The organism is Flavobacterium ardleyense (genome assembly GCF_033547075.1).
Taxonomy (GTDB): Bacteria; Bacteroidota; Bacteroidia; order Flavobacteriales; family Flavobacteriaceae; genus Flavobacterium; species Flavobacterium ardleyense_A.
The window spans coordinates 2,249,188-2,364,530 of sequence record NZ_CP137891.1; the positions used below are offsets into that span (position 1 = coordinate 2,249,188).

Consider the following 115,343-nt stretch of genomic DNA (forward strand, 5'->3'; position numbering starts at 1 on the left):
ATGGCTAGGTCGCTACGCATCTAGAAGAATCTTTATATCTTAAACAGCCAAATCGTTTTCGCAAAAAAATCGCAATGATCAGCGGAAGTTCTGCCGTAAGTTTCTCAGAGAAAGTGGAAAAGCAAAAACGTCTTGTGGGCGCAAACTTTTCGGTTATCATCTTTCGACAATCAGCATTTCAAAACATTGGTTGGAAGTTCGGAAAACGACAAAGTTTGCGCTCATTTTTCCACAGGAAGTTTCATTTCTAAACATCTTTTGGAACCTAGAATCCACTTTCTAGAAACTTAGGAAACGGGAATTTTCGATTGCGATTTTTTGCGTGTGAAAAGTAGGAAAGTAGGGGCGACTTGGCCATAACGGTTGCGGCTAGGCATAGTGCCTGCTCTGGCCTGTGGCCGGCATTATGCCTAGCCGTTGTTGAACTAAACCTTCGGTAGTGTATTGCGGAAAATTTGAGTCCTTTGTAAAACTAATTAAAATTTATTTACAATGATAAAAAAAAGAAGATGAGTTAGTTGGATCACCAACAATCATCAATCGAGCAGTTGCAGAAGTACCTGGATTTGGGGAATTACTTCACCGATTCAAACGGTCTATGTCAATTTTAGGCAGGAGCGAAAGCACGTATCGAAATTATGCCCAGCACGTTGCCGCTATGGCATTGCATTTCGGAAAAATCCCCACCGAACTTGATGTAGAGCAAGTACAAGAATACTTATACATCCTGCAAAAGCGTTCCAAAACGCCTTCCTTAACCTATTTTAAGCATACCGTTTACGGACTTCGATTTATGCTAAAATCGGAAGGTTTACCTTATGAGTTTTTGCATTTACCATCGATTAAACACGACAAAAAACTTCCCACCGTTCTGAGCAAAGAGGAAGTGTGGCGGTTGCTTAAAAGCTGTCATCTGCTCAAACACAAAGTTCTTATTGGACTGCTGTATGGCTGTGGACTGCGCTGTATGGAAGTTCGAAGTCTGCGCTTGCAGGATCTTGATTTTGATCGAATGCAACTCAAAGTCGTTCAAGGCAAAGGCAAAAAAGATCGATATGTTCCCTTATCCATCCATTTAATTCGAGGTTTAAAATCCTATATCCAAGCTGAAAAACCAAAGATATATTTGTTCAACGGACAACCTGCAGGTCGTGCCGGTGGTGATTTTGACTCCCGCTATTCGCAGCGCGGTGTGCAATGGGCGGTCAAGCAAGCTTGTAAAGTTGCTGGAATTACCAAAGATGTTTGTGTCCACACACTGCGCCACACTTTTGCTACACATTTGCTAGAAGATGGACTCGATATTATCAGTTTAAAGAATCTTTTGGGGCACGAGAATATTGAGACGACGATGGAATATTTGCACATTGCGCAGCTCGATACTCAGAAAGCCTTTAGTCCTCTCGATACTTTATTTGCTAAATGCAGTTCCAATGGAAGTGCAGATTGATCGCAGTCGAAGTGAAGTTGCCGATGTGCTCGAAAAGTTAGGTGCTGGTATAGAAAATTTAGGATTAAATACCTGGCAGTTGCGAACGCTCTCAGCGGTGAGAAGGTGCAGAACCGCCGCTTTGGGCGGACATATCGATGCGTGTGAAGATTGTGGAACAGTCAAAATAAGTTACAACTCCTGTCGCAACCGACATTGTCCGAAGTGTCAAGGCAAAAATCGAGACGATTGGATACAAGCTCGGATGAGTGAACTTTTGCCAGTACCGTATTTTCACGTGGTGTTTACATTACCAGACAGTATTAATTCTTTGGCAATGCAGCACCCGAAATTGGTTTACGATATTCTTTTTGAATCGGCTTGGGCGACTTTAAAAACCTTTGGCAAAAAAAATACGTTGCAGACCGGTATGATTGCAGTTTTGCACACCTGGGGACAGAATTTATCCTTGCATCCGCACCTGCATTGTATTGTTCCGGGCGGTGGCGTGGATAAAAATGGTGCTTGGGTTAACATCCGAAATGACGGTAAATTTCTTTTTCCTGTAAAGGCATTATCGAAAGTGTACCGAGCCAAATTTTGCGACGCATTAAAGGCTCGAAATCCTGATGGCTATACCAAAGTGAAAAAGGATCTATGGGCAAAACCCTGGGTAGTATTTGCCAAGAAACCTTTTGGTAGCGCGCATTCTGTGGTAGAATATCTTGGGAGATATACTCACAAAATAGCCATTAGCAACAACCGAATCCAAGGAATTGATGACAAGAATGTGACTTTTAAGTACAAGGATTATCGGCAAAATGGAACTAAGAAACAGATGGTATTGTCTCACGGTGAATTTATCCGACGTTTTGCAATGCATATTCTACCAAAACGATTTGTAAAGATCAGACATTATGGTTTTTTGAGTAGCAATTGGAAACGCCAAAAGCTTCAGGATCTGCAGAAGAAAATGAACTTTACACCAATTGCTAGAGAAACCAAAGCAGTAGCAATCAGAAAATGCCAATGTTGTAAAGTGGGAAACTTGCATACCATTCTGATTTTTGACAAGAGAGGTCCGCCTGCTTGGTATCTTGGCAGTGGCCAAAAAACGGCAGCCCAACAAAGTTAATTTGGTACGGGTAAGGGCAGGTATGCACCAAAGTGAAGAGAAACACTCCAAAACTCTCGATTATTTTACTCCATAAAAAAAGAGGACTACTAATCCTCTCGATATCCTCATAACTCTTTTACGATAACTCCATAGGGATGGAATCTCAACCGGTTCCGTTCAACAAAGGCTTCATTGTTGGCTTTTCAAGCCCAACGAAGCCTTAGCTGTTATGTGCTGTTATTCTTCTCTGCTAAGATAATAAAAACAGGAACAGTGGAGCCAGGAGAAAGCTTGATAAACGATTTAATAATATAGTTTACTATCTAGTCGGGGGATAGAAACTGTTTTTTTTAATCATAGCCTAAATATTTAAAGTGCTCGCATTAAAACAGTTGTAAGAAAAAAGGTCTTGATTGCATCATTTTTTTCTTATAACTTAGCCAAGCCTTTAAGCGTTCTTCGCTTTGAAAATGAATTTTCAGCAAATCCCATTTGAAAGGCTTGACGAAAAATTACAAGCTTGTAATTTTCTGTTTTAATACTCCCAATTAACTCCAAATATTTAGGCTGTTTATCAGGTTTCGATGGTTCAATTGCACATAACGGTCTCATGCTTTGCCAGGTTTGGGACTGAATTAAGATTAATTATGCGATTAAACACGAATTTTCCAAGCACAAGACCCACTTTAAATTTAAGCCTAGAACCCAAATCTCGCAAAACATCGTGTTAGGCGAAGATTTATTCTTCAGCAAAACCGTAATTTTCTGTAGTTTTTAATATCCATTTAATTTTAGAATATTTTTTCCGAAGAGTTTTTTCTAAACATTCGTTTTTATCTTTACGATAATTGGTTAAGTCAACAAAAATTGTTTTTGAATATGGAAGTTTGCCAATTTCATTTTCGATATTATCACAATGACTGTCTAAAAATTTCACATATAAAGGTTTTGTCGATTATACTATATAAATTTCATCATTAAAATATCTTTGAGAATTTTCTATTGCATCTTCAAGTTTGGTTTCATCTTTAAATAATTTCGCAATTATTTCATAAGTTTTAATAATTAGTTTTCCTTCTTCTGACTTTTCATTTGAAGAATAAAATACCTTTTTTGACTTTATCTTCTGTGAATTTTCAGTTTCTAAATATATGTTTATTCCATCTTCTGGAGGGAATTCAGAAGTTCTTAGTTTAGATAATCGCACCAAAATACTTTCAAGTTCTTGGAATTTAGAATATTCAGGTTTAACTTCAAATTTGATTTCTTTGGGTAAAAATTTTCTAATACTTTCTAAATCAGTTGAGTCAATAAATTTCCAAGTATTTTTTGAAATTGAATCTGCTAATGAATATTCGTATGGAATTGAAGCAATAATTTTTTTTGATTTATTGTCCAACTCTATTTTAAAACTATTGTAAAAAGAAGGAGAAGAAATAAATATAATCTTTTCTGTTTCAAATTTTTTTTTATCCGCACAACTAATAATTATAAATAACAATAAAATAATAAATGCTAATTTTTTCATTAATTTTCTGATTTTATGCGGTTTCCAAAATTTTCGCCTAACGTCTCGCGGCTTGCAGAAGTGGCGAACTTCGTGACCGATTATTTTCGGCTAAGATAAAATTTCTTGCGAAAGATGAACGTGAATTTGCTACATATCTCGCCATTTATGCAAACCGCTGTTATAGGGCGTTTTTCTATTCGACAATGTCTTCAAACGTTAATTCTTTTTTAGCCTTAATTATTGAAATTCCTCTAAAAGTTGGCGCGTGTCCTTCTTGTCCACTCGGTTGGAAATATTCTCTCACAAAGGCATTTTCTGTCTCATAGTTTTGTGTCACTTTACTTCCAAAATATCTTTTTTCAGATAAATATAGCGTTTGATCAATTGAAGAGTCATCGGCTTTAAAATTCTCAGAACTTTTAATTTTTACAATTGCGTTTTGTCTGTCACGCTTCGATATTTTCAAGGTGAAAGTGTGATAGTAATCTCCAATTGCAGAATTTGATTCGTTTTCTTTCAATTCAAATTCGTCTTGCAGTAAAATTTGTTGATCTTCTACAAGTTCTTTTGCGTTTTCCTTTGTAAAAAGTTGGTCTCCAAAAACATTCCATAAAATAGCTGTCAACGCAAAAAGTCCAAAGATTATAGTCAAAAACTTTCCTGTTTTCGGATAGCCAAGCTTTTTTGGCACGAAGTACGCCAACCAACCAATTCCAATCGGAAGTCCAACGAATACAATTATTAATAGTCCTATCAGTAAAAATTCGTCCAATTGCTTATTTCTGTTTGTTCGGTTATCGTTTTTGAAAATGCCCTATAACGGTCTCGTGCTTTGCGAGGTTTGGGACTAAATTAAAACTAATTATTCGGATAAATACAAGTTCCCCAATTACAAAACCAACTTTAAAATTAAGCCTAAAACCCAAATCTCGCAAAACATCGTGTTAGGCGTTGCTTTTTGTTAAAATATCTAATCTATTTATTTTCCAGTAAATATATTCACCGATTACTCTTTCATCATTTGTTGATAAATCTATTTCCATTTTAATATCACCAAAATCAACAATAGTTGGATTTATTGAAATAATTTGACCGTAAGCTAAATACGAACAATTTTCATTATCCAAAAGCAAGCATTTTATTTTCTCTTTATTTTCTGAAAAAATTATGCTCCAATCTAATGAGTAATCTATTGACGAAAATTCTATTAAGTAATTTTTTTTCAACTCAAATTTTTCTCTCCAAAAAAAGGCTTCAATATATTTTCCATCTAGAGTTTTAAAAGTAATTTTCCCTTCAAAAGAATCATACAAATCTATTTTATCTACATTTAAATTATTCATACTTGTTTGAATTCATTCAGGTAAAGTTGCGCCTAACGTTCTCGCGCCTTGCGCCGTTTGCGACTTACGAAGACGATTATTTTCGGCTAAACGAAAATACGATAAAAAACGATAATTCCACTAAATTCGCAAATGGCGCAAGACGTGTGTTACCCAACGTTTATTTATTCAACAATCGTAAATCGCGTTTCTTGATTAAAATCGTCTACAATTTTTAAAATTCCTTTTTCTTTAGAATAGAATAAAATATCAGGAAAAGACCTCAAAAGGTAGGCATTCGAATATTCAATACCTTCAATATCAATAGTTGTAAAGAACTCATCATGATAATCAAAAGAATAATTGATGTTTCCAAAACAATTTCCGAGAAATGCTTTAAGTTCAAAACCTCCATCTCTATTCGCTTCGACCGCTACGATTCCATCATAACAATTCGTATCATCAGTAAAAGTATATTCACCACGTTCAATGTAAACATCTGCACGTGGTCCTAAATAAACAAACGATGATTCATTTGGTCCATCTTCATAATGTCTAATTTCTTTGGATGTTATTTTAAAAGTTATAATTTCGTTAGTTTCCAAATTTTTTAGTTTGAATGTATCATTAATTTCAAATAGTAAAAAATCTTTAGCATCGTCACTTAAATCATAATAAAGATCATCTGGTTTACACGATTGTAGGGTTATTAAAACTAGAAAAAAAAATCCTAAATATTTAAATTTTACTTTCATTTCGATGGTTTTTAAATGTTGGGTAACGTCTCGTGGCTTGCAGAAGTGGCGAACTTCGGAACCGAGATTTTTCCGCTAAGATAAAATTTCTTGCGAAAGATAAACGTCAATTTACCACATATTTCGCCATTTTTGCAAACCGCTGTTATGCGTTCGGTTTTTTATTCAAATTTTATGTATTCGTATTCTTTTGGCAGATCGTTAAAATCAATGTTTTCTAATAAATAGTCTTCTCCAACTTTGTAAAAATCCTCATCATTATCTTTTACAAAAGCGTCAATAAAATCATTTTCTATATCTATTAGTAATCCAACGTCTACCACGTTAGTGCTTTCTGTTTGTATTTCTTTTTCCAACTCCTCTTTTGGATGAGTTAGAAATCCTCCAATACAGTTATAGTTTTTATTTTCAACATATTGTCTATTTCTATAATCGTGAAAATAAATTAGTGTTCGTACAATATAAATATTTGATATTCTTCTATTTTCAGATAAAACAATGCAACCATTTACGTTTGAATACTTTCCGCTTACTTTTTCAAAATTGACGGACATAATGAATCCATAATCATTGAATGAAACAGGATTTTTTTCACAACAATAAATTTCTGCCTCAATATAAAAATCTTCATATTCAAAAATATATTGAATTGGTGACCACCAAATTTTTTTCGGTGTTTCAGATTTTAAGTAACTGATTAAAACAAAATCATCAGTATCAAATAAATATGTTTTCATTCGGATTCTGTTTTTCTACGTTTTACCAAACTGACGCATAACGTTTCGCGGCTTGCAGAAGTGGCGAACTTCGTAACCGTGGTTTTTCGGCTGAGATAAAATTTCTTGCGAAAGATAAACTTGAATTTACCACATTTTTCGCCATTTATGCAAACCGCTGTTAGCCGTTCGGTTTTATTTTTCTAATGACTTTTCAAATGTATAATTCAATAGTATTCCATCTTCTGCATTTGTATAATTTATTGAAACACTAAATAAATGATTACCTATGAACGCATTATATAATTCTTGGGTTATTAAGAGTTTGTCATTTTTGGGATTATATAATTTAATTTGAATTTTATAAAAAATATATTTTCCTAGTTTAATATCTGATACCGAAGACACTTCAAATTTAAGTTCCTTAATTTTCGAATATGTGTCTGATAATAATTTCTCAGAAAACTTTTTATGTTCTTTGAGTGTTACTTTTTGTGTTCCGACTAATGATTCATAACTGGATTTAAAATAATTATACTTGTTTTTTTCAAATCCAATTAATTGTGTTGGATGTGGATTTATCTTAATTCCTGGATTCGCATTTTTAGTTGCTTCATAACCTTTATTTTCTAACTCCTCTGTTCTTTTTATATCAGTTATGTTGTAGTTTGCAGGAATTGTGATTTTCCAGTCAAACAAATTGCAAGTGTAAATTCCGTTTTCAATTTTTCCGTTTTCAGGAACTTCAATTATTAATTCATCTGCTTTTATAACTTCTCTTTTCTCTTGAGAATAAAGTGAATTGCTTAATATTAAAAGTACGATAAATAAGAATTTTAACTTCATAATTTTGTGTTTTTTTCCGCGTTTCCCCAAACTGACGGCTAACGTTTCGCGGCTTGCAGAAGTGGCGAACTTCGTGACCGAGATTTTTCGACTAAGATAAAATTTCTTGCTAAAGATAAACGTGAATTTACCACATATCTCGCCATTTATGCAAACCGCTGTTAACTGCCGTTTATTTGTTTTCAATCATTACATATAATATTGGAATAAAAATCACAATACAAATTAATAGAGGTTTTATTATAGATTTTTTTCTATAACTAATTTCTTTTCCAATATAGTTTTCCCAAAATAAATAATGGAGGATTAATGCTCCAATTCCAGAAAACAGGAATGTTTGTCTTTTGATAACAAAATTAATTTCTTCAAGATAATTTATTGCATAAAATTGAAAAATTGTATAAATAATACCAAATGAAAAAACAATAATTGATATTTTAGGTTTATTCAATTTTTTTAAATTAAATGCGAGTAAAATGCTCCCAATAATTACTCCAAACGCAATACAAAATCCCCAAATTGATAACTGCGAAAACAATTCGATTGCGCTTTTATCTTCAACTGAATTTTTATCCCAAGTTTCTTCTCTAATTGATTCTTGATTATCTTTTAAATTCTTGTTTTCAATAAGTTCTGTAATACGATTGGTTTCTTCTTCGGAAAAAATTTCGCCTCTTTGTTTTAAAATATCAAATGAATATTGAATGGCTTTTGCTACAAATCTACTTCCTGGCTGAATGTAAATATATAATTCATTATTTTTTTTCGCTTCTAAAACACTCTTTTTTACGGACATTCTGTTTTTTTACGGTTTTTTTTAAATGGCAGTTAACGTTTTGCGGCTTTGCGAGGTTGCGAACTTCGTAACCGAGATTTTTCTGCTAAGATAAAATTTCTTGCGAAAGATAAACGTGAATTCACCACATATTTCGCAATCTCGCAAAACCGCTGTTGAACTAAACCTTCGGTAGTGTATTGCGGAAAATTTGAGTCCTTTGTAAAACTAATTAAAATTTATTTACAATGATAAAAAAAAGAAGATGAGTTAGTTGGATCACCAACAATCATCAATCGAGCAGTTGCAGAAGTACCTGGATTTGGGGAATTACTTCACCGATTCAAACGGTCTATGTCAATTTTAGGCAGGAGCGAAAGCACGTATCGAAATTATGCCCAGCACGTTGCCGCTATGGCATTGCATTTCGGAAAAATCCCCACCGAACTTGATGTAGAGCAAGTACAAGAATACTTATACATCCTGCAAAAGCGTTCCAAAACGCCTTCCTTAACCTATTTTAAGCATACCGTTTACGGACTTCGATTTATGCTAAAATCGGAAGGTTTACCTTATGAGTTTTTGCATTTACCATCGATTAAACACGACAAAAAACTTCCCACCGTTCTGAGCAAAGAGGAAGTGTGGCGGTTGCTTAAAAGCTGTCATCTGCTCAAACACAAAGTTCTTATTGGACTGCTGTATGGCTGTGGACTGCGCTGTATGGAAGTTCGAAGTCTGCGCTTGCAGGATCTTGATTTTGATCGAATGCAACTCAAAGTCGTTCAAGGCAAAGGCAAAAAAGATCGATATGTTCCCTTATCCATCCATTTAATTCGAGGTTTAAAATCCTATATCCAAGCTGAAAAACCAAAGATATATTTGTTCAACGGACAACCTGCAGGTCGTGCCGGTGGTGATTTTGACTCCCGCTATTCGCAGCGCGGTGTGCAATGGGCGGTCAAGCAAGCTTGTAAAGTTGCTGGAATTACCAAAGATGTTTGTGTCCACACACTGCGCCACACTTTTGCTACACATTTGCTAGAAGATGGACTCGATATTATCAGTTTAAAGAATCTTTTGGGGCACGAGAATATTGAGACGACGATGGAATATTTGCACATTGCGCAGCTCGATACTCAGAAAGCCTTTAGTCCTCTCGATACTTTATTTGCTAAATGCAGTTCCAATGGAAGTGCAGATTGATCGCAGTCGAAGTGAAGTTGCCGATGTGCTCGAAAAGTTAGGTGCTGGTATAGAAAATTTAGGATTAAATACCTGGCAGTTGCGAACGCTCTCAGCGGTGAGAAGGTGCAGAACCGCCGCTTTGGGCGGACATATCGATGCGTGTGAAGATTGTGGAACAGTCAAAATAAGTTACAACTCCTGTCGCAACCGACATTGTCCGAAGTGTCAAGGCAAAAATCGAGACGATTGGATACAAGCTCGGATGAGTGAACTTTTGCCAGTACCGTATTTTCACGTGGTGTTTACATTACCAGACAGTATTAATTCTTTGGCAATGCAGCACCCGAAATTGGTTTACGATATTCTTTTTGAATCGGCTTGGGCGACTTTAAAAACCTTTGGCAAAAAAAATACGTTGCAGACCGGTATGATTGCAGTTTTGCACACCTGGGGACAGAATTTATCCTTGCATCCGCACCTGCATTGTATTGTTCCGGGCGGTGGCGTGGATAAAAATGGTGCTTGGGTTAACATCCGAAATGACGGTAAATTTCTTTTTCCTGTAAAGGCATTATCGAAAGTGTACCGAGCCAAATTTTGCGACGCATTAAAGGCTCGAAATCCTGATGGCTATACCAAAGTGAAAAAGGATCTATGGGCAAAACCCTGGGTAGTATTTGCCAAGAAACCTTTTGGTAGCGCGCATTCTGTGGTAGAATATCTTGGGAGATATACTCACAAAATAGCCATTAGCAACAACCGAATCCAAGGAATTGATGACAAGAATGTGACTTTTAAGTACAAGGATTATCGGCAAAATGGAACTAAGAAACAGATGGTATTGTCTCACGGTGAATTTATCCGACGTTTTGCAATGCATATTCTACCAAAACGATTTGTAAAGATCAGACATTATGGTTTTTTGAGTAGCAATTGGAAACGCCAAAAGCTTCAGGATCTGCAGAAGAAAATGAACTTTACACCAATTGCTAGAGAAACCAAAGCAGTAGCAATCAGAAAATGCCAATGTTGTAAAGTGGGAAACTTGCATACCATTCTGATTTTTGACAAGAGAGGTCCGCCTGCTTGGTATCTTGGCAGTGGCCAAAAAACGGCAGCCCAACAAAGTTAATTTGGTACGGGTAAGGGCAGGTATGCACCAAAGTGAAGAGAAACACTCCAAAACTCTCGATTATTTTACTCCATAAAAAAAGAGGACTACTAATCCTCTCGATATCCTCATAACTCTTTTACGATAACTCCATAGGGATGGAATCTCAACCGGTTCCGTTCAACAAAGGCTTCATTGTTGGCTTTTCAAGCCCAACGAAGCCTTAGCTGTTAACTGCTGGCTTTTATTCTTTCGATTATTTCATTCTCAATTTTGCTTATTCGATCTTTTGGATAAAATAGATGTATACTTGGATGAATTTTAATATTTTCAATTTGTATTTTTATCAATTCTAGTAATTTTTTTTCTTTAGGTTTTCCTTTAAAAATAAATTCAAAATCATCAAGTAAATCAAAAGCAACATTAGTTTCAATCGTTGCGAATATGTATGCAAATAAATAACTCCTTTGATTTAAATTTATTTCAATACTTTCTCGATAATACCAACTTTCATCATCGCATAATGCATCAGCTAATATTTCTATTTCGTTTGAATTCCATTCTGCAATTTCATTTTTCAGTAATTCCCAAGAATTATCAGTGAATTTCAAAAGCATGGATAAAATTTCAATATTTCCATGCCCAGAAGACCAAAAGTCAGAATCATATTCTTTATACTTTTGAATGTAATTATATAGTTCAGATTTTCTTTTAAACATAAGGTTTCAGTTTCGTCCTGGGAAGCTTGCAGTTAACGGTTTCGCGCTTGGCGAGGTTGGGAACTAAATTAAACTAAATTCTCAATACAACACTATCATTCCAAAAACAAAATAATTTTCAACTCCAGCTCCAACTCCCAATCTCTCCAATCGCGTGTTATGGATTGGTCGCTACGCATCTAGAAGCAACTTTATCTCTTAAACAACCAAATTGTATTCGCAAAAAATCGCAATGATCCGCGGAAGTTCTGCCGTAAGTTTCTCAGATAAAGTGGAAAAGCTAAAACGTCTTTTGGGTGCAAACTTTTCGGTAATCATCCTTCGGCAACCAGCATTTCAAAACACAGGTTGGAAGTTCGGAAAACGACAAAGTTTGCGCTCAGTTTTCCACAGGAAGTTTCAATTCTAAACATCTTTTGGAACCTAGAATCCACTTTCTAGAAACTTGGGCAACGGGAATTTTCTATTGCGATTTTTTGCGTGTGAGTAGCAGGAAAGTAGGGGCGACTTGGCCATAACGTTTCGCGGCTTGCAGAAGTGGCGAACTTCGTGACCGAGATTTTTCTGCTAAGATAAAATTTCTTGCGAAAGATAAACGTGAATTTACCGCATATTTCGCCATTTATGCAAACCGCTGTTAGCAGTAGGCAAAATTTCCAAGGTTATTTTGGCTTAAAATAAGTTAATCCACAAATATTTCCTGCAATACAACCTCTTGTCATCATTACTCCGTTATTGAACATCAAGTGAGCAAACATAATTTGCTCTTTTCTGCTTCCATTAAATGTTTTAGTAGTCAATTTTCCATTTTTGACTTGCTGAATTATCTCAATAACATTTATACTTTTTGCAAAAGTATCAAGTTCCGTTTCCGTATAAAGGTCAAAATTAATATTTACTAATGCACTTTCTTTAGAAAATTCAAAATATCTGTCTTTGTAGTTTTTACATTTAATTGATGAGTTACCATTTTCACGTGCCATTGCTCCTCCAATAAATGGAGCTTCAGTACAAATTTCTTTCGTTTCGCCTAAATTCTTATTCTTTACTGAAATTACAATATAATTTGGTGCGGTACTTAAATTATCAAGAGCAGAACAAAACATTTTGAATTTTGTCTGTTCATCCACTTGAGCTTCTGCTGATAAAACGCAAAATCCAAATGTTAGTAAAAATATTATTGTTTTCGTCATGTTTTCTGATTGCTTACTGCTAACGTTTTGCGTATTGGCGATGGTGCGGCTAAAAATACAAACTTTTTCTATTATAAATTAATCTTCGGAAAATCTGAAATCTTTAAACTTACGATTCCTCCGCACTATTGCCAATACGATGTTATCTGTAGTCGCGATTATTAGTCAAGTCCAAACTCAATAAGTTTGATTTCACAATTTTCTTCATCAAAATTTAAATAACAATAAAAGAATGTATAAATCGGAAAATCTTTTACAAATTGTGGAATTTTATTTTTAGGCGGATTTAGAATGTAGAAGTCAGATTTCGAATTTATACTTTTAAGTATTTTCAAGCAATTATTTAGGAAGTCAAAATTTGTCTCTTGCAAAACTTTATTTTTTATATTACTTTTGAAAGATTCAAAGGTAATACCTTTAAAATCAGAATGCTCTAATTTTTTAGTTTCGTAAAATCCAAAAAATTTTTCGTTGAAATATTCAGATATTTTTCCATTTTCGTCTGTTAGTATTACATTTTGTCCATAAGGTTCATTTTCGTAATTCCACACAAAATATTTAGTTTTCAAAAATTCAGAAATGATATTTGATTGGTCTGATATTGAAATTTTAGTATTTACTGAAACTGTTGTTATCTTAAAATATCCTAAACTTAAATCACTGATGGTTTGAATATTTCTTTCTTTAAATTCCATTTGATAACGTGCTTTTTATGCGATTACAGATAACGTCCCCGCGCTTGGCGAGGTTGGGAACTAAATTAAACTAAATTCTCAATACAACACTATCATTCGAAAGACAAAATAATTTTCAACTCCAGCTCAAACTCCCAATCTCTCCAATCGCGTGTTATGGCTAGGTCGCTACGCATTTAGAAGAATTTTTATATCTTAAACAACCAAATTGTCTTCGCAAAAAAATCGCAATGATCCGCGGAAGTTCTGCCGTAAGTTTCTAAGAGAAAGTGGAAAAGGGAAAACGTCTTGTGGGCGCAAACTTTTCGGTAATCATCTTTCGGAACTCAGCATTTCAAAACATTGGTTGGAAGTTCGGAAAACGGCAAAGTTTGCGCTCAGTTTTCAACTGGAAGTTTCAATTCTAAACATCTTTTGGAACCTAGAATCCACTTTCTAGAAACTTACGAAACGGGAATTTCTTATTGCGATTTTTTGCGTGTGAGAAGCAGGAAAGTAGGGGCGACTTGGCCATAACGTTTCGCGGCTTGCAGAAGTGGCGAACTTCGTGACCGATTATTTTCGGCTAAGATAAAATTTCTTGCGAAAGTTAAACGTGAATTTACCACATATTTCGCCATTTTTGCAAACCGCTGTTAGCAATAGTTGCTTTTATTTACATTCAATTTCTTCGACTTTTTTAAAGTATTGTTTTCCGTTTTTACCTTGGAAATTTTTCATACTCTGATTAGTCAATTTATTGATTTTTCTGTATGACGGGATTTTCAAAGTATCATTTTCTGGTTTTTTGGCTAATTCTACTAATTTGTAATATTCTGATTTTGGAAAAGGCATATTTTCAAGTTTATTTCTTTTTATTACAAATTTAAATTCGCCTTTAAACTTGTTCTTTTCATTTTTTATAGAATCAAAAAATATAATTAAAGTATCTTTTTCAGTTTTCCAATTTCCGAATGAATTGTTGTTTTGCATGTCGCCTTGAAAATTCAAAATTGCATTTCCATCACATTCCAAAGTCAAAGTTTTACTAAACATTCCGTAAGTATTGAAGTTAGTTCTGTATTTTCCATTGATGATTTTTTCGGAACAAGAGATTAATGTTAGAAATAAGAATAAAAGCGTAATTATTAAAAAAATGTTTCTCTTCATTTTCGGTTTTTTTTGCAATTATTGCTAACGTTTTGCGGCTTTGCGATGTTGCGAACTTCGTAACCGAGATTTTTCTGCTAAGATAAATTTTCTTGCGAAAGATAAACTTGAATTTAGCACATATTTCGCAATCTCGCAAAACCGCTGTTGAACTAAACCTTCGGTAGTGTATTGCGGAAAATTTGAGTCCTTTGTAAAACTAATTAAAATTTATTTACAATGATAAAAAAAAGAAGATGAGTTAGTTGGATCACCAACAATCATCAATCGAGCAGTTGCAGAAGTACCTGGATTTGGGGAATTACTTCACCGATTCAAACGGTCTATGTCAATTTTAGGCAGGAGCGAAAGCACGTATCGAAATTATGCCCAGCACGTTGCCGCTATGGCATTGCATTTCGGAAAAATCCCCACCGAACTTGATGTAGAGCAAGTACAAGAATACTTATACATCCTGCAAAAGCGTTCCAAAACGCCTTCCTTAACCTATTTTAAGCATACCGTTTACGGACTTCGATTTATGCTAAAATCGGAAGGTTTACCTTATGAGTTTTTGCATTTACCATCGATTAAACACGACAAAAAACTTCCCACCGTTCTGAGCAAAGAGGAAGTGTGGCGGTTGCTTAAAAGCTGTCATCTGCTCAAACACAAAGTTCTTATTGGACTGCTGTATGGCTGTGGACTGCGCTGTATGGAAGTTCGAAGTCTGCGCTTGCAGGATCTTGATTTTGATCGAATGCAACTCAAAGTCGTTCAAGGCAAAGGCAAAAAAGATCGATATGTTCCCTTATCCATCCATTTAATTCGAGGTTTAAAATCCTATATCCAAGCTGAAAAACCAAAGATATATTTGTTCAACGGACAACCTGCAGGTCGTGCCGGTGGTGATTTTGACTCCCGCTATTCGCAGCGCGGTGTGCAATGGGCGGTCAAGCAAGCTTGTAAAGTTGCTGGAATTACCAAAGATGTTTGTGTCCACACACTGCGCCACACTTTTGCTACACATTTGCTAGAAGATGGACTCGATATTATCAGTTTAAAGAATCTTTTGGGGCACGAGAATATTGAGACGACGATGGAATATTTGCACATTGCGCAGCTCGATACTCAGAAAGCCTTTAGTCCTCTCGATACTTTATTTGCTAAATGCAGTTCCAATGGAAGTGCAGATTGATCGCAGTCGAAGTGAAGTTGCCGATGTGCTCGAAAAGTTAGGTGCTGGTATAGAAAATTTAGGATTAAATACCTGGCAGTTGCGAACGCTCTCAGCGGTGAGAAGGTGCAGAACCGCCGCTTTGGGCGGACATATCGATGCGTGTGAAGATTGTGGAACAGTCAAAATAAGTTACAACTCCTGTCGCAACCGACATTGTCCGAAGTGTCAAGGCAAAAATCGAGACGATTGGATACAAGCTCGGATGAGTGAACTTTTGCCAGTACCGTATTTTCACGTGGTGTTTACATTACCAGACAGTATTAATTCTTTGGCAATGCAGCACCCGAAATTGGTTTACGATATTCTTTTTGAATCGGCTTGGGCGACTTTAAAAACCTTTGGCAAAAAAAATACGTTGCAGACCGGTATGATTGCAGTTTTGCACACCTGGGGACAGAATTTATCCTTGCATCCGCACCTGCATTGTATTGTTCCGGGCGGTGGCGTGGATAAAAATGGTGCTTGGGTTAACATCCGAAATGACGGTAAATTTCTTTTTCCTGTAAAGGCATTATCGAAAGTGTACCGAGCCAAATTTTGCGACGCATTAAAGGCTCGAAATCCTGATGGCTATACCAAAGTGAAAAAGGATCTATGGGCAAAACCCTGGGTAGTATTTGCCAAGAAACCTTTTGGTAGCGCGCATTCTGTGGTAGAATATCTTGGGAGATATACTCACAAAATAGCCATTAGCAACAACCGAATCCAAGGAATTGATGACAAGAATGTGACTTTTAAGTACAAGGATTATCGGCAAAATGGAACTAAGAAACAGATGGTATTGTCTCACGGTGAATTTATCCGACGTTTTGCAATGCATATTCTACCAAAACGATTTGTAAAGATCAGACATTATGGTTTTTTGAGTAGCAATTGGAAACGCCAAAAGCTTCAGGATCTGCAGAAGAAAATGAACTTTACACCAATTGCTAGAGAAACCAAAGCAGTAGCAATCAGAAAATGCCAATGTTGTAAAGTGGGAAACTTGCATACCATTCTGATTTTTGACAAGAGAGGTCCGCCTGCTTGGTATCTTGGCAGTGGCCAAAAAACGGCAGCCCAACAAAGTTAATTTGGTACGGGTAAGGGCAGGTATGCACCAAAGTGAAGAGAAACACTCCAAAACTCTCGATTATTTTACTCCATAAAAAAAGAGGACTACTAATCCTCTCGATATCCTCATAACTCTTTTACGATAACTCCATAGGGATGGAATCTCAACCGGTTCCGTTCAACAAAGGCTTCATTGTTGGCTTTTCAAGCCCAACGAAGCCTTAGCTGTTAGCAGCAGAATTTATTACCTTTCGATTAATTCATACTTTTCGCCATCTTCCGTTGTATATTGAACTAAACCTAGTTTTTTACTCCAAACAAAATTTTTTATTTTGAAGTTTGGAATATTGTTGAAGTTTTGGAAATCATTAAACGAATAGCAATTTTGGACTCCAAATTTATTTAAGGTAACAACAGTATCTTTAATTTCGGATCCGCTGAACTCAATATCAAAAATTCTTATAACAGGAATTGCTTCAACGTTTTCGTCTTTGGCTAGTTGAAGTAGGTAATCTGATTCATTTGCTGTTCCGTCATGTATATATTTAGCCTCAATTAAATAGAACTCTGAATTAACTAAGGAGACAGATGAATTGCAGTCTTCTGCAGGCATTGAATGTGATTTATTCAAAATAGTAATTGTGTCTCGTCGTTTGGCGTCTTTATTAGACTCAAAAATCGCTATATCGCCCTTTTCATATGATTTTGCCCAAAGACTATCACTTTCAGTAAAGTACAATTGTTTACAACTACACGACATTATTAATGCAAACGATGTGATTGAGAATAAAGTTCTAAATGTGTTCATTATTGCGGTTTTGTAATTTTGCTGCTAACGGTTTCGCGCTTGGCGAGGTTGGGAACTAAATTAAACTAAATTCTCAATACAACACTATCATTCCAAAAACAAAATAATTTTCAACTCCAGCTCCAACTCCCAATCTCTCCAATCGCGTGTTATGGATTGGTCGCTACGCATCAAGAAGAATCTTTATATCTTAAACAGCCAAATTGTCTTCGCACAAAAATCGCAAGGATCCGCGGAAGTTCTGCCGTAAGTTTCTAGAGAAAGTGGCAAAGCAAAAACGTCTTTTGGGCGCAAACTTTTCGGTAAACAACTTTCGGAAATCAGCATTTCAATACACAAGTTGGAAGTTCGGAAAACGGCAAAGTTTGCGCTCAGTTTTCAACTGGAAGTTTTACTTATAAACATCTTTTGTAACCTAAAATCCACTTTCTAGAAACTTAGGAAACGGGGATTTTCTATTGCGATTTTTTGCGTGTGAGAAGCAGGAAAGTAGGGGCGACTTGGCCATAACGGTCCCGCGCTTGGCGAGGTTGGGAACTAAATTAAACTAAATTCTCAATACAACACTATCATTCCAAAAACAAAATAATTTTCAACTCCAGCACAAACTCCCAATCTCGCCAAACGCGTGTTATGGCTAGGTCGCTACGCATCTAGAAGAAACTTTATATCTTAAACAGCCAAATGGTCTTCGCAAAAAAATCGCAATGATCCGCGGAAGTTCTGCAGTAAGTTTCTCAGAGAAAGTGGAAAACCTAAAACGTCTTGTGGGCGCAAACTTTTCGATAAACATTTTTCGGAAATCAGCATTTCAAAACACAGGTTGGAAGTTCGGAAAACGGCAAAGTTTGCGCTCAGTTTTCAACTGGAACTTTCAATTCTAAACATCTTTTGGAACTTAAAATCCACTTTCTAGAAACTTAGGAAAACGGGAATTTCTTATTGCGATTTTTTGCGTGTGAGAAGCAGGAAAGTAGGGGCGACTTGGCCATAACGGTTTCGCGCTTGGCGAGGTTGGGAACTAAATTAAACTAAATTCTCAATACAAGACTATAATTCCAAAAACAAAATAATTTTCAACTCCAGCTCAAACTCCCAATCTCTCCAATCGCGTGTTATGGCTAGGTCGCTACGCATCAAGAAGAATCTTTATATCTTAAACAGCCAAATTGTCTTCGCAAAAAAATCGCAAGGATCCGCGGAAGTTCTGCCGTAAGTTTCTAGAGAAAGTGGAAAAGCTAAAACGTCTTGTGGGCGCAAACTTTTCGGTAATCATCTTTCGGAACTCAGCATTTCAAAACATTGGTTGGAAGTTCGGAAAACGGCAAAGTTTGCGCTCAGTTTTCAACTGGAAGTTTCAATTCTAAACATCTTTTGGAACCTAGAATCCACTTTCTAGAAACTTACGAAACGGGAATTTCTTATTGCGATTTTTTGCGTGTGAGAAGCAGGAAAGTAGGGGCGACTTGGCCATAACGGTCCCGCGCTTGGCGAGGTTGGGAACTAAATTAAACTAAATTCTCAATACAACACTATCATTCCAAAAACAAAATAATTTTCAACTCCAGCACAAACTCCCAATCTCGCCAAACGCGTGTTATGGCTAGGTCGCTACGCATCTAGAAGAAACTTTATATCTTAAACAGCCAAATGGTCTTCGCAAAAAAATCGCAATGATCCGCGGAAGTTCTGCAGTAAGTTTCTCAGAGAAAGTGGAAAACCTAAAACGTCTTGTGGGCGCAAACTTTTCGATAAACATTTTTCGGAAATCAGCATTTCAAAACACAGGTTGGAAGTTCGGAAAACGGCAAAGTTTGCGCTCAGTTTTCAACTGGAACTTTCAATTCTAAACATCTTTTGGAACTTAAAATCCACTTTCTAGAAACTTAGGAAAACGGGAATTTCTTATTGCGATTTTTTGCGTGTGAGAAGCAGGAAAGTAGGGGCGACTTGGCCATAACGGTTTCGCGCTTGGCGAGGTTGGGAACTAAATTAAACTAAATTCTCAATACAACACTATCATTCCAAAAACAAAATAATTTTCAACTCCAGCTCCAACTCCCAATCTCTCCAATCGCGTGTTATGGCTAGGTCGCTACGCATCTAGAAGAATCTTTATATCTTAAACATCCAAATCGTTTTCGCAAAAAATTCGCAATGATCCGCGGAAGTTCTGCCGTAAGTTTCTCAGAGAAAGTGGAAAAGCTAAAACGTGTTATGGGCGCAAACTTTTCGGTAATCATCTTTCGGTAATCAGCATTTCAAAACACAGGTTGGAAGTTCGGAAAACGGCAAAGTTTGCGCTCCCTTTTCAACAGGAAGTTTCAATTCTAAACATCTTTTGGAACCTAAAATCCACTTTCTAGAAACTTAGGAAAGGGGGATTTTCTATTGCGATTTTTTGCGTGTGAGAAGCAGGAAAGTAGGGGCGACTTGGCCATAACGGTTTCGCGCTTGGCGAGGTTGGGAACTAAATTAAACTAATTTCTCAATACAACACTATCATTCCAAAAACAAAATAATTTTCAACTCCAGCACAAACTCCCAATCTCGCCAAACGCGTGTTATGGCTAGGTCGCTACGCATCTAGAAGAATCTTTATATCTTAAACAGCCAAATCGTTTTCGCAAAAAAATCGCAATGATCAGCGGAAGTTCTGCCGTAAGTTTCTCAGAGAAAGTGGAAAAGCAAAAACGTCTTGTGGGCGCAAACTTTTCGGTTATCATCTTTCGACAATCAGCATTTCAAAACATTGGTTGGAAGTTCGGAAAACGACAAAGTTTGCGCTCATTTTTCCACAGGAAGTTTCATTTCTAAACATCTTTTGGAACCTAGAATCCACTTTCTAGAAACTTAGGAAACGGGAATTTTCGATTGCGATTTTTTGCGTGTGAAAAGTAGGAAAGTAGGGGCGACTTGGCCATAACGGTCCCGCGCTTGGCGAGGTTGGGAACTAAATTAAACTAAATTCTCAATACAACACTATCATTCCAAAAACAAAATAATTTTCAACTCCAGCACAAACTCCCAATCTCGCCAAACGCGTGTTATGGCTAGGTCGCTACGCATCTAGAAGAAACTTTATATCTTAAACAGCCAAATGGTCTTCGCAAAAAAATCGCAATGATCCGCGGAAGTTCTGCAGTAAGTTTCTCAGAGAAAGTGGAAAACCTAAAACGTCTTGTGGGCGCAAACTTTTCGATAAACATTTTTCGGAAATCAGCATTTCAAAACACAGGTTGGAAGTTCGGAAAACGGCAAAGTTTGCGCTCAGTTTTCAACTGGAACTTTCAATTCTAAACATCTTTTGGAACTTAAAATCCACTTTCTAGAAACTTAGGAAAACGGGAATTTCTTATTGCGATTTTTTGCGTGTGAGAAGCAGGAAAGTAGGGGCGACTTGGCCATAACGGTCCCGCGCTTGGCGAGGTTGGGAACTAAATTAAACTAAATTCTCAATACAACACTATCATTCCAAAAACAAAATAATTTTCAACTCCAGCACAAACTCCCAATCTCGCCAAACGCGTGTTATGGCTAGGTCGCTACGCATCTAGAAGAAACTTTATATCTTAAACAGCCAAATGGTCTTCGCAAAAAAATCGCAATGATCCGCGGAAGTTCTGCAGTAAGTTTCTCAGAGAAAGTGGAAAACCTAAAACGTCTTGTGGGCGCAAACTTTTCGATAAACATTTTTCGGAAATCAGCATTTCAAAACACAGGTTGGAAGTTCGGAAAACGGCAAAGTTTGCGCTCAGTTTTCAACTGGAACTTTCAATTCTAAACATCTTTTGGAACTTAAAATCCACTTTCTAGAAACTTAGGAAAACGGGAATTTCTTATTGCGATTTTTTGCGTGTGAGAAGCAGGAAAGTAGGGGCGACTTGGCCATAACGGTTGCGGCTTTGCGAGGTTGCGAACTTCGTAACCGATTACTTTCGGCTAAGATAATTTTTATTGCGAAACGAGAATATGATTTTACTAAAAATTCGCAATCACGCAAAATTGCTGTTAGCATTTCGGCAGGCTTCGTGATCTCTGCTGCAAGCGTAGTTTTTTATTTTACATGCAATATTTTTTCCGTTTTGTTTTTCGGGAAATAGGAGTGAGTTGAGATTTCTAATGTTAGAAATTTTGCAAACTAATTTTATTCATTTCGTCGACGAAGAAATTCTGCAAAATTTTAAGCTAGTTATTGTAAAGCGAATTAAAAGTGAAAAGCCCGAAAACAAAACAAACGAGAAAATCCGTAAAATAAAAAGCGAGCGGATTTTTAGAACAATATTCGACAGCGATTTTCGATTACGATTTTAGCCAAAACTTGCGCTGAATGCTAACGGTTGACGATATGGACAGTTGCCTGTGTTGCGCCTGCGGCAGGCAATTGTATATATCGTGTGTTGTGGGCTGTTATCTTGTCTGCTAAGATAAGAATAACAGGAACAGTTGGGCAGGGAGAAAGTTAGATAAACGATTTTAAAGTATGATTCCTATCCTACTGGGGGATAGGCAGCGTTTTTTCAAATCTCAGATTAAAATTAGCTGCATCCTGGCGTTCAAACAGTTGTAAGAAAAAAACTATTGACTTTTCGTTTTTTTTCTTATAACTTAGCCAAGCCTTTAAGCGTCTTCGCTTTGAAAATACATTTTCAGCAAATCTTCTTGCAAGGCTTGACCAAAAATTAAACGTATTTTATTTTCCGTTTTAATCGCCAGAATTCCACTCTAAATTTTAAGCCTTTTATCAAGTTTCGAGCGCTCAATTGCCCACAACGTGTCGCGGCTTGCAGAAGTGGCGAACTTCGTAACCGAGATTTTCGGCTAAGATAAAATTTCTTGCGAAAGATAAACGTGAATTTACCACATATTTCGCCATTTCTGCAAACCGCTGTTGAACTAAACCTACGGTAGTGTATTGCGGAAAATTGCAGTCCTTTGTAAAACTAATTAAAATTTATTTATAATGATAAAAAAAAGAAGATGAGTTAGTTGGGTCACCAACAATCATCAATCGAGCAGTTGCAGAAGTACCTGGATTTAGGGAATTACTTCACCGATACAAACGGTCTATGTCAATTTTAGGCAGGAGCGAAAGCACGTATCGAAATTATGCCCAGCACGTTGCCGCTATGGCATTGCATTTCGGAAAAATCCCCACCGAACTTGATGTAGAGCAAGTACAAGAATACTTATACATCTTGCAAAAGCGTTCCAAAACGCCTTCCTTAACCTACTTCAAGCACACCGTTTACGGACTTCGATTTATGCTAAAATCGGAAGGTTTGCCTTATGAGTTTTTGCATTTACCATCGATTAAACACGACAAAAAACTTCCCACTGTTCTGAGCAAAGAAGAAGTGTGGCGGTTGCTTAAAAGCTGTCATCTGCTCAAACACAAAGTTCTTATTGGACTGCTGTATGGCTGTGGACTGCGCTGTATGGAAGTTCGAAGTCTGCGTTTGCAAGATCTTGATTTTGATCGAATGCAACTCAAAGTCGTTCAAGGCAAAGGCAAAAAAGATCAATATGTTCCCTTATCCATCCATTTAATTCGAGGTTTAAAATCCTATATCCAAGCCGAAAAACCAAAGATATATTTGTTCAACGGACAACCTGCAGGACGTGCCGGTGGTGATTTTGACTCCCGCTATTCGCAGCGCGGTGTGCAACCTGCCCCGTTACAAATTAAATATGAGTAAAAAATTGAATTCAAAAATTTGTAACGGGGTGCGGCGGTCAAGCAAGCTTGCAAAGTTGCTGGAATTACCAAAGATGTTTGTGTCCACACACTGCGCCACACTTTTGCCACGCATTTGTTAGAAGATGGACTTGATATTATCAGTTTAAAGAATCTTTTGGGACACGAGAATATTGAGACGACGATGGAATATTTGCACATCGCGCAGCTCGATACTCAGAAAGCCTTTAGTCCTCTCGATACTTTATTTGCTAAATGCAGTTCCAATGGAAGTGCAGATTGATCGCAGTCGAAGTGAAGTGGCCGATGTGCTCGAAAAGTTAGGTGCTGGTATAGAAAATTTAGGATTAAATACTTGGCAGTTGCGAACGCTCTCCGCGGTAAGAAGGTGCAGAACCGCCGCTTTGGGCGGACATATCGATGCGTGTGAAGATTGTGGAACAGTAAAAATAAGTTACAACTCCTGCCGCAACCGACATTGCCCTCACCCCGTTACAAATTAATAAACAAGAATAACAAAAAATTTGTAACGGGGCAGGGTGTCAAGGCAAAAATCGAGACGATTGGATACAAGCTCGGATGAGTGAACTCTTGCCTGTGCCATATTTTCACGTGGTATTTACATTGCCAGACAGTATTAATTCTTTGGCAATGCAGCAACCGAAATTGGTTTACGATATTCTTTTTGAATCGGCTTGGGCGACTTTGAAAACCTTTGGCAAAAAGAATGCGTTGCAGACCGGTATGATTGCAGTTTTGCACACGCTTGCCCCGTTAGAAATCTAACTGATTTTTTAATCTATTTTTTAAATATCTTCTTCCCATTCCACTTTTTAGATACTTTTCTCTAGCAATAGCATCTTGTTTATTAAATGAAACTTCATAATACAAAATTTTCCACGGCATCTTTTTGCTCGTCGTTAGTGTCCTACCAGAATTATGCTGTATAATTCTTTCATCTAAGTTTGAAGTATATCCTATATACCAAGAATTATCCATTTGTGAAATTAATACATAAACATAATATTTTTCCATTTTGTAAAAGTATAAAAATTTCTAACGGGGTGCGGGACAGAATTTATCCTTGCATCCGCACCTGCATTGTATTGTTCCGGGCGGTGGCGTGGATAAAAATGGTGCTTGGATTAACATCCGAAATGACGGTAAATTTCTTTTCCCTGTAAAGGCATTATCGAAAGTGTACCGAGCCAAATTTTGCGATGTATTAAAAGCTAAAAATCCTGATGATTATACCCAAGTTAAAAAGGGATTATGGGCAAAACCTTGGGTTGTATTTGTTTACCCCGTTAGAAACTTTACTGGAATTTTCTCGATAATGTTTTCTCATATTTCCTAATGTTTCTAACGGGGCGGGGAAACCTTTTGGTAGCGCACATTCTGTAGTAGAATATCTTGGAAGATATACTCACAAAGTAGCCATTAGCAACAACCGAATCCAAGAAGTTGATGACAAGAATGTGACTTTTAAGTACAAGGATTATCGGCAAAATGGAACTAAGAAACAGATGGTATTGTCTCACGGTGAATTTATCCGACGTTTTGCACTGCATATTCTACCAAAACGATTTGTAAAGATCAGACATTATGGTTTTTTGAGTAGCAATTGGAAACGCCAAAAGCTTCAGGATCTGCAGAAGAAAATGAACTTTACACCGATTGCTAGAGAAACCAAAGCAGTAGCAATCAGAAAATGCCAATGTTGTAAAGTGGGAAACTTGCACACCATTCTGATTTTTGACACCCGCGGTCCGCCTGCTTGGTATCTTGGCAGTAGCCAAAAAACGGCAACCCAACAAAGTTAATTTGGTACGGGTAAGGGCAGGTATGCAACAAAGTGAAGGGAAACACTCAGAAACTCTCGATTATATTACCCCATAAAAAAAGAGGACTTCTAATCCTCTTGATATCCTCATAACTCTTTTACGATAACTCCATAGGGATGGAATCTCAACCGGTTCCGTTCAACAAAGGCTTCATTGTTGGTTTTTCAAGCCCAACGAATCCTTAGCTGTTACCTGTAGTTTTTTTTACTTCAAAATGATTTAGCCAAATTTTTTCTGTGCTGAACTCTCCATTTTTATTTTTGTTCAAGAAAATTGCATTCAGTTTCCTATTCAATAGCAATGTGTCAGGTATAAAATTATTATCATAAGGCTTTACAGTAAATATAATGGTATCTCCTGCCATTTTATATTTTCCTTTATATTTTTTTTCAAAACCAAGAAAGCCATTTACATTATTTTCACAAGTTCCGTTTTCCCGAAATATTAGTGTATAGTGAAAAAGGTCATCTCTAAGAATTCCGCTCAATACTATTCTAGATTTAAAGATTTCCGATTCGATTAGATTTGTGGTCAACACGAAAATTATGAAAAAAACGTGAGTTCCAAAAATTATTTTATTTGACATTATTCTGCCTTTCGAGAGTTTAATAATCGTTATAATAAGAGTAATTAAATAAAGAATGACAATTGGAATAATTATAAACCAAAATTGTAATAGATAAATAATCATTCCGCCGAAATAGTCAGTAATGAACCAACATATCATTCCAATTACTGAAATAACAGTAAATATTTGAAAACTTTGTCTTATGCTCAATTGTGGTTTTTTAAAATTACAGGTAACGTTCTCGCGCCTTGCGCCGTTTGCGACTTACGAAGACGATTATTTTCGGCTAAACGAAAATACGATAAAAAACGATAATTCCACTAAATTCGCAAATGGCGCAAGACGTGTGTTACCCAACGTTTATTTATTCAACAATCGTAAATCGCGTTTCTTGATTAAAATCGTCTACAATTTTTAAAATTCCTTTTTCTTTAGAATAGAATAAAATATCAGGAAAAGACCTCAAAAGGTAGGCATTCGAATATTCAATACCTTCAATATCAATAGTTGTAAAGAACTCATCATGATAATCAAAAGAATAATTGATGTTTCCAAAACAATTTCCGAGAAATGCTTTAAGTTCAAAACCTCCATCTCTATTCGCTTCGACCGCTACGATTCCATCATAACAATTCGTATCATCAGTAAAAGTATATTCACCACGTTCAATGTAAACATCTGCACGTGGTCCTAAATAAACAAACGATGATTCATTTGGTCCATCTTCATAATGTCTAATTTCTTTGGATGTTATTTTAAAAGTTATAATTTCGTTAGTTTCCAAATTTTTTAGTTTGAATGTATCATTAATTTCAAATAGTAAAAAATCTTTAGCATCGTCACTTAAATCATAATAAAGATCATCTGGTTTACACGATTGTAGGGTTATTAAAACTAGAAAAAAAAATCCTAAATATTTAAATTTTACTTTCATTTCGATGGTTTTTAAATGTTGGGTAACGTTTCGCGGCTTTGCAAGGTTGCGAACTTCGGAACCGAGATTTTTCCGCTAAGATAAAATTTCTTGCGAAAGATAAACGTGAATTTACCACATATTTCGCAATCTTGCAAAACCGCTGTTAGCCGTTCGGTTTTTTATTTATCTATTATATTTTGTTACTTAATGTAATAACAACAACAACTTAAGTCACTTTTGTTGTAACTTTTCCATTGCTAATGAATTTCTCATTATCTACTGCTTCACAAACTTTATAATGGTTGAATTCCCTAAGCCATTCGTCAAATTCAACAAATAAACCCCACTCGTCAGGTTGCTGCAATCTATACTACTACCCACTGAAAGGATGCCTTCGCTTATTTTAGCTCCTAAAACAGAATAGATTTGATAGGTTTGAGTTTCTTGGGTATCAATGAATAACTGATTTTGTACTGGGTTAGGATATAGCTTGAATACATTTTGCACAAATGTAGGAGTAGATAAACTAGTTACACAAATGTTGGCGGTGAGTTGTGGTGAAGTGTAATAGCCAGGGTTATAATCCGTGCCATTTCCAAACTCACCATTATAATTTCTACCCCAGTAATAAACTGATCCATCTGTTTTAGTAGCCATTGTAGTTGCAAAATTGCGAGCTTGTACAGTATCCCAATTACTATCCGTTCCTATTTGTACTGGTATATATTGCTTTGTTGTTGTACCATCCGCTAATTGTCCATTGGTATTATTACCCCATGCCCATAAAGTACCATCAATTTTCACCCCAAATGAGGTTCCAGTTCCAGTTGAAAAACTTTTCCACAAATCAGTACCTACTTGATGAGGAGTAATACCAGAAACAACATTCTCACCAACACCTCTTGCTGCTCCATTGCCCCATGCCCATAAAGTTCCATCCGTTTTTTGTGCTAAGATATGCTGTGCTCCTACATCCATTTTAACCCACGTATTCACAGAGGTAATTTGAGTAGGCATTGCTAATGAATACACACTAGATGCAGCTACTAATAAGTATCCAGCATTAGCTCCCCAGCCCCACAGCGTGCCATCGGCTTTCAATGCAAAAGCAGTTCGATCTGTACCTGTAGCAATATCAATCCAATCAGTTGCGGTACCTACTTGTATTGGAGCAAGTTGTGACTCTGATGAAGGGGGATTCCCAGTTTGATTGTTGTCGTCTTGACCCCATGCCCAAATTGTACCATCGGCTTTTAAAGCTAAGGTAAAAAGATAGGAAGGAGCTACTTTTAACCAATTAGTAGCCGTTGTGATTTGTTGAAAAGTGAGGAAATATTCTGCAGTTGAACTCACTCCCAAAGAGCCATTCAAATTACTACCCACACCCCAAAGTGTGCCGTCATTTTTTATAGCAAAGGTATTTTGAATACCAGGAAAAACTTTACTCCAACTCGCCAGAGCACTTACCTGTATGGGGTTAGGTTCTGTAAAGTTAGTTGTTGCTAATTGACGCCAATCTCCTTGTCCCCAACCCCACATTGTACCGTCTGCTTTTAATCCCACTGTATGAGTACCTCCAAATTTTAAGCTTTCATAACATTGCGCATTACTAAAGAGTGTGAAAAGTAATAATAATGCACTAAGTAAATTTTTTTTCATTGAGTTTGTAATTAAGATTAGATTTTTTATTTTTTCGATTTTTTCTGCGTTAACTGAAACTGACGGCTAACGTTTCGCGGCTTGCAGAAGTGGCGAACTTCGTGACCGATTATTTTCGGCTAAGATAAAATTTCTTGCGAAAGATAAACGTGAATTTTGCACATATTTCGCCATTTATGCAAACCGCTGTTAGCCGTTCGGTTTTTTATTTTTCTATTAAATATTTTGTTACTTAATTTAATAAAACCAACATCTGACGAAGCTTTTGTTGTAACTTTTCCATTGTTAATGAATTTCTCATTATCTATTGCTTCACAAACTTTAGAATGGTTGAATTCCCTGAATTATCCACCAAGTTCAGTAAATAAACTCCAGAAGGTAAACTACTGCAATCAATATTATTACCTACTGCAAGTGTTCCTTCGCTAATCTTAACTCCTAGGATAGAATAGATTTGGTACTGCTGTGTTTCTTGCGTATCTATAAACAAACGATTTTGTACTGGGTTAGGGTAAAGAACTACGTTATTTTTAGTAAAGTCTTCTGTGCCTAAAGCGCAAGTGTTAATAAGTACTGGAGAATATTGATTCACAAATGTGCCGTCTCCAAAAGTACCAAATGCATTACTTCCCCATGAGTATAATGAACCATCCGCTTTTAAAGCAGTAGTTGAGTTATAACTTGTAGTTACCGTTTTCCAGTCACTAGAAGTGCTGATCTGAGTAGGAACAAGTAGGTCGTTTTGCGTACCATTACCTAGATTTCCCAGTATATTACGACCCCATGCCCATAAAGTACCATTTGTTTTAATAGCAAACGAAGAAAATGAATCTGCTTCTAGCATTTCCCAGTCTGTATCAGTACCTATTTGTGTAGGCCAAGGTATACTTGTTGTACTACCATTACCTAACTTACCATTAGCCCCTCCTCCCCACGCCCAGAGGGTATTATCATTCTTTATTGCTAGAAAGTAACCGTTACCTGCAACTGCATATTTCCAATCGGTATCTAACCCAATTTGACTGGGCACTTTAACATAGGCTTGCCCTCCGACTGGATCAGCTGGTAAAAATCCGAAAGACGGACTATTTTGCCCCCAAGCCCATAGAGTTCCATCTTCTTTAACTGCTATATTTCGCGCTAAATTGCAACTAACCATTTTCCAATTTGTACTGCCATTAATTAAAACTGGAGTCGATTTATCTATAAATGTGCCATCGCCCACAGTGGCATCTTGATTATCGCCCCAGCCCCAAAGCGTACCGTCAACTTTAATTCCAACACTATGGTCCGAACCCGCTCTGACCATTTTCCATTGACTTGAACCTATCTGCACAGGAACCAAACTATATAATGCAGTACTTCCACTACCAAGGTTTCCCTTTAAATTACTACCCCAGCTCCAAAGTGTACCATTCTCTTTGATGGCAAAACTATGCACACTTGAAGCGTTTACTTCTTTCCAATCCGTAGCACTTCCTATTTGCGTTGGTACATTTGTAGACCAAGTAGTACCATTTCCCAAAGCGCCATCATCGGCATTAAAGCCCCAACTCCATAGCGTTCCATTATTTTGAATTCCTACCACGTGTCTTTCTCCAACAGAAACTGTTTCCCAGCATTGGGCTTTGCTATTAAAAGCCGTTATTAATAATGTAATAAGTAAAATTTTTTTCATTGAGTTTGTAATTAAGATTATATTTTTTATTTTTTCGATTTTTTCTGCGTTCCGTGAAACTGACGGCTAACGTCTTGTCGCTTGGCGAGGTTGGGGACTTTAGAGCAGAGTATTTTCTGCCGAAAACGAAGATATGATAAAAAACGCTAATTCCACTAAAACCCCAATCTCGCCAAACGGCTGTTACCAGCTGACTACTTTATCAGATTTCTTTTTTTCTCCATTTTTCTATATTTACGGATTAAATAAATAAAAATTATTCCTAATAATATTTTAAATAAAGCATTCCAATAATTATATGGTTCTGTAAACTGTTTTAAGTTTTCGGAATCATTAATTTTAATCGATTTGAAAAAAATCTCTTTATTTTTTTGATTGTAAGATGCAACTTTGGAATAGATAAATTCATAATATATACCATCCAAATATAAAATTAAACTTTGTCCATTTTCTTCTTCTGAATTTACCTCTTTAAACGTTAATTTATAAGCTAAATAATTATTGAAAGTTATCTGAGTTGAGTCTTTAATATTCATTCCTTTTTGGGAAAAGCCTTTTAGCTGTCCAGCTATGAACTGTTTATAATTTTTTATTAATTCAATTTGGCTTTTTGGAAGATTTGGTTCAGTATCTTCATTAGTTAAAATTTTTAATCGCATCGTGACATAGGATTCTTCTTTTGAATTTAAATAATATGTTTTTAGAATTGTTTTTATTGATTGATTAAGAGTGTCAGTTTTTACAACATTCTCAAGTGTTTTTGGTTTGCTTGGAAATTTAATCGTAATGTTTTCATCAATCGATGTTTGACTGAAAATAATTCCCGAATATAGTAAAGTTAAAAGTGCTAATATTTTATTCATAAATTTTGATGTGTTTCAGGATTTTTTCATAGTTTGCTGGTAACGTCCTGGCGCTACACGAGGTTTGGGATTAAAGACGCGAGATTTTTCCATTATGCACAAATTTTCCAAGTACAAAACCATCTTTAAATTCAGCCAAATACCCAAATCTCGTGTAACGGCTGTTGAACTAAACCTTCGGTAGTGTATTGCGGAAAATTTGAGTCCTTTGTAAAACTAATTAAAATTTATTTACAATGATAAAAAAAAGAAGATGAGTTAGTTGGATCACCAACAATCATCAATCGAGCAGTTGCAGAAGTACCTGGATTTGGGGAATTACTTCACCGATTCAAACGGTCTATGTCAATTTTAGGCAGGAGCGAAAGCACGTATCGAAATTATGCCCAGCACGTTGCCGCTATGGCATTGCATTTCGGAAAAATCCCCACCGAACTTGATGTAGAGCAAGTACAAGAATACTTATACATCCTGCAAAAGCGTTCCAAAACGCCTTCCTTAACCTATTTTAAGCATACCGTTTACGGACTTCGATTTATGCTAAAATCGGAAGGTTTACCTTATGAGTTTTTGCATTTACCATCGATTAAACACGACAAAAAACTTCCCACCGTTCTGAGCAAAGAGGAAGTGTGGCGGTTGCTTAAAAGCTGTCATCTGCTCAAACACAAAGTTCTTATTGGACTGCTGTATGGCTGTGGACTGCGCTGTATGGAAGTTCGAAGTCTGCGCTTGCAGGATCTTGATTTTGATCGAATGCAACTCAAAGTCGTTCAAGGCAAAGGCAAAAAAGATCGATATGTTCCCTTATCCATCCATTTAATTCGAGGTTTAAAATCCTATATCCAAGCTGAAAAACCAAAGATATATTTGTTCAACGGACAACCTGCAGGTCGTGCCGGTGGTGATTTTGACTCCCGCTATTCGCAGCGCGGTGTGCAATGGGCGGTCAAGCAAGCTTGTAAAGTTGCTGGAATTACCAAAGATGTTTGTGTCCACACACTGCGCCACACTTTTGCTACACATTTGCTAGAAGATGGACTCGATATTATCAGTTTAAAGAATCTTTTGGGGCACGAGAATATTGAGACGACGATGGAATATTTGCACATTGCGCAGCTCGATACTCAGAAAGCCTTTAGTCCTCTCGATACTTTATTTGCTAAATGCAGTTCCAATGGAAGTGCAGATTGATCGCAGTCGAAGTGAAGTTGCCGATGTGCTCGAAAAGTTAGGTGCTGGTATAGAAAATTTAGGATTAAATACCTGGCAGTTGCGAACGCTCTCAGCGGTGAGAAGGTGCAGAACCGCCGCTTTGGGCGGACATATCGATGCGTGTGAAGATTGTGGAACAGTCAAAATAAGTTACAACTCCTGTCGCAACCGACATTGTCCGAAGTGTCAAGGCAAAAATCGAGACGATTGGATACAAGCTCGGATGAGTGAACTTTTGCCAGTACCGTATTTTCACGTGGTGTTTACATTACCAGACAGTATTAATTCTTTGGCAATGCAGCACCCGAAATTGGTTTACGATATTCTTTTTGAATCGGCTTGGGCGACTTTAAAAACCTTTGGCAAAAAAAATACGTTGCAGACCGGTATGATTGCAGTTTTGCACACCTGGGGACAGAATTTATCCTTGCATCCGCACCTGCATTGTATTGTTCCGGGCGGTGGCGTGGATAAAAATGGTGCTTGGGTTAACATCCGAAATGACGGTAAATTTCTTTTTCCTGTAAAGGCATTATCGAAAGTGTACCGAGCCAAATTTTGCGACGCATTAAAGGCTCGAAATCCTGATGGCTATACCAAAGTGAAAAAGGATCTATGGGCAAAACCCTGGGTAGTATTTGCCAAGAAACCTTTTGGTAGCGCGCATTCTGTGGTAGAATATCTTGGGAGATATACTCACAAAATAGCCATTAGCAACAACCGAATCCAAGGAATTGATGACAAGAATGTGACTTTTAAGTACAAGGATTATCGGCAAAATGGAACTAAGAAACAGATGGTATTGTCTCACGGTGAATTTATCCGACGTTTTGCAATGCATATTCTACCAAAACGATTTGTAAAGATCAGACATTATGGTTTTTTGAGTAGCAATTGGAAACGCCAAAAGCTTCAGGATCTGCAGAAGAAAATGAACTTTACACCAATTGCTAGAGAAACCAAAGCAGTAGCAATCAGAAAATGCCAATGTTGTAAAGTGGGAAACTTGCATACCATTCTGATTTTTGACAAGAGAGGTCCGCCTGCTTGGTATCTTGGCAGTGGCCAAAAAACGGCAGCCCAACAAAGTTAATTTGGTACGGGTAAGGGCAGGTATGCACCAAAGTGAAGAGAAACACTCCAAAACTCTCGATTATTTTACTCCATAAAAAAAGAGGACTACTAATCCTCTCGATATCCTCATAACTCTTTTACGATAACTCCATAGGGATGGAATCTCAACCGGTTCCGTTCAACAAAGGCTTCATTGTTGGCTTTTCAAGCCCAACGAAGCCTTAGCTGTTACCAGCAGTAATTTTAGCTTTCGACTTTTTTATAACTTATTATTTGATTATTTAAAATCAATACTGTTTTTAAATTTTCGGAATTCAAATCTTCAGATTCTCCAAGTTTTTGTAAAAGTAGATTTGTCATACTGTCAAAACTGTTTTCTTGTGAATGATTTGCTAAAATTGCTTTTTTATACTCAATTTCAATAATATCGCAATCAAATCCTTCTTCCTCAGCATCACTTAAGTTTTCATAAGCAAATACAACTCCCGGATCAAAAGTTGCTGGTTTTGAGACAAGCGTATTTTGAGTTTTATCAAGATTAGAATTTATTTCTGCTCCTAAAAATTTCCCATCTTTCTCTATCTTATCAAAATGATTTGTGTAATGATAGGCTATTCCATTTTCCACAATTTCTAATTCTGTGAAGGTTGGCACTTCTTTTTTTAAATACTCTAAAAGTTCTTCTGTAGACATAAGTTCTGTATTATTGCTGGTAACGGTTGACGATATATACAGTTGCCTGTGTTGCGCCTGCGGCAGGCAATTGGATGTATCGTGTGTTGTGGGCTGTTATCTTGTCTGCTAAGATAAGAATAACAGGAACAGTTGGGCAGGGAGAAAGTTAGATAAACGATTTTAAAGTATGATTCCTATCCTACTGGGGGATAGGCAGCGTTTTTTTAAATCTCAGCTTAAAATTAGCTGCATCTTGGCGTTCAAACAGTTGTAAGAAAAAAACTATTGACTTTTCGTTTTTTTTCTTATAACTTAGCCAAGCCTTTAAGCGTCTTCGCTTTGAAAATACATTTTCAGCAAATCTTCTTGCAAGGCTTGACCAAAAATTAAACGTATTTTATTTTCCGTTTTAATCGCCAGAATTCCACTTTCAATTTTAAGCCTTTTATCAAGTTTCGAGCGCTCAATTGCCCACAACTTGTTTATATGTCTAACAACGTCAGTTATATCAACCCAAATCTGGCTGTATATGTCTGACAAACGTCAGTGTTATTTACAAGAGCAATATAGATAATTTTTTTTATAAATCGTCAAATGGACTTTTTATTTGCTGAATACTTTTCGTGCTCACGTGGGTGTAAATTTCGGTCGTCTTGCTGCTGTTGTGACCCAAAAGTTCCTGAATATATCTTAAATCGGTTCCACTCTCCAAAAGATGGGTCGCGTAACTATGCCGTAGCCAATGTAACGTAACTGGCTTGGTTATAAATGCTTTTTTTAATGCTTGTTTTAAGACACTCTGCAAACTTTTTTCGCTATAGCGCGTTCCTGCTATACTTCCTTCAAATAAAAAGTTTTGCGGTTTGAAGACTAAATAATAATCTCGAAGCATTTCCAATATTTTTGGACTTAGCGGAACAATTCGGTCTTTATTGCCCTTTGAGTTTTTAAGCATAACGATATTTCTTTTGCTATCGATATGCACTGGCTTTAATGCCAAAAGTTCGCCGCAACGCAAACCACAACTGTAAATCATACTAAGCATCATTTTGTGTTTAATATTTGTATGTGCAGTCAATATAACTTTTACCTCTTCTTTGCTCAATACATTTGGTAATAGCTTCGATCTTTTTGGTCGGTGTATTTTGTCAATTTCAATTTTTGTTTCTAAAATAGTTCCAAAGTATAGTCTAACTGAATTCACAATTTGGTTCTGATACGAGGCCGAAAACTTATTCTTCAGTATAAAATCATTGTTGTAAATTATCACATCTTCATTCGTAATTTCTGAAATAGGCTTGTTCCTATAAAAAACAAAAAATGATCGCAGTGCATCGCAATAAGTCTTTATCGTATTCTCACTATACCGTTTGGAAGCTAAGTGCTGTTTGAATTTGGAAATTTGTTCAATGCCTTCCAATGACGGAATGGTTTCTTGATGCTGAATAATCTTAAAGATATTTCGATTTTCGACTGTATCGGGAAGATGCCAAACTGCTTTTCCTGCACTCCAACGAGCGTCGTCAAATTCCTTGATTCGCGCAATCAGTCTTTTGTCCTTTTCAAAAAAAACTGCAATTCGGCGCTCACCTCGATGGGTTATTAATTTGGCAGAAAATTCCATAATCAGCTGATTTTGTGAACTTAAAGTTAACCAAAATCTCTTTATAAATCACTTTTTGTTTTTAGCAGAAGTCCTGCGCAAGGGATGGGAATGGCATCCTTTGCTGCCAACCAAAATTTTCTAAATTGAAAACAGCAATTTGTGGCAGCAAAGATATAATGGACAGCCCGAACGGAGCCTAAAATAATGGTCTTAAAAAACGAGAATGTCTAGTAACTGATTTAATTCGATTGTAGCAATGGCTCTGGTTGCGCCCAAAAAAAACGACGCATCTTTAATACCTAAACGTCTCTTAACCGACAATTTTTGCATCGCGAACTATCATATCTGTGTTAGTTTTTGCATCTTTGGCGGCGGTATAAAATCTTTATATATTTTTATCGAAATGATACAGGCTAAGCCGAAAACTGACTAGAGTAGGCACGATTCAAAATTTATTTATGAAAAATTCAAGTTTATTAGTGCTGCTCGCAATTTCGTTTTCACTGACTTCTTGTTGGGAATTTAACCGAGCTCAAAAATTTAAGGATGCCGAGAACAACGGAAAATCGGTGTTGGTAGAGGCGGAAAGCTCCCGAAAAGCCTTAATTGAAACTGCTAAAGCCGAAAATGAAAGTGCCACGTTGCAAGCAGAAGCCCGAATCAAAATCGCAAAAGCCGAAGCACAAGCGGAAATCGAACGCGCCTACGGAATTGCAAAAGCCAACGAGATCATTGGCAACTCGCTAAAAGGAAACAGCGAATACCTGAAATACCTGCAAATTGATGCCATCAAAAATAGCACTGGCAGCAAAGTTTATATCCCGACAGAAGCAAATCTGCCAATCTTGGAAGCGAGGGGAAAATAAATCATCAAAATGGTTCTACAGACAAAAAAGCCTACAATATTTGTAGGCTTTTGTAGGCTATTGCGATTTTAGATTTTCGCCATCAGAAACGTGAAATTTCCTGAAAATAAAGCCGGATAATATGGTTAGCATTCCTACACTAAGAAATGTGAGGCGGAAGGCATTATGAGTTTCGTTGTGAATAAGCTCCTGGTTGTTTTCAAAGAATTTTAGAACTATCAGACCAAAAGCGATACCGAAACCGACCGCCAATTGTTGATTGACCGATACTAAAGAGTTTCCGCTGCTGGTTTGGAAATTTCGAAGATCAGCAATCGAAATGGCATTCATCGAGGTAAACTGAATTGAGTTGAAGAAGCCTAAAACCGCAATTATCGGAATAAACCACAGCAATGAACTGTTGATGTCGGGGATTGCGAGGCAACAAATTAAAGTTCCGATGATAAAAGTATTGACCATCAAGGTTTTTCTGTAACCAAATTTGTTCAGTATTTTTATCACGTAGGATTTCGCGAACATTGCCGTGAGCGCCATCGGGGCAATCATCCATCCCGAAGTCACTGCAGATTGCTTAAAAGCGACCTGAATCATTAATGGTAATAACAGCGGCACCGCACTAATTCCTAATCGTGTCGCGAGATTTCCGATAATGCCCACCCGAAATGTTCGCACTTGAAATAAGTTGAGCGGAAAAATCGGGTTGTTGTCTTTGCGCGCATGCTTATAATAATAGTACAAAAACAGAAATCCTAAGATGAAGAATATTAAAACTGGGGTGATATTTTTAGTATTTCCAAAAAGTTCTAGTGCGATGGAAAGTAGGAGTGAAGCTCCCGCAAAAATCATAAATCCCTTCATATCAAAATTCACAATTTTGGATTTGTAGTCGGGCATATATTTTATTCCCAGAACAATTCCCAGAATTCCAATTGGAATATTAATCAGGAAAATCCAGTGCCAAGAGAGGTAATCTACCATATAGCCTCCCACTAATGGTCCTAATACTGGCCCAATTAATGCGGGAATAATCGCATAATTCATCGCTTTTACCAGTTCTTTTTTTTCAAAAGTCCTTATCAGTGCCAATTTTCCAACCGGCGTCATCAAGCTTCCTCCAATTCCTTGAATCACTCTGGAAATTACCAGATGGGTCAAATTTTGAGAGGCGGCACAGAATAACGATCCCAAGCTAAAGAGTATTAGAGAGGCGATAAAGATTTTGCGAGTTCCAAAGCGGTCAGCTAGAAATCCACTTGCGGGCATAAAAACCGCCAAAGTTAGCACATAACTAATAATCGCATTCTGCATATTGAGCGGCGACTCATTTAGATCTCTCGCAATAGACGGCAGCGAAGTGTTGAGAATTGTAGAATCCAACATCTGCATAAATATCGCAGTGGCGAGAATTAACGGCAGCAGTTTCTTAGTGGTTTCTAAAGTTTGGATCTTTTGCATCTTACAAAATTATAAAAAGTCCAATCATATTTCTCAGTTTTAAAGAAATAAGCTGGATTTTGAAGTAATAGTTTGAAAGCGGTGGAAAGGCGGTATTTGCGTTGAAATCATGTTTATTATTTGGAGCTATTTCCTGCTGTCCACTGTATCTTTCCTGCCCAAAACAAAGGGCAGGAAAGGATGCCGTTGCCATCAGGGCTAGGGGACTTGCCCTTCATTTGAGATTATAGGTTTTTCTTGGAGCTATTTTGCTTCGCCCGTTCGCTTTGCTCGGGTCTGCTGTCCACCGGCATTGCGATCCCGATTTTTATCGGGAGTGGCAATCCTCTAAATATTTTTTAATATTTAAAAAAAGGATGCCGTTCCCATCAGGGCGACGGAATTGAGCTATTGTTTCAGATAGGTATTTAATTCGGATTTATATTTAGAAATTTGAAAACCCTCAAATATCGATAGTACGATATTTAAGGGTTCTATCATATTAAAAAATGAGTATTATATCGTTGACCAAAGCTAGCGGCTGATAGCTAAAGGCTGATAGCTAAAGGCTTGCAGCTAATTATTTATACAAAACCTCCGCACCTTTAAAAAACGGAATCCATTTGTCTTTTAGCGCTTGCGAAATACTGGCTTCTTTTACGGCTCTAAAGTTGGTGTACAATGCGTTTTTTCCTTGTACAATATACCAAAGTTGAGATTCCGGATTTTTATCGTTTTTGAAATTTGGTGATTCGATGGTGAAAATTATCCAAGGATATTCCGCAGACTGATCTTTTTCGATAAAGGTCAACTTCGCTTTTGCAGAATCTTCTTTAGCGCGGTTAATCATAAATGTCATAACCGTATCCATCGGAACACTTTTAGCTCCTTTTATAGACATCATCGTTCCTATTTCGGTCCAATCTTGCAAAGTCTCTTTTCCACGAACTAATTCAATCATTACGACCTCTTTATCTTCTTGATTGCTCGCTACTTTCCATTTCTCTTCGTCTGGCCAATCTAGTTTTAGATATTCTCCATCTAGACTTTTGTCTTCGCAAAATTGTGATAAGTACTTATCTGCTTGAGCATCGCCAATTTGCTTTGCCTGCATAAAGTCTTCACAAGCGCCCTCCTTATTTCCGAGTTGTGCACGAAGTTGACCGCGCAAGGTTAAGGCATTGGAAGTAGTAGGATCAAGCTGAATTGTTCTGTCAAGATCGGGTAGGGCTTGCTTATATTTCTCCTGACTTACAAAAATTGTAGCTCGGCTGTAGTAGGCTTTGGTATATTCTGAATCAAGTTCGATGGTCTTATTTAAATCTGCCATCGCCGATTTATAATCCTGAACTGCCAGCGAGCAATTTCCTCTATTAAAGTAAGCGTCCTTGTTAGTTTTATCTTCTTTAATGGCTTTTGAATATTCAGCAATTGCACTTTTATAATCTTTTTGATTGTGTTTATCAATTCCGTTCTGAAAATATTCTGCAGATGATTGAGCAAAACTAGAAAGAGAAAAAATGAATATAAGTACTAGTAATAGGTTTTTCATAAATTTGAGAAGCAAATGGCTTGCGATAAGTTGAATTTGATTAATTAAAAACAGTCGCAAATATATACTTTTAGGCTTTTGAAAATACGTTTAGATATATTAAATGCTATTCTTCTATCTACGCCCAAATTACTGTAAAATAAAAAATCAAGACATAGCGATCAAGTGCAAAATCACGCTATAGAGTACTTTAACGCCGCAGCACTGTGCGAAGTGCAATATTCGAAAAAATGTGGAAAAATTTTTAGCTGGCTGTTTTTAGAATATCCATTTCTTCTAGACGGTTTAGCGCAGCACAGAATAATTTATGAATTTGTTTCAGTATTTCAGTATGATCAACCAAACCATTTATAAAAAAGCTTAACTCAAATTCCCCATCCGGAAGTTTTTCACCCCAAATTCCTTTCTGATCAGAAATTTGAAAGTTGATATCTTTGAAAGCAAGAATTTGCAGTTTTACAGGATCATTTTTAAGAAATGATTTGACTTTAAGTTCGTCATTGGATTTAATAATAAATTTACGGTCAAATTCCTTATCGCCAATTTTTACATCTTGAGCGCCAAAAATCTTAGAAATCGAATCCAATAAACTCTGTGGATAGATTTCGAATCTAAAATCACTATTGCTTGAAAAAGAAGAGAGCACTCTTGTATATTTTTGCTCAAAATTCTGACCGCCAGAAGTTCTAAACTCAGTGTAATTATCAAATATGATTGGATGGTTGCGATGAAGTATTTTCACTTTATCCGATTCCCAATAACTTCTTTCGATAAAGTTTCCGTTCATCAATTTGGAAAATTGTTTTAGTACTTCAGAATTTGGGTAGTTCATGTTTTTGAAAGTTCTTGAGAGTAAAGTTAAATCGAATGATTGTTAAAAGATATTCATTGGAAGACAAACTTGCGCGACAAGCGGTTTTTACTTAGTTCTTATCTTAAATTGCCCAGTTAACATCCACGTATCTTATTTTCCATTTTCCTTCTATTTTTTTAGCTAAAAATACAGCATTTTGGGATTGGAAAGATTAATCGAGAATTTATTTTCTAATATTTATAATGCTTAAATTTCTAATCGAGAAAAGAAATTTCAAACTAGATGAGTAAGTGCAGAGTGGTACAATTTCTATATTTTTACTGGGGCAACACAAGCATACAAAATATTGATAAGTAGTTTCTGAGAATTACCGAAGTTCAATGGTATCAATCACCAACTCAAAACTTTCATCTTTTTTATTTCCTATCAAAAATCGAATTTCTTCAAAAAAAGTCTTATCAAAATTTGGCATATTCAGCTTTTGCCCCCGAAAAGAGGGTTGCAAATCGGCTAATGCAATTTCAATTTCTTGCCACTCTCCGGTGGTTGAAAATGTGGTTATATAAGAGTGCGAATTGCTTAGCTTGTCTTTAATTCGGAACTGATAGTCTTTGCCATCACCTTTTAAAGTTAGTATAACTTTGCTATCGGTATCAACTTTCAAAGTTGCAAACTCATGCCGAATCGACGAAAATCCGCCATTGTTTTCTGTAGAAACATCGCCGTAAAAAACGCCTTTGCCTTCTCGATCAATTTTGAATTTTCCCTGCGACATTCCGCCCATTACACCATCGTTGACAATTTGCCAATCGGCAGCGTTTGAATCTTTCTGAAAATCGTATATAATTGTAGACATATATTAAGTGATATAAATGAGATAAAAGACCTTCGTTTTGAAAGTGTTGCTCTAAGGTAACTGATTTTGCGAAAGCAGAAGTCTTAAAATAGTATTTGGAAGGTTTGATACGACCTTCAGTGGTGATTCTAGTGCTTTTTAATGCGTTCAGTTTTTAATAGTGCTATGAGCTTGAGATATATTAGTCGCGAGTTATCAATGACGCATAACATATTTTACTAGTGGATGCTCATATATAGAAAGCAGCAATTCTACATATAATTTTTGCTGATTGATTACACTAAATATCAGGTTCTTGAATGAAAGCTTTTTCGTTGCTCGGTGTAGCTTTTTTATCTAGGCGATGATTATCAAACAAATCCATTGCTGTATTTAGCATTCCAATTAATCCAATGCCCAAAACTATAATTCCATAAGAGAGCTCTTTCAGCGCTTTGTTTGTAGAAACGGATGCGCCAAATATGCCAATCGCAATACAACCAAACGCCAATAATGCCAGTGCAATTAACATCCGTTTTCCTTTTTTTGGATCCTCCCAGATTTTTCTGGACATCTCATTCTGCATTTTGGTCGTGTCTTGTAAAGTCGACAAACTGATCGCGATACCCATAAACAATAATGCTAAATTGTAATTTTCCCAAATTGTGTCAAATCCAACGATGTACGGTTGCACAATATAATAACCGCTTATCAGCATAAATGGATATTGTAAGTAGCTTATTTTATTGAGAATATTTTTTGGCTCAAACATAATTTTGTCAGTTAAATTGATTATTTATAATTATAATTTTTTCCACCATTTTGAATTTCAATTTTACTGATGCTAGCAATTGGAATTGTTCTGTCTAGACCCTGAATAAATCGGGATCGACTTCCTTTTAAAGTGTCATTTTCCAAAATTACTGTATCAAAATAAACAATGTACTTTTTCCCATTTTTATGAGTCATCCGCATTTCAATTGCTGGAGAATTAGCAATCGTCATTTTTTCTCCACTTTTGTCTATCACCTCAATTTTACTAATATTATTGGAAGAATATTTAATGTTTTTAAAATATAAAGGATTGTTTATTTTTACCTCATTCATATTAGAATTCGTAGCTACTACCATCTGATTTTTAAAGCTATCAATGGGAATTGTATAGGTTTTACAAGAAATAAATAGGAGAGAAGTGCCAATGAAGATAGATCTTGAGATTATTTTTCGCATATGAGTAAGGAGATTGCTAGTGAACCATATTTACTGTGCAATTTGCAAAAAATTCTGGTAAAGGCAGCGTGGTAAATTTATTATTTATTTCAGTTTAAATTCGTTTTCTAAGTATTGACATACTTATTTATAAATGTTCATATAGTATTTCCTGCAATGAAAATTCTAAAAATTATTAAATAATAAAGTGATAATGGTGCTGAGTAAGTAGGATTTTAGACATGAGCAAAGTCAACCGCATAATCGGAAATTTCACTATTGCGAAATAATGTCTGCGATTTTTAATAATACTCAATTTCTCTAATCCATTTATATAGCGCTACACCATCAACAGATTTTATAATTTCCACCCAATTATGATGAGCATCGTATTTATAAGTAAATAAGCTATAAGATTTTTCCATCTTCTTAGTGTGATAATTTTGTCTAGTATATGATAGTTCGCTTACAACGCCATTTTTGTATTTGTATTTTTCGATATTTTGCGCTTTAAAAATATCTTCGTCGCAGCAATATTTAGCAGTTAATTGATTGGCTTTATTGTACTCAAAATGATCATAGTATGGTTTTTGGTTGCTCATTATTGTCGAAATGCGAACTAAATTATCTCCTTTATAAGTCATAATTCTCTGGTTTCCTTCAACAATATCATTGCTATACTTCTGGCCGTCTATTGCATATTCCTGAGTTTTGATCAGTCTATTTTTTGAATCGTAGAAATTTTGAAGACTTTTGTAAACCACACCAATCGAATCATAAACGCCATAAGAGTGACCATTATTTTCCAATTGTACCCAAGTGCTTGGATCTTTTAAAATTTGATGATCCAATTTCCCTGCTGCATTGTAATAGTTAATAGTTTCTCGGACACTTCCGTCATCATCAAAATTTTTTCTTCTACTTAATTTACCATCTTTATAATCTTTAAAGATGTGTGCAAAATTATTGAAGGCTAATGATTGATAAAAAATATTTTCTAAAAGGTGCTCGTCATTTTCGCCATACTCTCTATAAAAATGATTTTCGGTGCTAATTGAATATGATGTACTGTCGATTCTACTGATTAATCGATTTTTCTTGTCATAAAATATATCTGTAGGAATTTATTAATTCTCCTTTTTTTCCAAACCAATTTTCTCTGTCAATTATTCTATTAGGAAGGTAAAAGCGTTCGTAATTGATAAAATATGAATAAGGTGTCGAATACCAAAGAGTAAGAAATTTAGCTACAGTACTTTTCGGTCCCATAAATCCGGAATGTCCATAATCACTATCATACAACATTTGCGGATTCTCCTTTTCAGTCAAGAAAATCACCTTCTCACGAACCGACTTGACATTTCCAACGATACTGTCTTTGGGTAGATCCTGTGCGGATAGTATCGAGATTGTGAAAAAAAAAAACAATAAAAGAGTATAAGTAGTTATATTTCATATATCAATGTTAAAGTATCATGGCAGCTAGTTGGTTTATAGAATATAATTTAATAGGAAAGATAGTCAATAGTGAGATAGATTTTTAGCTTATGTCACATATTTTTAAAAAAAAAAATTGGTGTTATTGTCTAAAAAAGCACGAGCGATATGAATGGCATTTTTCACATTGGCAATTAACTAGACTTTTGCCCCGCTACAAAAAATCTCAATTGGATGTTTGTCCAAGGTTTTGCCATTTAAAATTGACTGCCTTTCAAAATTTTCGTGTCCATCTAAATTGGAGTCATAAAAACCGTTATTTGATGCGTAATTCGAGAAATTATATGAGATTATTGCGAACTATTTAATTACAAAAGAAAAAATTCTAGCTGTTTCCTGAAAAAAATTAGGGAAAATGTAATTTATGATGGCACGGTAGTTGACTATTCCAAATTCTAACCTGGTAAATTTATTTATCTAAAAAAAAAGCTATATGAAAACATTAAAATTATTAGTATTTGGACTTCTGTTCATTTCAGCAACACAGGCACAGGTGTCTGTAAATTTAAATTTAGGAAAAGCTCCTGTTTGGGCGCCGCCAGAAAGAGTTGCGACTCAATACTATTATTTGCCTGAAGTCGATGCTTACTATGACCTTCCGGCTGAACGTTTTATATATCTAAATAATGGAGGATGGGTAAGAGCTGAAAAGCTTCCTGCAAAATTTCAAAATTACAATCTCCAAACCGGAAAAGTAATATTTTTGACCGATTATAAAGGAAAATCTCCATACAAATACCACAAAAAGCACAAGGCTAAATATGTTGCTAAAAGTTATGGTCCTGGAAACGTCATTTTCATGCAAAAAGGCGATAATGGGAAACATAAAGGACACAAAAAAGCGCATAAAAAAGCGCATAAAAAAGATAAGCACCACAAAAAGCATGATTAATTTCTAAAATAATCAGACGATTAAGAACTCTCTAACTATCAAAGTTACGACTCTTAACCGTCTGATTTTTTTTTAGTTATATAATAGATAATTTATTCTACTACGTTTTTAACTCTTTCTACTTTGTCTAATTTTGACAAAGTGAGCCGAACAATACTATCCTCGTGAGCCAATAGATCGTGTGGAACATTTGCTTCCAACGAGATTAAATCGCCTGCTTCTAGGGTCATTTTCTCGCTATTTACACCAAATTCAATCGTTCCATGATGCACTTCTACGGTGATTGGAAATCCTGCTTTATGCTCTTTCATCGTTTGGCCTTTTCTGAATAAGATACGAATTTCCTTTGCGGTTTCTGTTTCCATCATCACACTAATCGCTACCTTATCTTCGTTGTAATTTAAATCTTTTCTGAGAGATGCTGTTTTCATAAAATTATATAATTTAATTATTAAAAAATTTATTTTTTCAAGTTACTTAATATTTGATACAATTTGTCTTTTCAATAAACATAGATACGGTATTTTTATTCGCAATTGTTAGAGAATTATTACTTAGTCCAATCGTTTAGCTTGGGTTGTTAGTCTCATGACTGGGATACTAACATTGTATTAAATTGTATCCATGCTTGATTATAATGTTTATGGCACTTGTCAATATCCAAAATGGTTAACTTATTTATCTGCTGCTTTACGTTTTTAGCTATGCTGTACTACGCTTTCCGACAATTTGGTTCCGGTGGCTAAATCTTCTTTTTGCCTTAATTATTTTATAACGAAAATCATCAAAAAATAAACTTACAAGTAAAATGGCTGATGCAACTAGTAACGTATTTAATTTCCAATTTACGGTTGCGTACAGAAATCTTCCAAAATTCCGCCCATAAAAAAGAATGAAATAATATAAAGTCGGAGTTTTATATTAGCTTTAATCTTTTCTCTTTTAAAATGCAATCTTCTAAAAATCAAGTGCGAGACATCTATCCCCAAATCAGTGAAAAGTCCCGTGAGGTGCGTAGTTCTTACCACGGCGCTAGAAATTTTCGTAACAAACGAATTTTGAACTCCCATTGCAAAAAGCAGTGCGCAAACAATTAAGTTTGGATACCTAAATACCATAAAGTTACTAGCGACTCCCACCGCTATTAATACAGAAACTTCTATTAAAGTTGGTAGTACAAAGACATTTAATTTTTTACTTTCTCGGTAATTCTCGATCAAAAAACTAGTCAAAAACGAGCCCACAAAAAATGAAATTATATAAAAGAAAAAAATTGTACCTTTTACTATTTCAAAATCTGCAACATCGCCAATAAAAAACGCGAAATGTCCCGTAACATTGGTGGTAAGCTGTCTAAAAGCTAAAAAGCCCGCAACATTTACCATTCCTGCAACAAAAGAGAGTATGGTGGCTATTTGTAAGTTATGTTTTAAAGTTCTGCTTTTTCCTTGATGTCTAAACATTTCAACTGCAAATTTGATAAGTACTTTATTATCGAAAAACTTGCGGAAAAATTCCCGACGTGTTCCTATTAATAGTAGTATGTTTTCTGCTTAAAGTAAAGGTAGTTGTAATTTTATGAGAAAGTAAAAATTTTAAACGTGAATATTGAAAAACGCATTTTTAAAGAGATTACTAATAAACTGCTCTACTCGATTGACTATAGAAGTTGAAAATGTAGAAAATTTGTAGTGCATTTTCATAAAAATCTTAAGTTTTTATTATAAAAATTTTACTGAATATTTTGTTACTTAAAAGTCTATAAAAACATCCACATGAGAGCAATTCATATTACCAAATCCGGCGGTCCCGAAGTATTAAAGCTACAAGAAACTCCAATGCCAAAATTACTACAGAATCAAGTTTTAATCAAAGTCAAGGCTGCGGCATTAATCGAAGTGATGTTATAACTCGAAAAAATATGGTTTCTTACGGCAAAGGAACGGCAGCAACATTTTCAACAAAGGCTTCATTGTTGGCTTTTCAAGCCCAACGAAGCCTTAGCTGTTACCAGCAGTAATTTTAGCTTTCGACTTTTTTATAACTTATTATTTGATTATTTAAAATCAATACTGTTTTTAAATTTTCGGAATTCAAATCTTCAGATTCTCCAAGTTTTTGTAAAAGTAGATTTGTCATACTGTCAAAACTGTTTTCTTGTGAATGATTTGCTAAAATTGCTTTTTTATACTCAATTTCAATAATATCGCAATCAAATCCTTCTTCCTCAGCATCACTTAAGTTTTCATAAGCAAATACAACTCCCGGATCAAAAGTTGCTGGTTTTGAGACAAGCGTATTTTGAGTTTTATCAAGATTAGAATTTATTTCTGCTCCTAAAAATTTCCCATCTTTCTCTATCTTATCAAAATGATTTGTGTAATGATAGGCTATTCCATTTTCCACAATTTCTAATTCTGTGAAGGTTGGCACTTCTTTTTTTAAATACTCTAAAAGTTCTTCTGTAGACATAAGTTCTGTATTATTGCTGGTAACGGTTGACGATATATACAGTTGCCTGTGTTGCGCCTGCGGCAGGCAATTGGATGTATCGTGTGTTGTGGGCTGTTATCTTGTCTGCTAAGATAAGAATAACAGGAACAGTTGGGCAGGGAGAAAGTTAGATAAACGATTTTAAAGTATGATTCCTATCCTACTGGGGGATAGGCAGCGTTTTTTTAAATCTCAGCTTAAAATTAGCTGCATCTTGGCGTTCAAACAGTTGTAAGAAAAAAACTATTGACTTTTCGTTTTTTTTCTTATAACTTAGCCAAGCCTTTAAGCGTCTTCGCTTTGAAAATACATTTTCAGCAAATCTTCTTGCAAGGCTTGACCAAAAATTAAACGTATTTTATTTTCCGTTTTAATCGCCAGAATTCCACTTTCAATTTTAAGCCTTTTATCAAGTTTCGAGCGCTCAATTGCCCACAACTTGTTTATATGTCTAACAACGTCAGTTATATCAACCCAAATCTGGCTGTATATGTCTGACAAACGTCAGTGTTATTTACAAGAGCAATATAGATAATTTTTTTTATAAATCGTCAAATGGACTTTTTATTTGCTGAATACTTTTCGTGCTCACGTGGGTGTAAATTTCGGTCGTCTTGCTGCTGTTGTGACCCAAAAGTTCCTGAATATATCTTAAATCGGTTCCACTCTCCAAAAGATGGGTCGCGTAACTATGCCGTAGCCAATGTAACGTAACTGGCTTGGTTATAAATGCTTTTTTTAATGCTTGTTTTAAGACACTCTGCAAACTTTTTTCGCTATAGCGCGTTCCTGCTATACTTCCTTCAAATAAAAAGTTTTGCGGTTTGAAGACTAAATAATAATCTCGAAGCATTTCCAATATTTTTGGACTTAGCGGAACAATTCGGTCTTTATTGCCCTTTGAGTTTTTAAGCATAACGATATTTCTTTTGCTATCGATATGCACTGGCTTTAATGCCAAAAGTTCGCCGCAACGCAAACCACAACTGTAAATCATACTAAGCATCATTTTGTGTTTAATATTTGTATGTGCAGTCAATATAACTTTTACCTCTTCTTTGCTCAATACATTTGGTAATAGCTTCGATCTTTTTGGTCGGTGTATTTTGTCAATTTCAATTTTTGTTTCTAAAATAGTTCCAAAGTATAGTCTAACTGAATTCACAATTTGGTTCTGATACGAGGCCGAAAACTTATTCTTCAGTATAAAATCATTGTTGTAAATTATCACATCTTCATTCGTAATTTCTGAAATAGGCTTGTTCCTATAAAAAACAAAAAATGATCGCAGTGCATCGCAATAAGTCTTTATCGTATTCTCACTATACCGTTTGGAAGCTAAGTGCTGTTTGAATTTGGAAATTTGTTCAATGCCTTCCAATGACGGAATGGTTTCTTGATGCTGAATAATCTTAAAGATATTTCGATTTTCGACTGTATCGGGAAGATGCCAAACTGCTTTTCCTGCACTCCAACGAGCGTCGTCAAATTCCTTGATTCGCGCAATCAGTCTTTTGTCCTTTTCAAAAAAAACTGCAATTCGGCGCTCACCTCGATGGGTTATTAATTTGGCAGAAAATTCCATAATCAGCTGATTTTGTGAACTTAAAGTTAACCAAAATCTCTTTATAAATCACTTTTTGTTTTTAGCAGAAGTCCTGCGCAAGGGATGGGAATGGCATCCTTTGCTGCCAACCAAAATTTTCTAAATTGAAAACAGCAATTTGTGGCAGCAAAGATATAATGGACAGCCCGAACGGAGCCTAAAATAATGGTCTTAAAAAACGAGAATGTCTAGTAACTGATTTAATTCGATTGTAGCAATGGCTCTGGTTGCGCCCAAAAAAAACGACGCATCTTTAATACCTAAACGTCTCTTAACCGACAATTTTTGCATCGCGAACTATCATATCTGTGTTAGTTTTTGCATCTTTGGCGGCGGTATAAAATCTTTATATATTTTTATCGAAATGATACAGGCTAAGCCGAAAACTGACTAGAGTAGGCACGATTCAAAATTTATTTATGAAAAATTCAAGTTTATTAGTGCTGCTCGCAATTTCGTTTTCACTGACTTCTTGTTGGGAATTTAACCGAGCTCAAAAATTTAAGGATGCCGAGAACAACGGAAAATCGGTGTTGGTAGAGGCGGAAAGCTCCCGAAAAGCCTTAATTGAAACTGCTAAAGCCGAAAATGAAAGTGCCACGTTGCAAGCAGAAGCCCGAATCAAAATCGCAAAAGCCGAAGCACAAGCGGAAATCGAACGCGCCTACGGAATTGCAAAAGCCAACGAGATCATTGGCAACTCGCTAAAAGGAAACAGCGAATACCTGAAATACCTGCAAATTGATGCCATCAAAAATAGCACTGGCAGCAAAGTTTATATCCCGACAGAAGCAAATCTGCCAATCTTGGAAGCGAGGGGAAAATAAATCATCAAAATGGTTCTACAGACAAAAAAGCCTACAATATTTGTAGGCTTTTGTAGGCTATTGCGATTTTAGATTTTCGCCATCAGAAACGTGAAATTTCCTGAAAATAAAGCCGGATAATATGGTTAGCATTCCTACACTAAGAAATGTGAGGCGGAAGGCATTATGAGTTTCGTTGTGAATAAGCTCCTGGTTGTTTTCAAAGAATTTTAGAACTATCAGACCAAAAGCGATACCGAAACCGACCGCCAATTGTTGATTGACCGATACTAAAGAGTTTCCGCTGCTGGTTTGGAAATTTCGAAGATCAGCAATCGAAATGGCATTCATCGAGGTAAACTGAATTGAGTTGAAGAAGCCTAAAACCGCAATTATCGGAATAAACCACAGCAATGAACTGTTGATGTCGGGGATTGCGAGGCAACAAATTAAAGTTCCGATGATAAAAGTATTGACCATCAAGGTTTTTCTGTAACCAAATTTGTTCAGTATTTTTATCACGTAGGATTTCGCGAACATTGCCGTGAGCGCCATCGGGGCAATCATCCATCCCGAAGTCACTGCAGATTGCTTAAAAGCGACCTGAATCATTAATGGTAATAACAGCGGCACCGCACTAATTCCTAATCGTGTCGCGAGATTTCCGATAATGCCCACCCGAAATGTTCGCACTTGAAATAAGTTGAGCGGAAAAATCGGGTTGTTGTCTTTGCGCGCATGCTTATAATAATAGTACAAAAACAGAAATCCTAAGATGAAGAATATTAAAACTGGGGTGATATTTTTAGTATTTCCAAAAAGTTCTAGTGCGATGGAAAGTAGGAGTGAAGCTCCCGCAAAAATCATAAATCCCTTCATATCAAAATTCACAATTTTGGATTTGTAGTCGGGCATATATTTTATTCCCAGAACAATTCCCAGAATTCCAATTGGAATATTAATCAGGAAAATCCAGTGCCAAGAGAGGTAATCTACCATATAGCCTCCCACTAATGGTCCTAATACTGGCCCAATTAATGCGGGAATAATCGCATAATTCATCGCTTTTACCAGTTCTTTTTTTTCAAAAGTCCTTATCAGTGCCAATTTTCCAACCGGCGTCATCAAGCTTCCTCCAATTCCTTGAATCACTCTGGAAATTACCAGATGGGTCAAATTTTGAGAGGCGGCACAGAATAACGATCCCAAGCTAAAGAGTATTAGAGAGGCGATAAAGATTTTGCGAGTTCCAAAGCGGTCAGCTAGAAATCCACTTGCGGGCATAAAAACCGCCAAAGTTAGCACATAACTAATAATCGCATTCTGCATATTGAGCGGCGACTCATTTAGATCTCTCGCAATAGACGGCAGCGAAGTGTTGAGAATTGTAGAATCCAACATCTGCATAAATATCGCAGTGGCGAGAATTAACGGCAGCAGTTTCTTAGTGGTTTCTAAAGTTTGGATCTTTTGCATCTTACAAAATTATAAAAAGTCCAATCATATTTCTCAGTTTTAAAGAAATAAGCTGGATTTTGAAGTAATAGTTTGAAAGCGGTGGAAAGGCGGTATTTGCGTTGAAATCATGTTTATTATTTGGAGCTATTTCCTGCTGTCCACTGTATCTTTCCTGCCCAAAACAAAGGGCAGGAAAGGATGCCGTTGCCATCAGGGCTAGGGGACTTGCCCTTCATTTGAGATTATAGGTTTTTCTTGGAGCTATTTTGCTTCGCCCGTTCGCTTTGCTCGGGTCTGCTGTCCACCGGCATTGCGATCCCGATTTTTATCGGGAGTGGCAATCCTCTAAATATTTTTTAATATTTAAAAAAAGGATGCCGTTCCCATCAGGGCGACGGAATTGAGCTATTGTTTCAGATAGGTATTTAATTCGGATTTATATTTAGAAATTTGAAAACCCTCAAATATCGATAGTACGATATTTAAGGGTTCTATCATATTAAAAAATGAGTATTATATCGTTGACCAAAGCTAGCGGCTGATAGCTAAAGGCTGATAGCTAAAGGCTTGCAGCTAATTATTTATACAAAACCTCCGCACCTTTAAAAAACGGAATCCATTTGTCTTTTAGCGCTTGCGAAATACTGGCTTCTTTTACGGCTCTAAAGTTGGTGTACAATGCGTTTTTTCCTTGTACAATATACCAAAGTTGAGATTCCGGATTTTTATCGTTTTTGAAATTTGGTGATTCGATGGTGAAAATTATCCAAGGATATTCCGCAGACTGATCTTTTTCGATAAAGGTCAACTTCGCTTTTGCAGAATCTTCTTTAGCGCGGTTAATCATAAATGTCATAACCGTATCCATCGGAACACTTTTAGCTCCTTTTATAGACATCATCGTTCCTATTTCGGTCCAATCTTGCAAAGTCTCTTTTCCACGAACTAATTCAATCATTACGACCTCTTTATCTTCTTGATTGCTCGCTACTTTCCATTTCTCTTCGTCTGGCCAATCTAGTTTTAGATATTCTCCATCTAGACTTTTGTCTTCGCAAAATTGTGATAAGTACTTATCTGCTTGAGCATCGCCAATTTGCTTTGCCTGCATAAAGTCTTCACAAGCGCCCTCCTTATTTCCGAGTTGTGCACGAAGTTGACCGCGCAAGGTTAAGGCATTGGAAGTAGTAGGATCAAGCTGAATTGTTCTGTCAAGATCGGGTAGGGCTTGCTTATATTTCTCCTGACTTACAAAAATTGTAGCTCGGCTGTAGTAGGCTTTGGTATATTCTGAATCAAGTTCGATGGTCTTATTTAAATCTGCCATCGCCGATTTATAATCCTGAACTGCCAGCGAGCAATTTCCTCTATTAAAGTAAGCGTCCTTGTTAGTTTTATCTTCTTTAATGGCTTTTGAATATTCAGCAATTGCACTTTTATAATCTTTTTGATTGTGTTTATCAATTCCGTTCTGAAAATATTCTGCAGATGATTGAGCAAAACTAGAAAGAGAAAAAATGAATATAAGTACTAGTAATAGGTTTTTCATAAATTTGAGAAGCAAATGGCTTGCGATAAGTTGAATTTGATTAATTAAAAACAGTCGCAAATATATACTTTTAGGCTTTTGAAAATACGTTTAGATATATTAAATGCTATTCTTCTATCTACGCCCAAATTACTGTAAAATAAAAAATCAAGACATAGCGATCAAGTGCAAAATCACGCTATAGAGTACTTTAACGCCGCAGCACTGTGCGAAGTGCAATATTCGAAAAAATGTGGAAAAATTTTTAGCTGGCTGTTTTTAGAATATCCATTTCTTCTAGACGGTTTAGCGCAGCACAGAATAATTTATGAATTTGTTTCAGTATTTCAGTATGATCAACCAAACCATTTATAAAAAAGCTTAACTCAAATTCCCCATCCGGAAGTTTTTCACCCCAAATTCCTTTCTGATCAGAAATTTGAAAGTTGATATCTTTGAAAGCAAGAATTTGCAGTTTTACAGGATCATTTTTAAGAAATGATTTGACTTTAAGTTCGTCATTGGATTTAATAATAAATTTACGGTCAAATTCCTTATCGCCAATTTTTACATCTTGAGCGCCAAAAATCTTAGAAATCGAATCCAATAAACTCTGTGGATAGATTTCGAATCTAAAATCACTATTGCTTGAAAAAGAAGAGAGCACTCTTGTATATTTTTGCTCAAAATTCTGACCGCCAGAAGTTCTAAACTCAGTGTAATTATCAAATATGATTGGATGGTTGCGATGAAGTATTTTCACTTTATCCGATTCCCAATAACTTCTTTCGATAAAGTTTCCGTTCATCAATTTGGAAAATTGTTTTAGTACTTCAGAATTTGGGTAGTTCATGTTTTTGAAAGTTCTTGAGAGTAAAGTTAAATCGAATGATTGTTAAAAGATATTCATTGGAAGACAAACTTGCGCGACAAGCGGTTTTTACTTAGTTCTTATCTTAAATTGCCCAGTTAACATCCACGTATCTTATTTTCCATTTTCCTTCTATTTTTTTAGCTAAAAATACAGCATTTTGGGATTGGAAAGATTAATCGAGAATTTATTTTCTAATATTTATAATGCTTAAATTTCTAATCGAGAAAAGAAATTTCAAACTAGATGAGTAAGTGCAGAGTGGTACAATTTCTATATTTTTACTGGGGCAACACAAGCATACAAAATATTGATAAGTAGTTTCTGAGAATTACCGAAGTTCAATGGTATCAATCACCAACTCAAAACTTTCATCTTTTTTATTTCCTATCAAAAATCGAATTTCTTCAAAAAAAGTCTTATCAAAATTTGGCATATTCAGCTTTTGCCCCCGAAAAGAGGGTTGCAAATCGGCTAATGCAATTTCAATTTCTTGCCACTCTCCGGTGGTTGAAAATGTGGTTATATAAGAGTGCGAATTGCTTAGCTTGTCTTTAATTCGGAACTGATAGTCTTTGCCATCACCTTTTAAAGTTAGTATAACTTTGCTATCGGTATCAACTTTCAAAGTTGCAAACTCATGCCGAATCGACGAAAATCCGCCATTGTTTTCTGTAGAAACATCGCCGTAAAAAACGCCTTTGCCTTCTCGATCAATTTTGAATTTTCCCTGCGACATTCCGCCCATTACACCATCGTTGACAATTTGCCAATCGGCAGCGTTTGAATCTTTCTGAAAATCGTATATAATTGTAGACATATATTAAGTGATATAAATGAGATAAAAGACCTTCGTTTTGAAAGTGTTGCTCTAAGGTAACTGATTTTGCGAAAGCAGAAGTCTTAAAATAGTATTTGGAAGGTTTGATACGACCTTCAGTGGTGATTCTAGTGCTTTTTAATGCGTTCAGTTTTTAATAGTGCTATGAGCTTGAGATATATTAGTCGCGAGTTATCAATGACGCATAACATATTTTACTAGTGGATGCTCATATATAGAAAGCAGCAATTCTACATATAATTTTTGCTGATTGATTACACTAAATATCAGGTTCTTGAATGAAAGCTTTTTCGTTGCTCGGTGTAGCTTTTTTATCTAGGCGATGATTATCAAACAAATCCATTGCTGTATTTAGCATTCCAATTAATCCAATGCCCAAAACTATAATTCCATAAGAGAGCTCTTTCAGCGCTTTGTTTGTAGAAACGGATGCGCCAAATATGCCAATCGCAATACAACCAAACGCCAATAATGCCAGTGCAATTAACATCCGTTTTCCTTTTTTTGGATCCTCCCAGATTTTTCTGGACATCTCATTCTGCATTTTGGTCGTGTCTTGTAAAGTCGACAAACTGATCGCGATACCCATAAACAATAATGCTAAATTGTAATTTTCCCAAATTGTGTCAAATCCAACGATGTACGGTTGCACAATATAATAACCGCTTATCAGCATAAATGGATATTGTAAGTAGCTTATTTTATTGAGAATATTTTTTGGCTCAAACATAATTTTGTCAGTTAAATTGATTATTTATAATTATAATTTTTTCCACCATTTTGAATTTCAATTTTACTGATGCTAGCAATTGGAATTGTTCTGTCTAGACCCTGAATAAATCGGGATCGACTTCCTTTTAAAGTGTCATTTTCCAAAATTACTGTATCAAAATAAACAATGTACTTTTTCCCATTTTTATGAGTCATCCGCATTTCAATTGCTGGAGAATTAGCAATCGTCATTTTTTCTCCACTTTTGTCTATCACCTCAATTTTACTAATATTATTGGAAGAATATTTAATGTTTTTAAAATATAAAGGATTGTTTATTTTTACCTCATTCATATTAGAATTCGTAGCTACTACCATCTGATTTTTAAAGCTATCAATGGGAATTGTATAGGTTTTACAAGAAATAAATAGGAGAGAAGTGCCAATGAAGATAGATCTTGAGATTATTTTTCGCATATGAGTAAGGAGATTGCTAGTGAACCATATTTACTGTGCAATTTGCAAAAAATTCTGGTAAAGGCAGCGTGGTAAATTTATTATTTATTTCAGTTTAAATTCGTTTTCTAAGTATTGACATACTTATTTATAAATGTTCATATAGTATTTCCTGCAATGAAAATTCTAAAAATTATTAAATAATAAAGTGATAATGGTGCTGAGTAAGTAGGATTTTAGACATGAGCAAAGTCAACCGCATAATCGGAAATTTCACTATTGCGAAATAATGTCTGCGATTTTTAATAATACTCAATTTCTCTAATCCATTTATATAGCGCTACACCATCAACAGATTTTATAATTTCCACCCAATTATGATGAGCATCGTATTTATAAGTAAATAAGCTATAAGATTTTTCCATCTTCTTAGTGTGATAATTTTGTCTAGTATATGATAGTTCGCTTACAACGCCATTTTTGTATTTGTATTTTTCGATATTTTGCGCTTTAAAAATATCTTCGTCGCAGCAATATTTAGCAGTTAATTGATTGGCTTTATTGTACTCAAAATGATCATAGTATGGTTTTTGGTTGCTCATTATTGTCGAAATGCGAACTAAATTATCTCCTTTATAAGTCATAATTCTCTGGTTTCCTTCAACAATATCATTGCTATACTTCTGGCCGTCTATTGCATATTCCTGAGTTTTGATCAGTCTATTTTTTGAATCGTAGAAATTTTGAAGACTTTTGTAAACCACACCAATCGAATCATAAACGCCATAAGAGTGACCATTATTTTCCAATTGTACCCAAGTGCTTGGATCTTTTAAAATTTGATGATCCAATTTCCCTGCTGCATTGTAATAGTTAATAGTTTCTCGGACACTTCCGTCATCATCAAAATTTTTTCTTCTACTTAATTTACCATCTTTATAATCTTTAAAGATGTGTGCAAAATTATTGAAGGCTAATGATTGATAAAAAATATTTTCTAAAAGGTGCTCGTCATTTTCGCCATACTCTCTATAAAAATGATTTTCGGTGCTAATTGAATATGATGTACTGTCGATTCTACTGATTAATCGATTTTTCTTGTCATAAATATATCTGTAGGAATTTATTAATTCTCCTTTTTTTCCAAACCAATTTTCTCTGTCAATTATTCTATTAGGAAGGTAAAAGCGTTCGTAATTGATAAAATATGAATAAGGTGTCGAATACCAAAGAGTAAGAAATTTAGCTACAGTACTTTTCGGTCCCATAAATCCGGAATGTCCATAATCACTATCATACAACATTTGCGGATTCTCCTTTTCAGTCAAGAAAATCACCTTCTCACGAACCGACTTGACATTTCCAACGATACTGTCTTTGGGTAGATCCTGTGCGGATAGTATCGAGATTGTGAAAAAAAAAACAATAAAAGAGTATAAGTAGTTATATTTCATATATCAATGTTAAAGTATCATGGCAGCTAGTTGGTTTATAGAATATAATTTAATAGGAAAGATAGTCAATAGTGAGATAGATTTTTAGCTTATGTCACATATTTTTAAAAAAAAAAATTGGTGTTATTGTCTAAAAAAGCACGAGCGATATGAATGGCATTTTTCACATTGGCAATTAACTAGACTTTTGCCCCGCTACAAAAAATCTCAATTGGATGTTTGTCCAAGGTTTTGCCATTTAAAATTGACTGCCTTTCAAAATTTTCGTGTCCATCTAAATTGGAGTCATAAAAACCGTTATTTGATGCGTAATTCGAGAAATTATATGAGATTATTGCGAACTATTTAATTACAAAAGAAAAAATTCTAGCTGTTTCCTGAAAAAAATTAGGGAAAATGTAATTTATGATGGCACGGTAGTTGACTATTCCAAATTCTAACCTGGTAAATTTATTTATCTAAAAAAAAAGCTATATGAAAACATTAAAATTATTAGTATTTGGACTTCTGTTCATTTCAGCAACACAGGCACAGGTGTCTGTAAATTTAAATTTAGGAAAAGCTCCTGTTTGGGCGCCGCCAGAAAGAGTTGCGACTCAATACTATTATTTGCCTGAAGTCGATGCTTACTATGACCTTCCGGCTGAACGTTTTATATATCTAAATAATGGAGGATGGGTAAGAGCTGAAAAGCTTCCTGCAAAATTTCAAAATTACAATCTCCAAACCGGAAAAGTAATATTTTTGACCGATTATAAAGGAAAATCTCCATACAAATACCACAAAAAGCACAAGGCTAAATATGTTGCTAAAAGTTATGGTCCTGGAAACGTCATTTTCATGCAAAAAGGCGATAATGGGAAACATAAAGGACACAAAAAAGCGCATAAAAAAGCGCATAAAAAAGATAAGCACCACAAAAAGCATGATTAATTTCTAAAATAATCAGACGATTAAGAACTCTCTAACTATCAAAGTTACGACTCTTAACCGTCTGATTTTTTTTTAGTTATATAATAGATAATTTATTCTACTACGTTTTTAACTCTTTCTACTTTGTCTAATTTTGACAAAGTGAGCCGAACAATACTATCCTCGTGAGCCAATAGATCGTGTGGAACATTTGCTTCCAACGAGATTAAATCGCCTGCTTCTAGGGTCATTTTCTCGCTATTTACACCAAATTCAATCGTTCCATGATGCACTTCTACGGTGATTGGAAATCCTGCTTTATGCTCTTTCATCGTTTGGCCTTTTCTGAATAAGATACGAATTTCCTTTGCGGTTTCTGTTTCCATCATCACACTAATCGCTACCTTATCTTCGTTGTAATTTAAATCTTTTCTGAGAGATGCTGTTTTCATAAAATTATATAATTTAATTATTAAAAAATTTATTTTTTCAAGTTACTTAATATTTGATACAATTTGTCTTTTCAATAAACATAGATACGGTATTTTTATTCGCAATTGTTAGAGAATTATTACTTAGTCCAATCGTTTAGCTTGGGTTGTTAGTCTCATGACTGGGATACTAACATTGTATTAAATTGTATCCATGCTTGATTATAATGTTTATGGCACTTGTCAATATCCAAAATGGTTAACTTATTTATCTGCTGCTTTACGTTTTTAGCTATGCTGTACTACGCTTTCCGACAATTTGGTTCCGGTGGCTAAATCTTCTTTTTGCCTTAATTATTTTATAACGAAAATCATCAAAAAATAAACTTACAAGTAAAATGGCTGATGCAACTAGTAACGTATTTAATTTCCAATTTACGGTTGCGTACAGAAATCTTCCCAAAATTCCGCCCATAAAAAAGAATGAAATAATATAAAGTCGGAGTTTTATATTAGCTTTAATCTTTTCTCTTTTAAAATGCAATCTTCTAAAAATCAAGTGCGAGACATCTATCCCCAAATCAGTGAAAAGTCCCGTGAGGTGCGTAGTTCTTACCACGGCGCTAGAAATTTTCGTAACAAACGAATTTTGAACTCCCATTGCAAAAAGCAGTGCGCAAACAATTAAGTTTGGATACCTAAATACCATAAAGTTACTAGCGACTCCCACCGCTATTAATACAGAAACTTCTATTAAAGTTGGTAGTACAAAGACATTTAATTTTTTACTTTCTCGGTAATTCTCGATCAAAAAACTAGTCAAAAACGAGCCCACAAAAAATGAAATTATATAAAAGAAAAAAATTGTACCTTTTACTATTTCAAAATCTGCAACATCGCCAATAAAAAACGCGAAATGTCCCGTAACATTGGTGGTAAGCTGTCTAAAAGCTAAAAAGCCCGCAACATTTACCATTCCTGCAACAAAAGAGAGTATGGTGGCTATTTGTAAGTTATGTTTTAAAGTTCTGCTTTTTCCTTGATGTCTAAACATTTCAACTGCAAATTTGATAAGTACTTTATTATCGAAAAACTTGCGGAAAAATTCCCGACGTGTTCCTATTAATAGTAGTATGTTTTCTGCTTAAAGTAAAGGTAGTTGTAATTTTATGAGAAAGTAAAAATTTTAAACGTGAATATTGAAAAACGCATTTTTAAAGAGATTACTAATAAACTGCTCTACTCGATTGACTATAGAAGTTGAAAATGTAGAAAATTTGTAGTGCATTTTCATAAAAATCTTAAGTTTTTATTATAAAAATTTTACTGAATATTTTGTTACTTAAAAGTCTATAAAAACATCCACATGAGAGCAATTCATATTACCAAATCCGGCGGTCCCGAAGTATTAAAGCTACAAGAAACTCCAATGCCAAAATTACTACAGAATCAAGTTTTAATCAAAGTCAAGGCTGCGGGCATTAATCGAAGTGATGTTATAACTCGAAAAAATATGGTTTCTTACGGCAAAGGAACGGCAGCAACATTAATACCAGGCTTGGAAGTTTCGGGTCAGATTATAGAAGTGGGCGAGGACGTCAAAGACAAAAAGGTTGGTGATAATGTCTGCGCACTTATTGCAAGTGGTGGGTACGCCGAATATGTTGCGGTTGACAGTTCCCATTGTCTTTCTGTGCCAGACGGATTAACTTTGGAAGATGCTGCTGCGCTTCCCGAAACTGTTTTTACGGTTTGGTTCAACGTATTTAAACTTGGAAATCTTCAGCCGGGAGAGAAGTTACTAATCCACGGTGGTACTAGCGGAATTGGAACAATGGGATTGCAAATGGGAAAAGCTTGGGGAGCAGAAATATTTAGCACCGCGGGAAGCGAGGACAAAATCGAATTTTTGCAGAAAATGAATCTCGGTAAAGCGATCAATTATAAAAAAGAAGCTTTCGAAGAAATATTGAAAGATGAGAAAATAGACGTTATACTTGATATGGTTGGAGGCGATTACACTCAGAAAAATCTCGAAATTCTCAACGACAAAGGTCGCTTAGTTTATATTAACGGGATGAAGGATATGAACGTAAAAATAGACCTTCTCACAATAATGAGAAAGAATCTAATTTTGACTGGAAGTTTGTTAAAACCGCAAACTGATGTCGTAAAATCTGAAATAGCCTTAGAAGTTGAGAAAAACATTTGGCCAATGTTGCATTCAAAAGATATCCGTCCCATTATTTACAAATCTTTCAAACTCGAAGATGCCGCTGAAGCTCACAAACTAATGGAAAGCAGTGATCATATCGGAAAAATTTTGCTAACTATGGATTAGTGATAGTTAATATATCTCACAGGACAATTAGCCAGAAAACGAAAGATTTTGTGTGGAGTTAAATCAGTGAATGACGGTCCCAAAACAAAATCTTTCAATCTTTGAATTTTAGAATCTTTCAATTTTTCAATCTTTATTTTATTCGACCCGCTTCAAATCTGCAATTCTCCCATCTCCAACAATAAAAGGACCATCCAAATTAGGATCATTTTCCTTTGCCCATTCCATCTGATGAAAACAAGTTTTGACGTGGTTAATCAAAGTTTCTTTATTTCCCGTTTCCCAATATTCCCCTTCATCTACCACTTTTAAGTCTTCAAAGTTTGGAATCAAGGTTTTTAAAAAATCAATTATTGAAATATGAATATTGATGTCGGCAAACTGGGTTTTACAATATTCCTGAATATAATTATCGGCATCAAATTCCAAATTAAAAGGATCGCAATTTTCAGCCGGTTCAATCCTAATTCCTTTGGTTGCTCCATTATAATCCCAATCTTCCTGATTTCTTACCCTCCGCAATAATTTTTCGTCTTCCTCAATTCGCTTATAATCCATTTTATTTTCCTTGGCAAAATCCGTCGCTTTTGCCATCACATCATCGTAATCTTGTTCACTTTTTAAATGCCCTTCAAAATGTATCGTAACTCCCATTTATGTTTTTTATTTATATCTTTTGATAGATGCGAAGTTAGCAGATTTTTTTGTGGTACACGATGAGATTTTTTTGGAGCTTTATCCTGCTGTCCACTGTATCTTTGCTGCCAGAAATAACGCTATTAAAATTCGAATTTTTCGGTGGCAGCAAAGGATGCCGTTCCCATCAGGGCTAGGGGACTTGGCCTTTATTGAAGTTAATTTATAAAGATTGCACTAAACTTTTTAATCAGAAATAGCAGAAAAGTTATTATGTTCGAAAAAGTCATAACCTAAATCCAAAGTGATAAATTTTGAATTGGAAAGTTCAATTTTAAAAAATCTTCCATCAGTTTCAACTATCTTTTTGTCCTTGATGTTGGAACTACTAAGAATATATTTAGTTGTAAATGCAATCTCTGATTCTTTCGCATTTTGCAATTTTGAATTTAAATAAAAAAGCTCAGATTTAGATAATTTTAAAATAGCTGTTGAAGATTTAAATCTGCCACTATCCAAATCAATAAGAGCAGTACTAAAATCCACTTTATCAAGCTTTAATTTTTGCTCTAAATAAACTAATGGATAAAGTGCTCTTTTAAATTCGGTTGGGGAAGCAGCGCCATAATCGATAATTGACTTTATTATCTTGTCATCCTTAATAAATGTCACAGAAATCGCCATTAAATCTGAAGCATTGTTGGTATAACTATTTTCCAAATTTTGATATTCTGCTTTTTTAAAATTCTTTTCAATTTTCGCAAAATCTTCCTTCTTAATTCTGGATTTAAAAGCGCCTGTTGCTGTTGTATATTTTCGCTCATAGAATACAACATCACCAGTTTTCGAAATAATGATATCAGAAACTGGACAAGTCCCATAACATCCATAGGTTGAAACTATAATTTTGTCAAATGAAGTCTCAGGATCGATTTTGTAATGGCGTTTGATAAATTTTACCGGAAACTTATCTTCATACAAAAGGATTAAAGAATCGTTGGTAATTTTTTGAATCTCAAAAACTTGCCAATCGTTTTCCTCCAAATCAAAAATCTGCAAAGTATTTTGGACAATTTTATATCTAGTTTCAGTTCCTAAAAATAATCTTCTTCCGACATCGTCGATTTCAGTATAATCGAAATAACCAACCTTATTCTCACAGATTCCATTCTCTCCAAAATAAAAACCCAAATCACCCACGTAACGTGGCAGCGGTGGCGGGGTGCGTTCGCCATCGTGCAACATAGTATCAATAAAAGGAATTATTTCCCAATCTCCCTGAATAAATTTTTCGTAATCACAAGTTTTTGAACCGCAAGAAAATAGCAAAACTGATATTATAAAAGAGACGTAAACTTTGATCATATTTCAATTTTTTTACTGATGGAAATCTATATTTTACAATCAAGTTAATTTGCCCGATAGATAATTAAATAGCAATTACTCTTCAACCAATTGACTATTATATTTATACAACAGCGACCCAATCACCAGTCCACTCAAAAGGCCACCGATATGGGCTGCATTGTCAACATCATCAGCCAATCCTCCCAATAAAGATAAACCAACAAAAATACTGATTAGGACAAATATATATTTTTTGCGAGCATCAGGATAAGCACCTTGATATAACAATCCTAAAATGGCGCCATAGAGACCCATAATTGCGCCAGACGCACCTACGCTAACCGTATTTTCATACCATAGTACACTTGCAAGACTTCCACACAGTCCAGAAAGTATAAATAATATAAAGTAGTTATGGAGTCCAAGTAGCGGTTCGATGAATTTGGCAGCAATTACAAGTCCCACAATATTAGAAATTAGATGGATTATTCCGCTATGCAGAAATAGTGCTGTAAACAGTCGCCACCATTGACCATCCATAACTTCAAACCTTCTGTTTCCGCCCCAATAAAGCAGCTCCCAAGGTTCAGGTGAAATGATGTCGTTGCCTGAAAGTAGAGTCAAAATAAAGATCAAAATATTGATATCAATAATGATTGAAGTCGCGAAGTGGTCACCTTGAGGAATTAAATACCTAAGCGCTTTAACAATATCATCTTGCTTCAATTTCTTTCTTGAGAAGCGTTTATTGCGCTGCCTCTCGTTGTATCCTGGAAAGAGCAATGAAAAAAGTAAAACAATAAGTCCCACAATAAACACTTTAAATATCCAAATCAAATTAGTGCCATTTCTATCTTTAAAATCTTCGACGGCAGGCTCCAAAACTATATACTTTTCGTCAAGTCTCACAAATGTACTAGCTTCAATTGCATTGAGATAATTATTTCGGTCGTTAGATCTAGGAGTTCTTACGAAATGATCAACAGTATAAAAGTCATATTTATTGATATTTTCGACACATTGATCATAAAACTCCTCATATTTTTCGTCTTTTTGATCCGAACTTAATCTGTTGCTTATCTGTTTACTATATTTTATTCCATACCAATACTTTGGAACATCGTAAGCGAGTTCTGTAGAATCCTTGAAAATCGGTATTACGAAGTATACATTGAAATTTAAATGGTTACTAGACTTTCCACTTACATCAAAAACAGTGTATGTACTGCCAAGATTGGGTGCTACCGAAAAATTTTCTAATTTATAGTAAAGTGTTTTCGGAACTGTTTCAATATCTGCTATTGTCTCTAATTTTGTGAGCTTTCCTGTTGCAGTTGCTAGATATTTCTGCGAAATAGACAGCATTACACCCACACAAATCCACGTGATAATTTGAAAAAAAAATCGCCTATTATTACTGTCTTTTTTGAAAGTTAAAACCCTGAGGCGTGGTTTGAGCCAAATTGTAATAGGAATCCACGGCAGCATGGCAGGAATCCAAAATTCCCAAATCATTTCATCAATATCTAAAATCTCAAATTCGATGGCAAGTAACCAACGGATTAGGGATAATACGAGTACACTACCAAATGCAATTAGGAAGAACATTGGTAAAATATGTTTGAGCTTTGGTAAATAATTTTCCAATCTTGTAGGTAAGAATTTTGGGTTTCAAATGCAGGACAAAAATGAGAAAATACTTATTATATACCTATAATAATGAGATAAAAATGCTTAATTCAGAAAAGTAAAAGTTTAAAAATAATTAGACTTTTTTTCAATTTTAAAAACTTAAATTCTCGGCTAAAGATTGGTTGATAAATACAATAGTCTAATCCTCGCCTTCAGTTGGCACTTTTAAGAATAATGGGATTATAGTCAGCGGCGGTAACCATGCAAATTTTTTTTTAATATTGCTAGAAATATTACTCTCAGCAATGCATCGGGGTTAATCAATTGCTAAAAATTCAAGCGTATTTTTTTCGGTTGTATATCCTTTCAAAACATTTGGCCCAAGAATCATGGTCGTAAAAGTAGCTCCAACACCAAAAATGGCAGCAGGCGCCGTTCCACCAGCAAATGCGATAATGGCAACTGCGACAGCAGCAGTATAAAATAAAACCACATCTGTGGCAACTGTCATCAGCAAGGGATTTCTTTTAATTTTAGCAATCTCCGATAAGTCGATTACTTTTCCTTTTACCAACATCGTACTATCGTTTAATATTTGGAAACGTCCAGTGATTCTTTTTCCTTCAACAGTTTTAATGCGAATTCTAGTTTTTTCTTTAAATAGCCTTGTTGTCCCCGTTTTCTGATTGGTGATTTTTACCGCTGAATTCTGCGAAAATACGAGGCTAGCAAAAAGCATTGCGACTAAGACGAAGAGAATTTTTTTCATATAATATGGTTTCAAAAAAAAGAAATTGGAGAAAGCTTACTAGCAACAATATTTTAATATTTCAACCGAATTTAGTCTATTCTTTAATGTGTTTGACTAAAGTACTAGATTATTTTACTTGTAAGATAACTTGTTGAAGATGAAAACTATGTATTGCACAAGGGGTGGGAACGAGCCGAACGAAGCGAACTTGCGAATCACATCCTTTAATTCCAACCAAATAATTGCTTTTTCACTGTAAATTTCTGTCAGAAAAGATACAGTGGACAACCCAACCCGAGTCAACTACATTTAATTTTTAAGAAAGTTATACTGGCGACGGGTGGCGCCCTAAAAAAAAATATCTACAGAAATAAAATGTTCATCTTTTACGTTACATTTCCTCTCAATCTCTTGGCCAATTTCACAAATTCAAACCAAATCACGGATATGAAACCAACTGCGACTGCAGTTAGAATTTCATTGGTACTAAGTGGTGCAAATTTAAAAAAATCAGTTAATGGCGGCACAAAAAGCAGCATTGCAGTAATTGCAATTGTTATCGCTATCATCAATGGTACTAACGCATTTTTATACTTTAGAGTGGTTATAATCGAGTAATAAAATGAACGATTTACCAGAGTCAAAAAGATATTTGCCACAATTAACACCAAGAAAACCATAGTTCTAATGGTAGTTTCAGCGAGACCTTGTCGCAAAGCATATTGATAGATAAATAGTGTTCCTGCAGTAATTGCCAATCCCTGAATAATACTAGTTGTGAGTTCGGCGCGATTAAAAAATGAAGTTGCCACAGCTCGAGGTTTCCGAAGCATAGTATTCTTTTCGATTGGCTCATTTTCGAAAATAATAGAGCAGGTGGGACCCATAATCAACTCTAAAAAAATGATATGTACAGGCGTAAATATATTTGGATAAACCCAACCCAAAGCAAGCGGTATAAAAACGGTTAGAATAATCGGAATATGGATGGAAATGATATACTGAATCGCCTTTTTCAAGTTGGTATAAATTCGTCTTCCCATCGCAACCGCATCCACCATTTTGGATAAATCGTCTTCCAATAGAATTAGCGAAGCTGCTTGTTTGGCAATTTCAGTTCCCTTTTTACCCATGGCAATTCCGATATGCGCCGCTTTTAAAGCAGGACCATCATTGACGCCGTCACCGGTCATTGCAACAATTTGGTTATTGGCTTTCAGCGCATTGATTATTCGCAGTTTTGCTTCTGGAAACATTCTAGTAAAAATATTTGTTTGCATTACTTTCTGCTCAAGTTCCGCATCAGATAAAAGCATTAACTCGTCACCACTTAAACTGTGCTCGTAGCCTCGAAAATCTATTTGTTTGGCAATTGCTCTAGTGGTTTCGGCATTATCTCCAGTAACAATTTTTACTAAAATACCTGCTTGGTAAAAATGTTCTAAAACCTCGCTGATATTCGCTTTCGGTGGATCGTAAAAAGCTACAATTCCTTTGAATTTAAAAGAAAATTCTTGCTGTTTTTTCGGAAAATTATTTCCTTCAAAAACGCTCTCTCCAACTCCCAAAACTCTATAACCTTCCGAAGTTATTTCTTTTATGGCTGCATTAATTTTTGCTATTTCGTCGGGCGAGAGATTACAAACATTCATCAAGGCTTCTGGCGCACCTTTGGCTGCGATGATTCTCTGTCCTTGAGAATTCTCAAAAAGGTGGGTCATCATTGGTGGTTTTCCGCCCAATGGATATTCGTGAATCATTTTGAAATCTGGTCTTTCGTCTTTTTGGGTGGATTTAGCGTAAGAGTCATGCAAAGCTATTTCCATCGGGTCAAACGGAATTGGCTCGCTTGCCCACATTGCGATTTTCAAAAGCTCTTTTTCAGAAGCATCGGCTTCCTCAGGATTCGAAATTCGATTAGACTCTAGCGTAAATATTTTGGCTAGACTCATTTTGTTTTCGGTAATTGTGCCAGTTTTGTCGGTGCAGATAACGGTGGCAGAGCCGAGGGTTTCCACCGTTTTCATCTGTTTTACAATCACTCCCAATTTCATTAAGCGTAAAGATCCAATTGCCATAAAGGCGGTCAAAGCCATCGGAATTTCTTCGGGTAGAATACTCATCGCAAGAGTCAAAGCTTTTAATAAACTATCAAGCAGGTTTTGAGAATTGTAGTAGTTTATTGCCCACACAATCAAAAAAACCACTGCTCCCGCAATTACCATTTTCTTTACAAAGCTGTTAATCTCCAGTTCCAAAGGCGTTTTTTCAACTTGGATACTTTCTAAACTTTCGCCAATTTTTCCGAGTTTTGTCTGATTGCCAATATGTGTAATTGTCACAATTGCCAGTCCGCTCGCCACGGTTGTACCTTTATAAATACTACTGTCTTCGTGGTATTTATCTTTAAAAACTGCAAATGATTCGCCAGTTAAGATCGATTCGTTTACTGAGAAATCATTGGAGTGAATAATAATTCCGTCGGCGGGAATTGATGTTCCTTCCTCCACAAGTAGACTATCGCCAATTACTAAATCTTCCGTCTTAATTTCGATAGCTTCCCCATTTCGAATCACACTGCAATTTGGTTGCGAAAAATCCTTTAACTTCTGCAACGCATTACGGCTACGTGAATCTTGATAAAGTGAAATTACCGATACAATTATAATAGCCGAAAGTAGAAAAAGTCCATCGCCGGTTTCTCCACTTATAAAATAAATTAGAGACGCAACTAACAAAATTGCAATCATCGGTTCTTTGGCAAGGCTTTTCAACGCTTCGAGTGCGCCGTTCTCCTTTTTGAATTTCAGGGTATTTCTGCCGAATTTTTCCCGTGCAATCTGTACCTCTGCATCCGTGAGACCTTTTATATCGAAGTTGCTTGCCGCCATAGTTTCAAGATTTGTGACTTTATAAGTAAAAGTAGCGCTTTGCCGGATGACAATGAATTAAGAAAGCCAATTTAGCAATGGTCTTAATTAAGAAAGTTATTACTTAGAGTTATTTATTGATTTATTGCTACGAAGTTTCGCTAAGGTCTGTCGGCTACCGTCATTACAATCCCTAATTTTATCAGAGTGGCAATCCAATTAATATTTCTTTAAATATTTTGTAAAGGATGCCGTCGTCATCAGGGATAGGGGAGTATTAGTTATGTCTCGATTTGTGGACAAAACTTAATTCATATTCTTTAGAAGATTCGTGATTTAAAATAAAAGTGCGTAAGATTTAGATACTTTAATATATTATTAATTAAAACAGACTTTTCGTAAAACATTTTTTAAATGAATATAGAAAATATATATATTTGTTTACTTAACACCAAATTAACAAATATGAAAAAATTATTTCTAATTGCTATTGCAGCAATGACCTTTTCTTGTAGCTCCGATGATGGACCATCAAATGTAACTCCAGACCCTCAAGCTAGTGGCTACGCCTTTATGCGTGGAAAAATGAACAATGTCGATTTTGATTACACTGTAAATAATACCGCTACCGATGTCTTTATTTACAGTCCAATAGGAGGCTATTCAGGATTAGATAATAAATTATGGTACCGTTACGGAGCATCTATCTCTAGTTTTACTCCGCCAAATTTTATACCCGAAATAATGATTGGATGGGATAATGTTTATTACTATTCAGGAGTAGGAGCTGATTTAGAAAATGAGCAATTCTATACTACGGTTGGAAATTTACCGACAAATTTTTTGACAGATAATCAAAGTGATAATTATAGTCCTGGCGTAACTGTGGATTTTAGAGATGCACAAGGTAAATTCTACAGCACTATTTATGGCAGTCAAAGCGGAAGTTCTGTAGCAGTGACAGGCTCTTCACAAGCAGTTGAAATGGGAATAAAAACCAAAACAGTTTGGGGAACATTTTCTTGTAAGATGTACAATGAAAATAATCCTGCGGACGTAAAACAAATTACGAATGGAACTTTTAAAGTAGTGTTATTTCCTAATAATTAGCTTTCAGCTGTCAGCTTTCAGCCGTCAGCTTTTAACTACAAGCTTTTAATCTTAAAGCCTGACCTTGTAGTCAGGCTTTTGAGTATTTTAGAAAAAATGTGGCTTAAATTAAAATCAATTTTAAGCGGTTTTTAAAGACTTTTAAGGTTAGTTTTTATATTGCAAACCTTTCAATTTTTCCATTTCTTCACGTGCCTGCCTTGTAGTAAGCGTGCTGCCATCATGACTCCATCCTGGCGGACCAAAAGCGTACAGAAATTTATGTTTCCAGTCAGAAGATTTCTTCATATCGCTCCAAATATTGGCGTATTCGTGAGTTAGTATTACCATAGGATTGTAGGAATTAGGGGGCAGCGTCACTCCAAATTCAATAGCAATACTTTCATCAAGAGGTTTCCAAGTTCCGAAAATACGATCAAAAATATTTAAAAATCCGCCGTGATTTTTATCGAGATATTCGATATTTTTTGCGTGATGTACTTGATGCATAGTGTGCGTATTGAAAATTTTTTCAACCCATCCCAACTTGGGAATATACTGCGAATGCAGTTGAAATTGCCACAACGATTCGATTCCTAAACAGACCAAAATCATTTCGGGTGGAAAGCCAATTGCAGGCATCCATAAATAAAATAAAGGTTTGTAGATAATTGTAAACCAGCCATTTCTCACAGCAGTGCCCAAATTAAAATTGTCAGAAGAATGGTGTACAATGTGTGCCGCCCAGAAAAATCGAACCATGTGATTTTGTCTGTGAAACCAGTAATAACTAAAATCGTCGGCGAGTTGACAGAAAATCCAGACGTACCACGCGTAGGTAAAAGATTGCCAACCCATAATATTCATCCGAACTCCATTAACCACTGGATTAAAAGTTTCGTAAATCCAACTAAAAATTACAATTGCTGAAATGGTTTTGACCAAGGCAGCCACGACCGCCGAGCCTACACCGAGGGCTAAACTGGAAAATAAATCCTTGTAATTGTACAGTTTCTTTCTTTCACTATGCTTGCTGTAAGATAGTTCTAGCAAAATCAGAGCTAAGAAAAAAGGGACGCCGTAAACGAGCGGGTTGGTAAAATCCATTCAAATATTTTTATATTTTTTCTAAGTTAGCTCTTTCAACATAGGCATAACATTAGTATGATTGCTTTAATAAAAGTTTAACGGCGGTGAAAATAATAATATGCGACCTCCTTTTGCCAATCTGAAATAATTAATAGTATAACTTTTAGAGTAGATATCTATAATATTTTTCGGGAAATGACTTTTATATTCGTAAATTGAATTTCAATCTAAAAACAAAAAAAATGACAAATGTTATAGTTCAATTCCGAATTGAAAAAGAGTTAGTTTCAGCGCACGATCCGATTTTTGAGGATTCAGATATTCAGCAAGAAATTATCCAAAGGCTTAAAAATGGTTCTGCAACTTTTGACAAAATGGTGGAGGATGATGCAGACGGGGATATGGACGAGCAGTTATACGAAACGGTGGTGATCAATCACAGACCAACTACATTCATTGATCTGGCATTTTCAGTAAATGCAGAGCAGCTTGAAAAACTAGAAAATGATGCCGAATTAGTGTTGATGAAATCGATTGCAGCTTTGCAAAAAGATGCAAAGCTAACAAACGATATCGTGAAAAACAGAGTTGCTTTTCTAAGTTTTAGATAAGTTATTTTTTAGCGATTTTATATAATTTTCCAGAGTCGGTTATGGCGTATAATGCGCCATCCTGACCTTGGGTAATATCTCTAAAACGTTCTCCCTCAGATTCTAAAAGTCTTTCTTCTCCTACAACTTTATTGTCTTGAAACACAAGTCTAGTGATTTGCATGCTGCTTAATCCGCCAATAAATAGATTGTCTTCCCATTCCGGAATTGTACCACCGTGGTAAAAGGTAATTCCGCTTGGCGAAATCACAGGATCCCAATAATATACCGGTTGTTCCATTCCTTCTTTTTGCGAAATTCCTTCACCAATTGTCTTTCCAGTATATTCTACGCCGTAAGTAATAGTTGGCCAGCCGTAATTAAGTTTTGGTTTTATCAAGTTTAGTTCATCACCACCTTTTGGACCCATCTCTGTTTCCCACAAGTCGCCAGTTATAGGATGTATTGCCAATCCTTGAACATTTCTATGTCCATACGAATAAATTTCTGGATAAGCTTTCGAGTCTCCTAAAAATGGATTTCCCGCGGCGGGCTTCCCGTCTTTCGTTATGCGAACTACTTTTCCTAAGCCAGAATTTAGCCACTGCGCCTGCGGACGCGTTTCAAGATCAGATCGCTCGCCAGTACTCACATAAAGATTTCCCTTGCCATCAAATACAATTCGCGAACCGTAATGTAAATTTCCATCATAATAAGGTAGCGCCCGGTAAATTGTCTGTACATTTTCTACCTTTTTTTCGTCGGCCGAAAGTTTTCCTTTGCCAACCGCAGTCAAGTTTCCTTTGGAAGTTTCTTCGCTATAACTAAAGAAAATCATGCGATTGTTGGCAAAATCAGGATCGAGGCATACATCAAGTAATCCACCTTGTCCGCTATCGTTTACTTTTGGCAGTCCTGTTATTTTTTCGCTCAAACTTCCATCTTTAGTAATAATTCTAAGATTTCCACCTTTTTCAGTAATCAACATTCGACCGTCTGGCAGAGCCTTAACGCTCCACGGTTTTGACAAATCTTTGTTGACAACCGTTACAGAATACTCTGTGGTGGTTTTTGCGCCGGCAATTCGCGATTGTCCTATAAAGGCAGGCTCAAGAGTGGTTACTTTGTCCTTGGTTTCCACGGCAGGTAAAGTGGTATTTTCTGAAGTGGTTGTGGTCACGATAGTTTCTTGCTTCTTAGTAGATTTATTGCCGCAGGATAAGAGTAGAAACGATGAAAATCCTATAAAGAGTAAATGCTTTTTCATAATTTGATGATTTAGTAGAATTTTTAATTCCTAAAATTACGGAAGTTTTAGTGAAATAGAGTTCCTTTTTAAGATTTCTATATAGAAATCATTTCACAAATGGTGAAAAGTTGCGAAGTATTGCAATTATTGATGGTTAAATTTATGCGAATAATTTGAAGTTTCATTTGGAGCTTTATCCTGCTGTCCACTATATCTTTCCTACCCAAAAGAAGGGGCAGGAAAGGATGCCGTTCCCATCAGGGCTAGGGGCTTAGTGGTAAATCATGATTCAAATTCATTATGAAATTTAGATAATTTAAACTTGAATTCTTATCGATGATTAGAAACCTACCACTTAAGTATGCAAATAGGTATAGGACGATAATTGGTAGCGGATTGCTAAAATAAATTGCCGACTTACTTTTCATATACATTCATTACGAACTTTAATTCCTTTCGATTCGAGTTTTAATTTCATTTTCAACCACATACTATCACTTAAAGTTGCATCTAAATATAAATTATTGTCATAATTATTACTGATTATCCTCATAGAATTAGGACCTTTCCCTGCCATTTCAAAAACAACTTCTTTAATAGAAGACAATTCAAATACTTTAGATTTTCTTAGATAATTGTGATTTTTAACAATTAGGTATCGTTCTGAAATTTCGAAATAATTCATCATAAGTGAATTTATAACAAACCAAATTGTAACAAATATCAACACAGTAACAGCGATTTTCAAATCAATACCAGAAATTAGATAATAGACCGCAAATAAAACGGCCAACCATATTCCAATCCCTCTTACACTAGTAAACTGACTGCCTTTAAAAATTTCTTTTGTGCCAAACCGCGCTGTAACTATATCAATATTGATGGGAAGTTGGGGGATATATTCCTGTTTTTTAACTACTACCTGATTTAGAAATGATTTCATTTCCGCGCTATTTTCGTAGAAATCGTCAAAAAATACTTTTTCGGTTTCATCATTAAAGATCAATATTGTTCCTTCCTTAGGTATGTTGTTTAGAAATCGAAAAGGCACTTTTCCCGTAAGGATTACTTTTTTGACCTCGGACAAATTAAATTTTTTGTCATCGAAACTTATTGAATTTATATCAATCTTAATTTTTGGTACATTTTGGTTAAATCTCACGAATCCTAACACTCCTAAAGCATAGAATGCTAAAGCGAACAGTGGCATTAAATAATTCTTAGGAGTTACATTAGGCTCCGATAATATATCAATACTAGCCCACAAAACAAGTGTTCCTAGTGCAAAAGTCACTACTAAACTGATGGCAAGCGCGAGATAAAATTTCAGCGGATCTTTCTTTGATATGATTGTTTGCATCAAAATAAAATATTAAAAGTATTGGTTGCTATTATGGGTAATTTAAAAAACAATTTAATTGCATAATGCTACTTGACATGCGCTAATTTTTCTAAAATAAATTCTAGCGGTGCATTAGTGTTTGACATATATTCGTCAAAGGTTGGAACAACTTTATAATGCGGAATAACGCCTCTGCCAAAGGGGATTTTCTGCTTTACATTCATCATAAATTGAAGAGCTGGAATGTTTACAATTATTAGAGAATTTGGAAGAATTACTTCTCTACGATAACCGCTAGTATTTCCGTAATAGCCACCGCCAGTTTCTTGTCCAACAAAGATAGCATCGGTATTTGAATATACCATATTGCTAAATTCGCTTCCGCCTGAATAAGTTATTGGACTGATTATTACATAGACTTTTCCGTCAAACTTATGCTTCGGCTCCTCTTTAAAAGCCTTCAAGCCGTACCCAATCCACTGCTTTCTTTCCAACGAACCATCTTTCATTTTCTTATTTACAAATACTCTTTCTAAAAATCCAAAAGTATTAAGCGTTAAAGGTTTATCAACTCCGTTGTCAACTATAGCTTTCTGATTTTTTGCACGAACTTTTAAATACTTTTGGTAGTTTTCTCCGAGATAAGAATACACTAATCCTTCGTTTCCTTCTGTGCCACCGCTATTTTTAGAAACATCAACTATAAGATTGTCAATATTGTTTTCAGAGATTAGTTTGAAGCTATTTTTTAGAAACTTTTTTAATTTTTTGTTTTTGGTGTTTTTACGAATTTCGAAGTTATTAAAGGAATTTAATCCTAAATAAGCGGCGTGGTTATTCAGAATTTCAAATTCCAAAATATTGCTTTTTGAGGCGGGAACGAAGTCTTTATTTCGAGATTCTACGTTGGTATTAATTTCTGGTATTGTCAGAGATTTCAATTCGAAAATCTCGGCCTTATCTCTAAATTTTATTTTAAAATTGTCTTGCAATCCGTAGTAATAAAAATAATATCGTGAAAAATTAAAGCCGACTGAATCCTGATACTTGACAGTTTTGATATAACCATCGGATGAAAAGAAAGTGCCAATTTTTTCCACTATTTCGATGGGAGTTTCGCCATTAATAGATTCAATTTCTTTGCCTTTAATTTCTAAACCCGCATTTTCAGATCCATTGAAAACGCCGTACATCTTTTGGTCGAGAAACACAATGGTCAAAGGCAAAATTCGCGTTTCTTTACCGATTCTTTCTCTCGTATTTAAAGGTAGTTTGATCAAAGTATGATCTTCGCGTGAGAGTGCAACTAAGGGCGCTATCAGTTTATGAAATTCCAACAGATTCAGATCTCGGTCAATTTTTTCTTTTACTTGTGCAAAAGCGACATCGACACTATCTTTGGGAGTATACCAATACATTCCCGAATGGAATTTGTCCAAACCTTGGTATAATATCTCGACATCATATAAAAGCTTCTGTTTTGGGATGCTTGGAAAATCGCCGTAGTCTTGGGAAAAGGTCAGGGTGGTGAGGAGGATAAAATTGAGGAGTAATATTTTGCGCATTGAAAGTTTGGGGATAAATTCTCTTATAAAAAATATTCCTGAACATTTCTATTAGTATTTAACGCTCTCTTTAATAGTTTCAATTTTCTCCATAATAAATTCACTTAATTTATACCACTCTAATTTTCTCAATTCTGGCGAATCACCATTCTTCGTATCGCGAACCAAATATGCCGAATAATCGTATTTCTCGGTATCAATATCAATTTGATTATATGAATGATGAGGACTAGTCGGTTTAAGAAACTTGTTAGCTTTACGTTTTGTATAATACACTTCTTTTTGATTCAATACAGCAACGTTGTTTTCTATCAATATAAAAATAGAGCAATCTGAAATATTAAATTCGACGTAATCTGAAAAATCATCAAAAATCGCCATTTTGCAGGCGTCCTCAACTTGATAGATCAAAGTTATATTTACAGCATTACTTATTGCTCGACTAGAATCTGACTGCATAACTTCACATCCCCAACAACCAGAAATTATGCTAACAAAATTTTTCACTTCTAATGATTTTAAGTTTTTGACGTATTCAGTAAATTCTTTTTTCGATTTTCCCTCTTGAGCATAGGAAAGATTGCTGCTAAAAATCAATAGGAATACACAGCTAATTACGATATTATTTATAAAAATTTTCAAATTTTGGTCGTGTTTATCGTTTTCAATTTTTAGCATTTGTAAAACTTAGCAATTTTACTTAAAATTTATCTGTCCAAAAATTTTTATATATTCAACTAAGAAATTTATATTGTATGCCACTGTTTAATTTCCCTTGAAAATACAAAAAAATACTAACTTGTTTTTTTTTATTAAAAAATCACTTCTTTGATATGCTCTCAACAATCCCAACAGCCTCATCAGCCAAGTAATCAGTCAATCCTACAGATCCACTAGTCTGAATTAATCTGTTTTTTAGATTTTCTGGAAGTCCATTTAAAGATTTATCGTCGTCAATAATGATGAATTTTTCTAAACTATTTTCGGAAGTGAACCAATCTAACAATTCCTGCTTTCGACTCAAGTTATTGATGCTTTGAGGTAGTCTACTAACGTTGTTTACGATAACGCCTCTTGTTTTAAAAATTTCGATCCAACCTTCTAGTGTAAAACTATGCTTGTGTGAAGTGGTTAATACAATATCGGCATTAGTCGCGGTGATTATCTTGTTTAATGCATCTGTAGCTCTCGAGCTGAATTGGGGAAATCCATCTTCGAGGATTTCGAGTTTTCGCCATGAACTTGCGGGAATCATAACTCCGTCTATGTCTAAATATATCAGCATTTGGAACTTTTTCTAACTTATTTTATCATTTCGTTGATTTGATCAAGAGTCATATTATTATACTCCGCATCGGCTTTATTCATATTTTGAATAATCTCTGGTGTATCCCAATCTTCTTCTACAAATTCGACATCTTTCCAATCATATTCGATGGTGGCGGATGTGGTTGCGGACTTTATAGTGGGTAGATTTTGACCCGCCAAAACCGAAGCGACATAACGGTGATGTCCATCTACAATGGTCGATTCGCTAACTTTGATCGCATCGAACTTGATTCCATTCTCCATCTTTTTGTACATCCTGATAATCAAAGGAAGACACAATCTTTTGTGAGTAGATATTAAAGAATCTTTTATATCTTCCAGAGCTGTGAGAATATCTGCTTTATTTATTTCTAACATATTTTAACCAAAATTTAATTATTATTCTGATTTTGAATTTTTTGCGCCAACAATCGCCATTGCCAATCCGATAAAAACGAATGGAAGTGCAATCCACAAAATTGTCGTGTTATTCATAATTCCGTATAGCATAAATCCTAATGCAATTCCTTGTATAATGATTCCGGCAATTGCCAGAGTATGTTTTGTCATTTTGGTCAGGTTGTTAGCTTTTGAATTTCAATATGGATAAAAATACACTTTTAAGTAATGTGATCTTTAAAATCGTTTAAGAAAGTAAGTATTCGTTGAAAGTTACTATCAGGATAGAAATCTTATTTTAACCAATAACCTTTTTGCGCGCAAGAGATGGGAGCGACCCCTCGTGTAGCGAACTGGCGAAGCACATCATTTGCTACCTATATAAAAATTCATACTTACCTAAAACATCTAGTAGCAAAGATATAGAGGATAGCCTAGTGTCATCGCCAATCATTTTTATAATGTTAAACTAAGCGTTGCGGCGATGGCATATGCCCAAAAAAATCTTAATTATCTTAAAGTCATTGTCTTGAAGTATTTCTTTATTCTTATTTAGATTTAATCTAACTATTTCTTGTATGATTCGTAATGACATATTACATTTGCAAAACTATTTTTAATCAGTCTTAATAACAAAACATGAAAATTACAAAATATGCTTTAGCAGCTGCTGCACTTTCTCTCACATTTTTTAGCTCTTGCTCTGACGATGCAGTTGGACCTTATGGTGGTATCGAGATTCCTAATTCCTATGCTTTTTCAAGAAATGGTATGAGTTCTGTTGATTATGGCGGGCAAACTGCAAGATTGAAAATGTTGAATGAAATGGGTGAGAAATTTACTATTGCTGCCACAAATGGCAATTTGCTGGACGCGGGTGAATTGACAAATATGTATAGCAATACAAATAATGCGTTTTCGTCTGCGGAATTAAATAATTCTGGCAAAAATATTAAAAGCAAAACGGCGTCATCTGCGGATTATTTTAGTTCATTTTTGGGTGGAGGATCATCAACTGAGAAAGCGGCTGTACAAGCAATGTTTGAAAATCAGTTTATACTAGGAGCAGAGGCAAGTCAAGGAAATCCAGCGTCTGCGGGCGTTGCAGGGTCGTATCTTGATGGAAGTAAAATGAGATTATTTGCTGCAAATGGTCTTGAACCACAGCAAATTTTATTAAAAGGAATGATGGGTGCGATGATGATGGATCAGATTTCCAATCAATACCTATCTACTCTGAAACTTGATGGTGGATCCAATGTTATTGAAAACACGAATAAAGTCTTATCCGCAGATGGAAACTTTACAACTATGGAGCACTATTGGGACGAAGCTTACGGTTATGTATATGGTGCAGACAATGCTACAACGAATTCAAAGAAATTTTGGAGTTCTTATATTGATCAAGTTAATGCAGATTCTGATTTTAATACTGTGAGCAATGATGTGGATCTAGCATTTCGCGCGGGACGAGCAGCAATTGTAGCAAACGATTATAGTGGAAGGAATCAGCAAATTGCAAGAATTCAGGAAAAACTAGCTTTAGTGGCTGCAGTTCGTGCGGTGTATTATTTGCAAGAAGGAAAAGGAAAATTGGTAGAGGATAATGGCGCAAAAGCTTTTCACGCACTGTCTGAAGGTTATGGTTTTATTATGTCTTTGAGATACACACGTCAGCCTGGAACAGACAATCCTTATTTCAGCAAAACTGAAGTTGATGCAATGCTTGCTTCACTTATAAGTGGCGAAAACGGTCTTTGGGACATTGATACTTTGAGCCCAAAATTAGATGCAATTTCAAGTCAGATTGCCGCAAAATTTGGTTTTACAGTAGCTCAAGCAGCGACAGTTAATTAATTTAGAATAAATAAAGATAGTTCGGATTGAAACACGTAATTTTGCATCAAATTTAAAGAATACAATGAAAAATCTACTTTTACTAGTTGCATTTGTCTCTGTTCTCACTGCTTGCTCTTCAAGTGATCATAATACGTCGACTTCTGGAGATAGCTTTAATAGGACAGCTTTGTTGACGCATTGGGCAGATAATATAATAATTCCTGCTTTTAGTAATTATGATGTACACTTGGCAGTACTTCAATCAGAAGTTGAAAATTTTAACGCCAATCCATCTCAAGAAAACTTACTTACAGTTCGTAACTCATGGATTGCTGCCTATAAAGCTTATCAGCAAGTAATGTTATTTAATATAGGCAAAGCTGCAGATCTAAATTTTAAAGAAGCTGCAGACACTTATCCTACAGACGCTATTGGGATTGAAGCTAATATCGCGAATGGAAACTACAACCTAGAATTGCTATCTCAATATTCTAAGCAAGGATTTCCGGCCTTAGATTATATGCTTAATGGCTTGAGTGAATCTGATAGTGGAATCATTACTAAATATTCTAGCGATGCCAATGCTGACGCCTACAAATTATATTTGACCTCATTAATAAATGCATTAAAATCTAAAAACGCTGCAATTGTTAGTGATTGGAGTGGTATATATAGATCAACTTTTATTACTAGTAACGGTACTGCGGTTAGTAGTTCGACTAATAAAATGGTAAACCTATTTGTAAAAAATTTCGAGAAAGATATTCGTTCTGGAAAAGTTGGAATTCCCGCAGGTATCTTTTCAAATGGAACTTTATTTCCAGAGAAAATCGAAGGATATTACAAAAAAGACATTTCGAAAGATTTACTTAATACAGCGGTGCAAGCTCAGCAAGATTTTTTTAACGGAAAATATTTTGCAAATTCTCAGGTTGGGCCGAGTTTAAAATCTTATTTGGATGACGTGAAAGCGGTTCGAAACGGCTTGAATTTAAGTGCCATCATCAACAATCAGTTTGAAACTATATACACTACGAATGCGACTTTAAACAGCAATTTATCTCAACAGATCTTGAGTAATAATACAAAAATGCTTGAGGCTTACGATGCCATGCAACAAAACGTGGTTTATTTTAAACTTGATATGATGCAAGCTTTAAACATCACAATTGATTACGTAGATGGCGATGGCGACTAATTTCTGATGAATCAGCGTCTCAAAACATACTTTTTATCTTATAGATCAACTGCAACGCTAGCTTTTTTTAGGCTAGCGTTTGGTTTAATGATGCTTTTCAGTTTAATTCGATTTGCGGCTCACGGTTGGATTGATAAATTTTATATTCAGCCAGATTTTCATTTCAAGTATTACGGATTTGAATGGGTCAAGCCACTTGGAAATTTTACCTACCTTTTATATATAGTTGCCGGTATTGCTGCATTTTGCGTAGCGATAGGTTTAAAATATCGAGTGGCAATTATAACTTTTTTCCTGACTTTCACGTATATCGAATTGATGGATTTGACCTACTATCTCAACCATTACTATTTCATTACAATTGTTAGTTTTGTTTTGATTTTTCTGCCTGCAAATGCAAATTTTTCGGTGGATGCTTATAAAAATAAGGAGTTGGCTTTCGCCAAAATACCGCGTTGGAACACCGACATTTTAAAAGTACTTTTGGCTATCGTCTACATTTATGCTGGTATTGCGAAGATAAATTCTGATTGGCTGTTTGAAGCAATGCCTTTGCGAATTTGGTTGCCGTCTAAAGCTGATTTACCTCTAATTGGACCATTGTTAAAGGAGGTATGGGTTGCTTATGCTTTTAGTTGGATTGGAATGATTTACGATCTGGTCATTGTCTTTATTCTAATGTATAAACCTACAAGGTGGTTTGGTTTTTTTCTAGTGGTTGTTTTTCATGTGCTGACACGAGTTTTATTTCCAATTGGCGTCTTTCCATTTGTGATGATTATCAGCAGCTTGATTTTCTTTGATGCAAACTTTCATCAAAAAGTTCTTTACTATATATCTAGATTATTGAAAATATCGACAGAGGTTTGGCAAAATGGCAAGACGAAAGTTGTTCAGTTTACAGGTTTGTATAATTCAAAATTAGCTTTCTTAAGCGCATTTTTACTTTTTCAATTAGCTTTTCCTTTTAGATATATGTTGTATCCTAATGAACTTTTCTGGACCGAAGAAGGCTTCCGCTTTTCCTGGCGAGTTATGCTTATGGAAAAAGCGGGGTATGCCGAATTTAAAGTTACTGATGCCACTACCAAAAAAACCATACACGTTGACAATAGCGAATTCTTAACCAGATTTCAAGAAAAGCAAATGTCTTTTCAGCCGGACTTTATTTTGCAATATGCACATTACCTACACCAACATTACAAAAAATTAGGCATTGACGATCCAATTGTAACTGTAGAAAGCTACGTAGCTTTAAACGGAAGATTGAGTCGTACCTACATAAATCCCACAATAAATTTAGCAGAACAATATGATACATTTCAGCACAAAAACTGGATTTTACCTTTCAATGATACAATTAAAGGGTTTTAGTTTTTTGTTTTTTCTTTTTATTACTTCTACGATCTTCGCTCAATCAAAAGTGAGTGGAGTGGTAGTACAATCAGGAAAAAAGCCACTTTCGGGAGTCGAAGTCTACAATGTAGATTTGTCAAAAAAAACAATGACCGATTCAAAAGGAGCTTTTAGCATGGAGGTTCAAGACGGATCTGATAATGCTGTTGTGCTTTATAAAGATGGCTATCAAATGATGGAGACTACTTTAAATTCTGCTAGACCAAACGTGGAAATTATACTTCAAAGCGTAATCAATTTATCTGAAGTTGTAATTCAGAACGAGCGCGCTAAGTTATCAAATATGAATAAGTTACGTGATGTAGAAGAAACGGCGATTTACGCGGGAAAGAAGACCGAAGTTATTGCAGTATCTAAATTGACCGCAAATAAATCCATCAACAATACTAGACAGATTTTTGCGCAAGTGGTGGGAATCACCATCAACGAAGGAGCAGAAGGTGGACTTCAATTAAATATTGGAGGTCGTGGATTAAATCCAAATAGAACCTCAAATTTCAATACTCGCCAAAACGGTTATGATATTAGTGCCGATGTTTTAGGATATCCAGAAAGTTACTATTCAACTCCAACCGAAGCTTTGGAAGAAATACAGATTGTTCGTGGAGCCGCATCATTGCAATACGGAACGCAGTTTGGAGGGTTGGTGAATTTCAAAATCAAATCTCCATCAAAAAAGGAAATTGAAGTGTCTACTAGAAACACTTTAGGATCACACAATCTTTTCACCAACTTTACTTCGTTGAGTGGAACAAAAGGAAAGTTTAGTTACTATACTTTTTACAACTTTAAAAAAGGTGATGGTTTTCGACCAAATTCTGAATTTGAAAGTAAGAATTTTTTTGCGAACCTGAATTATCAATTTACAGACAAAACATCTTTGCACTTTGATTATACTCATTTTGACTATTTAGCGCAGCAGGCGGGAGGATTAACTGATTTTATGTTTAATCAGGATCCTTTACAGAGTAACAGAACGAGAAATTGGTTTGGGGTTGATTGGAATTTATTTGCGTTACGACTGAAGCATAAAGTTTCTGACAACGGAGATATCTCTTTACAGTTATTTGGACTAGATGCGAGCCGAAAGGCGGTTGGGTATAGAAGTAATCGAGTTTCAAATCCTGATATTGAAGGTACGGTGCGCGATCTTGTCATAGGTGATTTTGTGAATTGGGGAGCCGAAGCCCGCTATTTGCAAAAGCATAACTTTCTTGGCAATAACAATGCACTATTGATTGGTGCCAAATATTATCAAGCAAAAAATTCAGGTTTGCAAGGACCTGGAAGTTCCGGTAGTGATGCAAACTTCAGTGTGGCAACAGATGAATTTCCATTGTATCCGAGTCAATCTGATTATGAATATCCTAATCTAAACATATCCATTTTTGGAGAAAATATTTTTAGAGTCACCGATAAATTTTCTATTACGCCAGGCTTTAGATTCGAAAATATTCGTACTCAAGCAATCGGATCGTATCGTCAAATTAATGTTGATCTCGCCGGAAATCCTATTTTAGATGTAACTAAAGAAGAAAATAACATTAAAGATCGAAATTTCTTATTATTTGGAATTGGATTAAGCTATAAACCTACAAACCGTTTGGAATTTTACGGAAATGTTTCACAGAATTACCGCTCTGTAACCTTTAACGACATTAGGACTGTTTCAACCTCTCAGGTTATTGCTGAAAGCATTGGCGACGAAACTGGCTATACATCAGATATTGGTATTCGTGGTCAGATCGATAATAAAGTAACATTTGATGCAAGTGTTTTTGGACTTTATTATAACGAGAAAATTGGTGAGTATGAAGCGTTAAATCCAAATGGCAGTGCCCTTGTTGTGCGATTTCGCGACAATATCGGAACGGCAATTACCTACGGATTTGAAGCGATGATTGATTGGAGTATCAGCAAAACTTTCTTTGCGGAGAACGATCAATTTAGCTGGAGCGTTTTTACCAATTCGGCAATTACAGAATCAGAGTATTTAGAATCTGACGTATTAAAAATAAAAGGAAATAAAGTTGAATTCGTTCCTTTGTTAAATTTGAAAACTGGGACTTCAATTGGGTATAAAAACTTTATGTCGAGCATTCAGCTAAGTTACGTTTCATCTCAATTTACCGAAGCTAATAACAGTATTACTGATAATTTGGACAATACCTTCGGGATTTTCGGCGAAATTCCATCTTACTACGTAGCAGATATTTCGGCGTCTTACAAATGGAAGATGTTTAAATTAGAAGCAGGAGTTACAAACTTTACAGATAATAAATATTTTACACGTCGTGCGACCGGATATCCTGGCCCTGGAATTATTCCGTCAGAAACTAGAGCATTTTATACAACTTTGGAGTTTACTTTTTAGGAGCTTTTTTGCTTCGCCCGTTCGCTTTGCTCGGGTCTGCTATCCACTGTATTTTTGCTACCCCTAAAAAGGGCGGCAAAGGATGTGCTTCGGCCGTTCGCTTTGCTCGGGACGTCCCATCAGGGCTGGGACATCTGCGTTAATAAGTAGTTGTGAACACTAGTAAAATAAAAACTAAGGAAAAGATCTTTAGGAACTCTCATCCGCGCAAGGGGTGGGAGCGGCATCCTTTGCTGCCAACATGAATATTTTTATTTGAAAACTCATTTTCTGGCAGCAAAGATACAGTGGACGACCCGACCCGAGCCACCCGTTATTTGAATTGTAGGAAAGTCGTTGTGGCGACGGGTTGCGCCCAAATTCAGCATATAATTGTTGGTATAGACTTGCAGCTACAGGAAGTTGGCGATTTTCACCATAAATGTTGATGCGGAGAATCAATGTTTGAATAATCACAAAACTGTCTGCGAAGCACTGAATCGCTAATTTATTGTATGTGCCGCTATAAGCCGACTTTATTGTCATAAAGTATTTCCCTTATTTCTGTTTCGGTCACTAATTCTGCACTTGATAGTGCGTCTATTGCCTGATTAATTGTCACATAAATTGTCGTTTCGTTAAAAGCCGATTTTTCTTTACCAAGAGCAGAGACAAGAAGATTATGAACTGCGTAAAATGTTCTTTCGACCTCGTATGGCAGTTCCCAGTCTGAGTCCTGTAAAGCTAAAATGGGGTCACTAAATTGTCTGCTAAATGGTATAAGGTCAAAGTTTTTAATAATTGCTTTATTAATTCTATTTGTCAAAATATATTTCTCTACCGCATCTATTGTCTTTTTCAGTAGTGTTCTGTCTACCGAATGAAGGAGTCCAACAACTGTGTCATGATAGGTAAGTTCGTTTTTGTCAGCATAATTGTTCCAAATTGCAAGTGTCAACCTTGTCAAGCGAATTGCAATGTCGAACCGCTTATCTTTTGGTAAATTGTCAATATGTTCTTCTAGTGTCATTTGATCGTACTAAAATGAATTACATCACCTTAAAATGAATGAACTCAATATAAAAGAATTTTTTCAAAACTCTAATTTGGAATCGACGTATTTGCAGAATTAAAGTCCAACTTTTTATATTTCTTTGCCATTTTCTGATCGAGAACTTCTTTATCATTTGAAAAAGTCACCATTGGATCGTCAAAATGCCAAGTACCTAAGTAATTCAGCGAATTTTTTTTGATCGTAAATTTAAATCTTTTCAAATCAGTTTCTTTTAGAGCTCCAGACTGCAATTTTAAATGTAGGTTTTCGTTGGAGATTACATTCTTAAAAATCGGTTCTCCAAACATGTTAGCGCCATACCAAGTACTCTGATTATAGTTGTAATAGATAATTTCATAGTCGCCGGCAAGTATGGTAAAGCAAAAGGTGTTTTCCTTGGCCGACTTCATCATTGGTTTTACTACAAAACGAAAATACTCCGAAGTTGCTACAATCTTAATCATAACTTCCTGCACTAATCCACCACTACTAAAGCCAAGACGTTGAATAAAGTTACCGTAAATGGTGGCTTGACCTTCCTTAATTATTTTATTTCCAGAATATGCCGAAAGAGATTTAGCTTGCTGTGCATTCACAATTACGGATAATAACAGGAATATGCTACTAAATATGATTTTCATTTGCGCTGGTTTTTGTCATTCAAAACTACTATTAATTTGAAATATTACCCGCAATTTTCTTACTATTATTACGACCTTTTTCTAGTCGATAAAACAGAAGCCGTTCGTTTATTAAATCGATCTCTACGTCCATTTTTATCCTCTCGTAAATAATTTTTAAGCCACTGTTTTTGTTTCTGAACATCGACATTTACGCTGATAACGGACTTTCGTAAACGATTTGCCGCCAATGTAGTTTTAGGATTTGCTGTGGGAAGTGAATTCAAGATTTCGGAGGCGGTACTAATATCAACTTCCGCCTTTGCGACCATGTTTTTCAAGGAATGATCAGATGCCGTCTGTCTGCTACTATTATTTCTGATCTCTATAAAGTTATTGAGTGCCGTAAGTGCCTCATTATAATGTGCTGCTGCAGCATTGTAGAGATTGACAACCTTATTTTGATGGGCATGATCGATAGCGGTTTTTAAGTAAGTGAGCTGTTTTCTAATTAGATTATTTTGCACACCAGTGTCTTCAACTCGCTCTGCAGAACTTTTTAATTTCTCCTCATAAGATTGCTGCTGTTGAATTTTTAGAGCTTTCTGAAAATCGAATTTCTTGATATTTGAAGTTATATTAATTTTCTCGCTACAAAAATCTTGATTGCTAATCGGAGAGTTGGAAAACTGCCATAGATAATCAAATGGCATATGTGATGCGAGATAATCTTCTGGATGTTGTTGAAAAAAATCGTCGTTCATCTTTTTGATAAACTTGCCATTTTTAACGAATCCAGCGCTCCAAGTGGGGTCATATAAATACCAAAAACCGTCAACTAAGGCTGCGCTCCACGCATGCGATTGCGAACTAATATTCGAATTATGCTTAGTGTATCCCTCTATAACGTACGATTGAAGACCAACTTTATTACATATCTCTGTAAATAATGCTGCATAATTTTCGCAAATTCCTTTTCGCGATTTTAATGATCGCAATATCTTTTGATCTCTATTTTCTGTAACGTCGTATAAATAATCGATTTCATAAGAAATATTAGTTGCAACCCACACAAAAACTGCTCGACTTTTATCTTGGTCAGATTTGAAATGTGATTTAATATAAGAAGCAATCAAGTCTGTACTTTGAGTCATTGATTTGGGTATTTTTAATACTTTTTTGTCAATAGTAGAAAAGTTATTTTGAGGACTATTCTGAGAAAATGATGAATTTGAATATAAGAGGAAGACTAAAATTAAATGTAGAAATTTCATAGTAGGTAGGGGCGATAGTAAAAAGTATGACAATAGAGAAGGAGTATTCTACAAAATTGCGTAGGTGCCGCGAAGTAGAATATAGAAAAATGGTGAGATGTTGAAGTGTTATTTCGCACGAAATAATGTAACAACGGACAACGAATAAAGTTATGCTATAATATTTTTTTTTGAACTGTTAAGTACCAGAAATGTCTTTGGAAACACTGCAATACAACGTCGTAGTATTCAAAGTTATTTCACAAACAAGTCGATTATAAGAACTTGTTAGTTATAATTATTTTCACTCCATTGCAAATGAGCGCATTACTGATATTTAAGACTTTAAAAAATAAAAACTTTAACAATCAACGATAAAACCGGAGGCTGAACCGTATCAAAATTTGACATCTAGGTACGCTCGTTTCTAATTTATTGGAACACCAAATAAAGAAAGTTTGCGCTCATAAAACATTGATTTTCGAGCTATCTTTCCTTTACTGAGATAGATTTTAAGCCATTCTTTCTGTTCTAAGATATTATTTGAAGCAGCTTCAGCAGCAGTTTTTAATTGATTTACCAAAGTGGTTGTGCTTGCATCGGAAACAGGAATTTCGCCCAAAATTGTTTTGGCTTTCTCCAAATTTCGAGCGGCATCATCAATTATGGTCTGAATTTCATGATCAGAAACTTGTGGTTTAAATTGCCTATTTCGATAATTAATAAAGTCATTATATTTGGCAATTCCTTCATTATAAGACGCGCTCGCATTATTAAATTGTTTCACAACGAGATTCTGCTGAAGATTCTCAGCAGCTAATTTTAAGTATTTTAATCTTTCAAAAATGAGTGCATTTTTAACCCCATTTTTCTCGACACGAGTAGCAGCTAACTTTAGTTGGTTAACTTCAGATTGCCTCTCGTAAGTAGCCAATTCTTCGGTGAAATTATATTTGACTTTCGCCTTATTTTGTTGGGTTTTACTTTCATAGAATTCTTGATTGGTAATTGGATACTCTAAAAACTGCCACAAATAGTCAAAGGGCATATGTGTCTTAATAGATATTTCGGGTCTTACTTTAAAAAATTTGTTGTTAATTTTCTTGGTAAACCTATTTCCACTTATGTAACCCGACCCCCACGTTGGATCAAATATATACCATGCACCGTCTACGTACGCTGCATTCCAAGCGTGTGATAGTTGATCAATTGCCTCATTTTGCTTGGTGTATCCGGCAACTACGAAAGATTTAACACCAACTTTATTTAAAATTTCGTTTAACAGAGCTGCGTAATTCTCGCAAATACCTTTCCGAGTTTTCAATGTGCTAGCGATTCTGTCTGAACTAGTTTCTTCAAAATTAATCACGTACATATTTTCAAGATCGTAGCTGATAGTTGACGCGACCCAAATAAAAGCAGCGCGAGATTTTTCTAGATCAGTCCTAAAATTTGAACTTATGTAACTTGCAATCTGATCGGTAGTATTTGTTAGATTTTGTGGAATTAACAATGCTTTTTTATCGATTGCAGAAAATTCATTTACAACCGCTTTCTGCGAAAATGAAACGTGAGAAAAAAGAACGGCAAGAAGAATGGTCGTAATAAATTTCATAACTCGAAAAGATTGTGATTTAGAGTTGTTAATGATTAAATTTCTAACCAATTAAGTCCTGTAAAAATCCAGTTTCGAGCAAAGATAATAATTAATTAAAGGTATTCTTAACAGATATTTTTGGAGATTTCGCAGTTATAAATATGTTTATCTTGTAAAGACACAGATTTATGGAAGCCTTTTTTAAGAATATGCTTTAGCATTAACTCACTCAACAATCGTAAAAACATCGAGTTATTTTATGGGAAAGTTTTTTTGATAAAATTTAAGGCAAAAAAAAGGGAGAAATTAATCTCCCCCAATCATTTTGGATGTTATTCCTTTTTTGGTAGTCAATTCGGCAATTACAACTCCAGCAATATGGAGCACGACAAATATCGGAAACCAATAAACTCCCCATTTATGTACCATTTCTATAGTTTCTTTATACGCTTCAAATAGGTGGTACTGAATTGATAGACCAGTAACTGCGGAAAGGAAGACGAAAGTGTAAAAATAAATATATGTAAAACCTTGAAATCGTACTTTGGGAGTCTGTGTTTTTGCGAAAGGATTTGGGAACCGGATTCCTTTTACAATCATATAAATGATGCGAGCTATAAAAGCAAAAATCATAACATAAGCAAAAATCTCGTGCCATTCCCACATAGGCGCTCGTATCGTTTTGGCAATATCGGTCATAATTTCTTTAGAAATTGGTGTCGAGGTAGTCTTATCCTCAATTACAGAGATCATATGGTTTTTATTCATCCAATACAATCTTAGGAAACCAGTTATAAACAAAATTGGCATTGCCAAAGCAATCAACCAGTGTAATAATCGATGTATTACTGTAAATTTTTCTTTAGTTTCCATAAAAAAGGGCTGACTTATTAATTAAAATATTGGTGATATTGCTTATACGAATTTTGGAGTTCCAGTACTGTTGCGTCTGCCATTGCAGCATCGGTTGCTTTCTCCAATTTTTCGGTTAATTTTAAGTGAGGATGTAGCCATTTATGCAATTCATCGTGACTCTTTCCGTCCATTGTGCAACTTTTAATTAGCTGATTATTTTGCGACTTTAACTCCTCCGCAAGCATTTTGTAATCTGTCCCTTTGTTTTGTGTATAGTCGTTGACAAGTTGTTCACCTTTCATTACAAATGGTTTCATTTCGGCATTAACCAACCACCTTTGACCATTATTCATCATAATTGCGCTATTAGCATCTTGATCAAGATGTTCGTCCATCATTTTGACCTCTACTTCGGAATTTGGATCGACTGCAATATCTTCTTTTTTATTATTACAGCTATAGATAAACATGCTACCAATTGCTACTAAAAGTACCTTTTTCATTTTTCAATTATTTTGGGGTTATAAAAACATATTCTCGTACACTTAGACTAGCACATAACTATTTCTGTAATACTTTTTTGTACTAATAATGATGACTTAAGCGCTTGTTAAAATTACATAATAATTACGGAAGAAGACCTCTAATTGTAAATTAGTTGTTACCTATATTTTGGTGAATCTTTAGAGTGTTTCTTGAAGCCCCGTTGCCTCTCAAGTGTGCCATACTCTTGTCTAACTGCATTTTTTAAATTTAAATATCGAAATTACATTGTAGTTTTTAAAATTGAAAAAAATATTTTGAGGATGGTGGATGCTATTAGATCGTTATTATATAGGAGATAAAAATCTTCTCTTACCTAGACGGTAATTAGTTCTATCATCAACACCTAATATATTTAGACAGAAATTGGTAGAAAATTGAAGTGCCCAAATAATAAATTCTGAAATTTATTATCTGGGCACTATTTTCCGATCGACTTTTACAATAGACCTACACTACAATAACTAGGCTCTTTTAAGAAAACCCTCTTCATTCTTAGGATTATCTCCATATTGATTTTCGCCCTGAGTGCCTTCTGTACAATAAAGGACTAGAAGCCAGATTGCTCCAGCTAATGGTATTAAAACTACAAACATCATCCAACCACTTTTATTTATATCATGTAGTCTGCGCACACTAACGGCAAGTCCCGGTATAAACATCGCTATTCCATAAAAAATGTATAATGGGCCATAAGGGATGCCAGCAAATGTAATTCCCAAAACATTGTCTACTATCATTGCAACAATTGAAAAAATCATATTAAATAATATGAACATCCAATACTCTTTGCGTCTTGCTCTACCATTAAAATCTGCGTACTGTTTAATAACTTTTAAATACCATTCCATAATTATTCTCGATTAGATTTTCCTACTGTTTAGGCTGTTCGGTTTCGCCCTGTTTTTTAAAGTGTTGACCAGTCTCCACAAATACTTTTATTAAGAGGTAAATAACGTTAAAATTAACTTAATAAAACAAGTTTTCTAATAATAATATTTATTTAAAATATATCGTTAACAGGATCAGACTTCTACTATTAAGAATTAAATTTTAGAATCTGTAACCTAATGAAAATTGAAATACACTATTCTTTAAGTTGAGTGATTTAACTTCTCCCGCAAGTTGAGACTTAGAGTCGATAGCGGCCACACCGCCGCCATAGCGTGCTTGCACAAAAAGGCTTTGCGTAAGATCATAAGATGCTCCAATATTCAAGCTAAGATCCATCCCGTTCATTCCTTTCTCGACATAAATTTGCTGACCGCCAAAATAGTAGATACCATCATTTAGTAAATCGACCGTCACGGTACTGTTTTCTGCGGGAGCATCGGCGTTAGTGTATTCCCATTTTGATTTAGCACTAATCAAGAATCCAATTTGAGGACCTACTTCTAAGTGCAATTTGTTGATCACTTCATATTTAAACATCAGTGGAATATTTAAATACGTGAGTGTTGGATTCTGCACAAATCTTTGTGTTTGATAAGTTTGCGTAGGAGGATTCCAGACAGTGCCCCTTGTATCTATTTGATTTCCTTGAATCGATATTAATAGTTCGGGAGCAAATTTAATTTTTTCGTTAAGATGAAATTCGACAAAACCACCGAGGTGAAATGAAGTGAGTGGGCTAGTTTCAATTGTTAAATAATCTCCGGACGTGGTTGGATAATCTCCCGATAAGTTTGAAATGTTCAAACCTGCTTTTGCTCCAAAGGTCACTTTCTGTGCAAATGTTGTTATAGAGCACAACATCAAAGCTCCAAAAATAATTTTTTTCATAAAAATTTGTATAAAATAGTAAAAACTTCAAGATTCAATAATTGCATTTCATATTTTGTGCAATAGTACGCTTAAAGATTTATTTTCCCAACTGCAAATTGTCCATAATTTTCGAGGTTGAAGTGATATAACGATTTCGCCGTATGCACTACTCACAATAAGAAGTTTGCAATAATTTACTGCAATTTTTAATAAATTCTGACAGCCGCAGATAATAAGTTCCACGAAAATAAATTAATTTCTCTTTTATATTCATAAAAGGTTTACATTTGTATTATACAAGTTGAATAATACTAATTGAATATGACGAAAGACATTGTACCTGACTTACTTTCTGCTTGGGAAGAAACCTATAAAAAAGGTCAACTAACATTATGGATATTTTTGTCGTTAAAGGACGGGCCGAAATACGTTGATGAGATTAAGGAATTTGTAGAAACAAAATCTCAAAACACGATGAGTTGCGAAGAGCAGAGTTTGTATAGAAATTTACGCAAATACGAACACATTGATGTAGTTTCTTTTGAAAACAGAAAAGGAAATAAAGGACCAGACAGGAAATATTATTTTTTAACAAAAATGGGAGAGCAGTTGCTTCAACAATTTATTACTCGAAATATAAACTTATTCTTCTCAGCAGAAATTAATAACCTTCTAAAAAAGTAACTATTATGAAAAATCTATTAACAGCAAACTTACTTAAATTCACATTGTCTGCAATCGTACTTACAATATTGTTTAGGATTGCCTTAAGTTCATTTATCACAAATAAAATGATTGGAGTACTTCTGATTTCGGCAATTGCTTATGGTATATTAATGTGGATTAGTGGATACTTCTTTGGAAAGAAAGACTATGAAGACCTACCGATTCATGATGTTGGATTTAGATTTCATCTTGCAACATTTTTAGCTCACAATATCATCTCAATTCTATGGTTTACATTCGGATTTCAGTCAAAATATGAAGATATTGGCATAATTTATCTGACCGCTGGGATTTGGGGTGTTTTTCTACTGGCACATTTTATTTATTATTTGTCAATGAGAAAATCGACAGTCAACAATTTGGGTAGAGAAGATTTGTTTGAGTAAATAACCGCCTTGGACTGTATTGCGGGTTTGTTTTTCTGTATTCCCATTAAATAAAAAGAAGATGCCGTGATTGAAGTAGAAAGCATAGGATTTACACTATAGTCTTATAATAATGTGAAAAACCAAAATATACTCACTAGTGATAGGAAGAAATTGAACAAGTTGGACGTGAAAAACTGTGATAGTAGACGCGGCTGTAGTATCGAATATTTATAAAATAAGATTTTAATTGTATTTATTTTATATATGTCGATTATTTTGATTTCCGCGCAAGGGGTGGGAGCGGCATCCTTTGCTGCCACTAAAAAAGTTTCTATACTATCATAAAATTTCTGGCCGCAAAGATATAGTGGACGACCCGACCCGAGCCATCTCTTAGCTCTATACCAAAAAAGGTCATTGTGGCGACGGGATGCGCCCAAAAAAGCAGTAAAAGTTCTGCTAAATAATGGTAAATATGTTATGCTATTTTATTAAAATTAATGCCGCTAGATGCTATTTTGCTACTACATATACCAACAATTTGGTAGGTCCAAATTGTCAAAATATGATATATTACGACTTGGTAAATAATTTAATTCCGAATATCGACAGGCAAACGACTTTAATTATTTCTACACCAACATAATAATAATGAAGGGTAGAAGCTGGCGGAACTTGACCTTGTATATAAATTTCTGCTCTGCTATCTAGCGATGGCAGTAGCCAAAAAGTTTGTAAAAGCAACATTAATAGCGGTATGAAGTATGCTAAATTTGAAAAGCTAGTAATTTTATTTTTTGACATTACTAAATTGGCGGCAATAAGTATAGCAAACAGCCATTCCATCATATTTAGCGCCGCAAAAACCATTCGCCCGATGCCTAATCCAATGGGAAGTGTTACTCCCGGAGCACGAAATTTGAGCCAGGCTTCCATAAAACTGATTGCACAAACAAAGCCGATCCATAGAAAAACACTTACAATTGCCAACTGAAATTTTGTTGTTTTCATATTATTTTGACTGATGTATTATTATTATAATATGTTATTTTCGAATGAAACATCTGCGCCATTCTGTTGCCCTGCCACTTTGCTTTTTCCGCTTTTTCTCCTTCAAACAAATCGTCAACGGTCTTAGTAAATAATAACAACCATTGATCAAAATGCTCCAAATCGATAGGTAGTTTTGCATGTGGAACGAAAGGACTTCCGTAATAAGTATGCTCCTCCAGCAAAACTGTCTGCCAGAAGCTATACATTTTTGTAAGATGCTCGGGCCACCGGTCCTGAATTTTATTATTGAAAATATCTTTTAGCGTATGGTCTTCGCGAATTTTGTTATAAAAAGTATCAACCAGAAGCTGGATATCGACTAAATTTTGAATGTCGTTTTTCATCAGATACTCCTATGTTAAATATTACTATTAGTTACAATGTAAAACGCCGCCCAGCCCACAAAAGCGATTAATAAAATCCAGAGCCAAGTGGGCACTGTTTGCGGGGTTTCACTTCCTTCGATTATAAAATTAATCTGATCTCCTTTGTCATAAGCATTAATCATCAGTGGAACACTGCCATCTACTACTTCATTTTCTGACAGCCCTTCGACCGCAATTGCAGGACCATTTCGAACAATAAACTTTATTTTTCGGATTCCTTCACGACCGCTCGTGGATCTACTCACCAATTTTAGAACGTGCTCACCGTCAGTTAGTTTTGTTGTGTCCAATTCAAATTGTACTGGTGCGACCAATTCTGCGATTGGCTGTAAATCGTCGTCGACAAATAGCGAGACTTTACTTTTATTTTCTACCATTATCGTTAGTATTTTAAAATAGATTTCTTAATATGATCGCTATTTCTTTCACCTGGTTTGACTAAAAATTTTACTGAAAAAATTAAGGTCAATATTGTAATAAATGAAATTATCCCAATGATTACCCAATCCCAATTACTGGCTGGACTACCGCCGTGGGTAATTCCTCGAGTAATTGCAGGTTGCTGCTTTTCGCACGCGGGGCACGCTAAAGCAGCAATATTTACACAGAAAAATAATAAAAAAGTGACTGTATGTTTAAACTTATTTTTCATCTCTCCAGTAGTTATTTGCATTTGCAATAGTTTGAAATTCGATTGCTACAACTTGGGCAGATTGAATAAGTTGGGCGGTGTCTTCGGCATATTCAGGTCGTAATTTTCTACGTTTTTCAGGATCGGTCTGTATTGCACCAATAGTTTTGCGAGACATTAATATTGCCAATTCTCTGCCTTCTTGCGGCGTTTTGGTCAGCAAGCTCTTTAACCATATTTCATCATTAGCCATAATTTCTTAATTTTAGTGATTATTATAACGATTCCATTATTTTTTTTACTTCCTCTAAAGTGACCTTTTTTGCATCATTTCCCCAACTTGTTCTTTCATGATTAATGATGGCAGTAACTTCTTCTGCGGTAAGGTTGTTATCGGACCCAACTGCATTCATCACAGCATATTCGGCGCGAGCATCGTATCCTAACATTATAACATTTACAAAAAGTTCAAGATCATCACCCAAAACAATTTTACTTCCTTTAAGTGGAGGAAAAGCACCAGCTAATCCTTCTCCATTTCCTTGATGACAAGCGGCACAGTTTTGAGTGTAAAGTGTTGCGCCATCAGGAAGATTTTCTTCACCACCATTTGCAGCAGCAGCCACAGCGACTTCTTTTTTCTTGTATAAAAATTCCATTGGCAGTTTGCCGTCCGGTAGATCAACTTGTTTTAAACTTTGCAAATAAGCTACTAATTGAAGTGCTTCTTTGGTAGCGATAATTTTTCCGTTAATTCCATTTCGAAATTCATCAGGCACTATCACTTCAACATCATCTTTTCCTAATTTATCTTTTACTTCAAAAAGCCAAGGATATGCTGGCATAATTGAAGACCCCACAACTGCTCTCGGCTGATAAAGGTGAAGTAAATTCCACGCCATACTTGGTTGACGAGCTCCAATATTGGTTAGATCGGGACCAGTTCTTTCAGTTCCCATCAAAGTTGCAGTATTTCTCCAAAAATCTATTCTAGTATTATCTGCGTAATCCGCAGGAATTCCGGGGCGTTTTCCCCAGGGTTTGTCCATATCCACATTTCGAACCTGCTGCGTATGACAAGCTACACAGCCATTACTGATATAACTTAATTTTCCTTGGTACGCATCTTCACTTAGAGGAACGTGATTAGGAAGCGGCGCATTGTTTTGCTGATTATGAATAGCCGGCAGAATAGCAACAGCGATGGTCAAACCAATAAATAAGGCCAAGGCTGCTAAAAATAATTTTTTATAATTGTCAAAAAAATCCATTTCGTTTATATTAATTAGTTAGACCATGATTTTCTAATTCTTGCTTTGCTCTCAAAATTTCTGCTGGGGAGTTGGGAATTTCCTCATCAACATTTCGTCTCACCATTTTGTAAAAATTGTACGCAAAAATGATATGCGAAATCCACATTAGTGATCCACCAATCGCGCGCCATAACCAGTAAGGCGCCATCAATTCGACACTTTCGATAAATGGTTTTCCATCAATCCACATCAATCCACGAAGTGTTGAACCGTACATTAGCGGAAAAGTGTAAAAAATTAATCCAATCAGCGCAAACCAAAAGTGAGCACCAACTAAAACTTGAGAAGGTTCCTTTCCGGTTAATCTCGGAACAAGAGTATAGATGAATCCCCAAAGCATAAAACAAATAATCCCGTACATCGTTAGATGAGAGTGAGCCACCGTAAAATCTGTGAAGTGCCATACTAAGTTGGTAAACCTAAATGCTTCGGCAGTTCCTTGTAATGAACCAGTGAAGTAAAATATAATTCCAATTAGATAGAAAGGAAGTGTGTAACTGGTGGAAATTTTGTGCCATGAACCCTTAAAGGTCATCAAGAAGTTGGTCGTACCCGCTACCACCGGAATTACCATTCCCACACTACCCACGATAGCTACTGTCTGCAACCACCACGGGATAGCACTAAAGATAAAGTGGTGTGTACCAATTAAAGTGTAAAACAGAATCTGCGTCCAGAAAGCCAAAATTCCTAAACTGTAAGAATAAATTGGTTTATTAAGTTGTTGTGGTAGGAAATAATACATCAATCCCAAAGTAAAAAGCATAAACCACATTCCCACACCTTGATGCATATAGTATCCTTGCACAATTGTTTCGCCTAAGCCATCTTGCCACGTAGGCCAATATGCTACGACCGAAATAACAATCACATACATCATTGCTGCCACGATATACCAATTGGAAACATAAATTTCTTTGGTAGTTTTTTTGGCTACTGTCTGCACATAATTTATCAAACTAATTATAACGGCAATTGCAAATAGCAACATTACTGGCCAAATATATTCTCTATACTCTCCACCGCTGTTATTAATTCCAGCCATCAAGCAAATACTCCCTATTATCACAGAAGCATTAATTAGAATAAGCGAAAACCATCCAGTTTTAATACTATGAATAGGAGTGTTACTAACTCTCGGCACTACATAATAACCTAGTCCGATCATAGCGAGGGAGGCCCAACCCCAAAAAACAGCGTTGGTATGAACAGGTCTGAGTCGTCCAAAACTAAGCCAACTTTGATGGTCGATGTCGGGCGCCACGAATTTAATTCCGAGATATTCACCAACGGTAGTTCCAAAAACCAGCCAGAAAGTTGCGCAACCTAAATACCACAAGATCAGCTTTGTTAGTTCTGGTTCTACGTACGGACGCGGCTTGCTTCTTCGTTTTTGCTCAATAAATCGAAATCCTTCAATTTCATTAATATTATTGATCAGACCTTTCTTATCTTCTGCTGGATTGTCGCCAGCCAGTTCAGTATTAGAAAGACTAAACTCAAGTTCCTTCTTTCGTGATTCCAACTTAGATACTTCGGCAGGATCCAGACTTCTTAGATACTCATTAAATCTGTCCAATTCTTTCTTCTTTCCAATCTTGTTTATTATCGCATAGACCTTTGATATTAAAATACCAGTGGCAATAAGTACTGGTATTAAAATGAGAAAAAGCGTAATAATGATTCCGGACTCGCTAAAAATGTTATTGGTTTCCATTGGCTATTTATATTGGAGGTTATTGTCCATTATTAAATTAAATTTTTTATCTTTTTAAGAATGTTAATCCCTTTTCTAAGTCATCAGCCAACGATTTAATGCTCGTTGTTTCGACCATAGTTTTAAGTTCATCTCTAATAAATTTGAATTGATTATGCACCGGACACGGTTTTAGTTCATTGCATTTTATAAGTCCGAGACCACATCCATTATAAATATCATCCCCGTCAATAACTTGCACAATTGTGCTCATCATTGTATTTTCAAATTGAAAACTATCCATCGAAAAACCACCAGTCGGACCTTTGCTTGATGTGATGATATGATTTTTGGATAGTAATTGCAGAATTTTGGAGGTATAGGACGCAGGTGATTTTATTGCATCTGCTACATCTAATAAACTTGCTTTCTTACCCAATTGTGATTGAACTGCAATAAATATGCAGGCTTTAAGTCCGTATTCGCAAGCTTTAGAAAACATATAAATGCTATTTTGATTTAGCAAAGATATAGTATTTTTAGTAATGGACAAATTTGTCCACTACTAAATTTTGTATATTTTTAATTTTGTAAAATTTCGAGAAGGGGGTGCTTTTGTGGGAGCGTAGCGTCGTTTTTTTTACTGTATCTGTTTTTTCAATTATCTATTGTACAACTTTAATTCGGAAGCTTTCCTGGTATGTAGTTAAATGTATTGCTGAATTACTCCACATTAGGAAAAGAAATTTTATAAAAAATATAATATTTTAAATTAATGGTAGTAAATTGTAAACAAAATATTTTTACTTTTTTCAGTCAAAATAAAATAACACTTCTTATATGGATTTCGACAAAGCGTATGATCTAGTTACTAGCAAATTATCTATTTGGATTAAAGAATTTATTAAAATGTTACCAAATTTAATTTTGGCCGCAATTATTTTAGTTATTGGATTTTTTATTGCCAAATTTCTACGAGGATTTTCCAGAAAGATGATTTCGAAGATTTCCAACCATAAAACGCTAAATAATTTATTTGCCTCTATAATTTATATCACCTTTATTGGAATTACAATTTTTGTTATTTTAAGTATTTTGCAGCTAGACAAAGCAGTTACCTCAATATTAGCGGGAGCGGGAATTATAGGACTGGCCCTAGCATTTGCTTTTCAAGACATTGCGGCCAATTTTATTTCAGGCATATTTATTTCCTTCAGACGCCCTATTAGCATTGGCGATATCGTGAAAATCGGCGATTATATGGGTAAGGTAAAAGAGATAAATTTGCGAGATACCATCATTCTTACTTTTCAAGGTCAGATGGTTATTATTCCTAATAAAAATGTTTTTCAGAATCCCATTGAGAATTATTCATTATTAGGCAAGCGCCGTCTCGACCTAACTGTTGGCATCTCTTATGATGCTGATTTGGAAAATGTCGAGAAAATTACCTTAGACGCTGTAAAAGACATTACCGGTTTATCAGATGATGCCATTACGATGGGCTACAAAGAATTTGCCGATAGTTCGATCAATTACGTAATTCGTTTGTGGATTCAAAACCCCGAGCAAGCGGAATATTGGAGAGTTCGGCACGCAGTAATTATTGCTATCAAAAAAGCCTATGATACCAACAATATATCGATACCATTTCCAATTAGAACTTTGGATTTTGCCGGTCAGCCAATCGAAACAAAAGTTTCCAATCAAGAATAATTTGTATTTTTAGGAGCAGAGGATTTGGTTTTCAGTTCACTATCTGTCCTGCTATCCGCTGTATCTTTGTGTTTTTTAAAAGAAAAAAAACACAAAGGATGCCGCTGCTATCAGGGCTATTTCTGAGGGATTCGTTTTCATAAGTTATTCAACATCTTGTTATTTCGAACAAAGTTAGAGGTTAGATAATTAGCTATCGTCTATAACCGCAAGCTTATCATTTCGAACAGATAGTGAAATTTAACACTAAGTATGTAGAACACTGAACCGCCAACTTGTCATTTCGAGCAGAGCGAGAAATTAAATAGTAAGTCTACAGAACCCTACCGCAAACTTGTCATTTCGAGCATAGCGAGAAATCACATAATAAGACTAAAGCACCTCTTATAATTTATTAAGTAGATCGGAGTATACACAGGAATTAAAATGCAATTTTTCTCAATAGATTTCGCAAAAAAAAACATTTGAAAGATTTGTATTATGTGATTTCTCCTTCGTCGAAATGACAAGTTTGCGTGTGAAATGTTCGGAGAACTGATAGTAATTGAGCCATTATTATTTTTAACACCTACGAAATCAATAGTACAAATACGCCCAAACTTGTCATTTCGAGCAGAGCGAGAAATCACATAATCTAGCTAAAGCATATTTCTAAAATGGTTAGCATTTTCTATTTACTGAAATAACTTATTTAATTATCTTAATAATTATAATATATGATCAGATACTGACCAATATTTTGTGATTGGCTACGCACGTTCGCAAAAGCTCCCGTCTCCCTAGCCGAAATGAAAAATTTGCGTGAAAACTATGCGAACAATTAATAGTAAGTCTACAGAACCCTACCGCCAACTTGTCATTTCGAGCAGAGCGAGAAATCACATAATCTAGCTATAGCATATTTCTAAAATGGTTAGCGTTTTCTATTTGCTGAAATAACTTATTTAATTATCGTAATAATTATAATATATGATCAGATGCAGACCAATATTATGTAATTGACTACGCACGTTCGCAAAAACTCCGGTCTCCCTAGTCGAAATGAAAAGTAGACAATAAAGCTGACGACACTTCCAAATATATTAGAATTGGTCAATTTTTCCCTTTTACCTTACGATATCCAAGTATTCATTTTTATCTTTTCAATTTTTTAGATTATTTCACTTTTTCAATCTTTTGTATTTCTCCGCACGAAGGATGGCAGTGGCATCCTTTGCTGCCAAACGATAATTTCAATCTCAATTCCAATTTTCTGGCAGCAAAGATATAACGGACAGCCTGACCTGCGCCTCATCTTGCTTCAATGTTAAGACAAATTTTCTGGCGCAGGGCGTGCCCAAAAAATTAACGTAAATGTTATCCTAGAGATAAATCTTAAGTTTGCCTTCCTCTTATTTCATTTCGATTTTTTAAATTTCTCGAATCTTTCAATCTTTTAATTTTTCAATTTTTCAATCTTGCCACCTATGTAACATTAGTTACCAACCAAGCTAATTATCGATAGTACTTTTGTTGTCTAAATAATCTTACAATGACAAATAAGCTATTACTTCTTTCGATTGCCTTGCTAAGTATGCAGCAAATCTTGAGTGCACAGACCGTCCAGCCGATTGCAAAGTCGGAGGTGATGAGCAGATTCGCCAAAAATGCATCTGTGAATATTGCAGTGCAGGAATTTAAGCAAGCAAAAGCTGAGTATCGTCAGACTAATGCGGTGTTTTTGCCAACAGTGACCGCAAGTCATACTGCTTTTTCTACTACAAATCCTTTGATGGCTTTTGGATCTAAACTGAATCAGGAAATTTTGACTGCAAATGACTTCAATCCTGATTTACTGAATAATCCCCAACATATTGAAAACTTTGTAACCAAAATTGATGTGCAGCAACCAATCTTAAATTTTGATGGAATGCTGAAACGGAAAGCTGCAAAATCAAAATTGCAATCGATGGAATTGCAAAAACAGCGCACAGCCGAACATCTAACTCTTGATGTTGAGAAAGCCTATATGCAGCTGCAATTAGCTTACAAATTGCTAGATGTTTTGGATAAAGCGCAGAAAACTGCAAATGCAAATTTGAAATTGGCAGAAAATAGTTTTAAACAAGGATTTCTTCAAAAAGCAGATGTTTTAAACGTTCAGGTTCGTGTCGCGGAAGTAAATAATCAAATACAATCGGCCAAAAGTAATGTTCAAAATGCGTCTGATTATTTGGCTTTTTTGATGAATGATAGTCAAGATGATTTAGTGTATTTGCCAACGGACAGCTTGACAGTAAATAGCTTTCAAGGAAATTCTGAAGTAGCAATCAACGAAAACCGTTCGGACATTAAGGCAATGCAGTTGGCATCTACAGCTTTTGAATTTATGAACAAGGCTGATAAAATGTCTTTTTTGCCTCGTCTAAATGCTTTTGGGAGTTATGAATTGTACGACGACAAAATATTTACAGGAAGTGCAAACGGATATCTTTTTGGAGCACAATTAAGCTGGGATCTTTTTCAGGGTTCTAAAAGAATAGGGCAGTTGCAAAAAAGTTCGGCTGAATCTGAAAGATCAAAACTTCAATATGATCAGTATGTTTCGCAAAGTAATTTGGAATTAAAACGTGCCAAACGAATGCTTACGGATGCTGAAAATAAATTGAATCTTACAAAATTATCAATAGAGCAATCTGGTGAATCTCTGCGATTGCGCTCAAACAGATACCGTGAAGGCTTAGAAAAAACCTCCGATTTATTGCTGTCTGAAACACAATATGCACAAAAACAACTTGAATATTACCAGACAGTGTTTGAATACAATTACGCACTGGCATACTTACAATTTCTAACTAAATAATAATTACACGATGAAAAAATACACCTATATAGTAGCGATTGCAGTTTCGGTTTTAGTCGCGTCTTGCGGCAAAGAGAAAGCGGAAGTTCAAGTAGACAATAGCCCGGCAGTAACTGTTCAAGTGAATAAAATAGCAGGAAGTGGAAACGGTCAGTTTCTATCCTTTAGCGGAAAAATCCAATCTGCAAATAGTGCTGATTTGAGCACAAGAATGATGGGTTATGTTACAAAAGCATCTGTAAACGTTGGCGACAAGGTTCAGAAAGGACAGCTTCTAGTTTCAATCAATAATGCTGAATTGCAAGCTCGAAGCTCTCAAGTAAGCGCTGGAATTGCCGAAGCAAATGCTGCTTTTGTAAGTGCGCAGAAAAACTATAAGCGTTTTCAAAATCTATTTGCAGATAATAGCGCGACTCAAAAAGAGTTGGATGATGTAACTGCAAATTACGAAATGGCAAAAGCAAGATTAGAATCTGCAAAGCAAATGAAAAACGAAGTGAATTCTCAATTTGCTTACACCAATATTACCGCGCCATTTGCGGGAGTAATTACCTCCAAAAACGTTGAAGCAGGCGATATGGCAAATCCTGGACAGACATTGATTTCGGTTGAAGCTCCGGGAGATTTTGAAGTGATGGCGACAGTACCGGAAACAGAAATTTCTGAAATTAAGAAAGGAGTGGAAGTAGATGTTTTTGTTCAAGCTCTAGGAAAAACCTTAAGAGGCACAGTAAAAGAAATAAGCAGCTCTGCACGAAATAGCGGCGGACAATATCTGCTTAAAGTTTCTCTCGGCAAAACCGACGCGTCCATATTATCGGGGATGTTTGCAACTGTTCAATTTCCTATCGAGAGAAGAAATACTACCGAAATGGTATTAATCCCCAAAACGGCAATAGTAACAAAAGGGCAGCTTTCTGGAGTTTATACCGTCAGCGAAAGCGGAACAGCAATATTGCGTTGGTTGAGATTAGGACGCACTTTTGGTGAAGATGTAGAAGTATTAAGCGGACTTTCTGCCGATGAATCGTATATCGTTTCGGCTGACGGAAAGCTTTACAACGGAGTAAAAATTACCGAACCTGGAACTTCTAGTCAAGAGAAAGGTGTCAAATAAAATTCCTATTAAGGATTTAAAATAAGAAAATCTCAAACTAATACTTCCATTAAAAGAAGTTTAAATAGGAAAAAAATATGAAAGAAGGTATAGCAGGAAAAATTGCAAAAGTTTTTATGCAGTCTAAGCTCACAGTGCTTTTGATGATTGTATTTATGGTAGTTGGTGTCTACAGTTCATTTTTGATTCCTCGTGAAGAGGAGCCACAAATTGATGTGCCAATGGCGGATATCTTTATCGGGTATCCAGGTGCAACTCCAACAGAAGTTGAATCTAGAGTAATCAAGCCACTGGAAAAAATAATCTCCAACATCAAAGGTGTGGAATATGTTTATTCAACCTCTAGTAATGAGCAAGGAATGCTGATCGTACAATTTTACGTAGGTGAAGATATTGAGCGTTCCTTTGTAAAATTGCACACAGAGATCAATCGCCATATGGATCAGATGCCTCAAGGTATTACAATGCCTTTGATAAAAGCTCGTGCTATTGACGATGTGCCAATGCTGGGACTTACATTATGGAGTGAAAACTACGATGATTATCAGCTTGGGCGAATGGCTCAAGAGTTAGAAGCGGAAATCAAAAAAATTACTGATGTTGCGGTTACCCATCAAATTGGTGGACGAAATCGTGAAATGCGGGTAATTTTAGATAAAGAAAAACTTTCGGCCAATGGATTGGATTTTCTGAGCGTTGCAGAGATGATTCGTGGAAGTAATACCCAATCACAATCAGGAACTTTTACTAAAAATGATACTGAATTTAGAGTAAATACTGCGAAGTTTTTAGAAACTATATCTGATGTTGAAAATCTTGTAGTTGGTGTGAATCAGAATCAACCAGTTTATTTAAAACAAATAGCAAAAATTGTTGATGGACCTCAAATGCCTAAAAATTATGTGAGTTTAGGGTTTGGAAAAGGAAGTGATAAGGAAGCTAGTTTTAATTCAGAATATCCTGCCGTTACAATTTCGGTAGCCAAAAGAAAAGGTGCTGATGCAATGCAAATTTCTGAAAAGATCTTGGCAAAAGTTGAGCACTTAAGAGCAGACTTAATTCCTGCAGATGTGCATGTAGAAGTAAGTAGAAACTATGGAGAAACAGCTTCAGAAAAAGTTTCTGAATTGCTTTGGCACTTGATAGGCTCTGTGATTGGAGTAACAATCGTGGTGATGCTAGCAATGGGTTGGCGTGGAGGTTTGGTAGTTTTTCTATCAGTTCCGGTGACGTTTGCTTTGACTTTACTCAGCTACTATATGTTAGATTATACCTTGAACCGAATTACATTATTCGCTTTGGTTTTTGTGACGGGAATTGTAGTTGACGATTCGATCATCATTGCCGAGAATATGCACCGACATTTCAAAATGAAGAAACTGCCTTTTAAAGAAGCAGCGCTTTATGCAATTAACGAAGTAGGAAATCCAACAATCTTAGCGACTCTTACGGTAATTGCATCCGTATTACCAATGGCTTTTGTTTCTGGTTTAATGGGGCCTTATATGGCGCCAATGCCAATCGGAGCTTCGATTGCGATGATTCTTTCTTTATTTGTAGCCTTGACTATTACACCTTATTTAGGATATATTTTCTTGACTCATACTGATAAAAAAGATGGAGTTGAAAAGGTAGAAAAACCACTTGAAGAAACTTATTTATTTAAACTGTATTCGAAAGTTGAAACTCCATTATTGGAAAATAGTGGAAAGCGTTGGTTATTTTTAGGAGGAACATTCATCGTTCTACTATTGACAATGGTTCTTTTCTTCACTAAATCAGTTGCAGTAAAAATGCTTCCTTTTGATAATAAGAATGAATTTCAAGTGGTGATTGATATGCCGGAAGGTACAACCCTTGAGCGTACTGCGGTTGTAACACAAGAAATTTCACAGTTTTTAGCTGGAAGACCTGAAGTTGTGAATTATCAAAATTACATTGGAACATCTGCACCAATTACTTTTAACGGACTTGTGCGTCATTATGATCTTCGTGGCGGAAGTAATATGGCAGATATTCAAGTGAATCTGATTAACAAAAACAATAGAACTGAACAGAGTCACGATATTGCAAAATTGCTTAGACCAGAAATTCAGAAAATTGCAGCAAAATACAGCGCAAATGTGAAATTGGTTGAAGTTCCGCCTGGACCTCCAGTGCTTTCTACAATTGTAGCAGAGATTTATGGACCTGATTATAATGAGCAAATTAAAATAGCTGATCAAGTTCAGAACATCTTGAGAAACACTGATGACGTAGTGGATGTGGATTGGATGGTAGAAGCAGATCAGAAAGAATTTCAGTTCGAAATAAACAAAGAAAAAGCGATGCTTTACGGAGTTTCGCCACAGCAAATTGTTGCTACGATGAATATGGCTTTATCAAATAAGTCGATTACAACTTTATCAGATGAGAATTCTGTAAAACAAGTTGGAATTATTCTATCGCTTGACGAAAAAGAAAAATCTACAGTTACGGATATTGCTCAATTAAAGATTAAATCGAATAGAGGTGCTATGCTTCCAATTTCGGACTTAGTTGTAATTAAAGAAACTATTGCAGCAAAAAGTATTTACCGTAAAAATCAAAAACGTGTTGTATTTGTTTTGGCGGATATGGCCGGAGATCTTGAAAGTCCTGCTTATGCAATTTTAGGAATGGACGAAAAACTGAAAGATGTGAAAGTTCCACAAGGTTATGAATTGAACGAGATGTATTTAGGGCAGCCTGATCACGAAGATAATTATACCGTTAAATGGGATGGAGAATGGCAGATTACCTTGGAAGTTTTCCGCGATTTGGGAATTGCTTTCTTGGGTGCGATTATTATGATTTACATTCTAATTGTAGGATGGTTTCAGAACTTTAAAGCGCCAATTGTAATGATGGTTGCAATTCCGCTTTCGCTAATCGGAATCATTTTAGGACACTGGATTATGGGAGCGTTTTTTACTGCAACATCATTTATCGGAATGATTGCATTAGCTGGAATTATGGTTCGGAATTCCGTGTTGCTGATTGACTTTATCAACTTGCGAACAGAGGAAGGAATTCTGCTTAAGCAAGCAGTTATTGAAGCAGGAGCAGTGCGAACAACTCCAATTTTGCTTACCGCAGGAACGGTAGTTATCGGAGCATTTGTAATTTTGTTTGACCCAATTTTTCAAGGTCTTGCCATCTCATTAATGGGTGGAACAATTGTATCGACCGTACTAACTTTAATTGTGGTGCCTTTGGTATATTATATGATCGAAAGAAAAAAAGAGGATAAGAAAGATGATGAAGTAATAGAATAGTTTAAATAGATTAATTAACTATAATTTAGAATAATAAACAACTTAAAAAATATAGATATGCTTAATAAAGTTTTCAGAATAATCGTTGGTAGTATGGTATTATTAAGTGTTGTACTTACCGTGTATGTCGATGCCGCCTTTATGTGGTTAACGGTTTTTATTGGTGTAAATCTCCTTCAATCTGCTTTTACAAAATGGTGTTTGCTAGAAAGTATTTTGAAAAAAGTTGGCCTTCGTGATGAAGGAGAATCTTGTTGCGGCGTTCCCTCACCGGCAACCAAATAATTTTAAATAATTAGAAATTTAAAACCCATAAAAGATAATTCTTTTATGGGTTTTTGTTTTTGGTGTATTTACTAAATAATCTTATTTTAGAAGATTCAGAATGCGCATCAGGAACAATTGTAAAAGCAAGTTCTATTCTATATTTGCCAAGCATTAATATCGAAAGACCCTTAAAATCTGAGTTGATTATTATATTTCAAACTTAGACAATTTCTCAAATCTGAAAGCAATTTTCCTAATATAATAATCAGCAATAAACTATCTCAATCCTTTAATTTAGATTATTTCGCTTTTTCCCTTTTTTAGATTTCCTCTAGCTTATCCAATTTTTAAAATCAGTCACTTTTTCTCTACTCACAATCACATCATCTGCTTTATAAGTTGGCAGAATTATTTTAAGACGGGAATTGCTGTAAACCACAATTTCCTTTAAAGCATTCAAGGGAACAATAAACTTTCTGCTGATTCGGTAGAATTTCCTTGGATCTAATTCGGTTTCCAACACTTCAAGCGTGCAGTCAATCAGGTAATCACGATTGTCAAGGGTGTGAATATAAGTTCCTTTGTTTTCACTATAAAAGCATTCAATTTCATCGGAGTTTATAATTTTTAAATGTGCGCCAATTTTGACCGTAAAGCGAGTTTTAAAAACTTTCTCTTGGGTAGAAAACATACTTTTTATCTGCTCAAAATTTAGCGAAAGGGACTCTTTCTGCTCTAATCTAGTTTTGAATTTAGCTATGGCTACAGCCAATTCCTCTTCATCAATTGGTTTAAGTAAGTAATCTATACTGTTTAATTTAAAAGCTCTTAGCGCGTAAGATTCGTACGCGGTCGTAAAGATAATGGCACTTTTGATTTCGATTTTATCAAAAATTTCGAAAGACAATCCATCCGAAAGTTGAATATCTAAGAAGATTAGATCAGGATGCGCATTATTGGAAAACCATTCTAATGCCTCTTCAACTGAATGTAGAAGTTTGGTTGTAAGATAACCCAACTGCTGAACTTTGCGTTGCAGAAGTCTTGCTGCGGGCTTCTCATCTTCGATAATTACAATTGTCATGATTGGATGAATTGTTTGTTTATAGTCATAAAATTTAAATTATTCCCACTTGGTAGTTTGCTTTTCATTCATAAATTCCTGAATTTTTCGCTCCTCCCATTTATTTCCGAAGAATAGTGTCTGCCCAAAGACATTTAAGCCGTGAAAGGCAAGACCAATTCCCCAAAATAGTGGAGTTGAAAAAGTTGAAAAATGCCAGAATTGCTCGCCCTTATCCAAATTTAAATACAGCGAAATAATGATAAATGCGTTTACTAGAAGATAAACTACAAAATGTGTATAAAATCCTTTAATTGATTTTACCTTTTTCTGGGCTCTTTCAAATCTAGCTTGTTCTTGTGCGGATAAATTTTCCATATTATTTTAAATTTAAAACTTTAATTCTCTTTTTCTATAAATTCTCTAAATTTTTTAGCCTCCCAATCCTTTCCGAGAAAAGGTGTTAGTTGAAATACGCTCATACCGTGTAACATCACGCCTGTTCCCCAGCAAATTAAGCTGAACCAAAACCATTGATATCCTGGCACTATAAAGATATTTACTGCAATTATTATCGGCATACAGGTGCAGTACAACCCAAGATTTATATAAAAGCTTTTCATATCACGTACCTTACTTTTCGCCCATTTATAGCGATTGTTATATTTTAGATCTTGCTTTTCCATCTTAATTCCATTTAGATTTGCTATCTTTTTCCATCAATTCCTTGATTTTTTTCTCTTCCCAATCGCTATTCAAAATTGGCATATAGTTAAAAACCTTCATTGCGTGCAACGACACCCCAATTCCCCAACCTAAAAGTGGATAGAAGAACCATAAATGCTGCGGACTTGTCATTAGATTTAATATAAGAAGTCCTGTATTGACAATAATATAAGAAGTTAGGTTTCCGTAGAAGCCTTTGAGATCTTCAACTCTTTTTTGAGCTTTAAGATATTTGTCTTGGGTAATGTTATTTGTATTTTCCATAACTGACACTTGTTTGGTTAATATTGGTAAGCTTACAGAAAATGTGCTTTTTGTTTCTTCAATCAACACTTTTCTGCCGGTTAGGATTCCATACCGATCTACGATATTTTGCAATCCTACACCTTTTCGGTCTTGCAGTATTTCCTTTTTCTGCAAATCATTTTCAACAGTGAGATAATCGCCCATATCTATTATCCTGATATACAGTGGTCTTTGTTCGCTAACTACATTGTGTTTAATCGTATTTTCTAAAAGTAATTGTAGTGAAAGCGGAACAACTTTTCCATCTGGGTTTGAAATAACTTCTGGCAATTCGAAGAAAAGGCTATTTTCAAAACGCATTTTTAGCAGATTCATGTAGGTATTTGCAAACGCTAATTCTTCGGTAACCGAAATTAACTCCTTGTCTTTCTGTTCCAAAACGTAGCGATATATTTTGGATAGGGAAGTGGTAAAGCGTTGTGCGTTCTGAGGATTTTCTTCGATGAGTGAACTCAAAACATTAAGACTATTGAAGAGAAAATGCGGATCGATTTGATTTTTTAAACTTTCAAATTGTGCAGAAGCGGTTCCCGCAATAATTTTTTGTTGTTTAATCTTGGTTTCCTGAGCATTTTTGTACGATTGCGCACCATAAAATGCTGTTGCTAAAGATGCTGCAATGATCGCAAAATTTCGGACTTCGGTGAAACTGAAAACTGAAAAGAAATCACTAAGAGGTTGTTGTCTCAGCATTGTTAAATCAAATACTGCCAACAATAAAAATGTTGCGACAGTTATCAAAACACTTCCTGCCACGGCAAACAGTAATTTATAATTCGGAAACTTCTTCCACAAATATCCTTTTAGAGCAAAATCAAAGTAATATCTATTTACTACGGTCAATATTGTTCCGTAAAGCAAAATTTTCACAACCTTAATAATAAGAATATTATTCACAATAAATTCCATTCCAGAATACCATTGAAAGCCTAAGATAACAACAGTAAATAATAGGCTGAAAGTAAATCCTAGCAAGATGGTTTTTAAAAAATACTCGAAATTGGGTTGCATAATTCTGCTTTTATAAAGATATTTTTACTGCTAATTCTGAATCAAATTTAATCTAAAATGTTTGCGGATATTTACTCTGCTTGAAAGTAATGTATTCATTTTTTTTGCTTTCGCTAAAAATTTACTGTCCATCGCTGATCACCAAACATTTCTTGACTGAATTATTGCTACTTTTTCATAATGTGAATTTTTAAGTTAATAAAATCGCTCTGATTTCTCAAACAAAAGTGCGCAACTTCAATAGAAAACAAAAAAGCTTCTTACCCAACCGTAGTATTTGATGGATGAATGGTAATTATTAAAATCAAAAAAAAGTAGGAATTTAGTATTTTGATAATTTTTAGATTACTTAAACCAGTGATACTGAAATCAGAAAGGAGTTTAAACTTTAAGTCTAAACTCCTTTTATTTTCGCATTCAATTAAATCATTACAATTAGAAAGTGTATTTATCTTAAAAAACGTAATTTATTAGATGTCAGTACTTTTAAATGATAATTCTTAAAATAAAAATTAAACCGCAGTATAACCACCATCAATTAGATAATATCCACCGGTGATGAAAGATGATTTGTCAGAACTCAAAAACAATACTAGTTCGGCAACTTCTTCTGCTGTTCCTAATCTATTCATTGGATGTTTGGCCTTCAAATCCTTCAACATTTCTGGAGATAAAGCTTCTAATAGGGGAGTTTCGATGTAACCGGGCCCCACTGAGTTGCAACGAATGTTTTTCTGTCCATACTCTGCTCCGATGTTTTTTGTTAAGCCAACAACTGCGTGCTTAGCTGCGGTGTAGGCCGAAGACATTGGTGCTGCAACAGTTCCGTGAATTGATGCCATATTTACAATTACTCCTCCACCATTTTTTTCCATTTGCTCTAGTTCGTATTTACATCCAAAAAATACCCCGTTCAAATTAATGTTGATTACTTTATTCCAACTTTCGCTTGAATAGTCGGCAGTTAAATTTTGCTCACCACCAATTCCTGCATTGTTGCAAGCGATATCAAGTCTACCATATTTTTCAACAGTTTGTCTTATTAAAAGCTCTACTTCCTTTTCGTCTGAGGTATCTGCCTTAATAAAAAACGCTTCACCACCGTTTGCCTTAATTTGTTCAACTACTAGCTTACCATTTTCGGCACTAATATCATTAACGACAACTTTAGCGCCTTCTTTAGCATATAAAACTGCTATTGCTTTGCCAATCCCTGAACCTGCACCTGTTACTAACGCAACTTTTCCATCTACTAATTTCATTTTTTGTTTATTTTATGTGGTTAAAATTTGATTGTCTATAATTTACAACTTAACCCTGTAAGATAAAAATCAACAAATCGATTTTAAGAAAAATATAGTATCCGCTAGCAATTAATAAAGTAAGTCACTGAAATAAAATCGGGAAATTTTCCACTTTTTAACTAGATAAAATGTAAAAGTCAATTTTACACAATCAATATCGATTCTTTCCTCGAATTTGCACGATGTCTAATCAGAATAATCTTTAAGAAGTGACCGATAATTCTTCAATATTTTGCTTCGACTTACAAAACCTTTAAATTTACGTTCTTGATTTAAAAGTGGTAAATACCACACATTTGCTTCGTCAAGCATTTTCACAACTTTCATAACTGAATCAGTTGGCGTAATTGTAAAAGGAGGATTTATGGCGATTTCGCTCACCGTATGCTCTGCGGGAGACTTCTCGTTGAGCAAAAATGGACGTAAATGTTCTCTCGTAATAATTCCAAAAAATACATTATCATTATCTAAAACAGCTATTGTATTATTATCACTTTTTCTAAATTTATGCAAAACATCGTCGACGCTGTCATTTACTTTCACTACAATCGAGTCGTCTTCGAGACATTTAAAAAGCGAAATATGAGAGAGAATATTCTGATCTTGTCTAGTAGTGAAAATCTCGCCTCGATTAGCCAAATTGCTGAAAGCGGGATTTATAGGAGAGAAAAATTTATTGATTACAAAAGAAATAACCGCTACAATCATCAAGGGTATAAATAAATCGTAGCCACCGCTACATTCGGCAATTAGGAAAATTGCAGTGAGAGGTGCGTACAACGAACCTGCCATAACGCCGGTCATTCCCACCAGCATCAAGTTTGTGAGCGGAACGTCCTGAAAACCGAGAACAATTAAAACATATCCAAATAAATAGCCTAGCAATCCACCTGCAACTAGCGACGGAGCAAATGTCCCACCGGTGCCGCCAGAACTTAATGTAATGCTTGTTGCAAACGCCTTAAGCAGAATAGCTAAAGTCAAAAAAGTGATAAAAACCCATTTCGAAGGTTCTAAATAAGAAAATAAACTGCCTTGAATCAAGGTTTCAATATTACCAGTATTCAAAGTTTTAATATTAGAATACCCTTCGCCAAAGAGTGGCGGAAATAAGATACACAACAATGATAAAATCGAACCCCCAATTATTGCCTTTAGCAAATACCTATTTTTGAATTTAGCAAAAAAGTGATGAGTCTTCTGAACGACTAAATTAAAGTATCTCGCATAAAAACCGGTAAAAACTCCTAATCCAATATAAAATAAAATATTTAGATGATTAAAGGTTTCCCGAGCCGGCATGTAAAACAAAACGTTCTCGTCTAAGATAATTTTCGACAGCAAACTTCCACAAATCGCTGCGATAACTAGCGGAATGAAATCCGTGAAAACCAATCCCACCAATATAATTTCAAAAGCAAACATCACCGCGGCAATCGGCGCGTTAAAAGCAGCTGCTATTCCTCCGGCGGCACCGGCGGCGAGCAGAAGGGTTTTTTCTTTAAATCCTAGCCGATATCGCTGCCCATAATTTGATCCAACTGCCGCACCAGTAAGGGCGATGGGTGTTTCTAATCCTGCAGAGCCACCAAAACCAATAGTTACGGCAGATTGCAGCACTAAAGAATACATTTTTGTCGATTTAATATTGCTATCGTTTTTCGAAATTGATCTTAGCACATAAGACATTTCCTGATTCTTATCGCCTTTAAATATGAATCGTACTATCAAAGCGGTAAATACAATTCCTAATAATGGAGAAATACCATAAATAATAAATCGTTCACTAAACGGAATGTCATTATTGATAAAGTGTTGGATTTTATGTACAAAGACCTTCAAAATAACTCCAGCTAGGCCGGCACTTAATCCCACCAAAATTCCTGACAAAATAAGAAACTGTGATCTTGTCAGTTTACCGCTAACCCAAATCAAAAATTTTTCGATAAAATTAAATTTCCGAAAAGGGTAATTAATAAATTCTTGATTGAATCGAAGAAAATTGGTGTATAACTTTTGAATTTCTTTGAGCATTAATCGCTACTTCATTTAATTAGTAATCATCTATGAAAAAATTTTAAGTTTTAAATCACGTAAAATCAAAAAATAGGTGCAAGAGAATGCAAAAATACATAAAAGAAGGGGTTCGGTTAATAAAACCGCAATAGATTTTTAACAAATAACGAAATGGATGCAGAAAAAGAAAAATTTTAAGATATCTATTTTAGTGAGGTAGAAATTGCATTAACTCTTATTAATCAATGTCCTTTTGAACTAGTCGATTACTTATTGAAAGTAATAAAATTGCAACAAGATCTGGATTCTCTAAATCTGAAAGTTTGCGGATTTTTATGTGTCGAAATAATTTTCCGGTGCCTTCGAGCAGACATTTGGGATCGTCCAACTCGGCGCCGTAATTAAATCCTAAATTTACGTGCTTTGAAGCAGGCATAATATGACAAAAATGTTCGGTTTTTTTCTTTGGACCAATTCCGTAACCTATATTTTTTTGTTTTACCCAAACAACTTCGACCACCTTTGGAAAGGTGCTCAAAATAAGTTGCCGCGTAGATCGCGCGATGATTTTCATTTCTTCAGGAAATCCTTCGATAGCTAATTCAAAATCTTCACTTTCCATAAATCTTCAAAATTATTTAACTCCTATTCCAGTTATATTTTCTTTCGACCTGTAAAGTCTGTCATTGTATCGTAGATTCCCATCACATTTCCGGCAAACCAATCAAAAAGTCCCACTGAAAAAATCGCTTGGCCAAATCTTGTTAGATTATAGATATATCCAGGAATGCTAATCAACTTTCGATTATTTTCGATTGCCTGTATAATTGTCAAAGATGCCGCTTCTGGTTCAAGAATTGGAATCTTTGATTTGACACCATCAAACATTCCGGTATTAATATAATAAGGCATTATTGTCGTAACATTAATATTTTTTTTCAATTGCTTCATTTCGAGTCTTAAACTATCAGACCAACCAATTAACGACCATTTGCTAGCGGCATAAACCGACATTTTCGGATTAGAAATCAGTCCGCCAGAAGACGCAATATTGCAAATATATCCTGAATTTCTTGCCAACATCTGCGGCAAGAATTCTGCGGTTATCAACATCGGGGCAGTAGCATTGATGACCATCGTTTTCAGAATATCGGTAGTGGAATGTTCGCTAAAGTATTTCCCCACAATAATTCCAGCATTGTTAATCAGAATATCGACCGTATGGTTGTGTCGAAATACTTTTTGAGCGGTCGACTGAATTTCTTCTAGATTTGAAACATCAATTTTATATCCTACAATAGTTCCAAAACCTGAAAATTCCTCGATAACCTTGTCAATTCCTTCTTGATTAATATCCCAAACTATTACCTTTGCTTTTCGTTCCAACATTAGCCGAGCCATGATTTTTCCAATTCCAGACGCTCCGCCAGTAATCAGTACAGTTTTATTTTCTACTTTCATATTTAGTGCGCTTTTTGCCTAGGTAATGCAATATACAAGGTTTCGAAATTTCTTGGTGTCTTTTTGGTTAATTCGATATTATCCCTGAAAATAAACAAAGTTAAAAGGAAATAAATGTTGGCGACAGAAATATAGCTTCTATTCTTAGTTGGTGTGGATGTAAAAAAAGTAAGTCGCAATATCTAAATTTAGTAAATTATTATCAAAAAAAATGCTTCGCCGTACTTACAAAAGTACAACGAAGCATTTATATTAAGTTAAAAACAGTTTTTAGTTTTTAAATACTGTTTTTCCGTCTTTAGTCAATTCTAGGTTTTCACCTTTTCCTCTCAATTCGTATTGATCATTTTTGTACCAAATTCCTGAAGCTGCTCTTTCGGCAACCATATCAATTTGCTCACCACCATTCAAATATACTTTCACAGTACCTGCATCATTATTATAAGTCATATCAAGGGTGTTTCCTTTGCTGTCTTTTAAAGAAGAAGTTACAATATCATCAGCATGTTCAAAAACGGTAACACCATCTTTTTTAAGTTCGATGTCATTTCCTTTTCCTCTTAATTCGTACTGATCATTTTTGTACCAAATTCCAGAAGCTGGCTTTTGACTAACTAATTCGCTAGTTTGCCCATCAAATTTGATCGTCGCGACATCTTTGGAGTTGTCGTAAGTAACTTCAAGCGTTTTACCGTTTTTGTCAGTAGTGGTCACGGTGTTTACATCATTTGTTACCGTTTCTGTCGTTACAACATCCACATCGGTAGTTTCCTTTGGAGTTTCTTTGCAAGAAGTTAAAAATAAAGCCGAAAGCATTCCGAGTGTGATAATTCCTTTTTTCATAATTATTTAATTTTTTTTAATTTAATTTGGTTGATTGGGTGTTTCAAATACTTTGCCAAACTCCATTAAGCAAATCGGAGTTTTAGATAAAGTTCAAAAATAATAGCGGCTTCAAATCGAAATTCAAGCCGCTTAATTTTTAGATAACTATTATGCAATTCAGTAACAATCACTGAACCTTGATTATGCTTGTTTGATAAACTGTACATCAACAACCAATCTCACTTTGTCAGAAACTACAATGCTTCCTGCCTCGGTTACAGCATTCCAAGTAAGGTTAAAGTCTTTTCTGCTTATTTCACCTTTTATTTCCAATCCTGCTTTAGTTTGTCCGTAAGGATCTACTGCAATCCCGTTTAATTCAGCATCTAAAGTGATTTCTTTAGTAATATCACGAATTGTAAGATCTCCTATTAATTTATCTCCTTTGAAAGA

The 115,343-nt window shown here is 35.4% G+C and carries 110 protein-coding genes and 3 pseudogenes (1 of these 113 running past the window's edge); 30 read left to right on the plus strand and 83 right to left on the minus strand.

The annotated features are described in order from the left end of the window. Positions 1 to 598: 598 nt before the first annotated feature. Complete coding sequence (locus SBO79_RS09705; protein WP_318640217.1) at positions 599 to 1,450, plus strand: tyrosine-type recombinase/integrase; 852 nt, start codon at positions 599 to 601, stop codon at positions 1,448 to 1,450. After that, positions 1,434 to 2,564 (plus strand): IS91 family transposase, encoded by a 1,131-nt coding sequence (locus SBO79_RS09710; RefSeq protein WP_318640218.1) that lies wholly within the window; start codon positions 1,434 to 1,436, stop codon positions 2,562 to 2,564. Before SBO79_RS09705 ends, SBO79_RS09710 begins: the two co-directional genes overlap by 17 nt. Before the next feature lie 721 nt (positions 2,565 to 3,285). Here the strand turns inward: SBO79_RS09710 and SBO79_RS09715 are convergent. The 8 genes from SBO79_RS09715 to SBO79_RS09750 form a co-directional block, all read right to left on the minus strand. Beyond that, entirely contained in the window at positions 3,286 to 3,483 is a 198-nt protein-coding gene (locus tag SBO79_RS09715; protein ID WP_318640220.1) for a hypothetical protein, read from the minus strand. Between the two features lie 18 nt (positions 3,484 to 3,501). Next, positions 3,502 to 4,074: a hypothetical protein gene (locus SBO79_RS09720; protein ID WP_318640221.1), complete on the minus strand. Its 573-nt coding sequence runs from the start codon at positions 4,072 to 4,074 to the stop codon at positions 3,502 to 3,504. Between the two features lie 175 nt (positions 4,075 to 4,249). After that, the gene (locus SBO79_RS09725; protein ID WP_318640222.1) at positions 4,250 to 4,828 is read right to left on the minus strand and encodes a hypothetical protein; all 579 of its coding nucleotides are present in this window, start codon (positions 4,826 to 4,828) and stop codon (positions 4,250 to 4,252) included. A gap of 172 nt (positions 4,829 to 5,000) precedes the next feature. Further along, complete coding sequence (locus SBO79_RS09730) at positions 5,001 to 5,399, minus strand: hypothetical protein (RefSeq protein ID WP_318640223.1); 399 nt, start codon at positions 5,397 to 5,399, stop codon at positions 5,001 to 5,003. Between the two features lie 164 nt (positions 5,400 to 5,563). After that, entirely contained in the window at positions 5,564 to 6,133 is a 570-nt protein-coding gene (locus SBO79_RS09735) for a hypothetical protein (RefSeq protein ID WP_318640224.1), read from the minus strand. A gap of 161 nt (positions 6,134 to 6,294) precedes the next feature. After that, a complete protein-coding gene (locus tag SBO79_RS09740) occupies positions 6,295 to 6,870 on the minus strand; it encodes a hypothetical protein (protein WP_318640225.1) in 576 nt (191 codons plus the stop codon). A gap of 174 nt (positions 6,871 to 7,044) precedes the next feature. Then, entirely contained in the window at positions 7,045 to 7,695 is a 651-nt protein-coding gene (locus tag SBO79_RS09745; protein WP_318640226.1) for a hypothetical protein, read from the minus strand. Positions 7,696 to 7,867: 172 nt separating this feature from the next. Then, the gene (locus tag SBO79_RS09750) at positions 7,868 to 8,491 is read right to left on the minus strand and encodes a hypothetical protein (RefSeq protein ID WP_318640227.1); all 624 of its coding nucleotides are present in this window, start codon (positions 8,489 to 8,491) and stop codon (positions 7,868 to 7,870) included. A gap of 333 nt (positions 8,492 to 8,824) precedes the next feature. Between SBO79_RS09750 and SBO79_RS09755 the strand changes: the two genes are divergently transcribed. Then, a complete protein-coding gene (locus SBO79_RS09755; protein WP_318640217.1) occupies positions 8,825 to 9,676 on the plus strand; it encodes a tyrosine-type recombinase/integrase in 852 nt (283 codons plus the stop codon). Further along, complete coding sequence (locus SBO79_RS09760) at positions 9,660 to 10,790, plus strand: IS91 family transposase (protein ID WP_318640218.1); 1,131 nt, start codon at positions 9,660 to 9,662, stop codon at positions 10,788 to 10,790. The genes SBO79_RS09755 and SBO79_RS09760 overlap by 17 nt, the downstream gene beginning before the upstream one ends. A 209-nt stretch (positions 10,791 to 10,999) precedes the next feature. Here the strand turns inward: SBO79_RS09760 and SBO79_RS09765 are convergent, their stop codons facing one another. The 4 genes from SBO79_RS09765 to SBO79_RS09780 all read right to left on the minus strand — a co-directional run bounded on the left by SBO79_RS09765 (position 11,000) and on the right by SBO79_RS09780 (position 14,525). Beyond that, positions 11,000 to 11,488, minus strand: a complete 489-nt coding sequence (locus SBO79_RS09765) for a hypothetical protein (protein ID WP_318640228.1) — start codon at positions 11,486 to 11,488, stop codon at positions 11,000 to 11,002. Positions 11,489 to 12,150: 662 nt separating this feature from the next. After that, positions 12,151 to 12,681 (minus strand): hypothetical protein, encoded by a 531-nt coding sequence (locus SBO79_RS09770; protein ID WP_318640229.1) that lies wholly within the window; start codon positions 12,679 to 12,681, stop codon positions 12,151 to 12,153. A 161-nt stretch (positions 12,682 to 12,842) separates the two neighbouring features. Further along, positions 12,843 to 13,376: a hypothetical protein gene (locus SBO79_RS09775; protein WP_318640230.1), complete on the minus strand. Its 534-nt coding sequence runs from the start codon at positions 13,374 to 13,376 to the stop codon at positions 12,843 to 12,845. 651 nt (positions 13,377 to 14,027) lie between these two features. After that, complete coding sequence (locus SBO79_RS09780; RefSeq protein WP_318640231.1) at positions 14,028 to 14,525, minus strand: hypothetical protein; 498 nt, start codon at positions 14,523 to 14,525, stop codon at positions 14,028 to 14,030. Between the two features lie 325 nt (positions 14,526 to 14,850). Here SBO79_RS09780 and SBO79_RS09785 point away from each other — a divergent pair, with 325 nt between their 5' ends. Continuing rightward, positions 14,851 to 15,702 carry a tyrosine-type recombinase/integrase gene (locus tag SBO79_RS09785; protein ID WP_318640217.1) on the plus strand — a complete coding sequence of 284 codons (852 nt, stop codon included), beginning with the start codon at positions 14,851 to 14,853 and terminating at the stop codon, positions 15,700 to 15,702. Further along, positions 15,686 to 16,816 (plus strand): IS91 family transposase, encoded by a 1,131-nt coding sequence (locus tag SBO79_RS09790; protein WP_318640218.1) that lies wholly within the window; start codon positions 15,686 to 15,688, stop codon positions 16,814 to 16,816. Before SBO79_RS09785 ends, SBO79_RS09790 begins: the two co-directional genes overlap by 17 nt. Positions 16,817 to 17,041: 225 nt before the next feature. Here the strand turns inward: SBO79_RS09790 and SBO79_RS09795 are convergent, their stop codons facing one another. After that, positions 17,042 to 17,605 (minus strand): hypothetical protein, encoded by a 564-nt coding sequence (locus SBO79_RS09795; protein ID WP_318640232.1) that lies wholly within the window; start codon positions 17,603 to 17,605, stop codon positions 17,042 to 17,044. Between the two features lie 5,264 nt (positions 17,606 to 22,869). Here SBO79_RS09795 and SBO79_RS09800 point away from each other — a divergent pair. Both SBO79_RS09800 and SBO79_RS09805 read left to right on the plus strand, forming a co-directional pair. After that, positions 22,870 to 23,586: pseudogene (locus SBO79_RS09800) on the plus strand (tyrosine-type recombinase/integrase). After that, positions 23,570 to 24,068 (plus strand): annotated as a pseudogene (locus SBO79_RS09805) (IS91 family transposase); the annotation flags it as partial. The pseudogenes SBO79_RS09800 and SBO79_RS09805, both read left to right, overlap by 17 nt. A gap of 9 nt (positions 24,069 to 24,077) precedes the next feature. On the opposite strand, the gene SBO79_RS09810 reads toward SBO79_RS09805, so the two are convergent. Further along, a complete protein-coding gene (locus SBO79_RS09810) occupies positions 24,078 to 24,338 on the minus strand; it encodes a GIY-YIG nuclease family protein (protein ID WP_318640211.1) in 261 nt (86 codons plus the stop codon). A gap of 34 nt (positions 24,339 to 24,372) precedes the next feature. Between SBO79_RS09810 and SBO79_RS09815 the strand changes: the two are divergent. Further along, a pseudogene (locus tag SBO79_RS09815) lies at positions 24,373 to 25,126 on the plus strand (IS91 family transposase); the annotation flags it as partial. Positions 25,127 to 25,328: 202 nt separating this feature from the next. On the opposite strand, the gene SBO79_RS09820 reads toward SBO79_RS09815, so the two are convergent. From SBO79_RS09820 to SBO79_RS09840, 5 genes are all read right to left on the minus strand, one after another. Next, positions 25,329 to 25,733: a hypothetical protein gene (locus SBO79_RS09820; RefSeq protein ID WP_318640233.1), complete on the minus strand. Its 405-nt coding sequence runs from the start codon at positions 25,731 to 25,733 to the stop codon at positions 25,329 to 25,331. A gap of 346 nt (positions 25,734 to 26,079) precedes the next feature. Then, complete coding sequence (locus SBO79_RS09825; RefSeq protein ID WP_318640224.1) at positions 26,080 to 26,649, minus strand: hypothetical protein; 570 nt, start codon at positions 26,647 to 26,649, stop codon at positions 26,080 to 26,082. A 258-nt stretch (positions 26,650 to 26,907) separates the two neighbouring features. Further along, complete coding sequence (locus tag SBO79_RS09830; protein ID WP_318640234.1) at positions 26,908 to 28,290, minus strand: T9SS type A sorting domain-containing protein; 1,383 nt, start codon at positions 28,288 to 28,290, stop codon at positions 26,908 to 26,910. A gap of 304 nt (positions 28,291 to 28,594) precedes the next feature. After that, entirely contained in the window at positions 28,595 to 29,968 is a 1,374-nt protein-coding gene (locus tag SBO79_RS09835) for a T9SS type A sorting domain-containing protein (protein ID WP_318640235.1), read from the minus strand. A 194-nt stretch (positions 29,969 to 30,162) separates the two neighbouring features. Further along, positions 30,163 to 30,831 (minus strand): hypothetical protein, encoded by a 669-nt coding sequence (locus SBO79_RS09840; protein WP_318640236.1) that lies wholly within the window; start codon positions 30,829 to 30,831, stop codon positions 30,163 to 30,165. 342 nt (positions 30,832 to 31,173) lie between these two features. Here SBO79_RS09840 and SBO79_RS09845 point away from each other — a divergent pair, with 342 nt between their 5' ends. After that, complete coding sequence (locus tag SBO79_RS09845) at positions 31,174 to 32,025, plus strand: tyrosine-type recombinase/integrase (RefSeq protein ID WP_318640217.1); 852 nt, start codon at positions 31,174 to 31,176, stop codon at positions 32,023 to 32,025. Continuing rightward, entirely contained in the window at positions 32,009 to 33,139 is a 1,131-nt protein-coding gene (locus tag SBO79_RS09850) for an IS91 family transposase (RefSeq protein WP_318640218.1), read from the plus strand. Before SBO79_RS09845 ends, SBO79_RS09850 begins: the two co-directional genes overlap by 17 nt. Positions 33,140 to 33,363: 224 nt before the next feature. On the opposite strand, the gene SBO79_RS09855 is transcribed toward SBO79_RS09850, so the two are convergent. The 3 genes from SBO79_RS09855 to SBO79_RS09865 form a co-directional block, all read right to left on the minus strand. Beyond that, positions 33,364 to 33,813, minus strand: coding sequence for a hypothetical protein (locus SBO79_RS09855; protein WP_318640237.1), 450 nt, complete (start codon positions 33,811 to 33,813; stop codon positions 33,364 to 33,366). Positions 33,814 to 34,119: 306 nt separating this feature from the next. After that, on the minus strand, positions 34,120 to 34,335 hold the full coding sequence (locus SBO79_RS09860) for a hypothetical protein (RefSeq protein ID WP_318640238.1): 216 nt from the start codon (positions 34,333 to 34,335) through the stop codon (positions 34,120 to 34,122). A gap of 40 nt (positions 34,336 to 34,375) precedes the next feature. After that, entirely contained in the window at positions 34,376 to 35,419 is a 1,044-nt protein-coding gene (locus tag SBO79_RS09865; protein WP_318640239.1) for a tyrosine-type recombinase/integrase, read from the minus strand. 440 nt (positions 35,420 to 35,859) lie between these two features. Here SBO79_RS09865 and SBO79_RS09870 point away from each other — a divergent pair, with 440 nt between their 5' ends. Continuing rightward, on the plus strand, positions 35,860 to 36,267 hold the full coding sequence (locus SBO79_RS09870; protein ID WP_318640240.1) for an SPFH domain-containing protein: 408 nt from the start codon (positions 35,860 to 35,862) through the stop codon (positions 36,265 to 36,267). Positions 36,268 to 36,324: 57 nt separating this feature from the next. Here SBO79_RS09870 and SBO79_RS09875 read toward each other — a convergent pair whose 3' ends face one another. From SBO79_RS09875 to SBO79_RS09910, 8 genes are all read right to left on the minus strand, one after another. Then, positions 36,325 to 37,722 (minus strand): MFS transporter, encoded by a 1,398-nt coding sequence (locus tag SBO79_RS09875; protein ID WP_318640241.1) that lies wholly within the window; start codon positions 37,720 to 37,722, stop codon positions 36,325 to 36,327. Positions 37,723 to 38,281: 559 nt separating this feature from the next. After that, on the minus strand, positions 38,282 to 39,253 hold the full coding sequence (locus tag SBO79_RS09880; RefSeq protein ID WP_318640242.1) for a tetratricopeptide repeat protein: 972 nt from the start codon (positions 39,251 to 39,253) through the stop codon (positions 38,282 to 38,284). Between the two features lie 244 nt (positions 39,254 to 39,497). After that, a complete protein-coding gene (locus tag SBO79_RS09885) occupies positions 39,498 to 40,085 on the minus strand; it encodes a hypothetical protein (protein WP_318640243.1) in 588 nt (195 codons plus the stop codon). A gap of 349 nt (positions 40,086 to 40,434) precedes the next feature. Further along, positions 40,435 to 40,923, minus strand: a complete 489-nt coding sequence (locus SBO79_RS09890; protein WP_318640244.1) for a CIA30 family protein — start codon at positions 40,921 to 40,923, stop codon at positions 40,435 to 40,437. A 280-nt stretch (positions 40,924 to 41,203) separates the two neighbouring features. After that, complete coding sequence (locus tag SBO79_RS09895) at positions 41,204 to 41,674, minus strand: hypothetical protein (protein ID WP_318640245.1); 471 nt, start codon at positions 41,672 to 41,674, stop codon at positions 41,204 to 41,206. Between the two features lie 20 nt (positions 41,675 to 41,694). Then, positions 41,695 to 42,132 (minus strand): hypothetical protein, encoded by a 438-nt coding sequence (locus SBO79_RS09900; RefSeq protein ID WP_318640246.1) that lies wholly within the window; start codon positions 42,130 to 42,132, stop codon positions 41,695 to 41,697. A 281-nt stretch (positions 42,133 to 42,413) separates the two neighbouring features. Beyond that, complete coding sequence (locus SBO79_RS09905; RefSeq protein ID WP_318640247.1) at positions 42,414 to 42,962, minus strand: hypothetical protein; 549 nt, start codon at positions 42,960 to 42,962, stop codon at positions 42,414 to 42,416. Between the two features lie 250 nt (positions 42,963 to 43,212). Next, positions 43,213 to 43,539 carry a hypothetical protein gene (locus tag SBO79_RS09910; protein ID WP_318640248.1) on the minus strand — a complete coding sequence of 109 codons (327 nt, stop codon included), beginning with the start codon at positions 43,537 to 43,539 and terminating at the stop codon, positions 43,213 to 43,215. Between the two features lie 502 nt (positions 43,540 to 44,041). On the opposite strand from SBO79_RS09910, the gene SBO79_RS09915 reads away from it, so the two are divergent. After that, positions 44,042 to 44,500 carry a hypothetical protein gene (locus tag SBO79_RS09915; RefSeq protein ID WP_318640249.1) on the plus strand — a complete coding sequence of 153 codons (459 nt, stop codon included), beginning with the start codon at positions 44,042 to 44,044 and terminating at the stop codon, positions 44,498 to 44,500. Between the two features lie 92 nt (positions 44,501 to 44,592). Here SBO79_RS09915 and SBO79_RS09920 read toward each other — a convergent pair whose 3' ends face one another. Then, entirely contained in the window at positions 44,593 to 44,931 is a 339-nt protein-coding gene (locus tag SBO79_RS09920) for a cupin domain-containing protein (protein ID WP_318640250.1), read from the minus strand. Positions 44,932 to 45,345: 414 nt separating this feature from the next. Continuing rightward, positions 45,346 to 45,963: a YoaK family protein gene (locus SBO79_RS09925; RefSeq protein WP_318640251.1), complete on the minus strand. Its 618-nt coding sequence runs from the start codon at positions 45,961 to 45,963 to the stop codon at positions 45,346 to 45,348. A gap of 312 nt (positions 45,964 to 46,275) precedes the next feature. Between SBO79_RS09925 and SBO79_RS09930 the strand changes: the two genes are divergently transcribed. After that, positions 46,276 to 46,410, plus strand: coding sequence for a hypothetical protein (locus tag SBO79_RS09930; protein WP_318640252.1), 135 nt, complete (start codon positions 46,276 to 46,278; stop codon positions 46,408 to 46,410). A 112-nt stretch (positions 46,411 to 46,522) separates the two neighbouring features. Here the strand turns inward: SBO79_RS09930 and SBO79_RS09935 are convergent, their stop codons facing one another. The 3 genes from SBO79_RS09935 to SBO79_RS09945 all read right to left on the minus strand — a co-directional run bounded on the left by SBO79_RS09935 (position 46,523) and on the right by SBO79_RS09945 (position 48,578). Continuing rightward, positions 46,523 to 46,972 (minus strand): hypothetical protein, encoded by a 450-nt coding sequence (locus SBO79_RS09935; protein WP_318640237.1) that lies wholly within the window; start codon positions 46,970 to 46,972, stop codon positions 46,523 to 46,525. A 306-nt stretch (positions 46,973 to 47,278) separates the two neighbouring features. Next, a complete protein-coding gene (locus tag SBO79_RS09940; protein WP_318640238.1) occupies positions 47,279 to 47,494 on the minus strand; it encodes a hypothetical protein in 216 nt (71 codons plus the stop codon). 40 nt (positions 47,495 to 47,534) lie between these two features. Continuing rightward, positions 47,535 to 48,578, minus strand: a complete 1,044-nt coding sequence (locus tag SBO79_RS09945) for a tyrosine-type recombinase/integrase (RefSeq protein ID WP_318640239.1) — start codon at positions 48,576 to 48,578, stop codon at positions 47,535 to 47,537. Between the two features lie 440 nt (positions 48,579 to 49,018). Between SBO79_RS09945 and SBO79_RS09950 the strand changes: the two genes are divergently transcribed. Then, complete coding sequence (locus SBO79_RS09950) at positions 49,019 to 49,426, plus strand: SPFH domain-containing protein (RefSeq protein ID WP_318640240.1); 408 nt, start codon at positions 49,019 to 49,021, stop codon at positions 49,424 to 49,426. Positions 49,427 to 49,483: 57 nt separating this feature from the next. Here the strand turns inward: SBO79_RS09950 and SBO79_RS09955 are convergent, their stop codons facing one another. The 7 genes from SBO79_RS09955 to SBO79_RS09985 all read right to left on the minus strand — a co-directional run bounded on the left by SBO79_RS09955 (position 49,484) and on the right by SBO79_RS09985 (position 56,724). Then, positions 49,484 to 50,881 (minus strand): MFS transporter, encoded by a 1,398-nt coding sequence (locus SBO79_RS09955; protein ID WP_318640241.1) that lies wholly within the window; start codon positions 50,879 to 50,881, stop codon positions 49,484 to 49,486. A gap of 559 nt (positions 50,882 to 51,440) precedes the next feature. Continuing rightward, entirely contained in the window at positions 51,441 to 52,412 is a 972-nt protein-coding gene (locus SBO79_RS09960) for a tetratricopeptide repeat protein (RefSeq protein ID WP_318640242.1), read from the minus strand. Between the two features lie 244 nt (positions 52,413 to 52,656). Further along, entirely contained in the window at positions 52,657 to 53,244 is a 588-nt protein-coding gene (locus tag SBO79_RS09965) for a hypothetical protein (protein ID WP_318640243.1), read from the minus strand. 349 nt (positions 53,245 to 53,593) lie between these two features. After that, positions 53,594 to 54,082 (minus strand): CIA30 family protein, encoded by a 489-nt coding sequence (locus SBO79_RS09970; RefSeq protein WP_318640244.1) that lies wholly within the window; start codon positions 54,080 to 54,082, stop codon positions 53,594 to 53,596. 280 nt (positions 54,083 to 54,362) lie between these two features. Then, positions 54,363 to 54,833 (minus strand): hypothetical protein, encoded by a 471-nt coding sequence (locus tag SBO79_RS09975; RefSeq protein ID WP_318640245.1) that lies wholly within the window; start codon positions 54,831 to 54,833, stop codon positions 54,363 to 54,365. A 20-nt stretch (positions 54,834 to 54,853) separates the two neighbouring features. Then, positions 54,854 to 55,291: a hypothetical protein gene (locus SBO79_RS09980; RefSeq protein ID WP_318640246.1), complete on the minus strand. Its 438-nt coding sequence runs from the start codon at positions 55,289 to 55,291 to the stop codon at positions 54,854 to 54,856. Between the two features lie 281 nt (positions 55,292 to 55,572). Next, positions 55,573 to 56,724, minus strand: a complete 1,152-nt coding sequence (locus SBO79_RS09985; RefSeq protein WP_318640253.1) for a hypothetical protein — start codon at positions 56,722 to 56,724, stop codon at positions 55,573 to 55,575. Positions 56,725 to 57,198: 474 nt separating this feature from the next. On the opposite strand from SBO79_RS09985, the gene SBO79_RS09990 reads away from it, so the two are divergent. Continuing rightward, positions 57,199 to 57,657 carry a hypothetical protein gene (locus SBO79_RS09990; protein WP_318640249.1) on the plus strand — a complete coding sequence of 153 codons (459 nt, stop codon included), beginning with the start codon at positions 57,199 to 57,201 and terminating at the stop codon, positions 57,655 to 57,657. Positions 57,658 to 57,749: 92 nt separating this feature from the next. Here the strand turns inward: SBO79_RS09990 and SBO79_RS09995 are convergent, their stop codons facing one another. Together SBO79_RS09995 and SBO79_RS10000 are read right to left on the minus strand one after the other, a co-directional pair. Then, entirely contained in the window at positions 57,750 to 58,088 is a 339-nt protein-coding gene (locus tag SBO79_RS09995; RefSeq protein ID WP_318640250.1) for a cupin domain-containing protein, read from the minus strand. Between the two features lie 271 nt (positions 58,089 to 58,359). Continuing rightward, a complete protein-coding gene (locus tag SBO79_RS10000; RefSeq protein WP_318640254.1) occupies positions 58,360 to 59,121 on the minus strand; it encodes a YoaK family protein in 762 nt (253 codons plus the stop codon). Between the two features lie 312 nt (positions 59,122 to 59,433). Between SBO79_RS10000 and SBO79_RS10005 the strand changes: the two genes are divergently transcribed. Continuing rightward, a complete protein-coding gene (locus tag SBO79_RS10005) occupies positions 59,434 to 60,408 on the plus strand; it encodes an NAD(P)H-quinone oxidoreductase (protein ID WP_318640255.1) in 975 nt (324 codons plus the stop codon). A gap of 138 nt (positions 60,409 to 60,546) precedes the next feature. Here the strand turns inward: SBO79_RS10005 and SBO79_RS10010 are convergent, their stop codons facing one another. The 5 genes from SBO79_RS10010 to SBO79_RS10030 form a co-directional block, all read right to left on the minus strand. Next, the gene (locus SBO79_RS10010) at positions 60,547 to 61,062 is read right to left on the minus strand and encodes a hypothetical protein (protein WP_318640256.1); all 516 of its coding nucleotides are present in this window, start codon (positions 61,060 to 61,062) and stop codon (positions 60,547 to 60,549) included. A gap of 228 nt (positions 61,063 to 61,290) precedes the next feature. Next, complete coding sequence (locus SBO79_RS10015) at positions 61,291 to 62,409, minus strand: DUF6438 domain-containing protein (protein WP_318640257.1); 1,119 nt, start codon at positions 62,407 to 62,409, stop codon at positions 61,291 to 61,293. A gap of 75 nt (positions 62,410 to 62,484) precedes the next feature. Beyond that, positions 62,485 to 64,038 (minus strand): rhomboid family intramembrane serine protease, encoded by a 1,554-nt coding sequence (locus tag SBO79_RS10020; protein ID WP_318640258.1) that lies wholly within the window; start codon positions 64,036 to 64,038, stop codon positions 62,485 to 62,487. A 301-nt stretch (positions 64,039 to 64,339) separates the two neighbouring features. Next, complete coding sequence (locus SBO79_RS10025) at positions 64,340 to 64,792, minus strand: hypothetical protein (RefSeq protein WP_318640259.1); 453 nt, start codon at positions 64,790 to 64,792, stop codon at positions 64,340 to 64,342. A 368-nt stretch (positions 64,793 to 65,160) separates the two neighbouring features. Beyond that, complete coding sequence (locus SBO79_RS10030) at positions 65,161 to 67,665, minus strand: cation-translocating P-type ATPase (RefSeq protein WP_318640260.1); 2,505 nt, start codon at positions 67,663 to 67,665, stop codon at positions 65,161 to 65,163. Positions 67,666 to 68,109: 444 nt separating this feature from the next. Here SBO79_RS10030 and SBO79_RS10035 point away from each other — a divergent pair, with 444 nt between their 5' ends. Further along, positions 68,110 to 68,754 (plus strand): hypothetical protein, encoded by a 645-nt coding sequence (locus SBO79_RS10035; protein ID WP_318640261.1) that lies wholly within the window; start codon positions 68,110 to 68,112, stop codon positions 68,752 to 68,754. A gap of 147 nt (positions 68,755 to 68,901) precedes the next feature. Here SBO79_RS10035 and SBO79_RS10040 read toward each other — a convergent pair whose 3' ends face one another. After that, a complete protein-coding gene (locus SBO79_RS10040; protein WP_318640262.1) occupies positions 68,902 to 69,840 on the minus strand; it encodes a sterol desaturase family protein in 939 nt (312 codons plus the stop codon). A 224-nt stretch (positions 69,841 to 70,064) separates the two neighbouring features. Here SBO79_RS10040 and SBO79_RS10045 point away from each other — a divergent pair, with 224 nt between their 5' ends. Next, complete coding sequence (locus SBO79_RS10045; RefSeq protein ID WP_318640263.1) at positions 70,065 to 70,433, plus strand: hypothetical protein; 369 nt, start codon at positions 70,065 to 70,067, stop codon at positions 70,431 to 70,433. A gap of 1 nt (position 70,434) precedes the next feature. Here the strand turns inward: SBO79_RS10045 and SBO79_RS10050 are convergent, their stop codons facing one another. From SBO79_RS10050 to SBO79_RS10080, 7 genes are all read right to left on the minus strand, one after another. After that, positions 70,435 to 71,679 carry a PQQ-dependent sugar dehydrogenase gene (locus SBO79_RS10050; protein ID WP_318640264.1) on the minus strand — a complete coding sequence of 415 codons (1,245 nt, stop codon included), beginning with the start codon at positions 71,677 to 71,679 and terminating at the stop codon, positions 70,435 to 70,437. 406 nt (positions 71,680 to 72,085) lie between these two features. Beyond that, complete coding sequence (locus SBO79_RS10055; protein WP_318640265.1) at positions 72,086 to 73,021, minus strand: hypothetical protein; 936 nt, start codon at positions 73,019 to 73,021, stop codon at positions 72,086 to 72,088. A 68-nt stretch (positions 73,022 to 73,089) separates the two neighbouring features. Continuing rightward, a complete protein-coding gene (locus SBO79_RS10060; protein WP_318640266.1) occupies positions 73,090 to 74,568 on the minus strand; it encodes a S41 family peptidase in 1,479 nt (492 codons plus the stop codon). 51 nt (positions 74,569 to 74,619) lie between these two features. Next, positions 74,620 to 75,246 (minus strand): hypothetical protein, encoded by a 627-nt coding sequence (locus SBO79_RS10065; RefSeq protein ID WP_318640267.1) that lies wholly within the window; start codon positions 75,244 to 75,246, stop codon positions 74,620 to 74,622. Between the two features lie 142 nt (positions 75,247 to 75,388). Then, positions 75,389 to 75,853, minus strand: a complete 465-nt coding sequence (locus tag SBO79_RS10070; protein ID WP_318640268.1) for an HAD domain-containing protein — start codon at positions 75,851 to 75,853, stop codon at positions 75,389 to 75,391. A 17-nt stretch (positions 75,854 to 75,870) separates the two neighbouring features. Further along, positions 75,871 to 76,254 (minus strand): hypothetical protein, encoded by a 384-nt coding sequence (locus SBO79_RS10075; protein ID WP_318640269.1) that lies wholly within the window; start codon positions 76,252 to 76,254, stop codon positions 75,871 to 75,873. Between the two features lie 21 nt (positions 76,255 to 76,275). After that, complete coding sequence (locus SBO79_RS10080) at positions 76,276 to 76,446, minus strand: hypothetical protein (protein WP_318640270.1); 171 nt, start codon at positions 76,444 to 76,446, stop codon at positions 76,276 to 76,278. A gap of 468 nt (positions 76,447 to 76,914) precedes the next feature. On the opposite strand from SBO79_RS10080, the gene SBO79_RS10085 reads away from it, so the two are divergent. The 4 genes from SBO79_RS10085 (at position 76,915) to SBO79_RS10100 (ending at position 83,102) form a co-directional block, all read left to right on the plus strand. Then, positions 76,915 to 78,132 carry a DUF4856 domain-containing protein gene (locus SBO79_RS10085; protein ID WP_318640271.1) on the plus strand — a complete coding sequence of 406 codons (1,218 nt, stop codon included), beginning with the start codon at positions 76,915 to 76,917 and terminating at the stop codon, positions 78,130 to 78,132. A gap of 64 nt (positions 78,133 to 78,196) precedes the next feature. Then, the gene (locus tag SBO79_RS10090) at positions 78,197 to 79,312 is read left to right on the plus strand and encodes an imelysin family protein (RefSeq protein ID WP_318640272.1); all 1,116 of its coding nucleotides are present in this window, start codon (positions 78,197 to 78,199) and stop codon (positions 79,310 to 79,312) included. Between the two features lie 6 nt (positions 79,313 to 79,318). Continuing rightward, positions 79,319 to 80,686, plus strand: a complete 1,368-nt coding sequence (locus SBO79_RS10095) for an HTTM domain-containing protein (RefSeq protein WP_318640273.1) — start codon at positions 79,319 to 79,321, stop codon at positions 80,684 to 80,686. Beyond that, entirely contained in the window at positions 80,664 to 83,102 is a 2,439-nt protein-coding gene (locus SBO79_RS10100; RefSeq protein WP_318640274.1) for a TonB-dependent receptor domain-containing protein, read from the plus strand. The genes SBO79_RS10095 and SBO79_RS10100 overlap by 23 nt, the downstream gene beginning before the upstream one ends. A 502-nt stretch (positions 83,103 to 83,604) precedes the next feature. On the opposite strand, the gene SBO79_RS10105 is transcribed toward SBO79_RS10100, so the two are convergent. The 8 genes from SBO79_RS10105 to SBO79_RS10140 all read right to left on the minus strand — a co-directional run bounded on the left by SBO79_RS10105 (position 83,605) and on the right by SBO79_RS10140 (position 90,785). Then, positions 83,605 to 84,111 (minus strand): hypothetical protein, encoded by a 507-nt coding sequence (locus SBO79_RS10105; protein ID WP_318640275.1) that lies wholly within the window; start codon positions 84,109 to 84,111, stop codon positions 83,605 to 83,607. A gap of 71 nt (positions 84,112 to 84,182) precedes the next feature. After that, on the minus strand, positions 84,183 to 84,776 hold the full coding sequence (locus SBO79_RS10110; RefSeq protein ID WP_318640276.1) for a hypothetical protein: 594 nt from the start codon (positions 84,774 to 84,776) through the stop codon (positions 84,183 to 84,185). A 68-nt stretch (positions 84,777 to 84,844) separates the two neighbouring features. After that, positions 84,845 to 85,909 (minus strand): transglutaminase domain-containing protein, encoded by a 1,065-nt coding sequence (locus tag SBO79_RS10115; RefSeq protein WP_318640277.1) that lies wholly within the window; start codon positions 85,907 to 85,909, stop codon positions 84,845 to 84,847. A gap of 526 nt (positions 85,910 to 86,435) precedes the next feature. Then, positions 86,436 to 87,623 carry a transglutaminase domain-containing protein gene (locus SBO79_RS10120; protein ID WP_318640278.1) on the minus strand — a complete coding sequence of 396 codons (1,188 nt, stop codon included), beginning with the start codon at positions 87,621 to 87,623 and terminating at the stop codon, positions 86,436 to 86,438. A gap of 288 nt (positions 87,624 to 87,911) precedes the next feature. Beyond that, on the minus strand, positions 87,912 to 88,478 hold the full coding sequence (locus tag SBO79_RS10125; protein WP_318640279.1) for a cytochrome b/b6 domain-containing protein: 567 nt from the start codon (positions 88,476 to 88,478) through the stop codon (positions 87,912 to 87,914). Positions 88,479 to 88,495: 17 nt separating this feature from the next. Further along, on the minus strand, positions 88,496 to 88,963 hold the full coding sequence (locus tag SBO79_RS10130) for a hypothetical protein (protein ID WP_318640280.1): 468 nt from the start codon (positions 88,961 to 88,963) through the stop codon (positions 88,496 to 88,498). A gap of 504 nt (positions 88,964 to 89,467) precedes the next feature. Continuing rightward, positions 89,468 to 89,854: a DUF805 domain-containing protein gene (locus SBO79_RS10135; RefSeq protein ID WP_318640281.1), complete on the minus strand. Its 387-nt coding sequence runs from the start codon at positions 89,852 to 89,854 to the stop codon at positions 89,468 to 89,470. Between the two features lie 202 nt (positions 89,855 to 90,056). Next, complete coding sequence (locus SBO79_RS10140) at positions 90,057 to 90,785, minus strand: porin family protein (RefSeq protein ID WP_318640282.1); 729 nt, start codon at positions 90,783 to 90,785, stop codon at positions 90,057 to 90,059. A gap of 303 nt (positions 90,786 to 91,088) precedes the next feature. Between SBO79_RS10140 and SBO79_RS10145 the strand changes: the two genes are divergently transcribed. Both SBO79_RS10145 and SBO79_RS10150 read left to right on the plus strand, forming a co-directional pair. After that, on the plus strand, positions 91,089 to 91,451 hold the full coding sequence (locus tag SBO79_RS10145) for a PadR family transcriptional regulator (protein ID WP_318640283.1): 363 nt from the start codon (positions 91,089 to 91,091) through the stop codon (positions 91,449 to 91,451). A gap of 5 nt (positions 91,452 to 91,456) precedes the next feature. Beyond that, positions 91,457 to 91,879, plus strand: a complete 423-nt coding sequence (locus tag SBO79_RS10150; protein WP_318640284.1) for a hypothetical protein — start codon at positions 91,457 to 91,459, stop codon at positions 91,877 to 91,879. Positions 91,880 to 92,434: 555 nt separating this feature from the next. On the opposite strand, the gene SBO79_RS10155 is transcribed toward SBO79_RS10150, so the two are convergent. From SBO79_RS10155 to SBO79_RS10190, 8 genes are read right to left on the minus strand one after another with little or no spacing between them, the layout of a single operon-like run. Continuing rightward, positions 92,435 to 92,872, minus strand: a complete 438-nt coding sequence (locus tag SBO79_RS10155; RefSeq protein WP_318640285.1) for a hypothetical protein — start codon at positions 92,870 to 92,872, stop codon at positions 92,435 to 92,437. Then, positions 92,869 to 93,258 carry a group III truncated hemoglobin gene (locus tag SBO79_RS10160; RefSeq protein ID WP_318640286.1) on the minus strand — a complete coding sequence of 130 codons (390 nt, stop codon included), beginning with the start codon at positions 93,256 to 93,258 and terminating at the stop codon, positions 92,869 to 92,871. Before SBO79_RS10160 ends, SBO79_RS10155 begins: the two co-directional genes overlap by 4 nt. 14 nt (positions 93,259 to 93,272) lie before the next feature. Further along, on the minus strand, positions 93,273 to 93,677 hold the full coding sequence (locus SBO79_RS10165) for a cytochrome C (RefSeq protein WP_318640287.1): 405 nt from the start codon (positions 93,675 to 93,677) through the stop codon (positions 93,273 to 93,275). Positions 93,678 to 93,682: 5 nt separating this feature from the next. After that, a complete protein-coding gene (locus SBO79_RS10170; RefSeq protein WP_318640288.1) occupies positions 93,683 to 93,952 on the minus strand; it encodes a hypothetical protein in 270 nt (89 codons plus the stop codon). Further along, the gene (locus SBO79_RS10175; RefSeq protein WP_318640289.1) at positions 93,942 to 94,184 is read right to left on the minus strand and encodes a hexameric tyrosine-coordinated heme protein; all 243 of its coding nucleotides are present in this window, start codon (positions 94,182 to 94,184) and stop codon (positions 93,942 to 93,944) included. The genes SBO79_RS10170 and SBO79_RS10175 overlap by 11 nt, the downstream gene beginning before the upstream one ends. Before the next feature lie 22 nt (positions 94,185 to 94,206). Continuing rightward, the gene (locus tag SBO79_RS10180) at positions 94,207 to 95,202 is read right to left on the minus strand and encodes a cytochrome c (RefSeq protein ID WP_318640290.1); all 996 of its coding nucleotides are present in this window, start codon (positions 95,200 to 95,202) and stop codon (positions 94,207 to 94,209) included. A 10-nt stretch (positions 95,203 to 95,212) separates the two neighbouring features. Next, entirely contained in the window at positions 95,213 to 96,961 is a 1,749-nt protein-coding gene (locus SBO79_RS10185; RefSeq protein WP_318640291.1) for a cbb3-type cytochrome c oxidase subunit I, read from the minus strand. Between the two features lie 46 nt (positions 96,962 to 97,007). Continuing rightward, positions 97,008 to 97,442 (minus strand): RrF2 family transcriptional regulator, encoded by a 435-nt coding sequence (locus SBO79_RS10190; protein ID WP_318640292.1) that lies wholly within the window; start codon positions 97,440 to 97,442, stop codon positions 97,008 to 97,010. Positions 97,443 to 97,780: 338 nt separating this feature from the next. On the opposite strand from SBO79_RS10190, the gene SBO79_RS10195 reads away from it, so the two are divergent. The 5 genes from SBO79_RS10195 (at position 97,781) to SBO79_RS10215 (ending at position 106,196) form a co-directional block, all read left to right on the plus strand. Next, positions 97,781 to 98,656: a mechanosensitive ion channel family protein gene (locus SBO79_RS10195; protein WP_318640293.1), complete on the plus strand. Its 876-nt coding sequence runs from the start codon at positions 97,781 to 97,783 to the stop codon at positions 98,654 to 98,656. Positions 98,657 to 100,187: 1,531 nt separating this feature from the next. Beyond that, complete coding sequence (locus SBO79_RS10200) at positions 100,188 to 101,498, plus strand: TolC family protein (RefSeq protein WP_318640294.1); 1,311 nt, start codon at positions 100,188 to 100,190, stop codon at positions 101,496 to 101,498. Between the two features lie 10 nt (positions 101,499 to 101,508). Then, positions 101,509 to 102,615: an efflux RND transporter periplasmic adaptor subunit gene (locus tag SBO79_RS10205; RefSeq protein ID WP_318640295.1), complete on the plus strand. Its 1,107-nt coding sequence runs from the start codon at positions 101,509 to 101,511 to the stop codon at positions 102,613 to 102,615. A gap of 77 nt (positions 102,616 to 102,692) precedes the next feature. Then, positions 102,693 to 105,911, plus strand: coding sequence for an efflux RND transporter permease subunit (locus SBO79_RS10210; RefSeq protein ID WP_318640296.1), 3,219 nt, complete (start codon positions 102,693 to 102,695; stop codon positions 105,909 to 105,911). A gap of 57 nt (positions 105,912 to 105,968) precedes the next feature. Continuing rightward, positions 105,969 to 106,196, plus strand: coding sequence for a YgaP family membrane protein (locus tag SBO79_RS10215; RefSeq protein ID WP_318640297.1), 228 nt, complete (start codon positions 105,969 to 105,971; stop codon positions 106,194 to 106,196). A gap of 313 nt (positions 106,197 to 106,509) precedes the next feature. Here the strand turns inward: SBO79_RS10215 and SBO79_RS10220 are convergent, their stop codons facing one another. From SBO79_RS10220 to SBO79_RS10265, 10 genes are all read right to left on the minus strand, one after another. Beyond that, a complete protein-coding gene (locus tag SBO79_RS10220; RefSeq protein ID WP_318640298.1) occupies positions 106,510 to 107,262 on the minus strand; it encodes a LytR/AlgR family response regulator transcription factor in 753 nt (250 codons plus the stop codon). Between the two features lie 39 nt (positions 107,263 to 107,301). Further along, positions 107,302 to 107,619, minus strand: coding sequence for a 2TM domain-containing protein (locus SBO79_RS10225; protein ID WP_318640299.1), 318 nt, complete (start codon positions 107,617 to 107,619; stop codon positions 107,302 to 107,304). Between the two features lie 20 nt (positions 107,620 to 107,639). Continuing rightward, complete coding sequence (locus SBO79_RS10230) at positions 107,640 to 107,927, minus strand: 2TM domain-containing protein (RefSeq protein ID WP_318640300.1); 288 nt, start codon at positions 107,925 to 107,927, stop codon at positions 107,640 to 107,642. A 1-nt stretch (position 107,928) separates the two neighbouring features. Next, positions 107,929 to 109,284 (minus strand): 2TM domain-containing protein, encoded by a 1,356-nt coding sequence (locus SBO79_RS10235; RefSeq protein ID WP_318640301.1) that lies wholly within the window; start codon positions 109,282 to 109,284, stop codon positions 107,929 to 107,931. A 512-nt stretch (positions 109,285 to 109,796) separates the two neighbouring features. Continuing rightward, positions 109,797 to 110,546, minus strand: a complete 750-nt coding sequence (locus SBO79_RS10240) for an SDR family NAD(P)-dependent oxidoreductase (protein WP_318640302.1) — start codon at positions 110,544 to 110,546, stop codon at positions 109,797 to 109,799. A 228-nt stretch (positions 110,547 to 110,774) separates the two neighbouring features. Beyond that, positions 110,775 to 112,622: a chloride channel protein gene (locus SBO79_RS10245; protein ID WP_318640303.1), complete on the minus strand. Its 1,848-nt coding sequence runs from the start codon at positions 112,620 to 112,622 to the stop codon at positions 110,775 to 110,777. 220 nt (positions 112,623 to 112,842) lie between these two features. Further along, positions 112,843 to 113,226, minus strand: a complete 384-nt coding sequence (locus SBO79_RS10250) for a DUF1801 domain-containing protein (RefSeq protein ID WP_318640304.1) — start codon at positions 113,224 to 113,226, stop codon at positions 112,843 to 112,845. Between the two features lie 32 nt (positions 113,227 to 113,258). Beyond that, positions 113,259 to 114,065, minus strand: coding sequence for an SDR family oxidoreductase (locus SBO79_RS10255; RefSeq protein WP_318640305.1), 807 nt, complete (start codon positions 114,063 to 114,065; stop codon positions 113,259 to 113,261). Between the two features lie 270 nt (positions 114,066 to 114,335). Then, on the minus strand, positions 114,336 to 114,908 hold the full coding sequence (locus SBO79_RS10260; protein WP_318640306.1) for an MliC family protein: 573 nt from the start codon (positions 114,906 to 114,908) through the stop codon (positions 114,336 to 114,338). A gap of 183 nt (positions 114,909 to 115,091) precedes the next feature. After that, positions 115,092 to 115,343, minus strand: partial view of a YceI family protein gene (locus SBO79_RS10265; RefSeq protein WP_318640307.1) — the final stretch only. The gene runs 270 nt beyond the window's last position; only the last 252 of its 522 coding nucleotides appear in the window; its start codon lies beyond the right edge, outside the window — the gene reads right to left on this strand; it ends in the stop codon at positions 115,092 to 115,094.

Excerpts from the sequence above, each read along its gene's own strand:
- SBO79_RS09705 (WP_318640217.1), top strand. The coding sequence starts at position 599 with ATGTCAATTTTAGGCAGGAGCGAAAGCACGTATCGAAATTATGCCCAG.
- SBO79_RS09710 (WP_318640218.1), top strand. The coding sequence starts at position 1,434 with ATGGAAGTGCAGATTGATCGCAGTCGAAGTGAAGTTGCCGATGTGCTC.
- SBO79_RS09720 (WP_318640221.1), bottom strand. The coding sequence starts at position 4,074 with ATGAAAAAATTAGCATTTATTATTTTATTGTTATTTATAATTATTAGT.
- SBO79_RS09730 (WP_318640223.1), bottom strand. The coding sequence starts at position 5,399 with ATGAATAATTTAAATGTAGATAAAATAGATTTGTATGATTCTTTTGAA.
- SBO79_RS09735 (WP_318640224.1), bottom strand. The coding sequence starts at position 6,133 with ATGAAAGTAAAATTTAAATATTTAGGATTTTTTTTTCTAGTTTTAATA.
- SBO79_RS09740 (WP_318640225.1), bottom strand. The coding sequence starts at position 6,870 with ATGAAAACATATTTATTTGATACTGATGATTTTGTTTTAATCAGTTAC.
- SBO79_RS09745 (WP_318640226.1), bottom strand. The coding sequence starts at position 7,695 with ATGAAGTTAAAATTCTTATTTATCGTACTTTTAATATTAAGCAATTCA.
- SBO79_RS09750 (WP_318640227.1), bottom strand. The coding sequence starts at position 8,491 with ATGTCCGTAAAAAAGAGTGTTTTAGAAGCGAAAAAAAATAATGAATTA.
- SBO79_RS09755 (WP_318640217.1), top strand. The coding sequence starts at position 8,825 with ATGTCAATTTTAGGCAGGAGCGAAAGCACGTATCGAAATTATGCCCAG.
- SBO79_RS09760 (WP_318640218.1), top strand. The coding sequence starts at position 9,660 with ATGGAAGTGCAGATTGATCGCAGTCGAAGTGAAGTTGCCGATGTGCTC.
- SBO79_RS09765 (WP_318640228.1), bottom strand. The coding sequence starts at position 11,488 with ATGTTTAAAAGAAAATCTGAACTATATAATTACATTCAAAAGTATAAA.
- SBO79_RS09770 (WP_318640229.1), bottom strand. The coding sequence starts at position 12,681 with ATGACGAAAACAATAATATTTTTACTAACATTTGGATTTTGCGTTTTA.
- SBO79_RS09775 (WP_318640230.1), bottom strand. The coding sequence starts at position 13,376 with ATGGAATTTAAAGAAAGAAATATTCAAACCATCAGTGATTTAAGTTTA.
- SBO79_RS09780 (WP_318640231.1), bottom strand. The coding sequence starts at position 14,525 with ATGAAGAGAAACATTTTTTTAATAATTACGCTTTTATTCTTATTTCTA.
- SBO79_RS09785 (WP_318640217.1), top strand. The coding sequence starts at position 14,851 with ATGTCAATTTTAGGCAGGAGCGAAAGCACGTATCGAAATTATGCCCAG.
- SBO79_RS09790 (WP_318640218.1), top strand. The coding sequence starts at position 15,686 with ATGGAAGTGCAGATTGATCGCAGTCGAAGTGAAGTTGCCGATGTGCTC.
- SBO79_RS09795 (WP_318640232.1), bottom strand. The coding sequence starts at position 17,605 with ATGAACACATTTAGAACTTTATTCTCAATCACATCGTTTGCATTAATA.
- SBO79_RS09810 (WP_318640211.1), bottom strand. The coding sequence starts at position 24,338 with ATGGAAAAATATTATGTTTATGTATTAATTTCACAAATGGATAATTCT.
- SBO79_RS09820 (WP_318640233.1), bottom strand. The coding sequence starts at position 25,733 with ATGTCAAATAAAATAATTTTTGGAACTCACGTTTTTTTCATAATTTTC.
- SBO79_RS09825 (WP_318640224.1), bottom strand. The coding sequence starts at position 26,649 with ATGAAAGTAAAATTTAAATATTTAGGATTTTTTTTTCTAGTTTTAATA.
- SBO79_RS09830 (WP_318640234.1), bottom strand. The coding sequence starts at position 28,290 with ATGAAAAAAAATTTACTTAGTGCATTATTATTACTTTTCACACTCTTT.
- SBO79_RS09835 (WP_318640235.1), bottom strand. The coding sequence starts at position 29,968 with ATGAAAAAAATTTTACTTATTACATTATTAATAACGGCTTTTAATAGC.
- SBO79_RS09840 (WP_318640236.1), bottom strand. The coding sequence starts at position 30,831 with ATGAATAAAATATTAGCACTTTTAACTTTACTATATTCGGGAATTATT.
- SBO79_RS09845 (WP_318640217.1), top strand. The coding sequence starts at position 31,174 with ATGTCAATTTTAGGCAGGAGCGAAAGCACGTATCGAAATTATGCCCAG.
- SBO79_RS09850 (WP_318640218.1), top strand. The coding sequence starts at position 32,009 with ATGGAAGTGCAGATTGATCGCAGTCGAAGTGAAGTTGCCGATGTGCTC.
- SBO79_RS09855 (WP_318640237.1), bottom strand. The coding sequence starts at position 33,813 with ATGTCTACAGAAGAACTTTTAGAGTATTTAAAAAAAGAAGTGCCAACC.
- SBO79_RS09865 (WP_318640239.1), bottom strand. The coding sequence starts at position 35,419 with ATGGAATTTTCTGCCAAATTAATAACCCATCGAGGTGAGCGCCGAATT.
- SBO79_RS09870 (WP_318640240.1), top strand. The coding sequence starts at position 35,860 with ATGAAAAATTCAAGTTTATTAGTGCTGCTCGCAATTTCGTTTTCACTG.
- SBO79_RS09875 (WP_318640241.1), bottom strand. The coding sequence starts at position 37,722 with ATGCAAAAGATCCAAACTTTAGAAACCACTAAGAAACTGCTGCCGTTA.
- SBO79_RS09880 (WP_318640242.1), bottom strand. The coding sequence starts at position 39,253 with ATGAAAAACCTATTACTAGTACTTATATTCATTTTTTCTCTTTCTAGT.
- SBO79_RS09885 (WP_318640243.1), bottom strand. The coding sequence starts at position 40,085 with ATGAACTACCCAAATTCTGAAGTACTAAAACAATTTTCCAAATTGATG.
- SBO79_RS09890 (WP_318640244.1), bottom strand. The coding sequence starts at position 40,923 with ATGTCTACAATTATATACGATTTTCAGAAAGATTCAAACGCTGCCGAT.
- SBO79_RS09895 (WP_318640245.1), bottom strand. The coding sequence starts at position 41,674 with ATGTTTGAGCCAAAAAATATTCTCAATAAAATAAGCTACTTACAATAT.
- SBO79_RS09900 (WP_318640246.1), bottom strand. The coding sequence starts at position 42,132 with ATGCGAAAAATAATCTCAAGATCTATCTTCATTGGCACTTCTCTCCTA.
- SBO79_RS09915 (WP_318640249.1), top strand. The coding sequence starts at position 44,042 with ATGAAAACATTAAAATTATTAGTATTTGGACTTCTGTTCATTTCAGCA.
- SBO79_RS09920 (WP_318640250.1), bottom strand. The coding sequence starts at position 44,931 with ATGAAAACAGCATCTCTCAGAAAAGATTTAAATTACAACGAAGATAAG.
- SBO79_RS09925 (WP_318640251.1), bottom strand. The coding sequence starts at position 45,963 with ATGTTTAGACATCAAGGAAAAAGCAGAACTTTAAAACATAACTTACAA.
- SBO79_RS09930 (WP_318640252.1), top strand. The coding sequence starts at position 46,276 with ATGAGAGCAATTCATATTACCAAATCCGGCGGTCCCGAAGTATTAAAG.
- SBO79_RS09935 (WP_318640237.1), bottom strand. The coding sequence starts at position 46,972 with ATGTCTACAGAAGAACTTTTAGAGTATTTAAAAAAAGAAGTGCCAACC.
- SBO79_RS09945 (WP_318640239.1), bottom strand. The coding sequence starts at position 48,578 with ATGGAATTTTCTGCCAAATTAATAACCCATCGAGGTGAGCGCCGAATT.
- SBO79_RS09950 (WP_318640240.1), top strand. The coding sequence starts at position 49,019 with ATGAAAAATTCAAGTTTATTAGTGCTGCTCGCAATTTCGTTTTCACTG.
- SBO79_RS09955 (WP_318640241.1), bottom strand. The coding sequence starts at position 50,881 with ATGCAAAAGATCCAAACTTTAGAAACCACTAAGAAACTGCTGCCGTTA.
- SBO79_RS09960 (WP_318640242.1), bottom strand. The coding sequence starts at position 52,412 with ATGAAAAACCTATTACTAGTACTTATATTCATTTTTTCTCTTTCTAGT.
- SBO79_RS09965 (WP_318640243.1), bottom strand. The coding sequence starts at position 53,244 with ATGAACTACCCAAATTCTGAAGTACTAAAACAATTTTCCAAATTGATG.
- SBO79_RS09970 (WP_318640244.1), bottom strand. The coding sequence starts at position 54,082 with ATGTCTACAATTATATACGATTTTCAGAAAGATTCAAACGCTGCCGAT.
- SBO79_RS09975 (WP_318640245.1), bottom strand. The coding sequence starts at position 54,833 with ATGTTTGAGCCAAAAAATATTCTCAATAAAATAAGCTACTTACAATAT.
- SBO79_RS09980 (WP_318640246.1), bottom strand. The coding sequence starts at position 55,291 with ATGCGAAAAATAATCTCAAGATCTATCTTCATTGGCACTTCTCTCCTA.
- SBO79_RS09985 (WP_318640253.1), bottom strand. The coding sequence starts at position 56,724 with ATGAAATATAACTACTTATACTCTTTTATTGTTTTTTTTTTCACAATC.
- SBO79_RS09990 (WP_318640249.1), top strand. The coding sequence starts at position 57,199 with ATGAAAACATTAAAATTATTAGTATTTGGACTTCTGTTCATTTCAGCA.
- SBO79_RS09995 (WP_318640250.1), bottom strand. The coding sequence starts at position 58,088 with ATGAAAACAGCATCTCTCAGAAAAGATTTAAATTACAACGAAGATAAG.
- SBO79_RS10000 (WP_318640254.1), bottom strand. The coding sequence starts at position 59,121 with ATGTTTAGACATCAAGGAAAAAGCAGAACTTTAAAACATAACTTACAA.
- SBO79_RS10005 (WP_318640255.1), top strand. The coding sequence starts at position 59,434 with ATGAGAGCAATTCATATTACCAAATCCGGCGGTCCCGAAGTATTAAAG.
- SBO79_RS10010 (WP_318640256.1), bottom strand. The coding sequence starts at position 61,062 with ATGGGAGTTACGATACATTTTGAAGGGCATTTAAAAAGTGAACAAGAT.
- SBO79_RS10015 (WP_318640257.1), bottom strand. The coding sequence starts at position 62,409 with ATGATCAAAGTTTACGTCTCTTTTATAATATCAGTTTTGCTATTTTCT.
- SBO79_RS10025 (WP_318640259.1), bottom strand. The coding sequence starts at position 64,792 with ATGAAAAAAATTCTCTTCGTCTTAGTCGCAATGCTTTTTGCTAGCCTC.
- SBO79_RS10030 (WP_318640260.1), bottom strand. The coding sequence starts at position 67,665 with ATGGCGGCAAGCAACTTCGATATAAAAGGTCTCACGGATGCAGAGGTA.
- SBO79_RS10035 (WP_318640261.1), top strand. The coding sequence starts at position 68,110 with ATGAAAAAATTATTTCTAATTGCTATTGCAGCAATGACCTTTTCTTGT.
- SBO79_RS10040 (WP_318640262.1), bottom strand. The coding sequence starts at position 69,840 with ATGGATTTTACCAACCCGCTCGTTTACGGCGTCCCTTTTTTCTTAGCT.
- SBO79_RS10045 (WP_318640263.1), top strand. The coding sequence starts at position 70,065 with ATGACAAATGTTATAGTTCAATTCCGAATTGAAAAAGAGTTAGTTTCA.
- SBO79_RS10050 (WP_318640264.1), bottom strand. The coding sequence starts at position 71,679 with ATGAAAAAGCATTTACTCTTTATAGGATTTTCATCGTTTCTACTCTTA.
- SBO79_RS10055 (WP_318640265.1), bottom strand. The coding sequence starts at position 73,021 with ATGCAAACAATCATATCAAAGAAAGATCCGCTGAAATTTTATCTCGCG.
- SBO79_RS10060 (WP_318640266.1), bottom strand. The coding sequence starts at position 74,568 with ATGCGCAAAATATTACTCCTCAATTTTATCCTCCTCACCACCCTGACC.
- SBO79_RS10065 (WP_318640267.1), bottom strand. The coding sequence starts at position 75,246 with ATGCTAAAAATTGAAAACGATAAACACGACCAAAATTTGAAAATTTTT.
- SBO79_RS10070 (WP_318640268.1), bottom strand. The coding sequence starts at position 75,853 with ATGCTGATATATTTAGACATAGACGGAGTTATGATTCCCGCAAGTTCA.
- SBO79_RS10075 (WP_318640269.1), bottom strand. The coding sequence starts at position 76,254 with ATGTTAGAAATAAATAAAGCAGATATTCTCACAGCTCTGGAAGATATA.
- SBO79_RS10080 (WP_318640270.1), bottom strand. The coding sequence starts at position 76,446 with ATGACAAAACATACTCTGGCAATTGCCGGAATCATTATACAAGGAATT.
- SBO79_RS10085 (WP_318640271.1), top strand. The coding sequence starts at position 76,915 with ATGAAAATTACAAAATATGCTTTAGCAGCTGCTGCACTTTCTCTCACA.
- SBO79_RS10090 (WP_318640272.1), top strand. The coding sequence starts at position 78,197 with ATGAAAAATCTACTTTTACTAGTTGCATTTGTCTCTGTTCTCACTGCT.
- SBO79_RS10095 (WP_318640273.1), top strand. The coding sequence starts at position 79,319 with ATGAATCAGCGTCTCAAAACATACTTTTTATCTTATAGATCAACTGCA.
- SBO79_RS10100 (WP_318640274.1), top strand. The coding sequence starts at position 80,664 with ATGATACAATTAAAGGGTTTTAGTTTTTTGTTTTTTCTTTTTATTACT.
- SBO79_RS10105 (WP_318640275.1), bottom strand. The coding sequence starts at position 84,111 with ATGACACTAGAAGAACATATTGACAATTTACCAAAAGATAAGCGGTTC.
- SBO79_RS10110 (WP_318640276.1), bottom strand. The coding sequence starts at position 84,776 with ATGAAAATCATATTTAGTAGCATATTCCTGTTATTATCCGTAATTGTG.
- SBO79_RS10115 (WP_318640277.1), bottom strand. The coding sequence starts at position 85,909 with ATGACTCAAAGTACAGACTTGATTGCTTCTTATATTAAATCACATTTC.
- SBO79_RS10120 (WP_318640278.1), bottom strand. The coding sequence starts at position 87,623 with ATGAAATTTATTACGACCATTCTTCTTGCCGTTCTTTTTTCTCACGTT.
- SBO79_RS10125 (WP_318640279.1), bottom strand. The coding sequence starts at position 88,478 with ATGGAAACTAAAGAAAAATTTACAGTAATACATCGATTATTACACTGG.
- SBO79_RS10130 (WP_318640280.1), bottom strand. The coding sequence starts at position 88,963 with ATGAAAAAGGTACTTTTAGTAGCAATTGGTAGCATGTTTATCTATAGC.
- SBO79_RS10135 (WP_318640281.1), bottom strand. The coding sequence starts at position 89,854 with ATGGAATGGTATTTAAAAGTTATTAAACAGTACGCAGATTTTAATGGT.
- SBO79_RS10140 (WP_318640282.1), bottom strand. The coding sequence starts at position 90,785 with ATGAAAAAAATTATTTTTGGAGCTTTGATGTTGTGCTCTATAACAACA.
- SBO79_RS10145 (WP_318640283.1), top strand. The coding sequence starts at position 91,089 with ATGACGAAAGACATTGTACCTGACTTACTTTCTGCTTGGGAAGAAACC.
- SBO79_RS10150 (WP_318640284.1), top strand. The coding sequence starts at position 91,457 with ATGAAAAATCTATTAACAGCAAACTTACTTAAATTCACATTGTCTGCA.
- SBO79_RS10155 (WP_318640285.1), bottom strand. The coding sequence starts at position 92,872 with ATGAAAACAACAAAATTTCAGTTGGCAATTGTAAGTGTTTTTCTATGG.
- SBO79_RS10160 (WP_318640286.1), bottom strand. The coding sequence starts at position 93,258 with ATGAAAAACGACATTCAAAATTTAGTCGATATCCAGCTTCTGGTTGAT.
- SBO79_RS10165 (WP_318640287.1), bottom strand. The coding sequence starts at position 93,677 with ATGGTAGAAAATAAAAGTAAAGTCTCGCTATTTGTCGACGACGATTTA.
- SBO79_RS10170 (WP_318640288.1), bottom strand. The coding sequence starts at position 93,952 with ATGAAAAATAAGTTTAAACATACAGTCACTTTTTTATTATTTTTCTGT.
- SBO79_RS10175 (WP_318640289.1), bottom strand. The coding sequence starts at position 94,184 with ATGGCTAATGATGAAATATGGTTAAAGAGCTTGCTGACCAAAACGCCG.
- SBO79_RS10180 (WP_318640290.1), bottom strand. The coding sequence starts at position 95,202 with ATGGATTTTTTTGACAATTATAAAAAATTATTTTTAGCAGCCTTGGCC.
- SBO79_RS10185 (WP_318640291.1), bottom strand. The coding sequence starts at position 96,961 with ATGGAAACCAATAACATTTTTAGCGAGTCCGGAATCATTATTACGCTT.
- SBO79_RS10190 (WP_318640292.1), bottom strand. The coding sequence starts at position 97,442 with ATGTTTTCTAAAGCTTGCGAATACGGACTTAAAGCCTGCATATTTATT.
- SBO79_RS10195 (WP_318640293.1), top strand. The coding sequence starts at position 97,781 with ATGGATTTCGACAAAGCGTATGATCTAGTTACTAGCAAATTATCTATT.
- SBO79_RS10200 (WP_318640294.1), top strand. The coding sequence starts at position 100,188 with ATGACAAATAAGCTATTACTTCTTTCGATTGCCTTGCTAAGTATGCAG.
- SBO79_RS10205 (WP_318640295.1), top strand. The coding sequence starts at position 101,509 with ATGAAAAAATACACCTATATAGTAGCGATTGCAGTTTCGGTTTTAGTC.
- SBO79_RS10210 (WP_318640296.1), top strand. The coding sequence starts at position 102,693 with ATGAAAGAAGGTATAGCAGGAAAAATTGCAAAAGTTTTTATGCAGTCT.
- SBO79_RS10215 (WP_318640297.1), top strand. The coding sequence starts at position 105,969 with ATGCTTAATAAAGTTTTCAGAATAATCGTTGGTAGTATGGTATTATTA.
- SBO79_RS10220 (WP_318640298.1), bottom strand. The coding sequence starts at position 107,262 with ATGACAATTGTAATTATCGAAGATGAGAAGCCCGCAGCAAGACTTCTG.
- SBO79_RS10225 (WP_318640299.1), bottom strand. The coding sequence starts at position 107,619 with ATGGAAAATTTATCCGCACAAGAACAAGCTAGATTTGAAAGAGCCCAG.
- SBO79_RS10230 (WP_318640300.1), bottom strand. The coding sequence starts at position 107,927 with ATGGAAAAGCAAGATCTAAAATATAACAATCGCTATAAATGGGCGAAA.
- SBO79_RS10235 (WP_318640301.1), bottom strand. The coding sequence starts at position 109,284 with ATGCAACCCAATTTCGAGTATTTTTTAAAAACCATCTTGCTAGGATTT.
- SBO79_RS10240 (WP_318640302.1), bottom strand. The coding sequence starts at position 110,546 with ATGAAATTAGTAGATGGAAAAGTTGCGTTAGTAACAGGTGCAGGTTCA.
- SBO79_RS10245 (WP_318640303.1), bottom strand. The coding sequence starts at position 112,622 with ATGCTCAAAGAAATTCAAAAGTTATACACCAATTTTCTTCGATTCAAT.
- SBO79_RS10250 (WP_318640304.1), bottom strand. The coding sequence starts at position 113,226 with ATGGAAAGTGAAGATTTTGAATTAGCTATCGAAGGATTTCCTGAAGAA.
- SBO79_RS10255 (WP_318640305.1), bottom strand. The coding sequence starts at position 114,065 with ATGAAAGTAGAAAATAAAACTGTACTGATTACTGGCGGAGCGTCTGGA.
- SBO79_RS10260 (WP_318640306.1), bottom strand. The coding sequence starts at position 114,908 with ATGAAAAAAGGAATTATCACACTCGGAATGCTTTCGGCTTTATTTTTA.